Consider the following 111663-nt stretch of genomic DNA (forward strand, 5'->3'; position numbering starts at 1 on the left):
TAGCAAGTCGGTCCCACCCCTTCCCATCCCGAACAGGACCGTGAAACGACTTTGCGCCGATGATAGTGCTGCAACCAGTGTGAAAGTAGGTTATCGTCAGGCTAGTTATAAGAAAAAGCCCGCTAGTGATCTAGCGGGCTTTTTTGCTTTGTGCCTGCGCTTTCGCTTCTGCGTGAAAAAGCGGGGCCGCAGCCCCGCCTGTCGATCCGGCTACAGTGCGCTCACACCCCCCACAACACATCGGTATGCTGGTCCCGCGCCGAACGCAGCATTTCGAGCAGGGGATACGCACGCGTCGAGAAGGTGACGACTTCGATCGGTTCGTGGTCGTTATCCTCGGTTTCGCCATGATGCGCATGGACGTCGCGCTCGACCTGTTCCGAGACCTGGTGCTTGCGGCTTTCGTCGATTTCGCCCTCGAGCAGCGCGACCGCGCGCGGCGCTTCTTCGGCGGTAATGACACCGCGCTCGGTATCCTTATGCAGCAGGTCGAGGATGCGCTTGGCATGTTCCTGATACATCAAGACCTCAGGATAGGACTTGCATTTAAATGTGATCAACATGGCTGTGCCCATTTATTTGTTGGTGATGATAGTGACTAAACGATAACACGACTTGAGGATACGTTCACTCCACGCACGCACTCAATGCGGCGATCGGCGCATGAACCAGGAAAAGGCCAGGGTCGCGAGCACCGCCATGGCGGCCAAGGACGCGCCGGCGAGGGTTTTGTCGGACGCAGCATTCGTGATCGACGCCATACACCACCCCAGCCCGCCCCAGGACAGGCTGTTGAACATTCCCAGGATCGAGGTAAACAGGTCGCCCTTTCCCCGCGCGAGGTAATCGCTGCGCAGCCCGGGACGTCCGCACCAGTGCACGATGAGCGCCGCCGTGCAGACGGCGCCGCCGACAGTGCCCGCAGCCGCTAGTCCTGCGATCGGCACACGCATCACCAGCCAGGCAAGGGGGATCAGCACCAGTGCCAGCGATGGCAGGACCGCTGCCGCGAGCTTGGCAACGCGGATCGTGCGCTCTGGCGCCGGCGACAGGCGCAGCAAGTCCGGTGCGTCTTCCGCCGCCACGACGATCCATGCCAGCGAAGCGGTCAGCGAGCTGCACAATAGCGTGATACCCGCCGCAAGTGCCGGCAACTGCACGTCGCTGCGCTTGAAAATGATGAAGAACAGCGGCAGCAGATAGATCAGCTGCAGGGCGACCTGCGAGATCAGATGCGGATCCCGGGCGATCAGGCGCCATTCCTTGAACAGCACCGTTATGAACAGGCTGCGGCCGAAGCGGACACGTACGTCCCCGGCAGGCCGACGCGCCGCGCGGCTGATCGAGGCTGCCTGCTGGAGCCCGTGGACGAAGAAGCGGTGCGTCCTCGCGGCGGTGAACACGAACGCTGCCGCGGCCATGGCGACGGTGCCCAGCAGCGGCAGCGGCTCGCCCAGCAGGGCGCGGCCCGGCAGCCATACCGGACTCGCCGCGCCAAGCGCGCCGTCGTCGGCAAACGCGTGCGCGAACGCGGCAGCCGCGCGCACTTCCATCCCGCTCGAGAACTGCGCGAACAACTGCGACAGGATGAAGATCATGGCCCCGGCCAGCGCGCCGATCACCTGCGCGACGATGCGCGTGCGCCGTGCGCCGATGAGCCGCACCAGGCCCAGCGTCATCAGCATGGCGGCGCAGGCGACGACCGTCGCCATTCCCAGCAGGACCGGATACAGGGCGAGCCAGCGCACGTGCCCGAGCAGCGCTCCCGCGTGGGCAAATGGCGCCAGGAAGAACAGGTAGAGGGCGGCGCTGCCCGCGGCGACCGTGCCGAGCCGCACCGCGAAAATGCTGTGCGAGGGCAGGGGCGAGGACAGCAGCAGGTCGAGGTCGCCGCGTTCGAATAGCACCAGCACGCTGGACTTCAGGCTGCTCGACAGCATGAAGGTCATGCAGCCGAACAGCAGCGCGGTCAGCGCCACCAGTACGCGCGGATCGCGCATATCGATGCCGGCGGTCCGTGAGACCACGAAGAAGGCCAGCGCATGCAGGGCCAGCCACACCAGCCCGATGGTGAGCAGCCCGGCCATGCCCGGACGGCGCGATGACTTGCCCGGCTTGCCAGAGCCCGCGCTGAACCACAGCAGCCGGACTTCATGCCGGAACAGCCAGAGGATGCTGCCGGGTTGCATGCTCATGCCTGCCTGGTCAGCTGCAGGAACACGTCTTCGAGGCTCGCCCCGCTGGTGCGTTCGCGCAGCTCGGCCAGCGTGCCTTCGGCGATCAGGCGGCCCTGGCGGATGATGCCGATGCGCTGCGCCAGCCGTTCCGCCACTTCGAGGATGTGGGTGGTGAGGATGACGGTGCCGCCCTTGGCGACGTGCGACAGCAGCAGGTCCTTGACCTGGCGCGCCGCCGCCGCATCGAGTCCGGTCAGGGGTTCGTCGAGGATCAGCAGCTCGGGCTCGTGGATGAGCGCCCCGGCCAGCGCCAGCTTCTGCTTCATCCCGCGCGAAAAGCCTTCGGTCAGTTCGTGCGCGTGCGGGCTCAGGTCCAGCCAGTCGAGCAGCTGGCGCGCCCGAGCTTCGGCCTCGCGTGCATCCACGCCCCACAGTCCGGCCACGAATTCGAGGTACTCGGTCGGCTTGAGCTTCCCGTACAGCATGGGGTCGTCCGGCAGGTAGGCCAGCCGGCGCTTGGCTTCGCGCGGCGCCTGCGCCAGGTCGATGCCGAATACCTCGATATGTCCGGCGTCCGGCGCGACCAGGCCGGTCACCATGCGCAGCGTGGTGGTCTTGCCGGCGCCGTTGGGGCCGAGCAGGGCATACAGCTCGCCGCGGCGCACGGTCAGGTCCAGCGCGTCGACCGCCGGGCGGCCAAACGACTTGGAAAGTCCGGTGGTCCGCAGGGCCGGGGCAGCGTCCGCCATCATTGCGGCTTGAACGAGGACAGGAATTGTTCGGTCTGCTCGGGCGGCATGGCGCCCGGCGTGCCCAGCACGATCACTTGGTACATGCGCGTCCCTTTGGCAACGAAGCGTCCCACCAGGCGCACCGGGCCCTGGTTGCCCTTGCCAACCGCGTCGACGACCAGCGCCCCGTCCTTGTCGGCATCCAGGGCCTTGGCAGCATCGGCCCCGATGTTGCGTAGCAGCGCCTGGCGCATCGCGGGCAGGGTGGCCTGGGCCTGCGCCGCATCCGGCGCCACCGCGGTGCCGACGGCGAAGGTCGAGCCATCCACCTCGGCGGCGGTCATGGTCATGTCGACCTTGATCCCGCCTAGGTCGATGGCGCGGGTGTGTGTCGCCGGCTTGGCGGGGAACAGTACGCGGAAGGCGCCGTCGGCGGCCGTAAAGTCGCGCCAGTTGTAGGTCGGCGAACAGCCCGCCAGCACGGCGGCCGCCACGAAAGCGTAAAGCAGTTGTTTGATGTGCATGCCACGATGGTAACAGGAGGCGTGGCTAGCGCCTACCGGGCGCATTGCACGCTCACGTCTCCCTGAGCACGCGCCGGTACTGGATCGCTTCGGCGATATGCCCGGCTTCGACGTTCTCGGCTCCGCCCAGGTCGGCCACCGTGCGCGCCACCTTGAGCACACGGTGGTAGGCGCGCGCCGACCAGTGCAGCTGCTGCATCGCGGCGCGCAGCAGGCGCTCGCCGGCCGCATCCGGACGGCAGTAGCGGTCGATCTCGCGCGGCGCCAGGCGACCGTTCGGCCGGCCTTGCCGCGCCAGCTGCCGCGCATGCCCCTGCGCGACGCGGGCGGCGATCGCGGCGCTGCCCTCGCCGTCGGCCCGCGCACCGATGCCGTCCGCCGGCATGGCGGCCACCATCAGCTGGATGTCGATGCGGTCGAGCAGCGGCCCGGAGACGCGGCCCTGGTAGCGTTGCGCCGCTTCGGCCGTGCAGCGGCACTTGCCGGAAGGGTGGCCGAGCCAGCCGCAGGGGCAGGGATTCATCGCCGCCACCAGCTGGAAGCGGGCCGGAAAGTCGGCCTGGTGGGCCGCGCGCGAGATCGTGATCTGGCCCGATTCGAGCGGCTCGCGCAGCACTTCGAGCACCCGGCGGTCGAACTCCGGCAGCTCGTCCAGGAACAGCACGCCATGGTGGGCCAGCGATACCTCGCCGGGACGCGGCGGGCTGCCGCCGCCGACCAGCGCGACGCTCGATGCCGTGTGGTGCGGACTGCGAAACGGACGGAGGCGCCAGCGCTGCGGCGAGAAGCTGCCGGCGATCGACTGCACCGCGGCCGATTCCAGTGCCTCGTCCTCGCTCATCGGCGGCAGCAGGCCGGGAAAGCGCGCAGCCAGCATGCTTTTTCCCGCACCTGGCGGCCCGATCAGCAAGACCGAATGGATGCCCGCCGCCGCCACTTCCAGTGCGCGCTTGGCGCCCTGCTGTCCCTTCACTTCCGCAAAGTCCGGGTAGTCAACCGACGCTGCCGGCGCCCGGCCCTGGTGGCGCGCCAGCCGTGACTCGCCGGCGCCGTGGGCGAAGTGGGTGCAGACCTCGAGCAGGGTGCGTGCCGGATAGATGGCGGCGTCGGTCACCAGCGCCGCCTCGTCGGCATTTTCCAGCGGCAGGATGAAGGCGCGTGCGCCGCCTTGGTGCCGGCGCTGCATCGCGAAACTCATCGCCAGGGCACCGCGCACCGGCCGCAGTTCGCCCGACAGCGACAGTTCGCCGGCGAACTCGTAACGCGTCAAGGCTTCGCCCGGGATCTGCTGCGAGGCCGCGAGGATGCCCAGCGCGATGGCCAGGTCGAAGCGGCCGGATTCCTTGGGCAGGTCGGCCGGCGCCAGGTTGACCGTGATGCGTCGCGGCGGGATGGTGAAGCCGGAGTTCTGCAGTGCCGCGCGCACCCGGTCCTTGGCTTCGCGGACTTCGGCGTCGGGCAGGCCGACGATGGTGAACGCGGGGAGTCCGTTGGCGAGGTGGACTTCGACGTTGACGGCAGGCGCGTCCATGCCGGCGAGGGCACGGCTGCGCAATACGGCGAGACTCATGGAACCCCTTGCGAAAAGTGGACCGCCTGATATTGCGCCGTCACGCAAGCCTGTCATTGAGCGTTGCTAACTGTGCGTGGAGCTTGCCCATTGAAGCGCTCTTTATGGCTGCTGAATGAAATTTATCCTCGGCATTGACTTCCCCCATCCCGCGCTTCATTGTTGCGTGTCCAGCCGGGAGGCAATGAATCGTCATCGAGCCGATCGCTGCTCGACGCAGATACAAGGCCGCATGGAGACGTGAACGGCGTGATGCCGTCTTCTTCGTTGATACGTATGAATAAATCAGGATATAAAAACGTGAAAGTTCTCGTTGCACTCATGATCAGCGCCGGCATCCTCTCGCCGGTTTTTGCTGCGGATAAAACCCAGCCTGCGCCGCGCCAGGCCGGGCCTGCCATTCACAAGGATGTGGCCAAGGTCACGTCGGTCGAAGGCATCACCGAATACCGCCTCGCCAACGGCCTGCGGGTCCTGCTCTTCCCGGACGCGTCCAAGCCGACGCTGACCACCAACATGGTGTACATGGTGGGTTCGCGCCACGAGAACTACGGCGAGACCGGCATGGCGCACTTGCTCGAACACCTGCTGTTCAAGCCGACCGCCAATTTCGGCATCAAGAAGGGCAGCAAGAGCCCGGTCGAAGTGCTCAACGGGCTCGGCGCCGACTTCAATGGCACCACGTGGTACGACCGCACCAATTACTACGCGACCTTCCCGGCAAACGAGGCCAACCTGGCCACCATGCTGGCGCTCGAAGCGGACCGCATGATCAACGCCCCGATTTCGCAGGACGACCTGTGGAATTCAAAAGCCAACAAGGGCGAGATGACGGTGGTGCGCAACGAGTTCGAGATCGGCGAGAGCAACCCGTTCCGTGTCACGCTCCAGCGCCTGCAGGCCGTCGCCTTCGATTGGCACAACTATGGAAAATCGACCATCGGTGCACGTTCCGACATCGAACAGGTCAACATTCCGCGCCTGCGTGCTTTCTACAAGCAGTACTACCAGCCTGACAACGCCGTGTTGATCGTCGCCGGCCGCTTCGACGAAGCCAAGGTGCTGGCGCAGGTCAATAACCTGTTCGGCAAGATCCCGAAACCATCGCGCGTGATCCAGCCGACCTATACGCTCGAACCTGTGCAGGACGGCGAACGTTCCGTGACCGTGCGCCGCTCCGGCGGTACCCAGATCGTCGCCGCCGGCTACCACGTCGCCCCGAGCGGCCACCCGGATGCCGCTGCGCTGCAGGTGCTGGGCCGCGTGCTGACCGACGCGCCGTCGGGGCGCCTGCACAAGGCCCTGGTGGAAACCAAGCTGGCCACCGGCGTCAATGTCATGGCGGTGAGCAACCTCGAACCTGGCTACCGCATCTTCGGTGCGGTGGTGCCGAAGGGCCAGCCCCTGGCGCCAGCCCAGGATGCCTTGCTCAAGGTGTTGGAAGACCTGAAGTCGAATCCCGTGACCGAAGCGGAAGTGGCGCGCGCGCGCCAGGCCATTGCCAAGAACGTCGAACTGGCGATGAACGATAGCGCCAGCCTGACGATCGCCCTGACCGAGGCAATGGCGGCGGGCGATTGGCGCCTGTTCTTCGTGGGCCGCGACCAGGTCGAAAAGACCGACGCCAAGGCCGTCCAGGCAGCGGCCGAGAAATACCTGAAAGCGTCGAACCGCACGCTCGGCCTGTTCATCCCGACCGAGGCGGCGGACCGCACCGATGTGCCGGGCATGATCGATATCGCCGCCGTGGTCAAGGACTACAAGGGCCGGGCAGTGGTGGCGCAGGGAGAGGTGTTCGACCCGAGCCCCGCGAACATCGAATCGCGTACCCAGCGCTTCAAGCTGGCCAACGGTTTGAAAGGTGCACTGCTGCCCAAGAAAACCAAGGGCAACCTGGTCTCCGCGACGATGCGCCTGCGCTTCGGTTCCGAGGAAGCATTGCGCAACAAGGCGACGATCGGCAGCTTCACCGCGGGACTTCTGGCCTACGGCACCCAGGAGAAGTCGCGCCAGCAGCTCAAGGACAGCTTCGACAAGCTCAAGGCCCAGGTCCGCATTGCGGGTGGCGCCGAAGGCATCACCGCGTCGGTCACCACCACGCGCGAGAACCTGCCGGCCGTCATGGACCTGATGGCCGAGGTGTTAAGAAAGCCGGCGTTCGCGCCGACCGAGTTCGGCGAATTCCAGCGTGCGAACATCAATGCGACCGAGCAGGCGATTCCGGAGCCGAATCCGCAGGCCAGCGTTGCACTGTCCCGCCTGCTGGACACGACCCCGGAAGGCCACGTCAAGCATGCGATGACGCTTCAGGAAAAGCTTGCATCGCAAAAAGCGACGACCGCCGACGACGTGAAGGCTTTCCATGCCGCCTTCTACGGCGCGGACAACGCCACCTTCGCTGCGGTCGGCGACTTCGATCCGGCCGCCCTCAAGGCCCAGGTCGAACGCCTGTACGGCACCTGGCAGTCGCAGCAGAAGTACGTGCGCGTGCCAAGCACCGTCAAGCCGGTCGCAGGCCAGAAGCTGGCGCTCGAGACCCCGGACAAGGCCAGCAGCATGTTGCTGGCGGTGCATCCGGTCCCGATGAAGGACGATGCGCAAGCCTATCCTGCGCTGGTGATGGCGAACTACATGCTGGGCGGCGGCGCGCTGCGTTCGCGCCTGGCCGACCGCATTCGCCAGAAGGAAGGCCTGTCGTACGGCGTCGGTGCGCAGCTGAGCGTGCCTTCGCGCGATCCTGCCGGTGTCTGGTTGGCGTACGCGATGAGCGCCCCGCAGAACACGGCGAAGGTGGAATCCGTCCTGCGCGAAGAGCTCGAGCGCGCAGTGAAGGAAGGCTTCACCGAAGCCGAACTGCTCGAGGCAAAGAAGGGTTGGCTGCAGGCCGAGGAAGTGGCGCGCACCTCCGACGAGGCGCTTGCCGCCGGCTTGTCCGAATACCTGACGCTGGAGCGCACCCTGGCCTTCGACGCCGCGCTCGAGGACCAGGTACGCAAGCTGACGCTCGCGCAGGTCAACACCGCCATGCGGGAGTTCATCAAGCCGGCCGACATCTCGTTTGTCGCGGCAGGTGATTTTGCCAAGGCGGCAAAGGGCGGCGGCAGCGTCAAGTAAGACAACGCAGGCCCGTCTCACGAAAGCGCCCGGTTGATCCGGGCGCTTTTTTTTTCCGGGGAGAGCGGTTCAGCCCACGATCAGCGGATTCTTGGTAATGGCCACCGCGACGATATAGAGGAAGCTGGCCAGAGCAGCCACGAATGCCGCCTTGCGCACCTGGCGCGTGCGGCCACGCTTGAGCGCGACGGTGCCCAGCACGATGTAGGCCACCAGCGCCACCACCTTGGCCGTCAGCCACGGCATCTGGCCGGGGTACTGCTCGCTGACGATCGCCAGGCCGATGGCGCTCGCGAGCAGCAGTGTGTCGACGATATGCGGCGCGATCCTGACCCAGCGCTGCTGCAGGCGCGCCGAATCGCGCAGCATCCAGATGCCGCGGACCAGGAACAGCAGGCCGCTGAGGACCACGAAGGTGACGTGCAGGTGCTTGAGGGCGATGTAGGGCATGGCAGGTTCATGAGTTGGCAACCCGCGCAGTATGCCTCAGGTGGCCGCGCGCGGGTTGGCCGCGAAAGGGCGCTCCCGGTAATCGAAGTAATCGAAGTCCGCATGCAGGCCGGTGCCGGCCATGTCCTGGCACGCCATGCCCACGAAAGCGCCGGTGAAATTCGGCTGACCCGGCGCCGATGCTTCGTCCGACAGGATGCTGGCGTCGAAACTCTGCGCCAGCCATTGCCAGTCACCTTCCGGCAAGCGATAGCCGAACAGCAGCCGCTCCTCGTCGACCTCGACGCGCAGCTCGACCGGCCCGCCTGCCGGCAGCGGAATCGGCGCGGTGAAGGCGTCCGACTGCATGTGGTTCGGCAGGCTGCTCATCACGCGCAGGTGCCTGCCCACCTCGTCATCGTGCGTCAGGTACAGGTAGTGGAATTTCGCGGCGCCGTAGTAGCACACCAGGCCTGCTCCCTGCTGGTAGTGCTGCGGTTCGAAATCGAGCATCGTGGCGGCGCTGTAGCAATGCGATTCCTGCCGGCGCGCCACCAGGGCCTGGCGGAACTGGCTGCCGATGGATTCGCGGCCGAACAGGCGCAGGTGACCCGGCCGCGCGGCCAGGCTGAAGATCTCGTCGGGCCACGGGGTGCGCAGCCACTGGAAGGCAAGCGGCAGCTGCGGACAATCGAAATCTTCGCGCACGGGCTCGAGCGCGAACCGATGCACCGGCAGTTGCGGCGCCCGCGCCTGCAACTCGGGCGTGCCGAGACCGTCGCACGTGCGCAGCCAGCCGTCTTCGCCCCAGACCATCGGCTGGATCGCCGTCTCGCGGCCCAGCGTGCAGGCGCCGCGATTGCGCAGCGGGCGGCCGCACAGGTAGACCATGTAGGTCTCGCCATCCGGCGTCTCGACCAGGTCGGCATGTCCCGCGCGCTGCAGTAATGCGTCCGGCCGGCTGCGTGCGCTGAGGATGGTCTGGTCCGGGTGCAGCTCATAGGGCCCGCGCAGGTCGCGCGAACGCGCCATCGTCACGCCATGGTTCCAGCCGGTGCCGCCTTCCGCGGTGAGCAGGTAGTAACAGCCATCGCGCTGGTACAGGTGCGGCGCCTCGGTCAGCCCGTGCGGCGTGCCCTTGAAGATGTTCTCGCGCTGCCCGACCAGCTTGCGCTGCTCCACCGAGTATTCCTGCAGCACGATGCCGGCGAAACGCGTGCCGCCGGGCCGGTGGTCCCACAACTGGTTGAGCAGGTATTTGCGCCCATCGTCGTCGTGGAACAGCGAAGGATCGAAGCCGCTGCTGTTCAGGTGCACCGGGTCGGACCAGGGGCCGTCGATGGTCGGGCTGGTGACCAGGTAGTTGTGGAAGTCGCGCAGGGAGGCGCTGCCAGCCGCACCGCCGGTGGAGGTGCGTCCATAGCGCTTCACGTCCGTGTAGACCAGCCAGAACAGGCCGTCGGCCCAGGTGAGGCAGGGCGCCCACACGCCGCAGGAGTCGGGCGCGCCGAGCATGTTCAGCTGGCTCGGGCGGTTCAAGGGGCGGGCTGCGAGCCGCCAGTTGACCAGGTCGCGCGAATGGTGGATCTGCACGCCCGGATACCACTCGAAGGTGGAAGTGGCGATGTAGTAATCCTCGCCCACGCGCACGATGGACGGGTCGGGGTTGAAGCCGCGGAGAATCGGGTTGTGGATCATGCGGTTTGTTTGACGGGATCTACAGGAGCGTCGGCGTGCACGGGCTCGCGCACGAGCGTCCACAGGAGCACGGCGGCGAGCAGGTCGAGCACCGCCAGGCTGACGAAGAAGGGGGTGTAGCCTACGCTGCTCATCAAGCCGCCGATCAGCAGCGAGAAAATCAGCAGGCCCAGGTTGCCGAAGGTGCCGCACATGCCGGCCACGGTGGCCACTTCGTTGCGGCGGAACAGGTCGGAGGACATGGTGATGACGGTGACCGACAGCGTCTGGTGTGCGAAGCCGGCGAGGCTGAGCAGGGCGATCGCCGCGTAGGCGTTCTCCACGAAGCCCACGAAGGCCACGCCCATCATCATGACGGCGCCCATGGTGAAGGCGCCGCGCCGCGCATTGATCAGGCGTACGCCGCGTTTTTGCAGCCACAACACCACCGACGGGCCGAACAGGCAGCCCAGGTCCGCCGCGAGGAAGGGCAGCCAGGCGAACATGGCGATCTGCTTCAGGTCGAAGCCCCGCACCGTGGTGAGGTACAAGGGAACCCAGAAGGACAGCGTGCCCCAGGTCGGGTCTGCAAGGAAGCGCGGCAGCGCGATGCCCCAGAAGTTGCGCTGCTTGATGATGCTGGACACGGAGGGGCGCTTGCCGTCGCCTTCCAGGTGCCGTTCCTGGCCGGCTGCGATGTACTCGGCCTCGGCCTTCGACAAGCGGCGGTGGCGCGCCGGCGCATCGTACAGCAGCAGCCACACGGCCACCCACACCAGGCCGAGCGCCCCCGTGATCACGAATGCCGACTGCCAGTTATAGTGCAGGATGGCCCATACCACCAGCGGCGGCGCCAGCATCGACCCGAACGAGGCGCCGATGTTGTAGATGCCGCCCGCCATGCCGCGCTCCCTGGCAGGGAACCATTCGGACACGGCCTTCATTCCGGCCGGATTGGCCGAGCCTTCGGCCAGCCCCAGCAAGCCGCGCAGCACGGCCAGCATCTGCCAGTTGGTGGCGAAGCCATGCAGCATGCAGACCAGCGACCAGGCCACCGCGAACATCGCATAGCCGAACTTCAGGCCGATCACGTCCAGCACATAGCCGCATAAGGGCTGCAACATGATCGCTCCCTGGAAGGCCGCCGTGATGTACGAATACTCGGCGGTGCTGATACCGAGTTCCTTCAGCAGGGTGGGAGCGGCCACTGCCAGCGAGCTGCGGGTGAGGTAGTTAATGACCGCCCCCAGCATCACCAGGCTAATCATCCACCAGCGCAGCCCTCTAATCTTCCGATTGAACATGTTTGCGCAACCATCTAGTTGGGTTGGCAACGATACCACACAAATTTGGCGAAATGTTAGCGCAAACTTCTCGGTGCACTGTGCCGGGGAATCGATTCCATGCACCGAGGATTGCCGAGATGGGAAGAGCAGCATATGCTGTCCCTACATCCCTACATCCCTACATCATCAAGGAGGCGTCATGAAAAAACTGGTCGGCCTATTGGCGCTGTCTCTCGCAAGCGGCGCCGGCGTCGCGGCGATGCAGGACAGTACCGCCTCTTCGCGCGAGGCGGCCGTCGCCTTCTGGACCACGGGCTATGTCGGGGCGAAACTGGGCAGTACTGGCTGCGCGGCGCCACAGTTACCTCACGCGTCTGCGCTGAGCGGGAGCCAGCGCAGGACGATCAAGGCCATCCAGACCTGGCAGGAATGCCACCGTCGCCTGATCGGCGCCCTTGCTCCGGAATCAGCCCACAAGTTCATTCCCGCCGAGGTCCTCTCCACGATGACGCCAACCGAGCGCGAGACGGCCATCCGTCATGTCGCCGCGGTCCATGCGAAGCACGCCAGTTCGGTGCAAGCGGAAGCGTCCAGGGTCATCGCCGGCCAGGACGCATGGCGCAAGGCAGTGCAGCGCTACCTCGACGATTACCACGAGCGGGTCATCGTCTCGCGCAGCGACCACTAAGGACGCCCCGCTACGCGGGACTCAGCCGCATTCCCCCACGTAGTGGCACTCGTCGCAGCGGGTGCAGCCGTCGACCTTGCGCAGCGCGCGGGCGCCGCATTCCGGGCACCTGGCGCCGCTGACGGCGGGCAGGGCGCCGGACACGGTGGGGGGCTGCGGCTCGGTATCAGGCGCGACGCGGTCGGCGCGCTCATTGAAACGTTCCTGGAAGCGGCGCGCGAGCTCCGGCACCGGCAACCCGTTACCCCAGGCATCGAGGAAACCGCGCCGTATCAGCACCCGCTGCAGCATGAAGGCGATGGCCGCCACTTCCGAATCGTGGAACACCGGCACCTGGGTGCCGTCCTCGCGCGTCAGGTAACCGCAGCGCACCGGGCCTTTTTCCCACACCACGTCGCGCATGTCGGCCAGCGCCCGCGCAATCGGGCCGCCGGCGCGCGCCACCATCGACAGCAGGCGCATCGAGGCGCTGATCCACTGCTGCCCGCCGGTGCGCTGGTTCGAGGGCATGAAGAATTCGAAGGGGCGCTCGACCGTGACCTTCTTGCCGTCGTGGATGCCCTCGGCGCGGATGAAGCTGACGGTGAGGTAGGCGGTCTTGCGGCCTTCCTGGGTCGCATACTCGATCTTGGAGGTGACCGATTCCAGTTCGCCCAGCGGACGGCGCTCGAAGCGCTTGCGCAGCGGGTCGTCGTCCGGCGCCAATGAGAATGACGCCGAGGGCTCCGTGGCCGAGGGCTCCGTGCCGGTGGACAGCACGCTGCCCAGCACCGTGTTCGGCCGGTAGGTCGCCAGCCCCTTCAGGCCCGCATGCCAGGCCTGGCTGTACAGCTCGCGGAAGTCGTCGAAAGGATAGTCTTCCGGCACGTTGACGGTCTTCGAAATCGCGGTGTCCACGAGTGGCTGCACCGCCTGCACCATGCGCAGGTGGTCGATCGCGCGCATCTCGAGCGCGGTGACGAATTGCGGCGGCAGCGCTGACATGTCATGCCCCATCTGGCGGTACAGGCGCCAGGCGTGGTCTTCCACGTCGTAGCTGCGCATCGCCCCGTCCGGCATGCGTTTCTTGCGCTGGTAGGTCCAGGAATAGGGCGGCTCGATGCCGTTCGAGGCATTGTCGGCGAAGGCCAGCGAGATGGTGCCGGTCGGCGCGATCGACAGCAGGTGCGAGTTGCGGATGCCGTGCACGCGGACCGCTTCGCGCAGCCACTCCGGCAGGCGCCCGACAAACTGGCCGCGCAGGTACTTGTCGGCGTCGAACAGCGGGAACGGTCCCTTTTCCACTGCCAGCTCGACCGAGGTGGCATAGGCTGCATCGCGCAGCGTCTCGGCGATGCGCGTCGCCATGGCCCGGCCGGCGTCGGAATCGTAGCGCAGCCCCAGCATGACCAGGGCGCTGCCCAGGCCCAGGAAGCCAAGGCCGATGCGGCGCTTGGCCTGCGACTCCGCAAGCTGCTGCGGCAGCGGCCATTCGGTGGCGTCCAGCACCAGGTCGAGCATGCGCACGCCCACTGCGGCGACCTCGCACATGCGCTCGAAATCGAATTGCGGGCTGGCGCCGAACGGATCAAGCACGAAGGCGGTGAGGTTGACCGAACCCAGGTCGCAGCAGCCGTAGCCGGGCAGGGGCTGCTCGCCGCAGGGATTGGTGGCGCGCAGTTCTTCCGCATACCAGAGGTTGTTTTCAAGATTCATGCGGTCGACAAACAGCACGCCCGGCTCGGCGTGATCGTAGGTCGAGGCGATGATCTTGTCCCACAGCGCGCGCGCGCGGACCTGGCGGTAGACCCAGCGGCCATCTTCACGGCGGACCGCGCCGGCGGCATCCTCCTCGCCCGGCTCGGCGCGGTGGACCAGGTCGAATATCGCGTCGCTGTCGACCGCGCGCATGAACTCGTCGGTCACGCCGACCGAGATATTGAAGTTGGTGAGCCCGCCCTCGTCCTTGGCGGCGATGAAGCGCTCGATGTCGGGGTGGTCGATGCGCAGCACGCCCATCTGGGCGCCGCGCCGGGCGCCGGCCGATTCCACCGTGCGGCACGAGGCGTCGAACACTTCCATGTAAGAGACTGGGCCGGAGGCGCGCGAGCGCGTGCCGCGGACCTTGCTGCCCATCGGGCGGATCGCGCTGAAATCGTAGCCCACGCCGCCGCCGCGGCGCATGGTCTCGGCCGATTCAAGCAGGGCAGTGTAGATGCCCGGCAGGCCGTCGTCGCTGCCGGAGATGGAATCGCCCACCGGCTGGACGAAACAGTTGATGAGGGTCGCCTGCAGGCCCAGGCCGGCGGCCGAGTTGATGCGTCCGGCGGGCACGAAGCCCTGCTCCTGGGCCCAGAGGAAGCGCGCCTCGAGTTCCGCGCGCCGGTCTGCGGGTTCGAGCGCCGCCAGGGCGCGCGCGACGCGCCGGCGTACGTCGAGGATGCCGTTTTCCTGGCCCTTGGCGTATTTCTCGCGCAGGACGTCGAGCGAGACTTCCTGCGGCGGGAGCGGGCCGGGCGGCCGGCCGATCGCGTTCATGGCGTTACCAACGCCGAGGGAGGATCAGGGCTTGTCGATGATGATGTGCGGCGCGGCCGGGTCGGTGGCGCCGGGAAGCGGGGCCCCGGCTGCGGCCGAGGCAGTCGAGGCGGCCGACGCAGCCGAAGAGGAAGATGTTCCCTGCGCGCCCAGGCGTGCTTCCAGGTCCACCACGCGCAGTTCCAGCGCTTCGAGCTTGGCGCGGGTCTTGGCCAGCACCTGGGCCTGGATGTCGAACTCTTCGCGGGTGACCAGGTCAAGCTTGGAGAAGCCCTGGGTCATCATCGCCTTGACGTTTTTCTCGATGTCCTTGGCCGGCGAGTTATCCAGCGCCTGGTTGATCTTGCCCTGGATGTCGTTGAAGAAGCTGTTCATGTCCATTTCCTTTCAGTCGGATCGCGCTGCACCACGACGGTGCGCAGTACGCCGCTTTTGGTGCGCCGCGCCGTGGCACCTGCCCGGCGCGCGGGGTTCCTGGGTTGTTCGAGTTGCAAATGGGGCGGATGGCTGACAAAAACAAGGTCTTTACGGCCTTTTGCCAACATTCCCATCACTTTTTTGAGCTGGCACGCATCCTGCTAAAGAGTTGGCAGGCGTGTAGCAAACAAGATTGTAAACCGCAACAGCCTGCGCCACGGTTCAGCCGACGAATTAGCCGATGAGCGCAGATGTTGAAAATAAGGGGAATGTCATGAAGTGCAACACTAAAGTAGCAGCAGTCAGCCTGGCCATCATGGCCTGTTCGAGCATCCCTGCCTTTGCGCAGGAAGCTGCCCCTGAGCATCAAATCAGCTACAACGCCGCCATTACCAGCGACTACCGTTACCGCGGCCTGTCGCAAACCCGGTTAGACCCGGCGCTGCAAGGCGGCGTCGACTACGTGCATGCCCCATCCGGCCTGTACGTGGGAACCTGGCTGTCCACCATCAAATGGACGAAAGATCTCGGCGGCGACGGCGATATCGAATGGGACGTCTATGGCGGCAAGCGCGGCCAGTTGGCCGAGAACGTCACGTACGACGTCGGCGGCCTGTACTACTGGTATCCGTCGAATGACCTGAACCCGCGCGCGAACACCTTCGAACTGTACGCCCGCATCGGCCTCGGGCCGGGCTACGTCAAGTATTCGCACTCGACCACCAACCTGTTCGGCACCGCCGACAGCAAGCGCAGCGGTTACCTGGACCTCGGCCTCGACCTCGACGTCTACGAAGGCTACATCCTCAACCTGCATGCCGGGCGCCAGGAAGTCAACAACAACAGCATGTACTCGTACACCGATTACAAAGTCGGGTTTACCAAGGATTTCGGCCTGGCCACGGTATCGCTGGCCTGGATCAAGGGCAACACCAAGGCCTACCGCAGCCCGGACGGCGAGAACCTGGGCAAGTCGGCAGCCGTGCTGACCGTGTCCAAAACTTTCTAAGAGTAAAGAGGCATCACCATGAAAATGATTACCGCCATCATCAAGCCCTTCAAGCTGGACGAAGTCCGTGAAGCGCTGTCGGAGATCAACGTACAGGGCATGACTGTGACCGAGGTGAAAGGCTTCGGTCGCCAGAAAGGCCACACCGAGCTGTATCGCGGCGCGGAGTACGTGGTCGATTTCCTCCCGAAGATCAAGATCGAGGCCGCGGTCGACGACGCCGTGGTCGACCAGGTGATCGACGCCATCTCGGGCGCCGCCCGCACCGGCAAGATCGGTGACGGCAAGATTTTCGTGGCCGACCTCAACCAGGTCATCCGTATCCGTACCGGCGAGACCGGCAACGAAGCACTGTAAGGGGAACCCGATGAAGATCTCAACAAAAATCCTCGCCGGCCTCTTCGCCGCCGGCCTGGCGCTGCCGGCACTCGCGGCACCCAGCATCAACAAGGGCGACACCGCCTGGATGTTCGTCTCCACGCTGCTGGTCATCATGATGGCGATTCCCGGCCTGGCGCTGTTCTACGGCGGCCTGGTGCGCGCCAAGAACATGCTGTCGGTGCTGATGCAGGTGTTCATGGTGTTCTCGCTGATCATCGTGCTGTGGTGCCTGTATGGTTACTCGCTGGCCTTCACGCAGGGCAATGCCTTCATCGGCGGCTTCGACCGCGTCTTCCTGAACGGTATCTACGATGCCGCGGCCGGCACCTTCAGCCAGGCTGGTACCTTCAGCAAGGAGACGATGATCCCCGAGTTCATCTTCGTCGCCTTCCAGGGCAGCTTCGCTGCGCTGACCTGCGCCCTGGTCGTCGGCGCCTTCGCCGAGCGCGTGCGCTTCGCGGCGGTGCTGCTGTTCTCGGTGCTGTGGTTCACCTTCGGCTACCTGCCGGTGGCCCACATGGTCTGGTTCTGGGCCGGCCCTGATGCGATCCAGGACGCCGCCACCCTGGCGACCGTCACCTCGAATGCCGGCTTCCTGTGGGGGCATGGCGCGCTCGACTTCGCCGGCGGCACCGTGGTGCACATCAACGCGGCGGTGGCCGGCCTGGTCGGGGCCTATGTGATCGGCAAGCGCATCGGCCTGGGCCGCGAATCGATGGCTCCGCACTCGCTGACCATGACCATGATCGGCGGCTCGCTGCTGTGGGTCGGCTGGTTCGGCTTCAACGCCGGTTCGGCACTGGAAGCGGGCGACGTCGCTGCGCTGGCCTTCATCAACACCCTGCTGGCGACCGCCGGTGCCGCCGTGTCGTGGATGTTCGGCGAGTGGCTCCTGAAGGGCAAGCCGTCGCTGCTGGGCGCGGTCTCCGGCGCGGTCTCGGGCCTGGTGGTGATCACCCCGGGCGCCGGCTTCGTCGGCCCGATGGGCGGCCTGCTGATGGGCCTGGTGGGTGGCGTGGTCTGCCTGTGGGGTGTGACCGGCCTGAAGCGCCTGCTGGGCGCCGACGATTCGCTCGACGTGTTCGGCGTGCACGGTGTGGGTGGGATCCTGGGTGCGCTCCTCACTGGCGTGTTCGCTTCGCCGGCGCTGGGCGGGCAGGGCATCTGGGACTATGTTGCCAACAAGGGCTCGCCGGACTACTCGATCTCCGGGCAGCTGTTGGTGCAGGCCGAGGCAGTGGGCGTCACCGTCGTGTGGTCGGCAGTGGTGGCCTTCATCGCCTTCAAGCTGGTGGATGTGCTGATCGGCCTGCGCGTACCGGCGGATGCCGAGCGCGAAGGCCTGGACATCACCAGCCACGGCGAATCGGCTTACCACCTGTAAGCGGTTTTTGAAGGACGAAGGCGCCTGCGGGCGCCTTTTTTTTCGTTTGCAGCAATATGCAGACTTTAAACAAGCTTATTCGTCCATATATGAGGCTACCGATATAATTCAAAAAAGCCACTACTAGGACGCTCCCATGGTTCCGCACCTCGCCACCGCCCTGACCGGTCCCCTCCTGGATCTGGAAAAGAAAATTCTCGAAGCCACGCCCGCCATCGAGCGCTGGTTCCGCCTCGAGTGGCAGGAGCATACGCCGCCGTTCTATTGCTCGGTGGACCTGCGCAATGCCGGCTACAAGCTGGCGCCGGTCGACACCAACCTGTTCCCGGGCGGCTTCAACAACCTGTCCACCGAGATGCTGCCGCTGACGGTGCAGGCCGCCATGGCCGCGATCGACAAGTATTGCCCGGACGCGCGCAACCTCCTGATGATCCCGGAAGTCCACACGCGCAATCCGATGTACCTGCAAAATGTGGCGCGCCTGATGCAGATCTTCCGCCAGACCGGCCTGCACGTGCGCCTCGGCTCGCTGTCGCCGGAAGTCACCCAGCCGACTCCGCTGGCGCTGCCGGATGGGAACATGCTGGTGGTCGAGCCGCTGGTGCGCTCACCGAACGGGCGCCGCGTCGGCCTGGCTGATTTCGACCCCTGCACCATCCTGCTGAATAACGACCTGTCGAGCGGCATCCCGGCTATCCTGGAAAACATCCACGAGCAGTCGCTGCTGCCGCCGCTGCACGCAGGCTGGGCGCTGCGCCGCAAGAGCAACCACTTCAAGGCCTTCGACGAAGTGGCCAAGAAGTTCGGCAAGCTGATCGATATCGACCCGTGGCTGGTCAACCCGCTGCACAGCAAGGTCGGCGAGATCGACCTGCAGGAAGACGTCGGCACCGAGCAGCTGGCCGATGCCGTGTCGGCGCTGCTCTCCAAGATCAAGAAGAAGTACAAGGAATACGGCATGAAGGAGCAGAAGCCCTTCGTGATCGTGAAGCCCGACGCCGGCACCTACGGCATGGGCGTGATGACGGTAAAGGACGCCAGCGAAGTGCGCGACCTGAGCCGTGCGCAGCGCAACAAGATGACCGTCATCAAGGATGGCGTGGCGGTCAACGACATGATCGTGCAGGAAGGCGTGCCTACGTTCGAGTCCATCAACGACGCCGTGGCCGAGCCGGTGGTGTACATGATCGACCGCTACGTGGTGGGCGGCTTCTACCGTGTGCACGCCGAGCGCGGCATCGACCAGAACCTGAACGCGCCGGGTTCGCAGTACGTGCCGCTGGCCTTCGCCCAGCAGCACGCGATGCCGGACCTCAAGGCCAAGCCGGGCACGGCGGCCCCGAACCGCTTCTATGTGTACGGCGTGGTGGCGCGCCTGGGGCTGCTGGCGGCTTCGCTCGAACTGGAACGCACCGATCCGAATCCGGAAGTGTATTAGCGAGCGCTCGTTGGGCGCTCAGGTTTCGGTGGAGACGGCGTCCCAGTCGTCTTGGCTCTCGTAGCCGATCATCCAGTTCGCCGCATGGTGCCACTCCAGCACCATGCCGGGGTTCAGGCCGGCAGGTGGTTCACGGCCGTTCAGCTGGGCGTCGCGCACCGCCCAGTGCAGGCGGTAGAGCAGATCGGCCCAGTCCAGGATCTCGGCCTTGCCGCGCAGGCGCAGCGCCTCGCGCAACATCGTGGCGTCGCCGAGGTCGTGGGGATAGAGCGGCAGGATGGTATCGACGCCGGATGCCTGCCGGGGCAGGGGGAGTGACTCGACCAGTCCGCCGCACCAGGCCAGGAACACCATCGCTTCCAGGCGCCAAGAAAAACGGATGACATCGTCCTGGGGCGGCGCGTCGGCGAAGACGAAGGCCGCTTCGTCGTCCGAGAGCCAGGCGCGGCGCTCGCCAACCGAGAGATAGTCTCTGAAATAGGCGTTCTTGCCCAGGGTGGCGGCGCCGACCACGCCCCACAGGGCCACCAGGCGGCGCCACAGTGCATCTTCCGAACGGAGGACAATGGTATCCTCGCCTTCGATCATCGGCAGCTGCGCGTTCACGGCAATGCCGCGCTCCCGCAACAGCGCTTCGCTGTTCGCCCTGCGTGTTTCTGGTGTCATGCCTTGCTCCGAAAGTCTTTGCAGGACAATAACACCGAAGGGCGAGCGCGCGGAGCGCGGCTACCCGCGGACGCGGTCGTCCCCCTTTTGCACCATGTACACGAAGTGCGAACGCAGCGGCGGCGCGATGGCGGTCAGCACATCGGGCAGCAGCCAGGAGAAGCGCGCCAGCAGCCGGTGGATCGGCGGCGCCAGCATCAGGCTGCGGTAGCGGCTGCGTGCACCGGGCCAGTAGGCGTCGAGTTCGGCGCGCGTCACCCTGCGCACGTTGCGGTTGCGCGGGTTGTCGTAGCGGAAATCGAACACCAGGCACCAGCCGCCGGGCCGCAGGGTACGCCACATCTGGTCGGCCAGTTCGCGCCGCAGTCCCGGATCGAGGACCGAGGAAAACACGGTCTGGGCCGTGACCAGGTCGAAGCCGCGCAGCCCCAGGGTGTCGAGGGTGCCGACGCGCCAGCTGACGCCTTCGGCCGTGAAATGGCGGGCGTAGTCGAGCCTGTCCGGCTGGAGTTCGGTGCCGGTCAGCTTGCCGGGGTCGGCGCCCCAGTCGATCAGCTGGCGCAGGAAACCGCCGGTGCCGCAGCCGACGTCGAGGACCCGCAAACCGCCGAGGTCGCTGCCCACGGTGTCGGAGAGAAGGGCGGCGAAAGCGCGCGAGCGCGTCGCCACCTGCTGCAGGATTTCCGGCCGGTGCCAGGCGTAGCGGTCCAGTGCCGCGCCGCCGTGCCAACGCCGGTACACGTCCTTGATGCGGTCCTGTTCCGCCTGTTTGTCTGTGTGTGCGCTCATGTGTTCATGGTCGCGCAGGACAAATATCAGGGTTTGAGGCGCCTCATATCGTCGAGCTGCGAACGCACAATTAAATATTTTGCATCTTCATGGTGCATCGGCCATTCCTAAAGCAGGGCCCGTCCGCGAGCTTTCGCGTTTCCGGATAAAATCAGGGCATTCCCCCAATGGATGCCCCATGAAAATCGCTTTCCTCGCCGACCCGCTCGCCACGTTCAAGATCTACAAGGATTCGACTTTCGCGATGATGCGCGAAGCCGCGAAACGCGGCCACGCCCTCTACGCTTTCGAGCAGCGCGACATGGTGCTGGAAGAAGGCGTGGTGACGGCGATCGTCACGCGCATCCACCTCACCGGCGAGCCGGACGCCTGGTACCGCGCCGACCGCCCGGAAAGCGTGCGGCTGTCCGAATTCGACGCCGTCATCGAGCGCAAGGATCCGCCCTTCGACATGGAATACGTGTACGGCACCTACCTGCTCGAGCTGGCCGAGCGCCAGGGCGCGCGCGTGTTCAACCGCCCGGGGGCGATCCGCGACCACAACGAGAAGCTCACCATCGGCCAGTTCAGCCAGTACACCTCGCCGACCCTGGTCAGCTCCGATCCGGCCCGGCTGCGCGGTTTCCATGAAAAACACGGCGACGTGATCTTCAAGCCGCTCGACGGCATGGGCGGCGCCGGCATCTTCCGCGTCAAGGATGACGGCATGAACCTGGGTTCGGTGATCGAATCGCTGACCGCCAACGGCAGGCACACGATCATGGCGCAGAAGTTCATCCCGGCCATCAAGCAGGGCGACAAGCGGGTGCTGGTCATCGATGGCAAGCCGGTGCCGTTTACGCTGGCGCGCATCCCGCAAGGGAACGAGGTGCGCGGCAACCTGGCCGCCGGCGGCCTGGGCGTTGCCATGCCGATTACCGAGCGCGAGCGCGAGATCGCCGAGGCGTTGGGGCCGGTATTGGCCGCGCGTGGCTTATTGCTGGTAGGATTGGATGTGATCGGCAATTTCCTGACCGAGGTGAACGTCACCAGCCCCACCTGCTTCCAGGAAATCGCCGACCAGACCGGATTCGACGTGGCCGCGATGTTCATCGACGCGGTCGAACTCAAGCTTACTGGCAACACCTTCGAGAAGCATTGACATGGTAGGCATCCTGCTGATGACCCACGCACCGCTGGGCCAGGCATTCATCGCGGCGGTGGCCCACGTATTCCGTGGCCCCACCGAACGGTTCGAGGCGATCGACGTGACCGCCGACCAGGACCTGGCGCAGGTAAACTGCCTCGCCAAGGAGGCGATCGCGCGCCTCGACGACGGCGACGGCGTACTGGTCATCACCGACATCAAGGGCGGCACCCCGTCCAACTGCTGCAACTCGCTGGCCGACGCCGGACATGTGGAAATCATCGCCGGCATCAGCCTGCCGATGCTGCTGCGTGCGATCACCTACCGCCGCGACACCCTCGATGTGGTGGTGGAGATGGCCCTGGCCGGCGCCCAGAACGGCGCCGTGCGGGTGGATAACCGGATCCGCGTCGGATCGAGCTGAACCCAAACCGAACCTACCGAACACACTTTTGGCCACGCGCACATAACGAGAACATGATTCAACAGGAACTGGAAATCATCAACAAGCTGGGCCTGCATGCCCGCGCCTCCGCCAAGTTCACCCAGCTGGCCGCCAGGTTCAAGAGCGACGTCTGGCTCACCCGTAACGGACGCCGCATCAATGCCAAGTCGATCATGGGCGTCATGATGCTCGCCGCCGGCAAGGGCGCGAAAGTGCTGCTCGAGGCCGACGGCCCGGACGAAGAAGCCTGCATCGCGGCCCTGTCCGGCCTGATCAACGACAAGTTCGGCGAAGGCGAGTAATGCCGCGCGAAGCGGCAGCTCCACGCCACACGGGACCTTCGATGGCATCGTTCACGCTCCACGGCATTCCGGTTTCGCGCGGCATCTCGATCGGCCGCGCGCACCTGCTCACGCCGGCCGCGCTCGACGTCAAGCACTACCTGGTCCCGGTCGAGCAGGTCGAGGCCGAGGTCGCGCGCCTGCAGCACGCCATCCTTGAGGTGCACCGCGGCCTGCAGGCCCTGTGGACCGAGCTGCCCAAGGATGCCCCGACCGAACTGGGCGCCTTCATCGACGTGCACGCGCTGATCCTGTCCGATCCGCTGATCTCGGAAGCGCCGCTCGACATCATCCGTACCCGCCACTACAACGCCGAATGGGCGCTGGTGACCCAGATCGACGAGTTGTCGGCCCAGTTCGACGAGATCGAGGACGAGTACCTGCGCGAGCGCAAGCACGACATCCAGCAGGTGGCCGAGCGGGTGCTGAAGGTCCTGATGGGCACCGCGCTCGAGATCCCGCCGCCGCTGGCGGGGGACGACCATGCGCCGCCGCAGATGATCGTGGTCGCCCACGACATCTCGCCGGCCGACATGCTGGCCTTCCGCGACCGCGACGGCGCGACGCGGTCGTTCATCGGCTTCGTCACCGATGCCGGCGGCCAGAATTCCCATACGGCGATCGTCGCGCGCTCGCTCGACATCCCGGCGGTGGTCGGCTTGAGCCAGGCCTCGCGCCTGGTCGAGCAGGACGACTGGGTGATCGTCGACGGCGACGCCGGCGTGGTGATCTGCAATCCGAGCCAGCTGGTGCTGGAGCAGTACCGCGCGCGCCAGGCCACCCTGACCAAGGCGCGCAAACGCCTGCTCAAGCTCAAGAAGACCCCGGCCGTCACCAAGGACGGCACCGCGATCACGCTGCTGGCCAACATCGAGCTGCCGGACGACTGCCCGGCGGCGCTGGAAGCCGGCGCGATGGGCGTCGGCCTGTTCCGCTCCGAATTCCTGTTCATGGGCCGCACCGGAAGCGGACTCGGGAGTGCTTTGCGCATCCCCGGCGAGGACGAGCAGTTCGAGCAGTACCGCAAGGCGGTGGTGGCCATGAAGGGCCGCCCGGTGACGATCCGCACCCTGGACGTCGGCGCCGACAAGCCGCTCGACCCGACCGAGCACACCGCGCTCAATCCGGCCCTGGGCCTGCGCGCGATCCGCTACTGCCTGGCCGAGCCCCAGCTGTTCCTGACCCAGCTGCGCGCGATCCTGCGTGCGTCGGCCTTCGGCAAGGTGCGGATCCTGATCCCGATGCTGGCGCATGCCTTCGAGATCGACCAGACGCTCGCCATGATCGAACAGGCCAAGCTGCAATTGCGCGAAGAGGGCGTCAAGTACGACCAGGGCGTGGAAGTCGGCGCCATGATCGAGATTCCCGCGGCCGCGCTGGCGCTGCCGATGTTCGTCAAGCGCATGAACTTCCTGTCGATCGGGACCAATGACCTGATCCAGTACACGCTGGCGATCGACCGCGTCGACTACGAAGTGGCGCACCTGTACAATCCGCTGCACCCGGCGGTGCTGATGCTGATCGCGCAGACCATCGCCACCGGCCAGAAGGCCGGCCTGGACGTCGCCGTGTGCGGCGAGATGGCGGGCGACACCAAGCTCACCCGCCTGCTGCTCGGCATGGGCCTGCGCGAATTCTCGATGCACCCGGCGCAGCTGCTGTCGGTGAAGCAGGAAATCCTGAACAGCGACCTGGCCGCGATCACGACGCGCACGCGCCGCATCCTGCGCTCGTTCGAGCCGAGCGAGATCGCCGCCGCCGTGGAGCAGCTGCAAGCCCTCTGAAGGTCCACCCGGCGCGGCTATTGCGGCCGCCCATGACAAGAACACTACGAGAACGACACGCACAGCATCCATGGGATCGATTGGAACAGTAACACCGCAGGCGATGCACTTCGCCGAGCCGCTGCGCCTGCAGAGCGGCGCCAGCATCGGCGACTACACGCTGATGTATGAAACCTATGGCAGCCTGAACGCCGACAAATCGAACGCGGTGCTGGTCTGCCACGCGCTCAACGCCTCGCACCACGTGGCCGGCACCTATGCCGACAAGCCGAAAAGCCAGGGCTGGTGGGACAACATGGTCGGGCCGGGCAAGCCGCTCGATACAAGCCGTTTCTTCGTCATCGGCGTCAATAACCTGGGCTCCTGCTTCGGCTCCACCGGCCCGATGCACCAGAACCCGGCCACCGGCAAGCCCTACGGCGCGGCCTTCCCGCTGCTGACGGTGGAGGACTGGGTGGCGGCGCAGGCGCGCCTGGCCGACCGCCTCGGCATCGAGCAGTTCGCTGCGGTGATGGGCGGCTCGCTGGGCGGCATGCAGGCCCTGTCGTGGAGCATCATGTTCCCCGAGCGCCTGCGCCACTGCATCGTGATCGCCTCCACGCCCAAGCTGTCGGCCCAGAACATCGCCTTCAACGACGTCGCGCGCCAGGCCATCCTGACCGATCCGGACTACCACGGCGGCGACTTCTACGAGCACGGCGTGGTGCCGAAGAACGGCCTGAAGGTGGCGCGCATGGTCGGCCACATCACCTACCTGTCGAACGACGACATGGCGGAGAAATTCGGCCGCAAGCTGCGCAACGCGGCCGAGACCGACGAGTACGCGTTCGACTTCGGCGTCGACTTCGAGATCGAATCCTACCTGCGCTACCAGGGCGACAAGTTCTCGGAATACTTCGACGCCAACACCTACCTGATCATCACCAAGGCGCTCGACTACTTCGACCCGGCGCGCGCCCATGGCGGCGACCTGACCAAGGCCCTGGCGGGAACCAAAGCGCAGTTCCTGGTGGCCTCGTTCAGCACCGACTGGCGCTTCTCGCCCGAGCGCAGCCGCGAGATCGTCGAGGCGCTGGTCTCGAACCGGCGCAAGGTCACCTACGCCGAGATCGATGCGCCGCACGGCCACGACGCCTTCCTGCTGGAAGATGCGCGCTACATGGCGGTGGTGCGCGCCTACTACGACCGGATTGCGGCCGAATTTGCCGGTAGCGTCGCAGGGGAGGCAGCATGAATTTCACCGACTTGCACTCGCTGCGCCCCGACCTGGCCTTCATCGCCGACTGGGTGCGCGACGGCGCCCATGTGCTGGACGTCGGCTGCGGCGACGGCGCCATGCTGCGCTACCTGGAACTCGGCAAGGGCTGTAGCGGCTACGGGGTCGAGATCGCCGACGACAAGGTGCTGGAGAGCACCCAGCGCGGCATCAACGTGATCCAGCACGACATGGAACAGGGCCTCGACCTGTTCCGCGACAACGCTTTCGACATGGTGCTGTGCCTGTCTTCGCTGCAGATGATGCAGCACGTCGAGGCGCGCCTGCGCGACATCGTGCGGGTCGGCCAGGAAGCCATCGTCTCGTTCCCGAACTTCGCCTACTGGCCACACCGCGTGGCCCTGATCCGCGGCCGGATGCCGGTCTCGCGCTCGCTGCCCTACCAGTGGTTCGACACGCCCAACGTGCGCTACGCAACCATCCACGACTTCAAGGACCTGGCCGAGAAGTGCGGGCTGGAAGTGCTCGAGTACGTCGCGCTGGCTGAAGGCAAGCCGGTGAGCTTCCTGCCGAACCTGCGCGGGAGCCTGGCGGTGTTTCGTCTGCGCAAGAAATCGGGCGTGGTCGCCTGAATTTGCTTGTCTTATGTGCGGTGGCGGCTTGAAGACAGGGCTTTGATCCCCGATCATCGGCAGCATAGGAGTTCCACCGAGTTACTTTCTTTGGAAATAGCGCCGCTAAGAACGGGCTATCGGTAACGAAATGACAAAAATGAAAAATCTGGCAGCAAGTCTTTCCCTGCTTGCCGCGCTCGGCACATCGGGCATCGGCAACGCCGTCGCCCAGGATAGCCGCAACACGACGGTCCAGGACGGCATCGAAGTCAGGCCCTTGTCGCGCCTCAGCAAGCTGATTCCATCGGAACAGCTCAATGAAGCGGCAGCGCAGCAATACACGCAGATGATGAGCCAGGCGCAGCAGAAGGGCGTGTTGCTGCCGCCCTCGCATCCGGAAGTGCAGCGCCTGCGTGCCATCGCCAAGCGCATCATCCCGCATACGGCGCGCTGGAACCAGGATGCCACCCAGTGGCAGTGGCAGGTCAACGTGATCGACGCGAAGGACGTCAACGCCTTCTGCATGCCGGGTGGCCGGATCGGTTTCTTTACCGGCATCCTGACCTCGCTTAAGCTGACCGACGATGAAGTCGCGGCCGTGATGGGGCACGAGATCGCCCATGCCCTGCGCGAGCACAGCCGCGAAAAGATAGCCAAGCAGGGCCTGACCAATGCGGGCGCCCGTATTGGCGGCGCGCTGCTTTCGGGCATTTTCGGCATCGACCCGGGCATCACCGGCACCATTGCCAACTATGGCGCCCAGTTCGCCGGCCTGAAGTTCTCGCGCGACGATGAGCGCGAGTCCGACCTGGTGGGCCTGGACATCGCCGCCCGCGCCGGCTACGACCCGCGCGCCGGCATCGCCCTGTGGCGCAAGATGGCGGCGCTGGACAAGCGCGCGCCGATCGAGCTGCTGTCGACCCACCCGGGCGGTGAGAGCCGCATCAACGACATGCAGGCGCACATGAACGTCCTGTTGCCTGTCTACGCGCGCGCCAAGGGCACCACCGCCGCCAAGCTGCCGCCTTACCGGACCAATGTCGCCCTGCGTTGATGGCTGGTAGCAGGAAAGGCCGCCAGGCCGAAGCCAATGCCTACGTGCCGCTGCCGGTGCGCGAGGGCGTTGCGCCCAGCTACCTGTGGCTGACCGAGACCGTCGCCGGCGGCATGCTGCACTTCCTGGCCGAACGCTTTCCCGACGTGACCGAAGCCGCCTGGGCGCGGCGCCTGGCGCGCGGCGAGATCGTCGACGCCAAAGGCGTGCCGCTGACCGCCGACAGCCAGGTGCGCCGGGGCATGCGCATCTGGTACTACCGCGAGCTGGAGCAGCCAGAAACCCCGATCCCGTTCCAGGAAGCGGTGCTGTACCAGGACGAGCACCTGCTGGTGGCCGACAAGCCGCACTTCCTGCCGACCATCCCGACCGGACGCTTCCTGCACGAGACCCTGCTCGTCCGTCTGAAAAAACGCTTCGACCTGCCGCACCTGGTGCCGATCCACCGGCTCGACCGCGAGACTGCGGGCGTGGTGATCTTCTCGCACAACCCGGCGACGCGCGGGGCCTACCAGTCGATGTTCCAGAAACGGGTGGTGACCAAGGTGTACGAGGCGCTCGCGGGTCCGATCGAGGGCCGGGAATTCCCCTTTACCTACCGCAGCCGCATGCAGGATGCGGAGCAGTTCTTCGTCAGCAGGGAGGTGCCGGGCGAGCCGAATTCGGAAACGCTGGTCGAGCTGATCGAGCGGCGCGGCGACGTGGCGCATTACCGGCTGCATCCGCACACCGGCCGCAAGCACCAGCTGCGCCTGCACCTCTCAAGCCTCGGCGCGCCGATCCTGAACGACGCCTTTTATCCGGTGGCGCTGCCGTGCAAGGGCGACGATTTCAGCGCGCCGCTGCAGCTGCTGGCGCGCTCGATCGCGTTCGACGATCCGCTTCACGGCCAGCCGCGCCGCTTCGACAGCGGCTTCCGGCTCGACTGGCCCTGACGCGGGTCAAAGGATCGAAAACTCCCACTCCGGGACCCCGATGACGGCGGCGTTTCCCGCCAGGTCGGTCACGCTGTTGTTTTGCCACTGCATGCGCAGCAAGCCGGTCAGCGTGATGTTAAAGCTCAGGACATTGCCCTCACCCGTGATTTGCCAGCCATTGCCGCTGTTGTCGGCGTCGTAAGAAGTGCTCGAGTCGGGACCGCGAAGGTCGAACCGGCCGCTCGAATGGAATCGGATCGCTTCGTCGAAGCCCAGGTCGAACCGGCTGCCGATGAGGCTGCCAGCGAGGTTCGTCAGCGACGGACCCACGGTATCGATGGTCAAGCCCAGTGGATCCGAATCGGGACCCTGGTTGCCGGCCAGGTCGAACTGGCGCACGCGCACCTGGTGAACGCCGTCCGCCAGCGCGCTGCTGGTGATCGACCAGTTGCCCGAGGCGTCCGCCGTCGCGCGGCCGATTTCGCTGGAGCCCAAAATCAGGGCCACTTCGGCGCCCGCCAGCGCGCCACCGCCGCTGAAGGTCGGCGTGGCGTCGTTGGTGAGGTTGTCGGTGAACGAGCTGCCGCTGTCGCTCGCCTGGTCCAGGTCGGGGGCGGGCAGCGCCGCTGTCGGCGCGCTGGTGTCGATCTGCAGGTTGAACGATTCGGAATAGCCGCTCTTGTTGCCGGCGGCATCGAACTGCTTCAGGCCGACGCTGTGGTAGCCCTCGCCGAGCGCGCTGCTGGTGATGGTCCAGTTGCCCAGCGCGTCCGTGATGGCGTCGCCCACTTCGCGTTCGTCCACGAACAGCGCCACGACGCTGTTGGCCATGGCGCCACTGCCGGTGAAGGTCGGGGTCGTGTCGTTGGTGATGCCGTCGCTGTGCGAGACGCCGGTGTCGCTGGCTGGGGCCAGCAGCGGCTTGGGCGGCGCGCTGGACGGTCCGGTGCGGTCGACCTCGAATGTGACCGATGGCGATTCGGCGCCGAGGTTGCCGGCCTGGTCCACCTGGCGCACCTTGAAGGTGTACGTGCCTTCCTCCAGCGGGGCGCTGACCTGGGCGGTCCAGTTGCCGGCCGCGTCGCTGACTCCGCGGCCGTATTCGGCCGCGCCGAGCACGATCCTGATCTCGGCGTACGGCTCCGCGCCGCTGCCGTGCAGGACAGCGTAGCGCTCGTTCGTGATGCCGTCGCTGTTCGAGATGCCGCTGTCGGTGTAGAGGACAGGGGCGGACAGCGCGCCCGGCGCCACGGTGTCGATTGTCAGCGCCAGCGCCGGCGATGCCGCGCTGGTGTTGCCGGCGCGGTCGACCTGCTTGACCGTGAGGCTGTGCACGCCGTCCGGCAGCGCGGTCGCCGATCCGAGGGTCGCGAACCAGAGGCCGTCGGCATTGGCGGTGGCCGTGCCCACCAGGGCCGCCCCGTCGTAGACCTGGACCGTGGCATGGGCCTCGACGACGCCGGACAGCGTCGGCGAATTGTCGCTGGTACGGTCGCCGAGGTAGCCGGTATCGCTGCCGCTCGCCAAGGCCGGGGCGCTGGGGGCCACCGGCACGACGCTGTCGATCGTCAGCGCCAGCGGCGCCGAAACGGCGCTGCGGTTGCCGCTGCCGTCCACCTGCCTCGCCGTCAGCTCCCACACGCCGTCCGGCAGCGGTGTCGGCGTGCCGAGGGTCAGGCTCCAGGCGCCGCTGGTGTTCGCGGTGGTGGTCCCGAGCAGGCTGGTGCCCGCGTAGATCTCGACCGTGGCATTGGCCAGTGCCGTGCCGGACAGGGTAGGCGAGTTGTCATGGGTGATGCCGTCGCCGGGCGTGCCCGAGTCGCTGGCCGAGGCCAGCACAGGCGCCGCCGGCGCCGCCGGAGCGGCCGGCGGGTTCGCCGTTGCGCCGCTGATCGTCAGCGCCAGGACAGGCGAGGCGTCGCTCTTGTTGCCGGCGCGGTCGACCTGCCTGACCGTGATGTCGTGCAGGCCATCCGCCAGCAGCGAGGCCGAGCCGATGGTCACGCTCCAGGCCCCGCTGGCATCCGCGGTGGCGAAATCGAGCAGGGTGCCGCCTTCGTAGATCTCGACCGTGGCATGGGCTTCCGCCGTGCCGGACAGGGTGGGCGAATTGTCGCTGGTGATGCCGTCGCCGAGCGTGCCTGAGTCGCTGGCGGCGTCCAGCACGGGCGCCGCCGGGGCCACCGGCGCGGCGGTATCGACCCGCAGCGCCAACACGTCGGAAGCGCCGCTTTCGTTGCCGGCGCGGTCGCGCTGCACGACCGTCAGGTCGTGCACGCCGTCCGTCAGCGGCAGGATCGAGCCGATGTGCCAGGCGCCGGAAGAGTCGGCGACGGTGCTGCCAAGCAGGGTCGACCCTTCATAGATGCGGATGCGCGCGTGCGCCTCGGCGCTGCCACGCAGCGCCGGGGACGCGTCGTTGGTGATGTTGTCGCCGGGCGTGCCGGAATCGCTCGCAGCGGCCAGCGTCGCAGCCGCCGGGGCAACCGGCGCGGTGGTGTCGATCACGAGCTCGGCCAGCGACCCGTAGCCGTCGTGAATGGCGTCGAATTCGATGTGGGCCGCATCCAGCAGCTTGCCGGACAGGTCGGCGACCCGTCCCGCCAGTGTCGACGTGTCGGCAATAGCCAGCCTGGCGATGTCGTCGTTCTCGGCGACCGTGTAGACGAACAGCATCTGGTTGCCGTACGCCTCGACGAACCGGGCTTCCCTGCCGTTGTTCAGGACCAGCGCCGGCAGCGTCGCGCCCTCCTGCACGTCCTCGCTGAAACTGACATAGAACTCGATCTCGTCGCCGGCGCCGTAGTGGCGGCTGCCGTAGGTATATACGGTGACCTGCTCGGCGCTCGGCAGCAGGCCGTCATCGGTATGGAAAGCGATTTCGTACTCGTCGAGCGGGTTGCCGGCGGTGTCGGTCAGGGTGCGGGGCAGGACGATCCAGTAGCTCACGTCCGGCATCAGCTCGTGGACCGCGGGGGGGATGCGCAGGGTCAGTCCGTCCGGTGACAGCCAGCTGGTGTCGAAGGCGATCCGGCGCTGGCCGTCGCCGATCCAGATCGCCAGCATGTCGTCCCTGTACTCCGGATCGTCGGTCTCGGTGTCGGCGGACCAGTGCACGGCTTCGGTGAAGGTGATGACCAGGCTGGCGTCGAGGTCGATCGCGACATGGCCTTCGGGCGCGCTTGCCACCCCGGGCGCTTCCGTATCCATCGTGACGAAGCGCGTCACCGCCGGGCTGGCGTGGCCATTGCCGACGACGCGCGCCTCGATCGTGTTCGCTCCGTCACGGAAGTGGTGGACAGGCTCGTCCCCGACGCGCTCGCTCGCGCTGTCGTAGCGCCAGGTCGTGATCCCGTCCGAGGTGGAAAAGCCGATGGTCGACGAATCGACCGTGCGGCCGTTGATCACCAGCTCGAGGTGCTCGCCTTCGTCGATGGTGCCGACCAGGGTGCCGGAAACGATCTGGCGAGGGTCATTGGTGATGCCGTCGCTCCCGCTGGTGCCGTTGTCATGGACAAGCCGGAGCTCGGCGCCGACGTGGGAGTCGACCAGCGTATCGACCGCATACGGCGACGATGTGACGGTGCCGGTGTGCGGCACGTCGTGGCGCGGCTGGACGGCGGCCAGGTTCAGGCGCACGACATTCGCCGCGGAATCGACGCTGTCGTCCTGCACCAGCCTGAACCGCCAGCTCAGCCCGTCCGCGCTGTGCGACACGTACTCGACCCGCGCATGCTCGGCGCTGAAGACGGACGAAGGGACTTCATCGACCGCATGCGAGAAGGTGACGACCATCTCGAGCGGCGCGCCGGCCATCAGGACGCCCTCGGCCAGCGCAACGGTCGCACTCAGTGCGGGTATCGGCTCGCCTGCCGGCGTGGTGAAGCTGGCGCTGCCCGGCGCAGTGATGGCGCCGGCGGGCTTGCCGCCGCTGAGCAGCGTGCCGGCGCCCATGTACACGTTCAGGCTGGCGCCAGGCGGCAGCCCGGCGGCGTCGAACAGCACGTGGGTGCCGCTGACCTGCACCTGGTCGAGTGCAATCTCTTTGGTGAAGGTGGCGCCGACCACGCGCAGCTTGGGCTGGCCGGTGACGCGGTCGATCACGGTCTGGACGGCGCCGTCGGTGACGAAGATCGAGCCGCTTCCCTTGCCCATCGCCGACGCGAAGTTCAGGTCGATATGGGTGACTCCGTCGACCGTCCTGGCGGAGGTGGTCGGGAAGGCGGAAGAGATAGGGGAGGTCGAGGTCATGGCGCCGTTGTTGTTCCGACAACGGAACATTCTGATTAGAAAGTTACCACACGGATAGTATCAACAAAAAGGCATGCCATTTCGCCAAAGCTGCCGAAGTGGTGCATTTTTGCATCAAAACGGCAGCGAATCCCCCCGACGTGGGGGACAGAGATCTAGAAGCAAAGCTTATAGATCATGGGTGACTATTAGAGATCGTAATCAATGATGAGCGGGGCGTGATCGCTGAATTTCTCGTCCTTGTAGATCGAGACCGACTTGGCGCGCGCCGCGAGTCCCGGGGTAGCGACGTGATAGTCGATACGCCAGCCCACATTCTTGGCATAGGCCTGGCCGCGGTTGCTCCACCAGGTGTAGTCGGCGGCTTCCGGAGCCACCACGCGGTGCACGTCCACCAGGCCGATCTCGTCGAAGATGCGGGTCATCCAGGCGCGTTCTTCCGGCAGGAAGCCCGAGTTCTTCTGGTTGCTCTTCCAGTTCTTGAGGTCGATTTCCTTGTGCGCGATGTTCCAGTCGCCGCAGATCACAACTTCGCGGCCTTCCGCCTTCAGCTCGGCCAGGTGTGGCAGGAACACTTCCATGAAGCGGAACTTGGCCAGTTGGCGTTCCGGCGACGAGGAACCGGACGGGCAATACACCGAGATGACGGTCAGGTTGCCGAAGTCGCAACGGGTGTAGCGGCCTTCGGCATCGAATTCCATGCACCCGAAGCCGATGCGCTTGTTGTCCGGCGCCGTGCGGCTGTAGACGCCGGTGCCCGAGTAGCCCTTCTTTTCGGCGTAGTGGAAGTGGCCGTGATAGCCGTGCGGCGCGAGGAATTCCTCGGTCATGTCGGCCTGCTGCGCCTTCAGTTCCTGCACGCAGATGTAGTCGGCGGACTGGGTGGCGAGCCAGTTGAAAAAACCTTTTTTGTGGGCGGAACGGATACCGTTCAGGTTTGCTGAAATGATTCGTGGCATGGATCGTGTGAGTGAAGATGGCGGCCAGCGTGTGGCCAGAAGCGACCACAGTTTAGCGCGTTTTGTGTCTACCCGGAACTTGATATCTATCCAAATTGGGCGAGAAAATGCTGCGCCGCAGCATGCTAGACTACTGGTCTACATTGTCTGGCAATTCCAGGTTTTTCGAAATCTGGATGCGTGGCGCAACCGCAACTTTCAGCATGGTCCATGAAGATCAATACCGATAGTGCTTTTCCTGGCAGCGGCCTTCCCCGTATCGTTCGCTTCTATGCCGATGAAGCCGCGTTGCTGGCCGAGGTCGCTGGTTTCCTCGAAGCAGCACGTTCCGTCCGTGCCGCCAGCATGGTGATCGCGACCCCGGCGCATTGCGCCGGTATCCGGGGCCTGCTCGCCACTCCCGGCGGCGTGCTCTATCTCGACGCCGACGCCACCCTGGAGAGCCTGCTGGTCGATGGCTGGCCGGACGAGCAGCGGTGTCGCGCCATGTTCGCGCCGCTCCTGGCCGGCGCCGCATCGAGCTCCGCTCCGGTGCACGTGTTCGTCGAGATGGCCGCACTGCTGTGCGCCCAGGGCCGCTATCAAGCCGCAGTGCGGCTGGAACAGTTGTTGGAGATGCTGTGCGCGGACTACCGACTGGCCCTCTACGGCGCCTATTCATGGCGCCTGTTTCCAGATGCGGCGCAAGCCCAGGCCTTTGAAGACATTTGCGCCGGGTATGACCGTGCCTACGGCAGCACGGTGCACGGTGCCAACCTCGATCTCAAGGGACGCTCGCTCGCACAGGCGCGCCGCGAACAGATGGCGACTGCGGCGGGAAGCGAGGCGCCGGGCTTCCAGCGGCGCTCCGAACCGGGCGAGGTCGTCGAAGGCCTGCATCGCGTGGGTCCGGACGGCACCATCCTGTGGGCCGACCGTGGCGAGCTGCAGATGCTCGGCTACCGCTGGGAAGAATACGTTGGCCGCCATATCGCCAACTTCCACGTCGACGTCGAGATCGTCGACCTGATCCTGGACACCTTGTTGTCGGGCGGCGCCCTGGCCGACCAGCCGGCGCGGCTGCGTTGCAAGGACGGGACAATCCGCCATGTGAAGATGTGTTCCAGCAGCTCTTTCGAGAATGGCCGGCTGCGTTACGGCGTCGTGATGACGCGCGACGATACCGAGTGCAACGAGGGCGCCGCCGTACTGACGCAGCGCGAACGTCTGCTGATCGATTCGCCGGTCGCCGTGGCCCTGTTGATGGCGCCCGACCTGCGTTTTCGCCTCGCGAACCGGCACTTCTGCGACCTGTTCGGCCAACGTCAGTTGGTCGGCAAGCGCCTGGCGGAGGCGCTGCCGCAGTTGCGGTATGGCGCGGTCGAAGCGGCGCTGGAGCACGTCTTCGAGACCGGCCAGGCCTGGCGCGAGGAGGAGCTGGGACTGGTATTGCCAGACGGAGGCGGCATGCCGGTCGAGCGCTTCTTCAATGTCGACCTGGAGGCTTTGTACAAGACCAGCGGCGAGCGCCACGGCGTGATGACCGTGGTCGTCGACGTGACCGGAAACGTGCGCAGGCGCCGTGCGGCCAGAACGCAGCTTCCGCAAGCCCGGGCGGATGCTGGAAAGGGGCCGGCAGTCCGCTCAGGAGTGAATCGACCGGACCGGCGCAGCGTCGACCTGGCGGTTTACAATAAGCGCTTTCGATTATTCAGGAGAAGCACGTGAGCGATCTGCGCCAGGAGTTTATTGCGTTTTCGGTGAAGGCCGAGGTATTGAAGTTCGGTCAATTCACGACCAAGGCGGGACGCCAGTCGCCGTACTTCTTCAACGCAGGCCTGTTCCACGACGGCGCGACACTGGGCCAGCTGGCCGGGTTCTACGCGCAGACGCTGCTCGATTCGGGCGTGCAGTTCGACATGCTGTTCGGCCCGGCCTACAAGGGCATCACGCTGGCATCGGCTACTTCCGTGGCGCTGGCCGCCAAGGGCCGCAACACCTCCTTCGCGTACAACCGCAAGGAAGCCAAGGACCACGGCGAGGGCGGCACCATCGTCGGCGCCAGGCTGGCGGGCAAGGTGGTGATCATCGACGACGTGATTTCGGCCGGCACCTCGGTGCGCGAATCGGTCGACATGATCCGCGCCGCGGGCGCCGAGCCGGCGGCCGTGCTGATTGCGCTCGACCGCATGGAGCGCTCGGGCAAGGATGGCGCGCTGTCGGAGCACTCGGCGGTGCAGCAGGTGTCGAACGAGTTCGGCATCCCGGTGATCTCGATCGCCAACCTGGACGATTTGTTCACCTACCTCTCCAACGACGCCGGCGCCGACCTGGGCGCACATAAAGAGGCCGTCGCCGCCTACCGCGCCCGCTACGGCGTCTGATTCTGCGGACGTAAAAAAACCGGAGCATGCTCCGGTTTTTTGCACAGCGGGCCGGTTAGCCTGCCAGTTTCTTCTTCAGCAGCTCGGTCACCTGGGCCGGGTTGGCCTTGCCTTTCGATGCCTTCATGGCCTGGCCGATCAGTGCGTTGATCGCGGCTTCCTTGCCGGCGCGGTACTGTTCCACCGACTTGGCGTTGGCGGCCAGCACTTCGTCGACGATGGCTTCGAGCGCGCCCGTGTCCGAAATCTGCTTCAGGCCCTTCTGCTCGATCACGGTGTCAGCCAGATTGACCTCGCCGGATTTCGCTTCCCACATGGCGGCGAACACTTCCTTGCCGGCCTTGTTCGAGATGGTGCCGTCGGCAATGCGCTTGAGCAGCAGCGCCAGCTGGGCGGCGGACACCGGCGAGGCGTCCAGTTCCACGCCTTCGCGGTTCAGGGTCGACGAGACGTCGCCCATCATCCAGTTCGCGGCAGCTTTCGCATTTTCCTTGCCGGCCTCGGCCACCACGGCTTCGTAGTAGGTCGCCATCGCTTTGGAGGAGGTCAGTACCAGGCTGTCGTACTCCGGCAGGCCGTAGTCGCCGGTGAAGCGCGCGCGCAGGGCGCCCGGCAGTTCGGGCATCTCGCCCTGGATGCGGTCGATCCAGTCCTGGCCGATCACCAGCGGAGGCAGGTCCGGGTCGGGGAAGTAGCGGTAATCCTGCGCGTCTTCCTTGGTGCGCATGGAGCGGGTTTCCTTCTTGTCCGGGTCCCACAGGCGGGTCGCTTGGATCACCCTGCCGCCGTCTTCGATCAGCTCGATCTGGCGCCGCACTTCGTAGTGGATCGCTTCTTCCATGAAGCGGAACGAGTTCAGGTTCTTGATCTCGCAGCGGGTGCCGAATTCCTTCTGGCCCATCGGGCGCACCGAGACGTTGACGTCGCAGCGGAACGAACCTTCCTGCATGTTGCCGTCGCAGACGCCCAGCCACACCACCAGCGAGTGCAGGGCCTTGGCATAGGCCACCGCCTCGTTCGCGCTGCGCATCTCCGGCTCGGACACGATCTCGAGCAGCGGCGTGCCGGCGCGGTTCAGGTCGATGCCGCTCATGCCGGCATAGTCTTCGTGCAGCGATTTACCGGCATCCTCTTCCAGGTGGGCCCGGGTCAGGTTGACGGTCTTGGTCTCCAGCTTGCCGTCCTTCTCGTAGGCGAAGCTGATGGTGCCGCCCTGGACCACCGGGTCCTCGAACTGGCTGATCTGGTAGCCCTTCGGCAGGTCGGGGTAGAAGTAGTTCTTGCGGGCGAACACCGACTGCGGCGCGATTTTCGCGCCGACGGCCAGGCCGAAGCGGATCGCGCGCTCGACGGCGCCGCGGTTCAGGACCGGCAGCACGCCCGGCAGCGCCAGGTCGACCGGGCTGGCCTGGGTGTTCGGCTCGGCGCCGAAGCGGATCGAGCTGCCGCTGAAGATTTTCGAGTTGGTCGTGAGCTGCACGTGGTTCTCAAGACCGATGACGACTTCCCATTGCATATCTATTCTCTCTTTTTCTGTGGTGCGCTGGCGTTAGTTGAACGCGTGGGCGGGAGACCCGCCCACCCTACACGCCTTCCGGCGCGCGGGTGTGCCAGTCGGTCACCTGCTGGTACTGGTGCGCGATGTTCAGCAGCTTCGCTTCGGCGAAGTAATTGCCGATGATTTGCAGGCCGACCGGGCGCTTGCCGTTTTTTTCACCCTGGCCGAAACCGACCGGGATCGACATGCCCGGCAGGCCCGCCAGGCTGGTCGACAGGGTATAGATGTCGGCCAGGTAGTTCGCCACCGGGTCGTTCGCCTTGCTGCCCAGGTCCCAGGCCACCGTCGGCGCCACCGGGCCCATGATCACGTCGCACTTGTCGGCGAAGGCGGCCTGGAAGTCGTCGGCGATCAGGCGGCGGATCTTTTGCGCCTGCACGTAGTAGGCGTCGTAGTAGCCGTGGCACAGCACGTAGGTGCCGACCATGATGCGGCGCTGGACCTCGCGGCCGAAACCTTCGGCGCGGGTTTTGCGGTACATGTCTTGCAGATCCTTGTACTCGCTGGCGCGGTGGCCGTAGCGCACGCCGTCGAAGCGCGACAGGTTGCTCGATGCTTCCGCCGGGGCGATGATGTAGTAGGTCGGGATCGACAGCGCGGTCTTCGGCAGCGAGATCTCCACCAGGGTGGCGCCCAGCTTGACGAATTCGTCCAGGGCGCCACGCACGGCGCTTTCGACGTCGCTTGCCAGGCCTTCGCCGAAGTATTCCTTCGGCACGCCGATCCGCAGGCCGGCCAAAGGCTTGTTCAGGTCGCGGGTGTAGTCCTCGGCCGCGTTGCCCTGTTCGACCGTCAGGCTGGTCGAGTCCCGCTCGTCGAAGCCGATCATGTCGTTCAGCAGCAGCGCGCAATCCTCGGCGGTCTGGGCGATCGGGCCGCCCTGGTCGAGCGACGAAGCAAACGCGATCATGCCGAAGCGCGACACGCGGCCGTAGGTCGGCTTGATGCCGGTGACGCCGCAGAATGCGGCCGGCTGGCGGATCGAGCCGCCGGTGTCGGTGGCGGTGGCGGCCGGCGCCAGGCGGGCGGCGATCGCGGCGGCCGAGCCGCCCGAGGAGCCGCCCGGCACGGCCAGCGGATCCCAGGGGTTCTTCACTGCGCCGAAGGCCGAGTTCTCGTTGGCCGAGCCCATCGCGAATTCGTCGAGGTTGACCTTGCCCAGGGTGACCATGCCGGCGCGTCCGAAGCGTTCGACCACGGTGGCGTCGAACGGACTTTCATAATTGGCCAGCATCTTCGAGCCGGCTGTGGTGCGCCAGCCACGGGTGACGAAGATATCCTTGTGCGCGATCGGCACGCCGGTCAGCGGGCCGGCGCTGCCGTCGGCGATGCGCGCGTCGGCGCTCGCGGCCTGCGCCAGCGAACGCGCGCGGTCCAGGTGCAGGAAGGCGTTGTGGCTGCTCGCTTCGATGCGGTCGAGGTAGTGGCCGGTCAGTTCGACGCTCGAGACCTGCTTCGATTGCAGGAGCGCGGACAGCTCTTTGATGGTCTTGTTGTGCATGTGCGTGTCTCTTGAGGAGCGGGTTGCGTGGATTACTCGATGACCTTCGGGACCAGGTACAGGCCGTCCTGCGCCTTCGGCGCCGGCGCCTGGTAGTCCTCGCGGCGGTTCTCTTCGGTGACCACGTCGTCGCGCAGGCGCAGCGGCAGCGCCATGATGCTTGCGAGCGGCTGCGACAGCGGCGCGACACCGGTCGTGTCCACCGCCTGCATCTGTTCGGCCAGGGCGAAGATGCCGTTCAGCTCGGCCAGCGCGGTTTCGGCGTGGGCGTCATCCATCTCGAGCTGGGCCAGGTTGGCGATGCGTTTTACGTCTGAAAGTGTCAGGGACATGGCAAGGGGCGCGGCGCGAAGCCGCGTGCAAAATGTGGTTGGGCTAATAACGAAAGTTGGCAAGCAGTCAGCGAACGGCGTGCTACGTCCGATAAAACCTTGGAAACACCGCCGATCTCGCCTTGGAATTGGGGGGTAAAACCGCCCGTTTTCGGCATTTAATCGACAAATTATAAGGTAGAATGGCGGGCTAATGCGCTGTCGGGCTGAAAGGCCGCCCGCCGCAGGAAAGACCGCGCTGCCCAGGTAGTTGCAACACGACCCTCCGGGCGGGTGCGGCGAAGACAATTTCTATCAATTTTCACGCGCAGTTCGACGCGCCATCAGGACACACATGTTTGGTTCTTTACGCAGCTACTTCTCGAATGACCTGGCGATCGACCTCGGCACCGCCAATACCCTGATCTACGTGCGCGGCCTGGGCATCGTGCTGGACGAGCCATCGGTCGTCGCGATTCGCCAGGAAGGCGGTCCGAACGGCAAGAAGACGATCCAGGCGGTCGGCAAGGAAGCCAAGCAGATGCTGGGCAAGGTGCCGGGCAACATCGAGGCCATCCGCCCGATGAAGGACGGCGTGATTGCCGACTTCACCGTCACCGAGCAGATGCTCAAGCAGTTCATCCGCATGGTGCACGACTCCAAGTTCTTCCGCCCGTCGCCGCGCATCATCATCTGCGTGCCCTGCGGTTCGACCCAGGTCGAGCGCCGCGCGATCCGCGAATCGGCCCTCGGCGCCGGCGCCTCGCAGGTCTACCTGATCGAAGAGCCGATGGCGGCCGCGATCGGCGCCGGCCTGCCGGTCTCGGACGCCACCGGCTCGATGGTGGTCGACATCGGCGGCGGCACCACCGAAGTCGGCATCATCTCGCTGGGCGGCATGGTCTACAAGGGTTCGGTGCGCGTCGGCGGCGACAAGTTCGACGAAGCCATCGTCAACTACATCCGCCGCAACTACGGCATGCTGATCGGCGAACAGACCGCCGAGGCGATCAAGAAGGCAATAGGGTCCGCCTTCCCGGGTTCGGAAGTCAAGGAAATGGAAGTCAAGGGCCGCAACCTGTCCGAAGGCATCCCGCGCTCGTTCACCATCTCGAGCAACGAGATCCTGGAAGCCCTGACCGACCCGCTCAACAACATCGTCTCGGCCGTGAAGAACGGGCTGGAACAGGCGCCGCCGGAACTGGGCGCCGACATCGCCGAAAAGGGCATGATGCTGACCGGCGGCGGCGCGCTGCTGCGCGACCTCGACCGTCTGCTGATGGAAGAGACCGGCCTGCCGGTGCTGGTGGCCGAAGACCCGCTGACCTGCGTGGTGCGCGGCTCTGGCATGGCGCTCGAGCGCATGGACAAGCTGGGCTCGATCTTCTCCTACGAATAACACCAACACGACGGCGCGGCCGATGTGACAGCGGGCAGGGCGTGCGGCATGGGCCGCGCGCGTCTGCCCGCGTTGGCATTCGCACCGTTCGCCGCCTAGACAGGACGCCAATAGGGCATGCAATACAGTCCGCCGCCGCTTTTCAAACAAGGTGCCCCTGCCCGGGTCAAGGCGATCGTCTTCGCCCTGATTTCGGTGCTGCTGCTGGTCGTCGACGCCCGCTACCAGACCCTGGCTTCGGTGCGCCAGGTGGCCGCCACCGTCCTTTATCCGGTGCAGATGGCTGCCCTGATGCCGCGTGAAGCGCTCGGCAACATGGCCGGCTACTTCTCCTCGATTTCCTCCCTCCAGAAAGAAGTCCGCGAGCTCAAGATCCAGGAGCTGGCGCAGGCGCGCGTGCTGCAGCAGGCCCAGCTCCAGATGGCCGAGAACGCGCAGCTGCGCCGCCTGATGGATGCGCGCGCCCACCTGCCGGTCCAGGCGCAGATGGCCGAGATCCTGTACGACGCCCGCGACCCTTCCACCCGCCGCATCGTGATCGACCGCGGCTCGCGCAACGACGTCGTGCCCGGCCTGCCGGTGATCGACCATGCGGGCGTGGTCGGCCAGGTCACGCGCGTGTTCCCGTTCACTTCCGAGGTCACGCTGCTCACCGACAAGGACCAGGCGATTCCGGTGCAGGTGCTGCGCAGCGGCCTGCGCAGCATCGCCTACGGCCGCGGCCAGTCCGGCCTGCTCGATCTGCGCTTCGTGGTGGCCAATGCCGACATCCAGGTCGGCGACGTGCTGGTCACCTCGGGCCTGGACGGCATGTACCCGGCCGGCCTGGCGGTGGCCAAGGTGGTGCAGGTCGAGAACGTCGCCGCCGGCGCCTTCGGACGCGTGGTGTGCCAGCCGCTGGCCGGCATCGACCGCCACCGCCAGGTACTGGTCATCATGTCGCAGTCGAAGCTGCCGCCGCGCCCCCAGGCCGAGAAGCAGGCTACGGCCACGCGCCGCAAGCTGCCGGACATGGCGCCGATCCCGGTGCCGCCGCTGGCGCCGGCGCCGCTGCCGCCGCAGGGCGTGCCGGCGCAGACGACCCAAGGCGTGGGCGCCGCGGCCGCCGGCGCCGCCCAGCAGGCCGCGCCGGCCGTGAGTACGGCAAGGCCGCCGGCTCCTCAGCCCGCCGCAGCCACCTCGATCACCCCGGCCGCAGCCGCCACCACGTCCGGCAACCCACGCCCGGCCACCAGGGAGGGCCAATAATGCCCGGTAACCGTCCGCACTACATCCTGCTGCCCGTCAGCCCGCTGTTCATCACCTTCAGCCTGGTGTGCGCCTTCATGCTCAACCTGCTGCCGATGGGCCGCTGGGGCGGCGCGCCCGACTTCGTCGCGCTGGTCCTGGTGTTCTGGGGCATCCACCAGCCGCGCAAGGTCGGCATCGGCGTCGCCTTCGTCATGGGCCTGCTGATGGACGTGCACGACGCCAGCCTGCTGGGCGAGAACGCGCTCGCCTATACGCTGCTGTCCTACCTGGCCATCATGATCCACCGCCGCGTGCTGTGGTTCCCCGTGATGACCCAGGCCATGCACGTGTTCCCGCTGCTGCTGCTGGCGCAGGCGGTGCAGGCCTTCGTCCACTTCACTGCGTCGGGGCGTTTCCCGGGCGTGCTGCACTTCGTCGAGAGCCTGGTCGCAGTCGCCCTGTGGCCGGTGATCACCTGGCTGCTGCTGGCGCCGCAGCGCCGCGCCGTCGACCGCGACCATACCCGGCCGATCTGATCCCGATCCGACCGCACCAATGAGCTTTTCGCCGTGACCGAATTCAAGGACAACGACCGCGAGATCCACCTGTTCCGCATGCGCCTCACGGCGTTGGTGGCGCTGGTCTTCATCTGCTTCTCCCTGCTGGTGGGGCGCTTCGTCTGGCTGCAGGTGCTGCGCCACGACCAGTTCGTGCTGCAGGCCGAGGGCAACCGCATCGCGCTGGTGCCCATCGTGCCCAACCGCGGCCTGATCGTCGACCGTAACGGCGTGGTCTTGGCGCGTAATTATTCGGCGTACACGCTCGAGATCACGCCCGCCAAGTTGCAGGCCAACATGGAGTCGACCATCAACGAGCTGTCCAAGCTGATCGCCATCGAGCCGCGCGACCGGCGCCGCTTCAAGCGCTTGCTGGAAGAGTCGCGCAGCTTCGCCAGCGTGCCGCTGCGCACCCGCCTGACCGACGACGAGGTGGCGCGCTTCACCGCGCAGCGCTTCCGCTTCCCGGGCGTGGAGGTGCAGGCGCGCCTGTTCCGCCAGTATCCGCTGGGCGAAAGCGCTTCGCACGTGATCGGCTACATCGGCCGCATCAACCAGAAAGAGGCGGCCAGGCTCGAAGAGGACGGCCTGGATGCCAACTACAACGGCACCGAGCATATCGGCAAGGAAGGCGTCGAGAAGAAGTACGAGACTTACCTGCACGGCACTACCGGCTACGAGCAGGTCGAACGCACCGCCGGCGGCCGGGCGATCCGCACCCTGGCGCGCACCCCGCCGACCCCGGGCAGCAACCTGATCCTGTCGATCGACATCGAACTGCAGAAGATCGTCGAGGAAGCCTTCGGCGAGCAGCGCGGCGCGCTGGTGGCGATCGAACCGGAGACCGGCGACGTGCTGGCTTACGTTTCGCGCCCGGGCTACGACCCGAACCTGTTCGTGGACGGCATCGACACCCAGAACTGGAACGAGCTGAACACCTCGCTCGACCGGCCGCTGATGAACCGGCCGCTGTCGGGCACCTATCCGCCGGGGTCGACCTTCAAGCCCTTCATGGCCCTGGCCGCGCTCGAACTGGGCTTCCGCAAGCCGAGCGACGGCATCCGCGACCCGGGCTTCTACGTGCTGGGCGGGCACCGCTTCAACGACGACAAGCCGGGCGGCCACGGCTACGTCGACATGTACAAGTCGGTGGTGGAGTCCTGCGACACCTACTACTACCAGCTCGGCAACGAGATGGGCATCGATAACATCTCGAACTTCATGGGGCAGTTCGGTTTCGGTCATCCGACCGGCATCGACCTCGACCACGAGAGGACCGGCGTGCTGCCGTCCAAGGAGTGGAAGGCGCAGCGCTTCCGCAAGAACCCGCGCGCAGGCAAGTGGGTCGGCGGCGACACCATCTCGATCTCGATCGGGCAGGGCTTCAACAACTACAGCATGATCCAGCTGGCGCACGCGGTCTCGACCCTCGCCAACAATGGCGTGGTGATGAAGCCGCACCTGGTGAAGATGATCGAGGACGGCGCCACCAAGCAGCGTTCGCTGACCGTGCCGAAGGAATCCCGGCGCATTCCGCTCAAGCAGGAAAACATCGATTTCATCAAGCACACCATGGTGGGCGTGACCCAGGAATCGTACGGCACCGGCCACCGCGCCTTTGCCAATGCCGGCTACATCTCGGCCGGCAAGACCGGCACCGCGCAGGTGATCGGCCTGAAGGGCCAGAAATACAATGCCAGCGCCATCGACGAGCGCCATCGCGACAATGCGCTCTACGTCGCCTTCGCGCCGGCCGACAAGCCGAAGATCGCGCTGGCCCTGATCGTCGAGAACGCCGGCTTCGGCGCGGCCGCCGCGGCGCCGATCGCGCGCAAGGCGCTCGACTACTACCTGCTGGGCAAGCGTCCGCCACCGCCGAAGCCGAAGGATGCGCCGGCCGGCGCCGCGCCCAAGGCCGCACCGGTGCCGGTGGTCCAGGCCGCTGCCGCACCCGTCACCCGAAAGGAATAAGCCATGGCGCACATTCGAGAACGCCGCTCGCTGCGGCGCCGCCTGCGTCCGTACTTCACCGTATTCGACTGGCCGCTCGGCCTGGTGCTGTTCGTGCTGATGATGACCAGCGTGATCACCATGACCTCGGCCGGCGCCGAGTACCCCGACCGCGTCGAGCACCAGATCCGCAACTTCATCCTGGCGTTCGGCGTCATGTGGATCGCGGCCAACGTGCCGCCCCAGACCCTGATGCGGCTCGCGGTGCCGATCTACACGGTCGGGGTCGCGCTCCTGATCGCGGTGGCCATGTTCGGCATCATCAAGAAGGGCGCGCGGCGCTGGCTGTACGTGGGCGTCGACATCCAGCCCTCCGAGATCCTCAAGATTGCGACGCCGCTGATGCTGGCCTGGTACTTCCAGCAGCGTGCCAACGCCAACACCTGGAAGAACTACGCCATCGCCGCCGTGCTCCTGCTCATCCCGTTTACCCTGATCGCCAAGCAGCCCGACCTCGGTACCGCGCTGATGGTGGGCGCATCGGGCTTCTACGTGATCTTCCTGGCCGGCCTGCCGTGGAAGGCCCTGATCGCGCTGGCGGTTTCCGCCGCGGCGGCAATGCCGATTGCCTGGTCGATGCTGCACGACTACCAGCGCGAGCGGGTGATGACGCTGTTCGACCCGACTTCCGACCCGCTCGGCAAAGGCTTCCACATCATCCAGTCCGAAATCGCCATCGGCTCCGGTGGTTTGATGGGCAAGGGTTACGGCCAGGGTACCCAGGGCGCCCTGGAGTTCGTCCCCGAGCAGACCACCGACTTCGTGTTCGCCGTGTATTCGGAAGAATTCGGCCTGGTCGGCAACCTGTTCCTGCTGTTCGTCTACCTCTTGCTGATCGGGCGCGGCCTGATGATCGCGGCCAACGCGCCGAATACCTTTTCGCGCCTGCTGGCCGGCGCGATCACGATGATGTTCTTCACGTATGCGTTCGTCAACATGGGCATGGTGATCGGTATCCTGCCGGTCGTCGGAGTTCCGCTGCCTTTCATGAGCTATGGCGGCACAGCCTTCATTACGCTCGGGCTCGGCGCTGGTATATTGATGAGTATTCAAAGACATCGTAAACTGGTGCAGACGTAATCGAACAAGGACGTTTGAATGGCCGTTCCAAGAAACAGATTTGTAACGACCTTTGCTACGGTCATCGGCTCGGCATTGCTTGCAACACAACTCGTCGGCTGCGGCACCACCGATTCCGGCGAGCGTAAAAGCCTGATTCCGCTGCCGTGGAAGCATCCCACGGCAAAGCATGGCGACGTACCCAAGCTGCCACCCGCCAGGTCCGGGCGCGGCGGCTACTACAAGGACGACGGCCCCGGCCTCAATCCGCCGCCCGGCCTGATGGACCTGCCCGATGCGGTGGTCAAGGCCGAACCCTATGCCAAGTGGGCCAACCGTCCCTATTCGATATTCGGCCAGACCTATACCCCGATCCTCCACCAGAATCCTTTCGTCCAGCGTGGCGTGGCCAGCTGGTACGGGGTCAAGTTCCACGGCCAAAAGACCTCGTCGGGCGAGCTCTACGACATGTACAAGATGACGGCCGCGCACCCGACCTTGCCGATTCCTTCCTATGCACGCATCACCAGCGTCGAAACCGGCAGGTCGGTGGTGGTGCGCATCAATGACCGCGGTCCCTTCCACGCCAGCCGCATCGTCGACGTCTCGTACACGGCGGCGCTCAAGCTCGGCCTGCTGGGCAAGGGCAGCCACCAGGTCGAGGTCGAACGCCTGTTCCCGAACGACCCGATCCGCATGGCCTCGGAACGCCGCAGCCTTGCCTCGGAAGCACAGTCGGCGCCGCCCGAGATCGCGGCGCTGATGCTGGAAGACCGGGTGCGCACCGACAGCGCGGCAGTGGCGCAGGTCGTGCCCAAGCTGGTGCCGCGCGGAACCTTCTACGTCCAGCTCGGCGCCTACGGCCGCGCCGGTACCGCGGAAGCCATGAGTGAACGGCTCAGCGAGGCCGGCGTCGAAGTCGGCAAGCTCGAAGTGGTCAAGGTGGGATCGGTGAACCGCCTGTACGGCGGGCCTTTCGAAAAGCGCGACGATGCGCTGGAGGCGGCGCGCTCCGTACCTTCCTCGTTCGGGCTGAAGCCGATCGTCGTCAAGCGCTGAGCGGCTGCGTGCCTGAAGCGCCATCGTCGATTTTCCTTATTGCTTGTCCCGATATGTGAACCGGATTTTTTGCAATCAATCCCGATTTTCTGCGCTAATTCGCCAGAATGACCCAATAGTGTCCCGATTTTAGGCGGTTCATCATTCGTGCGTGCGCGTCGGCGTTTTATAGTCGAACCGTCAAGGCCGGCATGCTGCCGCAGAACGCATGCAAGCGGCCGACGACTCAAGGACTTTCCCGCTCTTGCGGGAAAGACGCGCGCAGAGACGATCGGGAGACGCAGATGAACGTACGAGATTTTCTGAAATACGGATTGGCTGCCGCGGCACTTGCCGGCGGCTTGGCCGGGTGTGGCGGCGACGACGATGACGATATGCAGCCGCTCAAGCAGGCGACGATCGCCGAGGTCGCGCAGCAGCAGGGATTCAATGCCTTGCTGGCGGCGGTGACCAAGGCCGGCATCGGCAACACGCTGGCCGATACCAACGCACAGCTCACGGTCTTCGCCCCGACCGACCAGGCGTTCACCGACCTGGCACGCCGGCTCGGCTACGCCGATGCCACCGCGATGGTCAGCGCCTTGCCGCCGAGCGCCCTGCAAAGCATCCTGACTTACCACGTACTGGGCACCAAAAAGCTGGCGGCGGACCTGGTCGCCGGCGGCGCGACGCAAGCGAGCGCCTACACCTTCGCCAACGCGCCGGCGCGCCTGAACTTCGACTTTACCAGCGGCGTGAAGATTACCGATGCGGCGTTGACCACCGCAACCGTGGTGACGCCCAACGTGGCCGCCAGCAACGGCGTGATCCATGCGATCGACAAGGTGCTGGTGCCACCGGGTGTACTCAACGTCGTCCAGATGGCCCAGGCGAATCCGATCTTCAGTTCATTGGTCACCGCGGTGACCAGCGCGAACCTCCAGGGGACGCTCAGCGGCGCCGGGCCGTTCACCGTGTTCGCCCCGACCAATGCCGCTTTTGCCGCAGCGCCGCAAAACCTGAGCGCCGCCCAGTTGCGGACCGTGCTGACCTACCACGTGCTGGGCAGCCAGGTGCTGTCGACGCAGATCCCGTTCGGCACGCCGGTGGCCACGCTGGCCGGCCAGAACCTGGTGTTCTCCGCCGGCACGCCGCCGACGGTGCGCGACACCACACCGGTACAGGCAAAGATCGCTCCGGTCGACGTACGGGCCAGCAATGGTGTCATCCACGTGGTCGACAAGGTCTTGATTCCTGCCCTGTAGCGGCGGGTCCGGATCACCGGGCCGGACCTGTCTCCTCACTGGCAAGGCCGCAGCTGCACGCCGGCGAAGTCGCCGGCGACGCCCGCCCTGCTCAGGGTCGATCGAATGGTGGCCGATCCAGCAGACAGTCGATGAATGCACCGAGGGGCGCCGGGCGATGCTGCCTGTTCGGATAGTAAAGGAACAGCCCCGGGCGCGAGATCGACCAGTCCGCAAGGACGCGAACCAGCCGTCCCTGCGCCAACAGCACACCCACGCCATCTTCCTCGAAGTGATAGGCAATGCCGAGTCCGTTCAGGGCGGCGGCAATGCCGATGTCGGCGTGATTGGTAACGACAGGGCCGTCCACCGCCACGTCGAATTGATCTTCCCCCTTCTTGAACTGCCAGCGATAATGCCTGCCCTCCATCTGGAGCCGCCAGTTGATGCATGCATGCTCGTGCAGATCGGCGGGTGACTGAGGGATGCCCCGGCGCGCGAGGTAGTCAGGAGACGCCACCGCGACCATGTTCAGGTCTGGCGTCAGGCGGATCGCCACCATGTCCTTTTCGAGCCGTCCCCCCACGCGAATGCCTGCGTCGAAGCGGCCGGCAACGATATCGGCCAGCGCGTCGTCGACCACGATGTCGAGCACGACATCCGGGTGCGCTTGATGAAAGCGTGCAAGCCGGGGAGCGATGACCGTTCTTGCTGCAATGCCCAGCGTGTTGATCCGAAGCGTGCCACTCATCTGCCCTGTGGCCTCGCTGGCTTCGGCGACGGCCACCGCCATTTCCCGAAACAAGGGGGCCAGGCGGCCATAGAGTTGCTCGCCGCTCGCCGATGGCGCGACGCTTCGGGTAGTGCGGTTGAGGAGCCGTGCGCCGATGCGGCTTTCGAGCTGGCGGATAGTCTGGCTGAGTGCGGAAGGCGATAAACCGAGATGCTCGGCCGCCCGGGCGAAGCTCCGGCGTTCGACGACGGCGACAAAGGCCTTCAGCTCGGCAAAGTCGGATCCACGCATTATGGTCTCTTTTCTACATAGCAAATACTGATTCTAGTGCATTCACTAAACTGACGCCATCTGGCACGCTATGAACTTTCCACCAAGGAGTTCGCCATGTCAGCTTTTATTCTTCCCGACCCGATCACCGCCTACTTGGCGGCCGATATGCAAGGTCCCGATGAGGTCGCCCGCTGTTTCACCCCCCAGGGTGTCGTGAAAGACGAAGGGCGAACCCATCTCGGCCGCGAAGCCATCAAAGCATGGAAAACCGAGTCGTCGACGCTGTACACCTACACCACCGAGCCATTCTCCATGGAGCTGATCGATGGTGTTCATGTGGTCTACTGCCACGTGGCCGGCAGTTTTCCAGGCAGTCCGATCGATCTCAAGTTACGGTTCCGCCTCGAGCGCGGCCTGATCGCCAGCCTGGAGATCAGCGTATGAGCTTCGACCTTCGACTCGATGGCCTGCGGGCAGTGGTGACCGGCGGTACGATGGGGCTGGGCGCGGCAGTCGTGCACGCCTTGTTGCAGGCCGGGGCCCGGGTGGCGACATCCGCGCGCACCGTTCCAGCCGCACCGATGGACGGTGTCACCTATATTCCTGCCGATCTGACGACGGCCGACGGCGTGGCCCACGTCGCCCAGGCGGTCCTCCAGGACTGGGGCGGTGTCGATATCGTGATCAACGTGCTGGGTGGATCTGGCACGCCAGGCGGCGGCTTCGCCGCCATCAGTGACGAGCATTGGATGGCGGAACTGAACCTGAATCTGATGTCCGCGGTACGCCTGGATCGCGCGCTATTGCCCTCGATGCTAGCCCAAGGCTCGGGTGTCGTCATCCATGTCAGTTCGATCCAGCGCCTGATGCCGCTGCCTGAATCGACCACCGCCTATGCCGCGGCCAAGGCGGCGCTCACGACGTACAGCAAGTCCCTGGCGAAGGAAGTCATGCCCAAGGGTGTGCGCGTGCTGTCCGTCGCGCCAGGGTGGATCGAGACCGAGGCATCCGTGCGACTGGCGGAAAGGCTGGCCGCCCAGGCTGGAATGGACTACGAAGGGGGCAAGCGCGCGGTGATGGATTCGCTGGGAGGCATTCCGCTTGGCCGGCCTGCCAGGCCCGAGGAAGTCGCCGACTTGATCGTTTTCCTCGCATCGCCGCGTGCCGCCTCGATCTCCGGGTCCGAGCACCGCATCGACGGCGGCACCGTGAACACGCTGTGACCGGCGCCAGCCTGGCGGCGCATGCCGCAGGCAGGGCAAGGCCATGTGTTCCCATTGCTCAGGCAGGCTGCTTGAGCGGCTGACTGAGCAGCTACCTGAGCGGCAGCCAGGGCGGCCTGGTGTCGGGGTGCAGTTCGATCTCGACCGGTTCGGTGAAGGGCGTGTCCAGCGTGCCCAGGGTGACGGCGATGCGCTCGGGCGAGTGCTCGCTGCGCCAGAACAGGGTGGAACCGCATTGCCGGCAAAACGCGCGCCGGCCGTGGTCGGAGGACGCGTACTCGGTGATGAAGTCCTCGCCGCGTTCGATGCGCAAGCCGGCGCGTGCGATATTGGCGTAGGTGCCGGCAGCCGCACCATGCTGCTTCTGGCACATGGTGCAATAGCAGTGGCTGGCGCTGTCTACCGGGCCCGCAGCCTGGTAGACGACAGCGCCGCACAGGCAGCTTCCTTTCAGCATGCATTCAATCATCGCTTAGCATCTCAATCAATGTCTTGGCCTGATTGTACGAAATCCCAATCGCTCCGTGCACTGCCGCCTTGGAGAGCGATGACGCACCGTGAATCAGTTCGCGTAACGCGCCAACTGCTGCTGCTTCGAAATCGGGGTGATTACGCAGCTCAAACCGGAGTTCGCCCGACAAACAACACCAGCCCGTCGGTCCAGGCGCGCACGAGTACGTCTCCGTCCTAATCGAGACTGCGCAAACGCGCAACAGCAGCATTGATTCTGGACGCTTCAGCATTGGCATCGGGCACGCCAATAACCAGCCGGGACCATTCTTTGTGGTCCAACTCGATCACGACCGTTTGCAGCTTACGCTGCGTGAAAATGAACTGTCTTTCGCCATGACGAATGAACGTTCCAGCTGCGATCACGAATGGGGTATGAGTTCCGGGCATGCGCCAGCCGAGCTTCATGCCGCCCGCACCGCCAAAGCCGCACGCTTCTCTAGCCCCCTTTATTTGTGCGATTTGAACGCGGATATCAGACGTCAGTGCCATCATCTTCTCCCATTTTCCGAGATGAACGATGAGTTCGTGATCGGTCAATTCCAGTCGAGGCATCCTTACTCCTGAGCTTTAGAATTTTGCAACGAACAAGCAGGGCTGACCCTTATTCATCGATTCCAAGGAAGCGAAAGCCGAACGATATCCCATGAGACGGCGCAGCAAGATGGCGGCGCGGCCGGCATCCCGCGCGTCTTTCGACAGGCCGGCCGAGGCGGGATACAGCTTGCCGTTCATCGACGCGTCATGGACAAGCATCATAGGACGCCGACAACAGGATGTCTTGCCAGGCTGGTATGCCTGTGCGCGCCCTTAGCGGCAAGGCCGCAACTGCACGCCCGCGAAGTCGTCGGCAATGCCCGCCACGCGGCCACGCTCGTCCGGCGTCAGGTTGCGGAACTGCCAGGTCGTGCGGGTGCCCTGCGGGCCGCGCGGCAGCACGCGCACGCCGCGCACGCCCTGTTTTCCGAGCGCCGCCACCAGGCTCTGTGCCGACGCCTCGGTCTTGAACACGCCCAGCGACACCGCCCATTTCAGCGGCGACTCTCCCTGCATCACGAAGAAGTTCGCGACCCCGCGTTCCTTCAGTTCGGCCACGCGCAGGTCGGCGCCTTCCTTGCCGCCGTTCGGCGGCAGGTAAACCAGGTGGCTGGTGACTTCCTGGAAGGGCACGCTGGTGCGGGTCGCGCGCGCGCCGAGCGCGAGGCGTGCGATGCGGGTGTCGAAGCGGCGCGCATCGCTGGCCGCGAAGGCGCCGGCCTGGGTACAGGCGATGGTCTCGACTGCCGGCGCAGGTGCAGGCGCAGGTTCGGCAGGCTGCGGCACAGGTGCGGCCGGCGTGTCGGTCGACGGTGCGGCGGCGGTGGCGGCGGCGCGCGCTTCGGCCGGGCTGAGGAGCACCATGCGCTCGGCGGCCAGCTGGTTCTTCAGGCGCTGCGGCTCGCGCTCGCCGCTGTCGAGTTTGCCGAGGTAGCCCTGGACATACGCGACCAGCAGGGCGTTCAGCGCCAGCAGTGCCCAGAATACGAATTTCAACAAGGAGGCTCTCCGTTCATTGGGTGGCCGCCGCATGCAGTCCGACCAGCACGATGTTATCGACCACTTGGTGCGGGAACTTGAGGACTTGTGCGATATAAGACGCCGCACCGCCTGACACGATGCAGGCGCCGGCGCCGTGTGGGCCATGGGCCGCGCAGGCACGCTCGATCGCGCCGGCCTGGGCCGACAGGACGCCGGAGACGATGGCGTCGTCGGTGTTGTCGCCGAAGAGCGGGGGAGGGGCCGCACCCGGGGTCACCGCCGGCAGCTGCGCCGTGTTGCGGGCCAGCGAGCCGGCCATCAGGGCCAGGCCGGGCAGGATCATGCCGCCGATGAAGCGGCCGTCGGCCGATAGCGCATCCACCGTGGTCGCGGTGCCGCAGGTCGCCACGATCACGTCCTGCCCGGGCGCCAGCGCGCGCGCGCCGATGGCGGCGGCGAAGCGGTCGCAGCCCAGCTGCGCCGGGTTGCGGTAGCCGTTGCGCAGGCCGGCGCGTTCGCCGGTGGAGGCGAACCATTCGACCGCCACCCCAGCCGGCAGCACCTGCGCGATGCGCTCGCGCACCGCTGCGCCGGCCACGTTCGAGACGATGGCGCGCGTCACGCCTGCCCTGCGCCAGGTAGTCGCCGCATCGTCCAGTCCGGCGTGCGACACCGCATCGAGCAGGGTCCAGGCGCCCAGCGGCGCACCTGGTGCGGCCAGCGCCCACTTGATGCGGGTATTGCCCGCGTCGACCAGCAGCAGCATGTTCATTCCCTTTTCACTGGTTCAAGCGCAGCGAGACGTCGCCCGCCAGTACCGCGATGCGGCCCGCCGCCGTGTCCAGCAGCAGGCGACCGGCGTCGTCGACACCGGCGGCCAGGCCTTCGTGCAGCACCTGGCCCTGGTCGAGGATGACGACCGGCTGCCCCTGCCATGCATGGCGCAGGTTCCAGCGCGCGCTGAAGGCGCCGAAACCCTGGCGCGCGAACAGGCGCAGCGCGTCGGCCAGCGCATCGAGCAGGGCGGCCACCAGCACGTCGCGCTCCATGCGCGCCAGCCAGGGCGCGCCGGCGGCGCTGCGGCCGAGCAGCGCCTCGACTTCGTCGGGCATGATCAGGTTCAGGCCGATGCCGATCACGGCCCAGGTGCCGCCGCCATGGTCAGGTGGGGCACACTGGGTTTCGATCAGGATGCCGGCGAGTTTGTCGCCGTCCTTGAGCACGTCGTTCGGCCATTTCAGCCCGACCTGCACGCCGAGCCCGGCAAGTGCGTCGCCCAGCGCCACGCCGACGGCGAGCGGCAGGCCAAGCAAGGCATGCGGGCCGCCGTCGAACTTCCAGGCCAGCGAAAAGGTCAGGGAGTTTTCGCTCGACGATAGCCAGCTGCGCCCGGCGCGGCCGCGGCCGGCGGTCTGGTGTTCGGCCACCAGCAGTACCGGTTCGGTCAGTTGCGAAGCGCGCGCCAGCAGGTCGGCGTTGGTGGAGCCGGTCTCCGGCACGACTTCCACCAGTACGCCGGCGCGCGACAGCGACGCGATACGGTCGGCGTTCATGCTTCGCCCTGCCTTTGCTTGGTCGGGGCGCGCGAGAACACGAGGTCGAACAGGGCGTTGGGCAGCAGGCGCAGCAGCCCGGCGGCGACGCCCATCTGCCAGGGCAGCACGCGGTAGCTGGCGCCACGCGCGATCACGTTTGCAGCCTGCGCGGCGAAGCGTTCGGCGGGCATCAGGAAGGGCATGGGAAAACGGTTGTTGCGGGTCATGGGGGTATCGATGTAGCCGGGGGCGATGGTCACCACCTTGATGCCGGATGCGCGTAGTTCGAGGCGCAGCGATTCGCAATAGCTGTGCACCGCCGCCTTGGAGGCGCAGTAGGCGCCGGCGCCGCGCATGCCGCGGATGCCCGCCACGCTGCCGATCCCCACCAGGCGGCGCGGGCCCTGCCGGGCTTTCATGGCGTCGATGAAAGGCGCAAACGTGGCGACGGTGGCGTTCACGTTGGTCGCGAACACGGCGTCGAACACCGCCAGGTCGGCCGGGCGCTCGGTGAGCGTGCCGTGCGAGATGCCGGCGCTGGCGATCACGATGTCGGCGCCGCCGTTCGCCGCAATGAAGTCGGCCGCGGCGGCGGCCAGCGCCGCATGATCGGTAACGTCGGCCGCATAGATGCGGTGGCGTTCGGGGTGGGGAAGGCTGGCGGCCAGTTCTGCCAGTAGCGGCCGGCGCCGCGCCAGCAGGCCGAGGGAGGCGCCGCGCGCCGCGTACTCGCGCGCCAGGGCCGCGCCGATGCCGCTCGAGGCGCCGGTGATGAACACCCGGTCCGCGCGGCCCCGCGTTGCGGTCATTTCCTGTTCGCTTTGGCCCGTGCGACCAGGCTGTCCATCACCTGCAGGGTGCCCTGCAGCGCCTCGTTGCCGCTGACGTTGCCGGATTCGCTGACCATGCCGGGCGAGGTCAGGAAGCGGCCGTCGATGGCGATCATGGGCCAGTGGGTGATGCGGTAGGACTCCATCATCGCCTGCGCGCGGCGCACCTTGGCCTGCACGCCGAACGAACGGTAGGCATCGATGAAGCGCGCGCGGTCGATGCCGGCGCGGCTGGCCCAGTCGAACACCTGCTCGTCCTGGGCCAGCGGCAGGCGTTCGACGTGGTAGGCGTTGAACACCTTGCCGTGGAACTGGTCGAGCATGCCGAGCGACTCGAGCGTGAAGAACAGGCGCTGCTGGGCCGCGATGCGTTCGCCGTGCGGCACGTGCACGCGCCTGAACGCGATGTTGTTCCCCTGCTTTTTCACCCAGTCGGCCAGGAAAGGCTCGAAGGCGTAGCAGTGGGGGCAGTAATAGGCGAAGAACTCGGTCACCTCGATCTTGCCGCCGCTGTCGGTCGGCTGCGCTTCCGGCAGCGCCTGGTATTCCGCGCCTTCTTTCGGACGGTCCGGCGCTCCGGGCGAGGGAGAAGCGACGGCGAAACCAGGAACGGCGAGCAGGGCGGTGGAACAGATCAGGCGGCGAAGCGGGTCCATGCGGGTCCTTCGGTCAGGTGGAAAGGGATCAGCGCTGGTTGCGGACGATGTCGACGACGATGCCGCTGTCGAGCAGCTTGGCGCGCGCCTTGTTCATGGTTTCCTGGCCGGTGTACGGACCCACGCGCACGCGGTGCAGCACGCCGCTGTCGGTGTTGCGGTCGGTGATGGCCGCTTCGAAGCCGAGCAGGGCCAGCTTGGCGCGGGTGTTTTCGGCGTCGGACATCTCGCGGAAGGCGCCGGCCTGCAGGTAGTAGATGTAGCCGTCGCCGCCGGCGGCCGGGGCCGCTGCTGGCACTGCCGGAGCAGGGGCTGCCGCGGTGGCCGGTGCGGCTGCGGGTGCGGCCGGCGTAGCCGCCGGTGCAGCTTGCTGTCCCTGCATGCCGGCGATGGCCTGGCCCAGCGGATCCGCTTCGGCGGCAGGCTCCGGGGCCGGAGCCGGACGGGCGGCGCGCTCGGCGATCTGGCGATTGGCTTCGCGCGCGGCTTCGCGGTTGCCGTACAAGGGCTTGTTCGGGTCGCTGGCCTGGCTCGGCTCGAGGTCGGCCGGGCGGCCCATCTTGTTGGAGCGGTCGGTGAACGGCGACTGGCCCTTGGTGATCACGAGCGCGACCGCCACGGCAATCCCCAGGCCGACGATCAGGCCGATGATGATGCCGGTCAGGGTGCTGCCGCGCTGGCGCAGCGGGGAGAACGTACGGATTGCGGTCATGTTGCGCTTACTCTTGGGTTTCGGTGGGTGCGCGTTCCATCTTGCTCGGGGCCGACACGCCGATCAGGGCCAGTCCGTTGCGCAGCACCTGGCGGGTGGCGGTGGCCAGGGCCAGGCGCGCCAGCTTCAGGGCGTCGTCGTCGTCGAGCAGCCACTTGTGCGCGAAGTAGTAGCTGTGCAGTTCGCCGGCCAGTTCGCGCAGGTAGAACGCCACCTGGTGCGGGCCCAGCTCAAGCTTGGCGCGTGCCAGCACTTCCGGATAGGCGGCCAGCTTGGCCAGCAGGCTGGCTTCGTGCGCGGTGGTGAGCAGCGACAGGTCGGCATTGGCCAGCAGCGCTTCATCGCCGCCCCAGTTGGCAAGCGCCGAGCAGATGCGCGCGTGGGCGTACTGCACGTAATAGACCGGATTTTCTTCGCTGGTGGCCAGCGCGACGTCGACGTCGAACACGAATTCGGTATCGGCCTTGCGCGAGATGAGGAAGAAGCGCACCGCGTCGCGGCCGCGCGTCACGTCGCCGTTGCCCGACCATTCGATCAGGTCGCGCACCGTCACGTAGGAGCCGGCGCGCTTGGAGATCTTGACCTCTTCGCCGTTCTTCATGACGGTGACCATCTTGTGCAGCACATAATCAGGGTAACCGCGCGGGATACCAATATTGACCGCCTGCAGGCCGGCGCGCACCCGGGCGATGGTGCCGTGGTGGTCGCTGCCCTGCACGTTGATGGCCTGGTCGAAGCCGCGGCGGAATTTCTGGATGTGGTAGGCCACGTCCGGCACGAAGTAGGTGTAGGTGCCGTCGGACTTGCGCATCACGCGGTCCTTGTCATCGCCGTAGTCGGTGGTCTTGAGCCACAGCGCGCCTTCGTGTTCATACGTTTTTCCCGCATCCACCAGGGCCTGCACGGCCTGCTCGACCTTGCCGTCCGCGTACAGCGAGGACTCGAGGTAGTAGTTATCGAACTTGACGCCGAAGGCCTGCAGATCCTGGTCCTGCTCGTTGCGCAGGTAGGTCACGGCAAAGCGGCGGATCGATTCGATGTCGTCGACGTCACCCGATGCGGTGGCGGGCGCGCCGTCGCTGGCCGAGACGGTCTTTTTCGCCAGGAAGTCGCTGGCGATCTCGGCGATGTAGTCGCCGTTGTAGGCCGACTCGGGCCATTCGGCGTCGCCCGGCTTGAAGCCGCGTGCGCGCGCCTGCACCGAGGTGGCCAGCGTGGCGATCTGGACGCCGGCGTCGTTGTAGTAGAACTCGCGCGTGACGTCGTGGCCCTGCGATTCGAACAGGGACGAGAGCGCATCGCCCAGCGCGGCCTGGCGGCCGTGGCCGACGTGCAGCGGGCCGGTCGGGTTGGCCGAGACGAATTCGATGATGGCGTGGTGGCCCTGGCCGGAGCTGGCGCGCCCAAAACCTTCGGCCTGCTCGAGCACGGTCTTGACGACCGACTGCTTGGCGCCGGCGGCTACGCGCAGGTTGATGAAGCCGGGGCCGGCGACCTCGGCCGACTCGACCAGGCCGGCGGCAGCGGGCTCGGCCAGCAGGGCGGCGACCAGGCGGGTGGCCAGCTCGCGCGGGTTGGTCTTGAGCGGCTTGGCCAGTTGCATCGCGATATTGCAGGCGATGTCGCCGTGGCTCGGGTCGCGCGGACGCTCGAGGACGATGTTCAGCTGTTGAAGCGTGGTGGCGAGATCGCTGCCGGCGACGATCGGCGCAAGGGCGGCCTGGAACAGGGCAACGATTTCTTGTTTTTGTTGGGCGAGCATGGGATGTCGATCTGATAAAAAATGGCGGGCCTGCGGGCAGGCAAACAGGGAGCATTATACTGAATCGGCAATGCGTGGTTTAACCCGGCGCGCAATATGTCACTTCGATGTGCACTTCGGCGCGGGCGCGCCTCCGATGATTTCTTGCTTAAGCGGCACCAAAGCCTATGCCGGTACAATGGGGGCCTTTTTCGACTGTATTGAATCCGCCATGACCGACAAGCGCCCGACGCTCTCCCTGAAACCAAAAGCCAGGCCGGCACGCGCCGCCGCGCCCGATGGCAGGGCTCGGCCGTCGTCGTCTGCAAAATCGCATCAGGCGGCGGATGGGGCGGCCGCTTCCAAGCCGACCTACCGTCCGTCGCCCGAGCGCGAGGCCGCCGCCGCACGCCGCGAGCGCCCCGAGCCTGCCGCACCGCGCGGCACGGCGACTTTGCGGCCGAGCCACGAAGCCAGGGTGGCGCCGCAGCACGACTACCGTCCCGACCTGAAGGCCGATTCGCTGGCCCTGAGCCTGCTGGGCGCGGCCAATGCCGTGGCGCGCGTGCGCGGCGGCACCGCGTTGCCGCAGGCTCTCAGCGCCGTATTTACCGCCTACGACGTCACGCCGCAGGCGCGCGGCGCGATCCAGGACATCGCCTACCGCAGCATGCGCCAGCTCGGCCGCAGCGAAACCCTGCTGGGCCTGATGACGTCGAAGGCGCCGGAGCCGCCGATGCTGGGCGGCCTCTTGTCGGCCGCGCTGGCGCTGCTCGACCCGCCGGAAGGCACACCGGCCCCCTACGAAGCCTTTACCGTGGTGGACCAGGCCGTGCACGCGGCGGCCAGCCATCCCGACTTTGCCCACGCCAAGGCGATGGTCAATGCCGTGCTGCGCCGCTTCCTGCGCGAGCGCGAGGCCCTGGTGGCGCAAGCCCTGAAGCAACCGCTGGCGCGCTGGAACTATCCGCAGTGGTGGATCGACAGTACCCGCGCGGCCTATCCGTCCGACTGGGAAGCGATTCTCGCGGCCGGCAACACCCACCCGCCGCTCACGCTGCGCGTGAACCGCCGCCGGAGCAGCGTCGATACCTACCTGAAGGAGCTGCACGATGCCGGCATCGCGGCCGAGCAGGTGGGCCCGGGCGCGGTGCGCCTGGCGCAGGCCGTCAATGTCGGCCAGATCCCGGGCTTCCACGACGGCGTGGTGTCGGTCCAGGACGCCGGCGCCCAGCTGGCCGCGGGGCTGCTCGATCTGCACGATGGCATGCGCGTGCTCGATGCCTGCGCGGCGCCCGGCGGCAAGAGCGGCCACATCCTCGAGACCGCCGACGTCGACCTGACCTCGGTCGACGCCGATCCCCAGCGCCTGGCGCGGGTCGGCGACAACCTCGGCCGCCTTGGCTTGCGTGCGAAGCTGGTCGCGGCCCAGGCCCAGGACAGCGGCTGGTGGGACGGCCGTCCGTTCGACCGTATCCTGGCCGACGTGCCGTGCACGGCCTCCGGCATCGTGCGCCGCCACCCGGACATCCGCTGGCTGCGCCGCAAGTCCGACACGCTCCAACTTGCAACACTTTCCAGCAAAATACTCGACAACCTTTGGCAGATGTTGCTGCCCAATGGTAAATTGTTGTTTGTGACATGTTCGCTCTGGCCCCAGGAATCGGAGGCCCAGGCTGCCGCATTCGCGGCGCGCCACGACGCCATCCGCCTCGACGCGCCGGGCCAGCTACTGCCAGCCAGCGGTGCCGGGCAGGATCATGACGGCTTGTTCTACGCGCTGTTCCAAAAAAAAGAAACAAGCGGCGCGATGGTCTTCCCGAATGACCAGGCTTCGGCTTCAACCCTCGGCTAACCATTTTTAGGCTCCGGCGCACCCGTGACGTTACGATTTCTCTGCCTTCTCGCTTGCCAGCTGCTGCTGGTCTTCGCGTGCACGCAGGCGCGGGCGGCCGATGTCATCGATATCACCAAGGTCGAAATCCAGTCCGGCGAAGACGGCTACCGCCTGAACACCGCCTTCGCCTTCGACCTGAACCACGAGCTGCAGGACGCGGTCCAGCACGGCATCAAGCTGCACTTCACCACCGAGATCGAAATGACACGCCCGCGCTGGTGGTGGCGCGACGAAAAGGCGGTGTTCTCCAAGCGCACCATCGGCATCTCCTACGACATGCTGACGCGCCAGTACATCGTCACCATCGGCGGAAGCGTGCCGCAGCCCTTCAATACCCTCGACGACGCCCTGTCGCTGATCCGGCGCCCGGCGCGCTGGCTGATCGCGCCCAAGGGGGCGCTGAAGCAGGGCGAGGTGTACAACGTCTCGGTGCGCATGTTCATGGACCGCGACTTCCTGTCCAAGCCGCTGCAGGTGAACGCCATCAATGATTCGAGCTGGCGCCTGACCTCGAACAAGAAGAATTTTACCTACCGTGCGGAGTAAGCCGGATGCGCGGTAAATCGTTCAACCAGGCGCTGCGCTACACCCTCGTGGTGGGCGGCGCCATCGTCTCGATCCTGCTGTTCCTGCTCGCCTCGGCTTCCGACAACTCGGGCTTCTTCGACCGTTACTACACCTGGCTGCTGGGCGTGAACGCCGGCATGGCGGTGCTGCTGCTGCTGCTGGTGGTGGTCGCGCTGGCGCGCCTGTATTCGCGCTACAAGGCCGGCAAGTTCGGCTCGCGGCTGGTGGCCAGGCTGGTGCTGCTGTTTGCCGGGATCGGCATCCTGCCGGGACTGGTGATCTTCATGGTGTCGGTGCAGTTCGTCTCGCACTCGATCGACAGCTGGTTCGACGTCAAGATCGAGGCCGCGATCGAATCCGGCCTGAACCTCGGCCGCGCGGCACTGGACGAAGCCGTGGCCGAACTGGGAGCGACCGGCCAGACCGCGGCCGCCACCCTGGCGGGCCAGGATGCGGTGATGGTGCAGGGCGTGCTGAGCGGCCTGGTGAACGACATCAGCGGCCTGCAGAGCGCGATGCTGCTCACGGCCGACGGCACCCTGCTGGCCTCGGCCGCGCAAGACCGCAACGCCAGCCTCGAGCTGGACCGCCCGACCCCCGACATGCTCAGGTCGGCCGCGCTGCCGGGCGGCTATGCGCGCCCGGAGGGTACGATGGAGCGCGAGGCGCCCGTGCAGGCGGGCAGGCAGGACGAAGGCGGGAGCGCCCTGGATGCGGCCACCGGCCTGCGCCTGCGCGTGGTGCTGGCGGTGCCCGAGGCGGCAGGCATGGAGCCGCGCTACCTGCAGCTGCTGCAGGCGGTGCCGGTCAACCTGGCGTCCAATGCAGTGGTGCTGCGCAGCGCCTCCGAGGAATACCGCTCGCGCGACCAGTCCCGGCGCGGCCTGCGCAAGATGTACATCGAGACCCTGACATTGACCTTGCTGCTGGCCATCTTCGGCGCGATCGGCAGCGCCTTCCTGATCGCCGGCAACCTGGCCCAGCCCCTGCTGGTGCTGGCCGAGGGCACGCAGGCGGTGGCCGAGGGCGACCTGTCGCCGCGCCCGACCGTCGAGACGAACGACGAACTCGGCACCTTGACGCGCTCCTTCAATGCCATGACCGGCCAGCTGTTCGAGGCGCGCAGCGCGGTCGAGCGCAATCGCACGGCGCTGCAGAACGCCAAGGCCCACCTGGAATCGGTGCTGGCCAACATGTCCGCGGGCGTGCTCGTGCTCGACGCCGAAGGGCGGGTGGTCAATTCGAACGACGCCGCCTACCGCATCCTGCAGGTCGAGCCGGGCGCGCTGGCCGGGCCGCTGGCCAGCATCGCGGGCATGGAAACCTTTTATAACTGCGTCACGCGCGCGATCTCGGCCCAGAGCGCCCAGAGCGCGGCCAGCACCGACCGGCGCCGGCGCGCCCACTGGCAGCAGCAGATCGAGATCCCGCGCCGCGGCGGCAGCGATGGACACGATCACGAGCACGACCACGACATCACGCTGCTGGCGCGCGGCTCGCGCCTGCCGGTGGGTACCGGCAGTGGCTTCATCGTGGTGTTCGACGATATCTCGGACGTGATCTCGGCGCAGCGCTCGGTGGCCTGGGGCGAAGTAGCGCGGCGCCTGGCGCACGAGATCAAGAACCCCCTCACGCCAATCCAGCTGTCGGCCGAGCGCCTGCAGATGAAGCTGGAATCGAGCCTGCCGCCGCACGAGGCCGAGCTGCTGAAGAAGAGCACGACCACCATCGTCAACCAGGTCGACGCCATGAAGCGCATGGTGGACGATTTCCGCGACTATGCGCGCACGCCGCCGGCGGTGCTGGAGCCGCTCGACCTGAACGGCCTGATCGGCGAGATCCTGCAGCTCTACCTGTCCGAGGACGGTTCCGACATCATCCATGCCGCCCTGGCGCCGGCTCTGCCAAAAGTAATGGGCGACGCCACCCAGCTGCGCCAGGTGATCCACAACCTGGTCCAGAACGCGCAGGATGCGCTGGTCGACCGCGGCCCGGACGCGCCCGCGCCGCGCGTCGACGTCACCACCGAGGCGATCCACTACGAAGGCGCGGACGGCGCCGACGGCACCGCGGTGCGCCTGGCGATCACCGACAACGGCCCCGGTTTCTCGCCGCGCATCCTGGCGCGCGCTTTCGAGCCCTACGTCACGTCGAAGGCGCGCGGCACCGGCCTGGGCCTGCCGATGGTCAAGAAGATCATCGACGAACACGGCGGCCGGATCGACATCGGGAACCGTCCGGACGGATGTGGCGCATCCGTATTCATTTTGCTGTTAAAGTTAGCGCCTGAGGCGAACTTGTCCGAAATATAAAAGACGGCATAGAATCGCACCGGGTCGTAGCAAATGCACGGGTAAGAGATCAGGAAGGTTTACAAGATGGCGAACATACTCGTAGTTGATGATGAAATGGGAATCCGGGAATTGCTCTCGGAAATCCTGGGCGACGAAGGCCATGCCATCACGCTGGCGGAAAATGCACAGCAGGCCCGTGAGGCGCGCGCTGCGGGGGCGCCCGACCTGGTGCTGCTCGATATCTGGATGCCCGACACCGACGGCGTCACCCTGCTCAAGGAATGGCAGCGCGACGGCCTGCTCACCATGCCGGTCATCATGATGTCCGGCCACGCCACCATCGATACCGCGGTCGAGGCGACCCGCATCGGCGCCCTGAACTTCCTCGAAAAGCCGATCGCCCTGCAAAAGCTGCTCAAGGCCGTGCAGCAGGGCCTGACCCGCGCACAGGAAGTCGCGCGCGCGCCCATGGCGCCGCCGCGCCCGGTCGCAGCTGCAACGCTTCCCATGACCGACAACGGCGCCGGCGCGTCCGTGGCGGCGGCGCCGATGTTCGCGCCGCAGGCGCCGCAGATGGCCAACGGCTCGCGCCTGGTCCATGCGATGTCGCAAGGCGAGGGCACCGGATACACGCTGTCGTTTGACCTGCCGCTACGTGAAGCGCGCGACGCCTTCGAGCGCATGTACTTCGAACACCATCTGGGCCGTGAAGGCGGCAGCATGACGCGCGTGGCCGAGAAGACCGGCCTCGAACGCACCCACCTGTACCGCAAGCTCAAGCAGCTCGGCGTCGAGCCGGGCAAGCTCGCCAAGAAAGGCGTCTGATTGGGCGTGCCGGGTGCGCGGGTGGCGACCACCCTGGTCACCGGCTCGTCTCCCGCCGCGCGCGAGGCGGCCATCGCCGCGCTGCTCGATGGCGCACCGGCCGCTTCCGATGGCTTCAATGCCGTCATCCTCGAAGGCCTGGCCCCAGGTACTTCATCCATCCCAACAAACTCTTCTGTCAGACTTGTCCGACTCGCAGTCGGGTGTGTGTGCTGCACCGGCAACCTGGTTTTGCGTGTAACATTAAATCGACTGCTGCGCCAAGGCCCGGAACGCCTGTTCATCGGTGTGGCGAGCAGTGAGCACCTTGATCAGTTGCGATCGTGGCTGCAAGAAGCGCCATACGATCAGCTGTTGGCACTGGATCCGACCATACACGCCTGACACCTCTGCTTACATTGTGTGGTCTTGTAATCGGTCCAGAGAGCCCCACCTCTTAACCGAAGTGATCAGCCAACCGCCGCCGCCGTGCGGTTGATGCGCACAATTACTCTGATCGAGAGAAGGAGTCATCATGAACATGATCTACAACAGCGAACAATACAGCGTCGTCGAATTCGGCATCGATCGCGACCTCGAAGCCCTGCGCTTCGGTGGCTACGAGATCGTCGACAAGGCCGGCCGGCGCGAAGCGTTCATCGGCGGCAAACTGGCGCAATCGTTCCGTCGCGATGTGAACAACCTCATCGCAAGCGAGCCGACCATGGAAGAAATCGACGACTTCCTGGGTTCCTACGACACCCTGATGAGCCAGCCGGTCGTCCTGCACTAATCACAGCAAACCGCTATTACCGCTCCGAGGGGTAATAGCGCCATGGCACCTCTGGGCGTGATAAGCTGCGCGCCATGTGCCAGCTCCTCGGAATGAACTGCAACGTCCCCACGGACATCGTCTTCTCCTTCACCGGTTTCGCCCACCGCGGCGGACGCACCGATACTCACCACGACGGCTGGGGCATCGCCTTCTTCGAGGGCAGGGGAGTACGCCACTTCGTCGACCACCAGGCCGCCATCGCGTCGCCGATTGCCGAACTGATCAAGCAATACCCGATCAAGTCCACCAACGTCATCGCCCATATCCGCAAGGCCACCCAAGGCCAGGTCGCGCTCGAGAACTGCCATCCGTTTGTCCGCGAGATGTGGGGACGCTACTGGGTGTTCGCCCACAACGGCGACCTCAAGGATTTCGCGCCCGTACTCCATGGGCCGTTTCGTCCGGTGGGCAATACCGACAGCGAGCTGGCCTTCTGCTGGCTGATGCAAAGCCTGCGCGACGAGTTCGGCGACGGCGCTGCCGGCAGTGCGCCCTCGCTGGCCGAACTGCGCGCCGCGCTCGCGCGGCTGGTGCCGCAGGTCGCCGCACACGGCACCTTCAACATGATGCTGTCGGACGGCACCGCGCTGTTCACGCACTGCTCGACCAAGCTGTGCTACATCGTGCGCAAGTATCCGTTCACCGCCGCGTCGCTGTCGGACGAAGACCTGTCGGTCGACTTTTCGCAGGTGACCACGCCGAACGACCGGGTTGCCATCATCGTCACCGAACCGCTCACCAATAACGAAACCTGGATCCCGTTCGCACCGGGCGAACTGAAACTGTTCGTGGATGGCTTGCCACAATAATGGCAAAACGCTATCGTTCCTACGATAAATTAATGCCAAAAATCCACTAAGGGTGACGGATGCGGTAAAGTAGCCCTGTTCGCGAGCCATCCCAGACGACATGACCGATACCGCCAGCCATGACCAGGCATCACCGCCGCTAAAACTGCGCAACTTCTACCTCGGGCGCCAGCCGGTGCTCGACCGTAACCAGGCGCTGTTCGGCTATGAACTGCTGTTCCGAGGCAGCGCCCAGGGACCGGCCCAGATCGACTCCGGCCTGTCGGCCAGCGCCAGCGTCATCCACCACGCATCCCAACTGGGCCTGCCGCGCGCAATCGGCGACGCCACCGCCTTCCTGAACGTCGACGCCGAAGTCCTGCATAGCGACATGTTCGCCTTCCTGCCGCGCGAACGCACCGTGCTCGAGATCGTGCGCTCGGTCGAGCCGACCGACGCCGTCATCCGGCGCATGACCGAACTGTCCTCGCATGGCTTCCGCTTTGCAGCCGAAGCGTCGGCCCACGGCGCCAGCCTGGCGCGCCTGCTGCCGGTGATCGATTACGTCAAGATGGACCTGCGCGAACTGCCGGTGGTGACCCTGCTGTCGCTGGCGCCGCGCCTGCGCGGCACCGGCAAGCGCCTGGTGGCCGAGAAGGTCGAGACCCACAGCGAATACCGCACCTGCCTGGACATCGGCTTCGATTATTTCCAGGGCTATTACTTTGCCAAGCCGACCGTCATCGCGGGCCGCAAGTTGTCGCCGTCACAGGCGGCGGTGATGGACCTGATGAACCTGGTGACCTCGGAGGCCGACAATCTCGAGATCGAGCGCGCGGTCAAGAAGGACGTCACGCTCGGCCTGAACCTGCTGCGCCTGGTGAACACGCCGGCGGCAGGGGCAGGGCGGCGCATCGAGTCGGTCAGCCAGGCCATCATGCTGCTGGGCCGCCGCCAGCTACAGCGCTGGCTGCAGATACTGATGTACGCCGAGCCCGGCGTGCGCGGCCACAATCTGAGTCCGCTCCTGATGCTGGCCACCACCCGCGCGCGCCTGATGGAGCTGCTGGCGCAGCGCCTGCGCCCTGGCCAGCGCAACGTGGCCGACATCGCGTTCACGGTGGGCATGATGTCGCTGATGGACACGCTGTTCTGCATCCCGATGCAGGACATCGTGGAACAGATTCCCGTGATCGACGAAGTGCGCCACGCGCTGCTGGTGCGCCGCGGCTTCTTCGGCGAGCTGTTGCGCCTGGCCGAATCGATCGAGCGCATGGACGATGCGCAGGACGAAGTGCTGCCCCAGCTGAATGAACTGTCGATCGACGGCGACGACCTGGCCGAACTCGAGGTGTCGGCGTTCGAGTGGAGCGACAAGGTCGTTCGCTACGCGATTTGATCCGCAACGCCGGAAACCCAATTTCGCCGCGTAATTGTAGCGTGGGCAGGTTTCCTGCCCACGCGTTCAACATGTGCCGGAATTGCCGGCGCGGCTGATCAAAGCCTGCCTATCACCGCGTGGGCGCCTGTAATTCCGGGCATTGCCTGAAATTACCCCGCCCACCCTTTAAGTGCGGCGCCAGCAGATCATCAGGTGGCGCTGGAACGCGTCCACTGACTGTGCAGCTCCGGATCGCTGCGCAGCTCCCAGGTTCCCAGCACGATGGTGGCGATGCCGCTGATGGCCAGGCTCCATGTCATGGCTGGATCGCCCAGCGTGTCGACCACCCAGGGCGAGACCGTCACCCACGCTCCCACCACGATATTCAGCAGCACGGCCCAGACATAAGTCTTGACCAGGTCGAATGCGGCCAATAGCGAGATGAGCACGCCCGAGAGCCAGGCATTCACGGCCGGAATCGAATCGGGAGGGTAGGCGAGTACCCAGGGCGAGATGAGCAGCCAGACGCCGATCACGACCATGAGCTGGTCTTGCCAGCGACTGGACGACAGTTGCATTGCCATGATGTCCCCCCTGAACTTTGAGCGATTGCACTGGATTAGACAGTGCAATCGAACAGAAGTTTGGCGGCGGCGCAGGAGAAGATTACGACAGGTTCGGCGCCAGGTAACGCTCGAGTTCGCTCTTGTCCATGCCGCGGCGGCGTGCCATGTCCTCGAGCTGGTCTTCGCCGATCTTGCCGACCACGAAGTACTTCGATTCCGGGTGCGCGAAGTAGAAACCCGACACCGCGGCGCCCGGGTACATCGCGAACGACTCGGTCAGCTCCATGCCGATTTCCCCGGCCTGCAGGGTGCGGAACAGCTCGGCCTTCACCGTGTGTTCCGGGCAGGCCGGGTAGCCCGGCGCCGGGCGGATGCCCTGGTAGGCTTCCTTGATCAGGGCTTCGTTCGACAGGTCTTCGCCCGCGGCGTAGCCCCACAGGTCGGTGCGCACGCGCTCGTGCAGGTACTCGGCGAAGGCCTCGGCCAGGCGGTCGGCCAGGGCCTTGAGCATGATCGACGAGTAGTCGTCGAGCGCCGCTTCGAAGCGCTGCTCGTGCTTCTCGATGCCCAGGCCTGCAGTCACCGCGAACATGCCGATGTAGTCGGCCACACCGGACTCCTTCGGCGCGATGAAATCGGACAGGCACTGGTTCGGGCGCTGCTCGCCGTCGACCACCGGCTTGACGCCCTGCTGGCGCAGGCCGTACCAGGTAAAGGCGACGTCCTTGCGCGATTCGTCGGTATAGATCTCGATGTCGTCGTCGTTCACCGCGTTTGCCGGCAACAGCGCGATGGCGCCGTTGGCGGTCAGCCAGCGGCCGTCGATGATCTTCTTGAGCATCGCCTGGGCTTCCTCGAATACCTTGGTCGCCGCTTCGCCGACCACGTCATCCGTGAGGATGGCCGGGTAGGGGCCGGCCAGGTCCCAGGTCTGGAAGAACGGGGCCCAGTCGATGTAGCGCGCCAGCTCGCCCAGCTCGACGTTCTTGAACACGCGGCGGCCGATGAACTTGGGTTTCTTCGGTGCGTAGGCCAGGCGTGCCTTGTTGCCGCGCGCCTGCTCCAGGGTCAGCATCGGCAGCGCCTTCTTGCTGGCGTGCTGCACGCGGATGCGCTCGTAGTCCTGGGCCAGCTCGATGATGTAGGCGTCGCGGGTGTCGTCCGTGAGCAGCGACTGGCCCACCGACACCGAGCGCGAGGCGTCCGGCACATAGACCACCGGGCCTTCGTAGTGCGGCGCGATCTTCACGGCGGTGTGGGCGCGGCTGGTGGTGGCGCCGCCGATGAGCAAGGGGATCTTCTTCTCGCGGAAATAAGGGTCGCGCTGCATCTCGCGCGCCACGTGGGCCATCTCTTCCAGCGAAGGCGTGATCAGGCCCGACAGGCCGACCATGTCGGCGTTCTCTTCCTTGGCCTTGGCCAGGATGTCGGAGCAGGGCACCATCACGCCCATGTTCACGATCTCGAAGTTATTACACTGCAGGACCACCGAGACGATGTTCTTGCCGATGTCGTGCACGTCGCCCTTGACGGTCGCGATGACCATCTTGCCCTTCGGCTTGGCGACGATGCCGGTGCGGCGTTCTTCCTCAAGCTTTTCTGCTTCGATGAAGGGGATCAGGTGGGCCACGGCCTGCTTCATCACGCGCGCCGATTTCACCACCTGCGGCAGGAACATCTTGCCCTGTCCGAACAGGTCGCCGACGATGTTCATGCCGTCCATCAGCGGGCCCTCGATCACGTGGATCGGGCGGCCGTTCGCCGCCAGGACCTGCTGGCGCATCTCTTCGGTGTCTTCGACGATCCACTGGGTGATGCCGTGGACCAGCGCGTGCGCCAGGCGCTTCTCGACCGGGGTGTTGCGCCACTCGAGGTTCTGTTCCTGCTTGCCGCCGCCGGCCTTCAGGGTGCCGGCGAATTCGATCATGCGCTCGGTCGCGTCCTCGCGGCGGTTCAGCACCACGTCTTCGACGCGCTCGCGCAACTCTGCGGGCAGGTCGTCGTAGACGCCGACCATGCCGGCGTTGACGATGCCCATGGAGAGGCCGGCCTTGATCGCGTGGTACAGGAACACGGTGTGGATCGCCTCGCGCGCCGGGTCGTTGCCGCGGAAGCTGAACGAGACGTTCGACACGCCGCCCGACACCTGTGCGTAGGGCAGGTTCTTGCGGATCCAGGCGCAGGCTTCGATGAAGTCCACGGCGTAGTTGTTGTGTTCCTCGATGCCGGTGGCGATCGCGAAGATGTTCGGGTCGAAGATGATGTCTTCCGGCGGGAAGCCCACCTTCTCGGTCAGCACTTGATAGGCGCGGCCGCAGATCTCGGTCTTGCGCGCGAAGGTGTCGGCCTGGCCCTGTTCGTCGAACGCCATCACGATGACGGCCGCGCCGTAGCGGCGGCACAGGGTGGCCTGGCGGATGAATTCTTCCTCGCCTTCCTTCATCGAGATCGAATTGACGATGGCCTTGCCCTGCACGCACTTCAGGCCCGCTTCGATCACGCTCCATTTGGACGAGTCGATCATGATCGGCACGCGCGAGATGTCGGGCTCGGAGGCGATCAGGTTCAGGAAACGCGTCATCGCGGCCTGCGAGTCGAGCATCGCCTCGTCCATGTTGATGTCGATGACCTGGGCGCCGTTCTCGACCTGCTGGCGCGCCACCGACAGCGCCTCGTCGAACTGCTCGTTCAGGATCATGCGGGCAAAAGCCTTGGAACCGGTGACGTTGGTGCGCTCGCCGACGTTCACGAACAGCGAGCTCTCGTCGATGGTGAAGGGCTCCAGGCCCGACAGGCGCATGGCCACCGGAATCGCCGGCACTTCGCGTGGCGGACGGCCTTCCAGCATCTTCGCGATGGCGGCGATATGCTCCGGCGTCGTGCCGCAGCAGCCGCCGGCGATGTTGACGAAACCGGCATCGGCGAATTCGGCCAGCAGGGCCGAGGTGTCGGCGGGCAGCTCGTCGAAGCCGGTGTCGCTCATCGGATTGGGCAGGCCGGCGTTCGGGTAGATGCAGACGAAGGTATCGGCGATCTGCGACAGCTCTTCGGCATAGGGACGCATCAGCGCGGCGCCGAGGGCGCAGTTCAGGCCGATGGTGATGGGCCGGGCGTGGCGCACCGAATTCCAGAAGGCCGCGACGGTCTGGCCCGACAGGATGCGGCCCGAGGCGTCGGTCACGGTGCCCGAGATCATGATCGGCAGGCGCGCCGTAGCCGGGTGTTCGTCGAAGTACTGGTCGATCGCGAACAGTGCGGCCTTGCAGTTCAAGGTGTCGAAAATGGTCTCGACCAGCAGCACGTCGGAACCGCCGTCCACCAGGCCGCGTACCTGTTCGTGGTAGCTGGCCACGAGTTGATCGAAGGTGACGTTGCGGGCCGCCGGGTCGTTGACGTCGGGCGAGATCGACGCCGTCTTCGGGGTCGGGCCGAGGGCGCCGGCCACGAAGCGCGGCTTGTCCGGCGTACTGTATTTGTCGCAGGCGGCGCGCGCCAGCCTGGCGGCTTCGACGTTCATCTCGTAGGCGAGATGCGCCATGTGGTAATCGTCCTGCGCCACGCCGGTTGCGCCGAAGGTATTCGTTTCGACCAGGTCGGCGCCGGCGGCGAGGTAGCGCTCGTGGATCTCCTGGATGATGTGCGGCTGGGTGAGCGTGAGCAGCTCGTTGTTCCCCTTGACGAAGAGTTCGCGTCCGCCGCTGCCTTCCGGCGCGGCGAAGTTCGCGAAACGCTCGCCGCGGTAGGCCGCTTCATCCAGTTTGTACTGCTGGATGATGGTACCCATCGCGCCGTCCAGGATCATGATGCGGCGCTTCAGGATGTCGCGCAGCTGGGAGTCGATCGGGGAGAGGGAGCGAAGTGGGGCGTTCATGTGGGCGTCTTTCTGAGTGAGCGGCTTGACAGACCGTTACTGTTGGGCGGTCTACGATTATACGTCATGACACGGCATCGCTCTGGCGGTGCCAAAAATGCCGCTCCGTGTATGTATCTTTATGTATTGATCGCAGGAACTGTTACATGACGTTACAAAACCCAACACATCCGCAATCTTTACGTTACATACACGGACGACAATTACCTGGTCGTCACATTGTTGGCGAAGCTTTTAACGGGATGATTGCATGAACAAAGAGTATGAGCCGGACTGGGATCAAGCGGTGAACCGCATTGAAGACGTGGCTGTTGCCGCGAAGCCGCAAACCATCAACGGCGTGAAGCAGATCGTGACGATCCGCCTGGACGTGGACATGCTGGAATGGTTCAAGTCGGCGGGTCCGGGTTACCAGACCCGTATCAACCAGGTACTCCGCGAGTACATGGATGGGCAGCGAGCCGCTGCGCCGGAAGAGAAGTGATGAAGTGATGTCGGGGCGAATGCCCCGATTTTTTTTGCGCTGTCACCTTTGGCTATGGATGAGGATTGAACTGCTGAGCTCCTTAACGGTCGAACACCCGTCTGCATCGACGGGAGCCGGCCGTGAAAGCACCCAGTTTCAAGAAATGGTTCGCACGACTGCCTGCGCTGAACCAGCCGCAGCGCCTGCAAACACTGGCCGCCCTGCATCCGGCCGCCGGTCTCGACCAGGTAATCGCGCTCATCGGGCAAATCGGCGCAGTGGCGCGCCGCTGCCCGCGTTGCACTAGCGCCCGCCATTACCGCCATGGCCAGGCCAATAAGCTGCAGCGCTACCGCTGCCGTGACTGCGGGCGCACCTTCAACGATCTGAGCGGCACGCCACTGGCACGGCTGCGCCTGCGCGAGAAGTGGCTCGATTATCTCGGCGCCGTCCGCGAATCGAAGCCGGTGCGCACCGCCGCGGTTGACACCGGCGTACACCGCAACACCGCCTTTCGCTGGCGCCACCGTTTCCTCGACCGGGTCAAGCACGACCTGCCGCAGCGACTGCACGGCATTGTCGAGGCCGACGAAATGTTCATCCTGGAATCGCAAAAGGGCTCACGCAAGCTGGACCGGGCGCCGCGCAAACGGGGCGGCAGGGCAAGAAAACGCGGCATCTCGAACGAGCTCGACTGCATTCTGGTCGCACGCGACCGCAGCAGGCAGACGATCGGTGCACTGATTGGCCGCGGCGCCTTGAAGGTGCCGCAACTGGAATGCCATCTGTTGCCCAAGCTGGATGAGCAAGCGCTCCTCGTCACCGATTCGAACGCCGCTTACCGGGCGTTCGCACGCAAGCATGGCATTGCTCACCAGGCGGTCAACCTGCGAGCGGGACGACGGGTGCGCCATAGTACTGCCGGTGCCATCCATGTCCAGTCCGTGAACGCCTACCACCAGCGCTTGCGCCAGTGGCTGGCGCGGTTTCATGGCGTGGCCTCGCGCTACCTGCCGAATTACCTGGGCTGGCATCGGGCACTAGATGGTGAGCGAGTTATTTCTGTCGAACAATTGCTGCGTATCGCAGTCGGAGTCATCAATACGTAATGGTGACAGCGCCATTTTTTTGGCGCTGTCACCTTTGGCTATGGATGAGGATTGAACTGCTGAGCTCCTTAACGGTCGAACACCCGTCTGCATCGACGGGAGCCGGCCGTGAAAGCACCCAGTTTCAAGAAATGGTTCGCACGACTGCCTGCGCTGAACCAGCCGCAGCGCCTGCAAACACTGGCCGCCCTGCATCCGGCCGCCGGTCTCGACCAGGTAATCGCGCTCATCGGGCAAATCGGCGCAGTGGCGCGCCGCTGCCCGCGTTGCACTAGCGCCCGCCATTACCGCCATGGCCAGGCCAATAAGCTGCAGCGCTACCGCTGCCGTGACTGCGGGCGCACCTTCAACGATCTGAGCGGCACACCGCTGGCGCGGCTGCGCCTGCGCGAGAAATGGCTCGATTATCTCAGTGCGCTGCGCGAATCGAAGCCGGTGCGCACCGCCGCCGTTGACACCGGCGTACACCGCAACACCGCCTTTCGCTGGCGCCACCGCTTCCTCGACCGGGTCAAGTACGACCAGCCGCAGAGCCTGCACGGCATTGTCGAGGCTGACGAAATGTTCATCCTGGAATCGCAAAAGGGCTCACGCAAGCTGGACCGGGCGCCGCGCAAACGGGGCGGCAGGGCAAGAAGACGCGGCATCTCGAACGAGCTCGACTGCGTCCTGGTCGCACGCGACCGTAGCAGGCAGACGATCGGTGCACTGGTCGGCCGCGGCGCCCTCAAAATGGCGCAACTGGAGCGCCACCTATTGCCCAAGTTAGATAAGCAAGTGCTCCTGGTCAGCGATTCGAACGCCGCTTACCGGGCGTTCGCACGCAAGCATGGCATTGCTCACCAGGCGGTCAACCTGCGAGCGGGACGACGGGTGCGCCATAGTACTGCCGGTGCCATCCATGTCCAGTCCGTGAACGCCTACCACCAGCGCTTGCGCCAGTGGCTGGCGCGGTTTCATGGCGTGGCCTCGCGCTACCTGCCGAATTACCTGGGCTGGCATCGGGCACTAGATGGTGAGCGAGTTATTTCTGTCGAACAATTGCTGCGTATCGCAGTCGGAGTCATCAATACGTAATGGTGACAGCGCCATTTTTTTTGTTGAGTGGTTTTACGTAGCGTAGGCGGGTCTCCCGCCCACGCGGTGATAGTTACCAGGAAAAATACCGCAGCGCGTCCGTGAAAACGCTGGTTGAACGCGTGGGCGGCGAAGCCGCCCACCTACGAAAAGCTTTTCTCAGCCAACGGAAAGCTTTTCAGGAACTCCGCCGCCGCCAGGCGCTTGCCACCGGGCTTTTGCAGCTCGGTCATGCGCAACGCACCCGTGCCGCAGGCCACCACGATGCCGCCTGCATCGGCCGACAGCACCTGTCCCGGCGTTCCATTGCCGGAAGCCAGTTCCGCATTCCATAGCTTGACCGTCACGCCGTCGACCAGCCCGTGCGCCCCCGGGAAGGGATTGAAGGCACGCACCTGGCGCCACAGCAGCTCGGCCGGCAGGCCGAAGTCCAGTTTCGCCTCTTCCTTGCTGATCTTGGCGGCGTAGGTCACGCCCTGTTCCGGCTGTGGCACGGCCGCGAGCTGGCCGGCTTCCATCTTGCGCAGCGCCGCGACGATCATGCGCCCGCCCAATGCGGCCAGCTTGTCGTGCAGGGTGCCGGTGGTATCGCCATCGTCGATCGCGACGCGTTCGATCAGCATCATCGGCCCGGTATCGAGGCCTTCTTCCATGCCCATGATGGTCACGCCGGTCTCCAGGTCGCCGGCTTCGATCGCGCGGTGGATCGGCGCCGCCCCGCGCCAGCGCGGCAACAGCGAACCGTGGATGTTGATGCAGGGTTTGATGTCGAGTGTGCTGCGCGGCAGGATCAGGCCATAGGCCGCGACCACCATCACGTCGTAATCGAGGCCCAGCAGGCGCTCATGGGCCGCGCGGGCTTCTTCCGCGCGCTGCGGGTCCTTGGCGTCCATGCGCAGCGACAAGGGCTGGGCGACGGGCATGCCGTGCGCCAGCGCATATTGCTTGACCGCCGAGGCTTGCAATTGCATGCCGCGCCCGGCAGGACGGTCGGGCTGGGTCAGGACCAGCGGGATCTCGAAGCCGGCCTCGTGCAGGGCACGCAGGGCGACAGCGGCAAACTCGGGCGTGCCGGCAAAGACAACTTTCATCGACGGGCGCTGCGCACGGCGGCGTCGCGCTCCATGCCGCGCTCTTCCTTTTGCAGCTTGGCCTTGATGCGGTTGCGCTTGAGCGGCGACAGGTATTCGACGAACACCTTGCCCATCAGGTGGTCCATCTCGTGCTGGATGCACACGGCCAGCAGGCCGTCGGCTTCGACCTCGAATGGATTGCCTTCGACGTCAAAGGCCTTGCACTTGACGCGCGACGGACGCTCGACCCCGTCGTAGATGCCGGGCACCGACAGGCAGCCTTCGTCGTAGACCTGCTTCTCGTCGCTGGCCCAGGTGATTTCCGGGTTGACGAAGACCATCAGCTGGTCGGTGCTTTCGCTGACGTCGATGACCACCACGCGCTCGTGCACGTCCACCTGGGACGCGGCCAGGCCCACGCCCGGCGCGTCGTACATGGTGTCGGCCATGTCCTTGACCAGCTGGCGCAGGTGTTCGGTACCGAATTCGGTGACCGGCTTGGCGACCTTGTGCAGGCGTGGATCGGGGTAGCGGAGGATCTTCAGTAAGGCCATGGTCGGAGGTATTCCAAGGAATGTCAGTTCAATAACGGGTTCGGCAAAGCTTCGGCAAATCGGAGTGCGCGTACAGAAATGCAACACATCCCCGGTCCTGCAGGACGCGGTTTGTCTTGCTAGTTCAGGGATTTGTGTGCAGAATTTGATTCAGTACGGCAACCTTTTGTCGATCGGGCGCGGGCACTGTACAAATTCGCGTGCTGTTTCTTGCAGCAGTACGGTACGCGCTGCCAGCCATCCGGTGTCAAAGCCGCAATCCAAGTACGCAACAGCGGACGCAACGACGGACGTATGCAATGAAAAATTTTAGCACAGTCGCGACCCGCGCTGCTGCCGTGGCCCTCGTCGTGTGTGCCGTGGCGAGCCCGGTCCAGGCTGCCGACTGCAAGTTTCGCCCGAACGCCCCCGACCAGCATGTCGTCGTCAAGGGCGATACGCTGTGGGACATTTCTGGCGCCTTCCTGCAGAATCCGTGGTGCTGGCCGCAGGTGTGGGGCATGAACCGCGACGAGATCCGCAACCCGCACTGGATTTATCCCGGCCAGGTCATTTATTTCGATCGCACCCGTGGCCGCCTGTCCCTGACCCGCCCGGGCGGCGGCGATGTAAGGGGCGAGCCGCCGCTCACCAGGCTGTCGCCGCAGCTGCGCACCGAAGCGCTCGAGCGCAATGCCGTGCAGTCGATTCCGGCCGGGATGATCGAACCCTACCTGACCCAGCCGCTGGTGGTCGAGGCGGGCGAGCTGGCCAATGCCCCGCGCATCGTGGCTTCGCAGGAAGGACGGGTCTACCTTGGCACGGGCGACCGCGTCTATGTCAAAGGCATGCTGCAGGGCGGCAAGAGCTTCCAGGTCTTCCGTCCCAGCGGGCCGCTGGTCGATCCGCAGACCGGCACGGTGCTTGCACACGAAGCCGCCTACCTCGGCAGCGTCACGCTCGACCGTGAAGCGGCGCCGGGGGTGGATGCGCATACCTTCCGCGTCAGCGAGACGCGCCGGGAAATGGGTGTCGGCGATCTCCTGATCCCGATGCCGCCGGCGCCGGTGCGCAACTACATGCCGCATGCGCCGGCGCAACTCGTCGATGCGCGCGTGATGTCGATTTATTCGGGCGTGAGCTATGCCGGCCAGAGCCAGGTGGTGACCGTCAATCGCGGCAGTGTTGACGGACTCGATGTCGGTTCCGTGCTGCAGCTCTATCATCTCGGGAAGACGGTGCCGGACCCTGCCCATAAAGGCGTGCTCGGCTTCGGCAAACAGGCCATCAAGCTGCCCGACGAGCAATACGGCAGCCTGTTCATTTTCCGCGTGTTCAAGAACATCTCGTATGGTCTGATCATGCAAGTAACGGCGCCGGTGGAAGTCGGCGACGTGGCGCGCTCACCGGAGTAAACGCTACCGTGCAGGACACGGCTCCCCACACTGTCATCGCCAGCCATCCAGACTCCGACGCCATCGCCGACTGGATCCGGCTGGAAGGTGTGCGTGGAGTGGGATGCCGGACTGCCGGGCTGTTGCTGGACGTCTTCGGCTCGCCTGCGGCGATCTTTCATGCCGCTTACGCGGCCCTTGCCGCCCACGTGCCGAGCGCGCAGGCCGCCGCGCTGTGCGCCCCGCTCACACCCGAACTCGCGCAGCAGACCGACATCACGCTGGCCTGGCTGTCCCAGCCGAACCACCACCTCCTTACGCTGCACGACGCCGATTATCCGGCGGCCTTGCGGCATATTCCCGATCCGCCGCTGCTGCTCTATTTAAACGGACGGCGAGAACTGTTGTCCTCGCCCGCCATCGCCGTGGTCGGCAGCCGCAACGCGAGCACACAGGGCAGGGCCAATGCGGAAGCGTTCGCGGAAAGCCTGTCGCGCGCCGGCCTGTGCGTGGTGTCGGGCATGGCGCTCGGCATCGATACCGCCGCCCACGAAGGCGCACTGCGCGGACCGGGTTCGACCATCGCAGTCATTGGCACCGGCCCCGACCGTATCTACCCGGCACGCAACCGCGCGCTGGCGCATCGCATCGCCGCCGAAGGCTGCATCCTCAGCGAGTACGCGCTCGGCACGCCGCCAGTCGCCGGCAACTTCCCGCGCCGTAACCGCATCATCAGCGGCCTGGCGGCCGGCGTGCTGGTGGTCGAGGCGGCGGCGCAGTCCGGGTCCCTGATCACGGCGCAGATGGCGGCCGAACAGGGGCGCGAGGTGTTCGCGCTGCCGGGATCGATCCATTCGGCGCTGGCCAAGGGTTGTCACCAGTTGATCCGGGAAGGCGCGCATCTGGTCGAGACCGTCGACGAGGTGCTGGATGCGATGCGTGTGTCGCCCTTGCTGCGGCCAGCCGCAGCGCCTGCCGCTACCGGCGGCGATGCGCTGCTGGCCGCGCTGGGGCACGACCCGGTCGAGCCGGACGCACTGTTGGGTCGCCTGGGGGCCAATGCAGGCGCGCTGGCCGGCGAGCTGCTGGCGCTCGAGCTTGCCGGACTGCTTGAACGCTTGCCGGACGGCCGGGTGCAGCGCCTGATAAGAGCCGCCTGCTGATCGCCTTTTCCTCGAAGCATGCCTGTTCTCATGCATGCGCCATGCATGAGGCAATGCGAAAAAAGGTATTCTTCTTGAGATATTTTTGTGAAATGTTTGGCCTGAATTTTGTTAAATTTCGACAAAACTGAATGAACCGATAAGGCCACGATACAACGTTTTCAGCGCATGACGCCCCGTGGTACGTGCGAGGCTTGTGCCTCGGCGAGCTTAGCTGCTACAGTAGCGTCACTATGTTCGACATCCTGGTCTACCTCTACGAGACGTACTATCGTCCTGACGCCTGCCCCGAGCCGGCCGCCCTGGCACGCAAGCTGTCCGCCGTCGGATTCGATGACATCGAGATTTCCGAGGCGCTGGACTGGCTGTCCGGGCTGACCGAAGCGGCAGTTTCCGACGCAATCGATGCATGCACCGGCATCCGCTACTACGTGGACGAGGAATACATCGAACTGGGCAGCGAAGCGATCGGCTTCATCCAGTTCCTCGAGAGCGCCAAGGTGCTCAGCCCGACACAGCGCGAGATCGTCATCGAGCGCGCGCTGGCCTGCGACGAATCGCCGGTGGCGCTGGGCAAGCTCAAGATCATCGTGCTGATGGTCCTGTGGAGCCAGGGCAAGGAGCCCGATGCGCTCATGTTCGACGACCTGTTCGGCGACGACGACGACCAGGAACCGCGGCTGCTGCACTGAACAACGCATCACCGATACATCGACGGGGCCGCAAGGCCCCGTTGTCATTGGCGCGCCTGGCGCCGTCAGGGACTTCGGGCGACGCCTTCGGCAAATGCCCAGAACGGCCGGTCCGCGCCCTGCCACAGGGATGCATGCCGCTTGAGCCGCCAGGCATGGCCGACGCGAACAAGCCAGTATCCCTCGCCCCCGCAGATTGCGTCGGGCACCGCCATGCAACTCTCCGCATACACCAGCGCATTGCGCTTGGCATCATCGTAGACCACCCTGGACATGCCGATGCCGAGCAGCCAGTCCTGGCGCCTGCCTTGCCTACTTGCCTGCCACAAGACGTCCTGCTTGACGAAACCGGTGAAGGCCGAGGCGGTGGCCGGGACAGCGAAGCGTGTCGTCGATCCGCTTTCAGGATCTTCGCCGGCTGCAAGCAGCTTTGTCTGCAATGCAGGTGGCAAGCCACGCAAGGCCCTCACGAACTGCGTCTCCGGCAAGTGTCGCGGCACCCGCGGCGCGCGTATCGTGGCGGGCGCGATGGTGCGGTCCCAGATGGCGAATCGTGGCGGCGGATCGTGCTTCACGATGCGATCGACGACCACGCGATAAATGACATCGTCGGGGTTGGGCGCCGCAAGGGCGGACGGCATGCAGCTGGCGGCGAGCGCGAACATGCATGCGCGGATTGCGACGCCGAGATGGTGAAATGGTTTCATGCGGACGTCTCGGCAACGGTCATGTGTCTCTTATTCTATTCGCTTGACTGCGCGGCACGGGCCCTGCGAATGCGGTCCCCGAACGATTGCTCCTGCAAGGCGCCGATGGCGTCCGCCAGGGCAGTCGACAGCGGATAGGGCAGCTGCGCATCGAGCCTGGCTGCGGCCAGGGCCGTCGCCTTCCAGCAGCTTTCCAGCCGGGGCAGCATGGCGCGGCCGGCCTCGCTCAAGCCAATCATTTTCTGGCGCCCATCGTGTTTTCCGGCGCTGGCTACCAGCAGGCCTTCCCTGATCATGAGCGCCACCGTCTGCGTGGCGGCCGGCTGGGTGATGCCGGCGCGCGCCGCGATCTCGCCGACGGTGAGCGGCGCTTGCGCGAGCAGGGCGCGCATCACCGGCGTGTAGCGCGGGCGGTAGGCCAGTCCGGCATCGAGGTAGGACTGCTCGACCGCGCCGTCGAGCAGTTCGATCAGGTGGCGCAACTGCGTGCCCAGGCCCTGCTTCATGCCCCGTCCTTCCGTGCGCCGGCACGCGGCACCATGTGCCCGGCGCGGATCGCGTGGCGCAGCAGGAAGGCGCTGGCAAGGCCCCACACGACCAGGCACAGGGCCGAGGCCTCCAGCCCGTAGCTGCCGCCGGTGAGCCATTCCGGTCCGGTGAGCTGTCCCTGCAGCAGGCCGCGCGCCGGATGGCCCGAGGTCGGCAGCGAGAACACGCCGTCGGAGATGAAGTTCCATGCGAAGTGCGCAGCGGTCGCCAGCCACAGGCGGCGCGTCGCCAGGTAAGCGGCCCCGAACATCAGGCCGGCGACCGCCGTGTTGGCGATGGCCAGGGGTGTGGCGCCCTCGTTCGGCAAGTGGGCCAGTGCAAAGATGACCGACGACAGGCCAAGGGCCGCCCAGCTGCCGAGCGCACGCTCGGGGATCCGCAGCAGCACGCCGCGGAACAGGACTTCCTCGATCAGGGCGACAAACACCATCTCGGTAAAGGATTTCACCAGCACGGTCCAGTCCCCGGTGCCGGACAGCTGGTAATGACCGATTGCCACCAGCACTGCGACCATGGCCACGAACAGCAGGCTGCCCAAGGCCAGCCCCATCCCGAGTTCGCGCACGAGCTGCGGGCCGCGCAGCTCGCCTGGCGCGCGGTGCTCGATGCGCCGGACATACGCCACGTAGCCGGCGTAGCCGAGCAGTGCCGCGAGCAGGGGCGGCCAGTAGGCGCGCATGGATTTGTCGGGAATCTGCGACGACAGCACCAGGACCAGCGCCACCGGCAGGCAGACCGCCAGCAGGGCAAGCAGGGTACGGACCAGGGTGAAGCGGGTGAGGCCCTTCCGGGCGGGTAGCGCGACGGCGGCTGGCGAGAGGGAAACGGATTCCATGTTGCGCTCCTGGTGGATGGTCAAAACGACCAGCACTCGGATTGTATAAGCGCTTATATAATTTGTATATTGATATTTACCTTGCATAAATGAGGGATTGACAGGGGGAAACACGCGGTCGTGTGGACTTGCGGACGCCGCGGCATCGCGCTTATCATTGGCCGCTCAATTCAAATCGTTACTATCCAGACACTACGGTTTTGACAACCGTCCAGCCTGCAAGCATGTATGATGCGCGGGCAAAAGCCACTTATATATAGAGCACCCGAGAAACACTATGACCAAATCCCTCATCATCGCCGAGAAGCCGTCGGTCGCGAACGACATCGCGAAGACGCTGGGTGGCTTCACCAAGCACGATGAGTACTTCGAGTCCGACCAATACGTCCTGTCGTCGGCCGTCGGCCACCTGCTGGAAATCGCGGTGCCGGAAGAACACGACGTCAAGCGCGGCAAATGGAGCTTCACGCACCTGCCGATGATTCCGCCGTACTTCGCGCTGAACCCGATCGCCAAGACCGAATCGCGCCTCAAGGTGCTGAACAAGCTGATCAAGCGCAAGGACGTCACCACCCTGATCAACGCATGTGACGCGGGCCGCGAAGGAGAACTCATCTTCCGCCTGATCGCGCAGAACGCGAAAGCCAAGCAACCGGTCAAGCGCCTGTGGCTGCAGTCGATGACGGCCAACGCGATCCGCGAAGGTTTCGCCAACCTGCGCACCGACGAAGAGATGCTGCCGCTGGCCGACGCCGCGCGCTGCCGCTCGGAAGCGGACTGGCTGATCGGCATCAACGGCACCCGCGCCATGACCGCCTTCAACTCGAAAGAGGGCGGGTTCTACCTGACCACCGTGGGCCGGGTGCAGACCCCGACCCTGTCGATCGTGGTCGAGCGCGAAGAGAAGATCAAGAAGTTCGTCCCGCGCGACTACTGGGAAGTGCGCGCCGAGTTCGTGTGCGCGGCCGGCATCTACGAAGGGCGCTGGCTGGACCAGAACTTCAAGAAGGACGAGAACGATCCGGAGAAGCGCGCCGAGCGCCTGTGGAGCAAGGCCGCCGCCGATTCGATCGCCGCCGCCTGCCGCGGCAAGCAGGGCGTGGTCACCGAGGAATCGAAGCCGACCACCTCGATGGCGCCGGCCCTGTTCGACCTGACCAGCCTGCAGCGCGAAGCCAACGGCCGCTTCGGCTTCTCGGCCAAGAACACGCTGGGCCTGGCCCAGGCGCTGTACGAGAAGCACAAGGTGCTGACCTACCCGCGTACCGATTCGCGCCACCTGCCGGAAGACTACATCCAGACCGTCAAGGACACGATGGGTGCGCTGGCGGACACCAACAACTACAACCAGTTCGCCAAGCAGGTCACCAAGAACGGCTGGGTCAAGCCGAACAAGCGCATCTTCGACAACACCAAGATCTCGGACCACTTCGCGATCATCCCGACCGGCGTCGTCCCCAAGAATCTGACCGAGCCGGAACAAAAGCTCTACGACCTGGTAACCCGCCGCTTCCTGGCCGTGTTCTTCCCGCCGGCCGAGTTCCTGGTGACGACCCGCTTCACCGAAGTGTCGGGCCACCAGTTCAAGACCGAAGGCAAGGTCATGACCAACCCCGGCTGGCTGGCGGTGTACGGCAAGGAATCGCAGACCGACGACAAGGACGGCGCCAACCTGGTGCCGGTGCAAAAAGGGGAAAAGGTCCAGACCGAGAAGATCACCGCCAACGGCCTGGTCACCAAGCCGCCGGCGCGCTACAGCGAAGCCACGCTGCTGTCGGCGATGGAAGGCGCGGGCAAGCTGGTCGACTCCGACGAACTGCGCGACGCGATGGCCGGCAAGGGCCTGGGCACGCCGGCGACGCGCGCGGCCATCATCGAAGGCCTGCTGACCGAGAAGTACCTGATCCGCGAAGGGCGCGAGCTGATCCCGACCGCCAAGGCATCGCAGCTCATGACGCTGCTGCGCGGCCTGGGCGTGAACGAGCTCACCGCGCCTGAACTCACCGGCGAATGGGAATACAAGCTGTCGCAGATGGAGAAGGGCAAGATTTCGCGCGACGAGTTCATGCGCGAGATCCAGCAGATGACGCAGATTATCGTCAAGCGCGCCAAGGAATACGACAACGAGACCATCCCGGGCGACTACGCGACCCTGCAAACGCCGTGCCCGAACTGCGCCGGCGTGGTCAAGGAAAACTACCGCCGCTTCGCCTGCACCAAGTGCGACTTCTCGATGTCGAAGACGCCGGGCAGCCGCCAGTTCGAGATCAATGAGGTCGAGGAACTCCTGCAGAACCGCACCATCGGACCGCTGCAGGGCTTCCGCTCGAAGATGGGCCGTCCGTTCGCTGCGATCCTGCGCATCGTGCGCGACGAAGACATCAAGAACTTCAAGCTCGAATTCGATTTCGGCCAGGACCAGGACGACGAGGACGGCGAGGGCGTCGACTTCACCGGCCAGACTGCGCTGGGACCCTGCCCGAAGTGCAATGCGGGCGTGTACGAAATGGGCCTGGCCTACGTGTGCGAAAAGACGGTCGCCAGGCCGAAGGCCTGCGACTTCCGCAGCGGCCGCATCATCCTGCAGCAGGAGATCCTGCCCGAGCAGATGGCCAAGCTGCTCAACGACGGCAAGACCGACCTGCTGCCGGGCTTCGTATCGCAGCGCACGCGCCGCGCCTTCAAGGCCTTCCTGGTGCGCGGCAAGGATGGCAAGATCAGCTTCGAGTTCGAGGAGCGCAAGGCCAAGCCGGGCGCGAAAGCCAAGGCCGATGCTGCTGCCGAGGGTGCGGATGGCGCGGATGGCGCGGCGAAGCCGGCAGTGAAAGCTGCCGCGCGTAAAGCGCCGGCCAAGGCAGCGGCCAAGCCGGCCGCCAAGAAGGCGGCGGCGCGCAAGCCGGCGGCGAAGAAGATCGCGTCGGCGGCCAAGAAGTAAACGGTTTTGCCGCCCATGAAAAACGCGAACCCGAGGGTTCGCGTTTTTTTATGGGTGCCTACCTGGCCGTCGCCAGGATCCAGTCGCTGACCAGGTCGAGCGCGCCTGGGGCGAAGGTTTCCTCGATCTCGGCATACTCCGACCCCGCCCCTGTTCGCGCGGTCTGGAACAGGTGGTTCAGGCCCGGCAGCTCCTTGACGAGGGCGCGCGGATTGCCCTTCAGCGCCGCGCGGATCGCGCCGAGGTTCATGGCGGCCGGCACCTGCACATCGCGTTCGCCATTCAGGGCAAGCACGGGCTGGCGAATCTGCTGCAGCACGGGGCCGGGCTCGTGCCGCAGGAAGGAATGGAACCAGGGCGTCGACAGGAGCTGGAACCGTTGCCTGGCCATGCCGGCGGGCAGCTTGCCCTTGCGCTCGGCCTCTTCCATCACGCCGCGCGCCTTGCCGACCGCCGTTTCGAAGCGCGCTTCCGAGGCCAGCGCCGCCAGCAGGTCGCGATTCACTTCGCGGTCCCTCGCGATCATCTCGTCCGGCATGCCGTTTGCCTTGCTGCCGAGAGCGATCTGTTCGGCCATCAGCAGTTCGCCGCGCACGCCCGGCGCCGCCAGCATCACGACGAAGGCAAGGCCCGGATCGCGCTGCGCCACGAGCGGAGCGATCAAGCCGCCTTCCGAATGGCCGAGGATGCCGATGCGGCGCGTATCGACCTCGGCGCGGCCGCGCAGGAAGCGCACGGCGGCCTCGGCGTCGGCGGCAAAGTCGAAGCTGGTCGCGTCCTTGTACACGCCGCCGGATTTGCCGATGCCGCGCTTGTCGTAGCGCAGCACGGCGATGCCGCGGCGGGCCAGGTGGTCGGCCAGCACCAGGAACTGCTTGTGATTGAACACGTTCTGGTCGCGGTCGAGGGGGCCGGAGCCGTGCACCAGCACGACTGCCGGGAACGGGCCCTTGCCCTGCGGGACGCTTAAAGTGCCGGCCAGCGTCGGGCCGGCCGCGGCATTCGCAAACGTGACCTCGCTGCTGGCATACGCCGGCGGGCGCGCGACGATCGCGTCTTCCTGCGGGCGCTTCGGCGCCAGGGCGCCGGCATCGGTTCGTGCGAGGCTCAGGGGAACGCTCTGGCCACTCTGGCTCCATGTGCCCACCCAGGCCTTGGCCTCATCGTTCCAGCGCGCCGTGAAGCCGGCCTTGAGTCCGTCCAGCCTGAAGCTGATCTGCTCGTCCGTGACGGTGAGCCCGTCCACTGTCGACGTCAGGTTCTGTTGCGGAACCGTTAGCGTGCCTTCCCATTGCCCGCTTGGGGACTTGCTGAACTTCAGGAACACATTCAGCGAGTTGGCAATGCGGCCTTTCCAGTAGCCGGTGGCGTCTTCGGCCAGCGCAGGGGTAGCGCTCATGGCGAGGGCCGCCAGCAAGCAAAACAGGCGTGATTTCATGGGTGTCCTTCCGATGTTGTTGAGCCACACGATAGTCTCGCCCGAGTCCGGCAGATCGACAACGGGATCAAGCGGACCTGGATAAATTAAGCCTCTTGCATACCTGTTGTATCCCTTCTCCAAAGCATAAGAATTTGCTTTTCATTAATCCTTTCCGGGGTAATAATCGGACGGTATTTCGCCCCATCATTCGGTCCGCCTGGCACACAGGCATAACTCTTACAACGACATCGAGACCCGTCTGAACCATGAAGCTCTCCGACCTGAAAATTGCAACCCGCCTGTACCTCGGCTACGGCATCCTGATCGGCATCACCGGCATCGTCGTCGCGATTGCCTACGCCCAGGTATCCGCGCTCGACGCCGCTAATGACGCCAATGTGCAAACCTACCAGGCCTTGTCCGAGGTCGACCGCGCCATGGAGGCGCTGGTAAACATCGAAACCGGCGAACGCGGCTTTGCCTTGACCGGCCAGGAAGCATCGCTGCAGCCCTACACGGCGGGCAAGGCGGCATTCCAGCAGCACCTCGAGCGCGCACTGGCGCTCACCAATGGCAGCGACGCGCAGCAGGCGCGCCTGCAGCAACTGGCGCAGCACCAGCGCGACTGGCTGGCACAGGCCATCGATCCGGTGATCGCCCAGCGCCGGGCCGCGGTCGAGGGCGACCTGTCGCAGGTGGTCGCGACCGTCCAGGCGGGCAAGGGTAAGGCCGGCATGGATGCCATGCGCGCGGCCGTCGCCCAGCTGCGGGCAGCCGAGAACGCCGTGCTGGCGCAGCGCACGGCCGACATCGCCGAAGCCCGCTCGGACATGCGCCGTACCCTCGTCGGGGGCGGCCTGATCGCCGCCGTGCTGGCGGTCTTCATGGCCTACCAGCTGGGCCGCAACATCAGCATCCCCCTGAGCCGCGCGGTCAGGCTGGCGCGCGCGGTAGCGCAGGGCGACCTGACCGTTGACGTCAAGGTTCGCACGCGTGACGAAGCCGGCGAACTGATGGCCGCGCTGAAAGACATGAATGCTTCCCTGGTGTCGATCGTGTCGAAGGTGCGCCTCGGGACCGGCGCCATCGCGCTTGCTGCCGGCGAGATTTCGGCCGGCAACCAGGACTTGTCGAACCGCACCGAGCAGCAGGCCGGCTCGCTGGAGGAAACCGCCTCGTCGATGGAAGAGCTGACCTCGACCGTCAAGCAGAACGCCGACAATGCGCGCCAGGCCAAGCAGCTGGCCGCGAGCGCCGCCGATACCGCTGCGCGCGGCGGCGGCGTGGTGGCCGAGGTGGTGGTCACGATGGGCTCGATCAACGAGGCGTCGCGCAAGATTGCCGACATCATCACCGTCATCGACGGCATCGCCTTCCAGACCAATATCCTGGCGCTGAACGCGGCGGTGGAAGCGGCGCGCGCCGGCGAGCAGGGCCGCGGCTTCGCGGTGGTGGCGGGCGAAGTGCGCAACCTGGCGCAGCGCTCGGCCGCGGCGGCCAAGGAGATCAAGGGCCTGATCGGCGACTCGGTGTCGCGCGTGGAAGCCGGTTCGCGCCTGGTGGACCAGGCCGGCCATACGATGGACGAGGTGGTGGCGAGCGTGAAGCGCGTGTCCGACATCATCGGCGAGATCGCCGCCGCCAGCGAAGAGCAGCGCGCGGGCATCGAGCAGGTGAACGGGGCGATCGTGCAGATGGACCAGGTGACCCAGCAGAACGCCGCGCTGGTCGAGCAGGCCGCCGCCGCGGCGGCCGCGATGCGCGAGCAGGCCGGCGGACTGGCGCGGCTGGTTGATACCTTCCAACTCGCGAAACAGGAAGGGACGAATGCGCCTGCCCAGGACCCGGAGCAGCAGCTGCGGCGCCCGCCGGCGCGTCCGGCACTGCCGCGCGGCGGCCAGGTGCGCGCCAAGGCGGCAGCGCCCCGTGAAACCAACGAGGTCGCCGAGATCGAATAAGGTCCCGGTGTAAGATCGGGGCATGCACAAGACCCTGGCCATCATCCTGTTGCTGGGCATGGGCGCCTACGCGGCGGTCTGCCTGGCGCTGTTTTTCCTGCAGCGCTCCCTGATCTATTTTCCGCCGCCGGTGGCCGCCTACCCGGCGCCGAAGACCTCCACCCTCGCGTTGCCGGGGGCCTCGGTCAAGGTGTCCGAACGCCCGCTGGCGGGCGAGCGCGCCCTGATCTACCTGGGCGGCAATGCCGAGGACGTCACAGGCAGCCTGCCGCTGCTGGACCGTGCTTTCCCGCAGCGTGCGCTCTACCTGCTGCACTACCGCGGCTTCACCGGCAGCACCGGCAGCCCGTCCGAGGCGGCCCTGGTCGGCGATGCGCTGGCGCTGTTCGACCGCGTCGCGCGCGAGCACGAGGATGTGGTGGTGATCGGGCGCAGCCTCGGCAGCGGCGTGGCGCTGCAACTGGCCAGCCGGCGGCCGGTCAGCCGGCTGGTACTGGTCACGCCCTTCGACAGCCTGGCGGGACTCGCGGCGCGGCAGTTTCCGTATTTTCCGGTACGCTGGCTGCTGCGCGACCGCTATGCATCGATGCAGTACGCGCCGCGCGTCACGGCGCCGACGCTGCTGCTCGCCGCCGAGCACGACGAGATCATCCCGGCGGCCAGCGCACGGCAGCTGCTGTCGCGTTTTCCGGAGGGCGTGGCGCGCCTGCGCATCATCGAGGGAGTCGGGCACAATTCGATATCCGACAGTAGCGAATATATCCCCTCGCTCCAGTGGGCGAGGTAACCATCAAGAAGGAATCGCATGCCAGCCAATTCATCCCTGCGCCACGTGGTGCTGTTCGCCTTCAAGGAGGGCGCCGGCCATGAGGCGGTCGACGCCGTGGTCGCCGACTTCGGCCGCCTGCCCGCCCAGATCCCCGGTATCACCGGCTACGAGTGGGGCACCAACGTGAGCCCGGAAGGCCTGAACCAGGGCTTCACCCACTGCTTCACCTTGACCTTCGCGGGCGACGCCGAGCGCGATGCCTACCTGGTGCACCCGGCGCACCAGCGCTTCGTGGACACCCTGGGCAGCTGCCTGGAGCGCTCGCTGGTGCTCGACTACTGGACGCAGGCGTAGGACGCAAGTCAGCTATCGACAACTGTAGGGTGGGCGACTCCTGCCGACAAGTCGATGGACCTCACTATGAGCGCCGCCCATGCGTTCACATCTCTTTCGCGCAGATGGGACGGCTATTCGGGTGCTGGTTGAACGCGTGGGCGGCAGCCAGGAAACTGGCAGATCCCGGCGATCAGGTGGAGCCGCCCACCCTACGGCCGGCGGTCAGATTCAGGGCTGGCGCACGTCGCCCAGCGCCTTCCACACGTCCCTGAACTGGTGGACGAGCTTCGGGTCGTCCTCTTCGCCCTTGCCGGCGGCTTCGGTATTTGTCATCAGGAGGCGGCCGGTGCCGCTGGCCGGGTCGATGAACATGAAGGCGGTTACCCCCGGATCGCTCCCCGTATGCCCGACCAGGCCATTGCGCCGGATGCGCCAGAACACGCCGCTGTTCGGCTCCGCGGCCGGGCTGGCGGCCGGCAGGGCGTCGGGCGCGAACTGCGGGTCGAACAGCAGGGTGAAACCGGCCTTGGACAGCACGCCTTCGCCGCCCTTGTAGCCCTTCACCATCGCCATCAGGAAGCGCGCCAGGTCGGCGGCCGAGGTGGTCAAGCCGCCGTCCGGATAGGTGATCAGGGCGTAGCGCGGATAAGCCTGGTGGCGGCGGTTGTATACCGTGGCCTGGCGCCTGGCCTGCGCCGTGTCAGTGTGCAAACCCGCGCGCCAGGAGGTAGAGCGCATCTGCAGCGGTTCGAAGATGTGGCGCCTGGTGAATGCCTCGAAACTCTGGCCGCTCTTGACTTCGACCAGGTAGGCGGCCAGCGCCGCGCCGATGTTCGAGTAATGGTAGGCCGCGCCCGGCGCATCCTTGGCGAAGTTCGATTTCTTGTAGCTGCGGCCGCCCTCGGCCAGGTAATGCTTCAGGAAGCCGCCCAGGCTCAGGTCCTGGCGTCCGGGCTGCGTGAAGTCGTGCCTGAACTGGCGGTAGAGCGGGCCGTCCGCATCGGCGTCCGGCAGCAGGTAATAGGAACGCCCGTAGACGGCCTCGTCGTCGAGGATGCCCGAGGTATGCGTCACGAGATGGCGCACCGTGATCGCGCCGCCGCCATGCGGGTGCGCCAGCTTGAAAGGCAGGATGTCCTTGATCTCGGTGTCCAGCCCGAAGTAGCCCAGTTCGATTGCTTTCACGATCGCCACGCCGATCACGGTCTTGCTGACCGAGCCCACGTTCTGCAAGGTGTCTTCGGTATACGGACGCTTGTCTTGCAAGTCCGCCTGGCCGAAGCCGCGCTGGTACAGCACCTCCTTGCCGGACACCACCGCAACGGCAAAGCCGGGCAGGACCGAACGCCCCTGCAGTTTGGCGAGCTTGTGGGTGAGGGCAGGCCGCTGTTCGGCTGCATGCGCGTCCGCATGCGTGCCGGGCACGGCGGCCGACAGAAACAAGGCGAACAGGAGCTTCATCGAATCGTACTTACACGCCATGCGGCTAGAATGAAAAACCGCGGCCAGGCCGCGGTTTTTCATCGTGCACAGGGGACTGCTTGACGCTCACTCCTGCCATTCTTGCAGTGCGCGGATGGCCGCTTCGCCATTGCGGATCGCCTTCACGCGGCGCACGATTTCGTTGTGCCACGCTTCATCCGCGTCCTCATCGGGACCGTCGATGTCCTGGAGGAGCAGGCGTACCAGTGAATGCCTTTCCTCTGCGCTCAGCAGCTGGATTTTTTCCGCGATCTCGGCAACCAGGTTCGACATGATGCTCCTTCCTGTAATATTTCAGAAATAATAGCGTTAGTTTCGAGGGTTGTCGACTGGAACCATATTGTCCGTTGGTTTTCTATCAATTAATTTGTTATCCGGGTCGATGCCGGCCCGTGCCGGACGCGCGCTGACCACCAGCTTCACGGTCTGGCTGGCCCCGTCGACCAGGCGCCGCTCGCGCGCTAGCGGGTTGCCGTTGCGGTCGTCGACCCCGAATTCGATGTAGTCTTTCAGCGCCGCCGGGGTCTCTTCGCCCAGCCCGCCCGCCCGCACCTTGCCCGCATGCGCCTTGATGGTCACCTCATATTTGCCGTCCGGGCGCTGGCGCGCGGTGGCGCTGTCGGCCCGGTTCTCGTACAGCACGATGTGCTCGAACAGGTCGTCGATCAGGTAGGCCTTGTCCGGCGGGGTGACGGCGCGCAGCCGTTCGACCAGCGCCAGCACGGTGGGGTAGGGCGGGCCCTTGAAGCCGTGTTCCTGCAGCAGGCTGCTCAGCACCTTGTTGACGACATCCTCGCCCAGCAGGTCGGCCAGCAGGTACAACGCCAGGCTGCCCTTGCGGTAATGAACGTAGTCCTGGTTCTCGTTCTGGGCCAGCGGCAGTTCCTGGCGACGCTCGGTGGCGCGGCCCCTCAGGTAGGCATCCAGGTTGTAGCGCAGGAAGCGGCGCATCTTCTGGCCGCCGACCGCGCGCTTCATGACCATCAGCGCGGTGTACTCGGACAGGCTCTCCGACAGCGCGGTGGAACCGCGGGTGTTGGCGCCCACCAGCTGGTGGCCCCACCACTGGTGCGCCGCCTCGTGGGCGCTGACGTAGAACGGATAATCGATGTCCTTCGGCGAATCGTCGTCGATGCGGGCGATGAAGCCCAGGCTTTCCGAGAACGGGATGGTGCCCGGGAAGGCCTGCGCATAGGTGGCGTAGCGCGGGAACTCGACGATGCGCAGTTCGTTGAACTGGTAGGGGCCGAAGCGGCGCGAGGCGTAGTCCAGGCCGGCCTGGGCGCCGCGGATCATGCGCTCGACGTTGAAGTCGTGGCCCGGGTGGTAGAACACGTCGATGGTCACGTCCTGCCATCGGTCGTGCCGCACTTCGTAGCGCGCCGACTGGAAGGCGTAGAAATTGAGGATCGGCTGGTCCAGCCGGTAGTGGAAATAGCGCCTGCCGCCGCGCATCCATTCCTTTTCCAGCGTGCCCGGCGCGAGCGCGATCTGGTCCGGGGAGGTGGACACCACCGCGTCGAAGCGGATCCAGTCGGCGTCCACGCCCAGGCCGTTGTTGGCGCGTGCGGCCAGGTCCTCGCGCGCCGCCATCGGGTCTTTCGGCGGCAGGCCGCGGCGCTTGCGGTCGCGGTCGTCGAGCAGCTCCATCGATGGCTGGTAGCCGATGCGCGGCATCACCTCGTTGGTGAAGAAGCTGCCGTTGGCGACCACCGGCGTGTCGGTGCCCAGACCCAGCAGTCCGCCGGGGCGGTAGGCGAGCATGAACTCGAGCGCCACGCGCGCGCCCGGCGCCAGCGGCTCGGCCAGGCGGTAGTGGTAGAAGCCGTGGTCCGGGTCGGCCGCCACCTGCCGCGCCGGCTGCGAGAAGCGCGCCGTGAACTCCGTCCCTCGCCGCTGGTACAGGATGATGTCCCGGAGCGGCGCCGGGGTTCGGTTCTCGAGCTGGTAGAAGCCCTTCACGGCCAGGGAGCGCGTCTCGGGCCGGATGTCGACCTGCAGGTCGACATTGGTGATGCGCGGCTGCGGCAGCTTGGCGAAACGGCGGTAGCGCAGCTCGTATTCGGCGCGCTGGATTTCTTGCCGGGCGGTGGTCTGGTAGCCGCCGGCATGCAGCTCATAGGCCAGCAGCGCCCCCACGCCGGCGAAGACCAGCAGGCCCGCGCCGAAGCCGGCCAGCACCGGCCGGGAAAGGTTGCGGCGCGCCAGGCGCAGGCGCTCGCGCCAGCCGGTGTCGACACCGCGCGCCCACAGCACCCGCGCTGCGACCATCAGCATCAGCGCCATGCCGGCCCAGTAGAGCTGGAACAGGTGCTCGCGTACCAGGTAATGGCCGAAGCCGTTCATCGCCGAATAGGTGAAGCGCGGGGTGGTGCCGTAGACCAGCATCGGGTGGTCGAAGCCGAAGCCCTGCGCGGTCCCGAGCACCAGGTAGAGCGCGATCAGGATGAAGTAGGCGAGGTAGCGGTTGTTGACGATCACCTGCACCGCCACCGCCGCCACCGCCAGCAGCGCGTAGTGCGGCAGCAGCACCGTGAACAGGTAGCGCAGGTAGAGGCCCGGCTCCAGTCCGAAATACCCCTTGAACAGCTGGATCAGCATGCCGACCACCATCGCCATCAGCAGCAGCAGGGCCTGCAGGCCGACCAGCGCCAGGGTCTTGCCGGCCAGCGGCAGCCAGGTAGGCGCCGGCATGGCGTCGAGCATTTGCGCCATGCGCGCCTCGCGTTCGCGCCACACCATCTCGCCCGCGAACAGGGTGGTCACCACCAGCATGTAGAGCTCGAACACGTCGCGGATCAGTTCCAGCACCATGTAGGTGACGGGCAGGGTGCTGGTGCCGTAGATCGACCCGAGGTCGAGCGAGCTGGCTGCCAGGATCAGGGCGCCGGCAACCGCCAGGGCCAGGAAGTAGACGTTCTTGCTCGATTCGCGCAGGTTGTACCAGACTGACTTCACGAGCAGGATAGCCAGGCTGCGGCGCTCGAAATCGGGCGCTTCGCGGGTGTCGACGGCAGCTTGGGACAGCGGCGCCGGCGTGTCGTCCACCAGTGGCTGGCCTTTGCGGTGGCGCGGGTCGACATTGCCGACCGTGTGGAAGCGCCAGTAGCCGAGCAGCAGCACCACCAGCCCGAAACCCACCCAGATCAGGCGGTTCACCAGGTACACGCCTTCGAGCGTGACCAGGCGCGTGTTGCGCTCGGCGAGCGGCCAGTATTCGGTGAGGCGGATCAGGGCGGTGGTGCCGAACGGGTCGATCAGCGCAGCCAGGGTCTTGTAGTCGAGGTCGCGCGCCAGCGAAGGCGCGACGATGTAGCCGATCATCATGACGATGCTGGCCACGTAGACCGGCAGCATGCGGCGCGACAGCGCGGCCAGCACGAAGAACAGGGCGCCGAAGATGAAGGTGTTGGGCAGCAGCGTGAACAGCCAGGGCAGCAGGTAGTTTGCCAGCCCGTTCGGCCCCAGGCGGTCTTGCTCGATGCCGGGGATGAAGCTGCCGAGCCAGGCGCCCAGCACGATGCTCGACAGGATGATCGCCAGCGTCACGAAGGCGCCGAGAAAGCGCCCCAGCACGTAGTCGGCCTTGCGGATCGGCGCGCTGAAGAAGAAGTGCTGGGTCTCGTATTCGAAGTCCTGCTGGACCGAGCGCCCCATCAGGGCCGCCACCACCACCACGCCGAAGCAGCCGAGGAAGGAGGCGGTCAGCGCGATCTGGCGCGGCGCATTGATCAGGACCCGGCCGCCGAAGGTGACGAGGGCGTCGCGGAAGGCGCCGCCGGCCGCCGCCATCCACAGCATCGCCAGCGCCAGGAACATGCCAAAATAGATCCAGGTCGACAGCAGGCGCAGCCGCTGCCGCGCCTCGAAGCCGGCGATGGCGAACAGCGCGCGCATGGCCTAGCAGTTCCCCGCGGCGGCGGTGGAGTTGGCCGCGAAGGGCGTGCCGGCGATGGTGGCGAAGTACACGTCTTCGAGGCTGGCGCGGGCCGGCTCGAAGCCGTCGCCCGGGTCGGTCTCGGCATACACGTGGATCAGGGTGCGGCCGGTGAGCAGGCGGGTCGATATCACCTGGTGGCGCTTCTGGAACACCGGCAGCTCCTGCTTGGTGACGATGCGCGCCCAGATGTAGTCTTCGATTTCGTAGGTCAGTTCCTGCGGGTCGCCGCACAGCAGCACATGGCCCTTGTGGATGATCGCCATGTTGGCGCACAGGTCGGCCACGTCGGACACGATGTGGGTCGACAGGATGACGGTCTTGTCCTCGCCGATCTCGGACAGCAGGTTGTGGAAGCGCACGCGCTCTTGCGGGTCGAGGCCGGCGGTGGGTTCGTCGACGATGATCAGGCGCGGGTCGCCCAGCAGGGCCTGGGCGATGCCGAAGCGCTGGCGCATGCCGCCCGAAAAGCCGCCGAGGCGCTGGTTGCGCACTTCCCACAGGTTGGTTTGCTGGAGCAGGCCGTCGACCACCTCGCGCCGGCGGTGCTTGTGCGACAGGCCCTTGAGCTGGGCGAAATGGTCGAGCAGTTCGTAAGCGGTCACTTTCGGGTAGACGCCGAAATCCTGCGGCAAGTAGCCGAGCATGCGGCGCACGTCGTCTTTTTCGTCCAGCACGTCGATGTCGTCCAGGAAGACCGAGCCCGAGTCGCATTCCTGCAGGGTGGCCAGGATCCGCATCAAGGTCGACTTGCCGGCGCCGTTCGGACCGAGCAGCCCGAACATCCCGGCGGGAATGTTCAGGGTGACACGGTCGAGCGCGACCACGCCATTGGCGTAGGTCTTCGACAAATTGCGGATCTTTAATTCCATGCCATGCTCCAAGCGTGCATATAAACCTTTTTCAACACTTGCATTGTATTAAATTGTCCCAGGGTCTGTGGCAACTCTGCGATGCACGGGCCGTTTGATGGCCCAGAATGCATAATCCGATGACAGGGCGCATGACGCAACGCATGAATACTTGCTCTAGACAAACATTGCTCGCGTAAAGATCGGAAACGTGGATAATGGCAGGATGAATAAGCTCATCCAGGACAAGCTGCTGGCACTGATGCGCGAGGGACGCGACCGGGTCGAATCCACCGACTGGTTCCGGGTGTCTCTGGGCCTGTACTACCTGGCGGCCCTGATGACCGAGGAAACGATCGACTTCAAGAAGGTCGACCGCGAGTTCAACCGCTTCCTCTACCACACGCTGGGCAAGGGACATACGATCACCAGCGTGCTTCAGTACATGAGCGGCGCGAAGGTGATGCCCACCGTCGAATCGGCGCGTTTCCTGGACGCCTTCCGGCGCCACTGCCCGGAAGTGCCGCCGGAGTCGATTCCCTTCCTGCTCGAGCTGAACCTGGGGGTGGCGAAGAACATTTCCGGACTGGAGGCGAGCGGGCCGCTGGCCGACTGGATCGCGCGTAGCAAGGACTGAAATTCCGAGCGGACTGAAATTCCGAGCGGCCAGGTATCCGGCGCGTGAGGCCGGGCACAACGCCTATAATGTTGTTTTCGAATATCGCACTGACAACATCATGAGCGCATACCGTTCCAACTCCTCCCTCGACGACATCATCGCCGGCTTCGACAAGGCCCTGCGCGTGGTCGGCGGCGTCGCCGCATCGTCGCGCCCGAACCCGGGCGCGCACGCCACCGACTGCGAAATGAATGACGACGAACGCCGCCACAGCGCCGGCCTGATGCGGGTGAACCATGTCGGGGAAGTGTGCGCGCAGGCCCTGTACGACTCGCAGGCGCGCTTCGGCAAGAGCCCGGCCATCCGCAAGCAGTTCGAGAAATCGGCGCGCGAGGAAGAAGACCACCTGGCCTGGACCGCCGAGCGCCTGTCCGAGCTGGGCTCGCAGCCGAGCCTGCTCAATCCGCTGTGGTATGCGGGTTCCTATGTATTGGGCAGCATCGCCGCCAAGCTGGGCGACCCGCACAGCCTGGGCTTCGTGGTCGAGACCGAGCGCCAGGTCGAGGCACACCTGAACCGCCACCTGGAGGACCTGCCGCCGCAGGACGCGAAGTCGCGTGCGATCGTGGAACAGATGCGGGTCGATGAAATCGCGCACGGCGCGAAGGCAGCGGCGCTGGGGGCGGCCGATACGCCGCTGCCGGTGCGGATCTTGATGACGGCGATGTCGAAGGTGATGACGACGACGGCGTATCACCTCTAAGCGGGCTTAGACCTCGACGATCTCTACAGAGTGCGTGATCTCGGCCGTCTTGGCCAGCATGATCGACGCCGAGCAGTACTTGTCATGCGACAGGCTCACCGCGCGCTCGACCGCCGCCGGTTTCAGGTTGCGCCCGGTGACCGTGAAGTGGAAGTTGATCTTCGTGAACACCTTCGGATCGGTCTCCGCGCGCTCGGCCTGCAGCGTGACGTCGCAGCCGCGCACGTCCTCGCGGCCGCGCTTGAGAATCAGGACCACGTCGTAGGCGGTGCAGCCGCCGGTGCCGACCAGCACCATCTCCATCGGGCGCGGCGCCAGGTTGTGGCCGCCGCCTTCCGGCGCGCCGTCCATGACCACCATGTGGCCGCTGCCGGTCTCGGCCCGAAAACTCATGCCCGACGGGCCGTTCCAGCTGACTTTCACTTCCATTCGATTTCTCCGCTGAGGTCTAGTGCTGGAGCATTGTAAAACGAAAAAGGGGACGCCTCTGCCGGCGCCCCCTTTTTGCGATCAAGGCCGGGACGGAATCACACGCCCAGCACGTAGCGTTCGCTCTTCATGCGCCAGCTCGAATAGGCGATGATCAGGGCCGCCGGAACCGCCGAACACAGGAAGGTCAGCAGGAAGGGCGTGGCGCCGACCTGGCCGGCCTTGGACATCTCGGTCACCAGGGTCTGGTTCGCCAGCATCGGCACCATGTACATCCACTGCGCGGTCTTTAGTTCCATGAAGGTGACCACCATGCCCGGGATGATCGGGACGATCAGCACGATGCTGAGCATGGTCTGCGCTTCCTTGAAGGACTTGGAGTTCATCGCCAGCGCGATATGCAGCGCGCCGCCCAGCAGCGCCAGCGGCGCCGTCACCAGGCACACCAGCAGCAGGTCGGCCCAGCGCAGGCTCCAGGTCATGCCGAGTTCCTCCAGCGGCAGCCAGCCCAGGATCAGGTGCGCCAGCATCAGTTCGAGCGTCACGCCGACGACGCCCAGCGTGCTCGCCGCCAGCCACTTGCCGCCGATGAGTTCCCAGGTCGTGGCCGGCTGGGCCATCAGCACTTCGAGCGAGCGGCGTTCGCGTTCGCCGGCGGTGCTGTCGACCGCCGCCGACATGCTCAGCATGAAGGCCGGGAAGAACAGGATGCCGATGATGCCGCCGATCAGGGCCGCGGAGCGCGACGCATTGGTGCCGGTGTCGTAGCGCTGCACCTGGATCGGCGACAGCGCCGCCGGCGACACGCCGTGCGCCAGCAGGCGCGCACTGGCGATGTTGGCGCCGTAGGCCTTCAGCACTTCCTCGATGTCGCTGCGCTGCCCGCCGGTGTCGGCGGCCGAGTCGTACCAGATCTCGACCCGTGCCGGGCGCATGGCGTAGTAATTTTCGGTGAAGTCTTCCGGCAGGCGCAGCACCGCCGCCACCTTCTTGGAGCGCAGCAGCTCGCCAATGGCGTCTTCGTCCATCGGCGCCGTCTCCTTGGCGGTGATGTTCTTCTGGCCCAGCTGCGCCATCAGGGTCGGCGCCTTGGCCCCGCCGATCACGGCCAGCTCGATGCCTTCGCGCTCGGTCTTGGTGCTTTTCTCGATCCCCTGGTGCAGCATGAAGCCGATCAGGGCCGGATAGAACAGCGTGAACATGGCGAGCATGCCGAGGGTGCGCTTGTCGCGCAGTGTCTCGCGCAGCTCTTTCCAGAAAATGACCCACAGCTTGGTTTTCATGCGATTCCTTCTTCGGTGCCGACCAGGTTGACGAAGGCGTCTTCCAGGTTGGTGATGCCGGTGCGCCGGCACAGTTCGTCGGGCGAGCCCTGGGCCACGGTGTGGCCGCCGGCGATGACGATCACGTCCTCGCACAGCGCGGTCACTTCCTGCATCACGTGGGTCGCCATGATCACGCAGCAGCCGTCGGCGCGCAGGGCGTTCAGGGCGGTGCGCAGGGCGCGCGTGCTCATCACGTCCAGGCCGCGGCTCGGCTCGTCGAGCAGCAGGTGGCGCGGTCGGTGCAGCAGCGTGCGCGCCAGCGCCACCTTGATGCGCTGGCCCTGCGAGAAGCCCTTGGTGCGGCGCTCGAGGATCTCTTCCATGCCCAGCAGTTCGGACACCTCGTCGATGCGCTTGCCGACGGCGGCGCGCGTCATGCCGTTCAGTTCCCCGAAGTAGACGAGGTATTCGCGCGTGCTCAGGCGCTCGTACAGCCCGAACTGGTCGGTCAGGAAACCGATGTTGCGGCGCACCTCCATCGGATTCTTTTCCGGATCGACGCCGTCGATCGAGATGCTGCCATGGTCGCGCTTGAGCAGCCCGACCAGGGTGCGCAGCAGGGTGGTCTTGCCGGCGCCGTTGGGGCCGAGCAGCGCGGTGATCTGGCCATCGCGCGCGGTGAAGCTGACGCCGCCCAGCGCCTGGACGGCGCCGAACTTCTTGCGTACATCGTGAACTTCGATCATGTTCTGTGCCTTATGGTTGCGGGCCGGCGCCGCCGAGCTGGAAGGTGGGGGGCGGAATCTCTTTCAGGCAGCTGGCGTCCAGCTTGTCCTGCGGCTTGTCCAGGAAGGCGCGCAGCAGGCGCGGCGCGCAGCCGAGCTGCGAGACGCCGTGGCCGACATTGTCGACCACCACGTGCTGGGCGCGGCTCATGTACTTGGCCGCGCTCTCGGCGCGGCGCGGCGCCGTGACCGGATCGAGCGCGCCGGACAGCAGCAGGGTCGGTGCGTCGATGCGCGCCGGCTCCTTGTACGGAACGGCCGGTACGTTCATCTGCTTGCAGAAGGCCGGCATCTGCCGGGCCAGCGACTTGGTGAGCTTGCCGGCATCCTGCGCCATCAGCTCGGGCGTCAGGCGCGGCACGTCTTCGGCGCAGACCACGGCCAGGTGCATCAGCATCGCGAGCTGGCCGGAGCTGCCGAAATCGCCGGCGATGTTCTGGCGCGCGACGAAGGGCTGCCAGCGTCCCTGCGAGGCGTTATGGATCAGGAAGGGCAGGCGGCGCGCATCCGCCGGCGAGTACAGGATGCCGTGCACGGTGCCGAGGAAGCGCGCGGCGGTCATGGTGACCTCGAGCGGCTGCGCGGTGCGTGGATTGGGCAGCGTGACGCGCACCGGGTTGGCCTCGAGCTTCGCCACCAGGGCGTTTAACTGCGCCCGCACGTTCGGGAAGGCCTTGTTGCAGGCGGCATCGGCGGCGCATTGCGCGAACATCTTGTCGAGCGCGGCGTGGGCGTCGCGGGCGCCGGCCTGGATCACCTGGTCGGGCGCGGCGACGCCGTCCAGCACCATGCTGCGCACGCTGGAAGGATACAGGCGTGCATAGGCCTGGCCGAGGCGGGTGCCATAGGAGCCGCCCCAGACATTCACCGCGCCATAGCCGAATGCACGGCGCACCAGCTCGATGTCGCGGGCCGACGCGTCGGTGGTGTAGGCGCTCCATTGGACCTTGGTGGCGGCGATGCAGGCGAGCGCCTCGGCATTGAGCTGTTCTTCGCTCATGCTCTCGTGCTCGGGCTTGCTCTTGCAGTCGAGTTTCCCCGAACGGCCGGTGCCGCGCTGGTCGATGAACACGATGTCGCGGGTGGCGCGCACGCGGGTGAAGGCGGTGGTGAGCAGGCCGGCCACTTCGCTGCCGGCTTCGCCGGGTCCGCCGGCCAGCACGAACACGGGGTCGCCCCGCGTGCCCTGGCGATGCGCCGGGGCGATCGTGACATGCAGTTTCAGCTTGGCGCCGGCCGGCTTGGCATGGTCGAGCGGAACCTCGATGCTGCCGCAGCGCAGGGTGGCGGTCACGCCGGGCAGATGGCAGTTGCGGGTGGCGGCTGCGGGCTTGGCGCCGGCTGCGGCGTCACCGGGCGCAGCCGCGGCGGCCGTCGATGCTGCGAGCCAGAGGGCGGCGACGGGCAGTAAGGTGGGCAACAACGCGGGGAGTAACGATCTTGTCTTCACACAATCTCCTCAAAGGATGCTTGCATAGTAGATTCGCATCGTTTTAATGGTCAATCGATAAGTTGCACCATCGCATGAAATTATGCGAGCCGGGAGGGCTATGTCAGGGAAGAAAGAAATAGATGGGGGAAGGGCGCGGAAAATGCGACAGCGGGCGCTGGGCGCATTGACGGGTTGGCCCCGGTTCGGCTATCATCGTGGGCTTTCCCTTTGCTCGGGGAAGATAATAAGGCAGAGTCCGCTGCAGCAAGGGCGGAACCACCACAGTGAGCATTTAACTTATTTAGGAAGTCATCATGAAAACTTTTTCCGCTAAGGGCCATGAAGTCCAGCGCGACTGGTTGGTGATTGACGCGACGGACTTGGTCCTCGGACGTGTTGCCAGCGAAGTGGCACTCCGACTGCGCGGCAAGCACAAGCCGGAGTTCACTCCGCACGTCGATACCGGCGACTACATCATCGTCGTCAATGCAGGCAAGCTGCGCGTGACCGGCACCAAGGCCACCCAGAAGACCTACTACCGTCACTCGGGCTACCCGGGCGGTATCTACGAAACTAACTTCCTGAAAATGCAACAGCGCTTCCCGGGCCGTGCCCTGGAAAAGGCTGTCAAAGGCATGCTGCCGAAGGGCCCGCTGGGCTATGCAATGATCAAGAAGCTGAAAGTGTACGCGGAAGGTTCGCACCCGCACGCAGCACAGCAACCACAAGCACTGACCCTCTAAGGAACTGACATGATCGGTAACTACAACTACGGCACCGGCCGTCGCAAGAGTGCAGTCGCTCGCGTGTTCATCAAAGCCGGCACCGGCCTGATCGTCGTGAACGGCAAGCCTGCGAACGAATACTTCTCGCGTGAGACCGGCCTGATGGTCATCCGCCAGCCGCTGGAACTGACCGGCAACGTCGAGCGTTTCGACATCAAGGTCAACGTGCACGGTGGTGGTGAGTCGGGCCAGGCAGGCGCCGTCCGCCACGGCATCACCCGCGCCCTGATCGACTACGACGCAGGCCTCAAGGGCGACCTGGCACGTGCCGGTTTCGTCACCCGTGACGCCCGTGAAGTCGAGCGTAAGAAAGTCGGCCTGCGTAAAGCACGCCGCGCAAAGCAGTTCTCGAAGCGTTAATTCGTCTCAAGCTGCTGGCAGCGCCTTCGGGCGCTGGCTGCGAAAGCCGTCCTCCGCAAGGTGGGCGGCTTTTTGCTTTTACGGGGCCTTTTCCGCGCGTTCCATGCGCTCTGGGTAAGGCGCCGTCGGATTCTTCATTATTCGCCGATATTCATCTTCCAAGTCATGCATGAATAGCCAAGAATACGACCATTCCATTGACGTTCAGGAAAGGTTGATATGAATTTTGGCGAAAGACTCAAGGCGATCAGGACCGACAAGGGCCTGACCCAACCGCAGTTCGCGCAACTGGCGGGCATCGAGCAATCCTATTTATCGAAACTGGAAAACGACAAGTCGGTGCCCTCGGCCGAGATGTTTTCCACCATCCTCGCGGCCCTGGAGATGGATGCGGCAAGCTTCCTGCAGGAGGTGGACAAGAGCGTGCTCGACACCACCCTGCGCCATATTCCCGCGGTGACCCAGTTCACTGCCGGCGAAGTGGCGGTGCAGGTCCACTATACGAAGCGCTGGCTGTTCGGTTCGGCGGCGGCGTGGATCCTCGGCTTTGCCATGATGCTGGCGGCGAATGACGGCATTTTCTTCTCGAACAAGCTCTACAAGTATGCTTCGCCGGGCGTGATCCGTGCCGGCGAAGCGGAGAACATCTTCACCACCTGGAGGGCAATCCTTGCCCAGCAGCTAGTCGCCAAGACCATCACGGTCGAGGACATGGGGAAACAGTCGGCGGACTTCCTGGCAAAACGGGAGCGCCCGCTGACCGTGGAGTGGCCGGACAGCCGCGGCACGGTGTATTACGAGGCGGTGGAAGACGGACGGCGCCGCTTCGAACTGGTCGATACAAAATACATTGAACCAGAGGGCAACCGCATCCTGCAGTACCTCGGCGCGATCGTGCTTTTCAGCGGCTTTGTCGGCCTGTTCATCGAGTGGCGGCTGCGCCGTCTGAAAAACAAACACAAATAAGGAAGACCCCCATGTCGCAGATCCGAACCTTCTTCGCCGGCGCCACCACCATGGCCGCGGCCCTGGCCGCCATCATGACCCTGAGCGGCGCCGGTAACCCGGCCCGGCGCGCCAGCTTCGACGAGATCACCGTCGGGCGCATCAACATCGTCGAACCGGACGGCACCAAGCGCATGATCATCTCCAACAAGGCCCAGTTTCCGGGCGACTTCATGCAAGGGAAGGAGGGCGCACGCCCGGACCGCCGCAGCTTTGCCGGCATGTTGTTCATCAACGAGGAAGGCACCGAGAACGGCGGTCTGATCCAGAAGGGCAGCATCGGCGCCGATGGCAAGATCGCGTCCGGCCTGTCGCTCACCTTCGACCGTTTCCGCCAGGACCAGGCCGTGCAGCTGATGAACAACGACAGCGCCGACCACCAGATGAGCGGCCTGAAGATCAATGACGTGCCCTATCACGGCCTTACTTCGATCGGCGACATCCGGCGCTTCCGCGAGGAGAGCGCCAAGCTTCCGCAAGCCGAGCAAAGGGCTTACTGGAACAAACTGGCGGACGAAGGACGCCTGGGCCAGAACCGCATCTGGCTCGGCAACACCGGTAGCAAGGGCTCGGCGCTCCAGCTCAAGGACGCCAAGGGCAGGACGCGCATGATGCTGCTGGTCTCGGCCGACGGCAAGGCGGAAATCCAGATGCTGGACGAGCAGGGCAAGGTCAGCAAATCGATCACGCCCGGCTCGGTGGACTGACGGTGCGGCGACCGCCAGGGGCGGTCAGCTGCGGAAGATCTTCAGCAGGGTCGCGGCCGGCGACGCCGCGCCGATCTTGCGGTCGCTGCGCGCGGCGTCGATGACCTCGACCAGCTCCTCGTACTTGTCGGCCTGCCGGTCGTCGAGGTTGATCATGTTCATGGTCCAGCGCGGGAAGGTGCGGAACTTGGCCGGTTCGTTGTACAGCACCCGCGAATGCTTGTGGCGCGGATCCTGTTCGATCTTGTCGTAGAGCGTGGCGAGCGTCGGCGCCGGGCCCTCCAGCACCTGCAGGAACCAGCCGCCGTTGTAGAACAGGCTGCCGGTGACGTCGATGTGCTGGTTATTCGCCTGGGCGGTGGCCTGGATGGCGCGCAGTTCATCGGCGGAAACCTTGCGGACAGACTGGCTGAGATAGACGAGCTGGTGGATGGACATGGGTCTGGTCGTGGTAAGGGTTGATCGGAAAGAAACGTTCAACCCTCACTTTATATCAGGAATTTGTTTCCGCAAGGAACCTTTCTCGCTATTGTCCCGACATTTCCGGTTCATCACCAGTTCATTAATCGGCTTGTGCCTGCAAATATTATTTGCATTTCTGCCAATTAATGCAAATTTCCTGTGCATCCTGTGCGAGGCGCGGTGGCGCACGCATTTTTCATGACTGTTAGAATTGCACACCCGTGCAGCTTCGTCCTGCCGATCTCATTTTTTATCTCACTAAGGAACAGAACATGATCAAAGTTGGCATCGTTGGCGGAACCGGATACACGGGCGTGGAATTGCTGCGGCTGTTGGCCGTGCATCCCGACGTGCAGCTGACCGCGATCACCTCGCGCAAGGAAGACGGCCTGCCGGTGGCCGACATGTTCCCCTCGCTGCGCGGCGTCGTCGACCTGGCCTTCTCGAGCCCGGACAAGGCCGACCTGAGCCAGTGCGACGTGGTGTTCTTCGCCACCCCGCACGGTGTCGCCATGGCGCAAGCCCCGGCGCTGCTGGCGGCCGGCGTCAAGGTGATCGACCTGGCGGCCGACTTCCGCCTGAAAGACCAGGCCACGTTCGAGAAGTGGTACAAGATCCCGCATACCGCCCCGGAACTGATCGAAGAAGCCGTGTACGGCCTGCCGGAACTGAACCGCGAAGATATCAAGAAGGCACGCCTGATCGCCAACCCGGGCTGCTACCCGACCACCATGCAGATCGGCTTCTACCCGCTGCTCAAGGCCGGCATCATCGACGCGGGCAACCTGATCGCCGACGCCAAGTCGGGCGTCTCGGGCGCCGGCCGCAAGGCCGAGATCGGCACGCTGTTCTCGGAATCCAGCGATAATTTCAAGGCCTACGGCGTGCATGGCCACCGCCACACGCCGGAAACCTCGGCCCAGCTGGCGCGCTTCACCGAGCAGAAGGTCGGCCTGATCTTCACCCCGCACCTGGTGCCGATGATCCGCGGCATGCACGCAACCCTGTACGCGCGCCTGACGCAGGACATCGACGACGCGGCGCTGCAGGCCCTGTTCGAAGATGCCTACAAGGACAGCCAATTCGTGGACGTGATGCCCTTCGGCTCGCATCCGGAAACCCGGTCGACCCGCGGCTCGAACATGCTGCGCCTGGCGCTGCACCGTCCGGAAGGCGGCAACACCGTCGTTATCCTGGTGGTGCAGGACAACCTGATGAAAGGCGCGGCCGGCCAGGCCGTGCAGTGCATGAACATCATGTTCGGCCTCGACGAAGCGACCGGCCTGAAGCAGATCGCGCTGCTGCCCTGATTCCGGGGAATCGCGCTGTACCGAACGGCCGCATGCGATGCGGCCGTTTTTACGTCCAGGCCCGACGCGCGGCGCGACCCGCCGTGTGTTGGATTGCTGAATCGCATTCCTGCCAAGCCGATCTAGATCAACGCCACTCTTGTTGAGAACGGTAAATTGACCGATGCACAGGTTGATTTCAGCGCTGCGGCGAATCCGCTGGCGTCCTACTGGAGAGGTGGAACATGTTCGGTCGACAAGTAAAAAGCGAGATTGACAGCCTGGTCGGCATCTCGGCCCGCATCGAGGGCGACCTGTGCTTTACCGGCGGCCTGCGCATCGACGGCGAGGTACATGGCAACGTGGTTGCGGCCGACGGCGCCGACAGCATGCTGATCGTATCCGAACATGCGCGGATCGAGGGCGAGGTGCGCTGCACCAGCCTGGTGGTCAACGGCTATATCGCGGGATCGGTATATTCGTCAGAACTGCTTGAAATACAGCCAAAAGGCCGCATACATGGTGATGTCCATTACCGCTTGCTCGAGATGCACGGCGGCGCCCTCGTGACCGGAAAACTGACCCACGAACCCGCAGGCGAGCCGGTGTTTCATCTAGCCGACGCCGAGGCCGGCGTAGCGGCCGGGTAAGCAGCATGAGTTGCGCCAAGGGTCTATAATGGACACCATAGCGTAATTCACGTATTTCACCAGGAGTGTTTCATGACCGCAGTCGCCGAAGTGCAAGAGCACGACACGATCCCCGTCCCGATCAACTTCACCGACAGCGCCGCAGATAAGGTTGCACAGCTGATCGAGGAAGAAGGCAATCCCGACCTCAAGCTGCGCGTCTTCGTGCAGGGCGGCGGTTGCTCCGGTTTCCAGTATGGCTTCACGTTTGACGAAATCGTCAACGAAGACGACACCACGATGGAAAAGAACGGCGTCCAGCTGCTGATCGACTCGATGAGCTACCAGTACCTGGTCGGCGCCGAGATCGACTACAAGGACGACCTCGAAGGCGCCCAGTTCGTCATCAAGAACCCGAACGCCACCTCGACCTGCGGTTGCGGTTCGTCGTTCTCCGCCTGAACCTTCCCCCAGGCCGCCCGGTGCGCCGGGCAGTCGACGGCCCGGTTCATCCGGGCCGTTCCTTTTAGAGGGCCCGGCTTGTCCGGGCTCTTTGCTGTTTACGCGGGATAGAGTGCGCCCAGGATGCGTGGGCCGCGCGCCCCGGTGACGGCCGGCAGGTTGCCCGGCTGGCGCTCCATGAAACGGTAGCCGAGCCAGGCAAAGGCCAGCGCCTCGACCCGGTTCGGGGCGATGCCCAGCGCCGCCGTCGATTCCACCCGCACACCGCCGAGCGCACTGCCGATCTCGCGCAGCAGGCTCGCGTTATAGGCGCCGCCGCCGCACACGTACACCCCATCCACCGCCGTCCCCTCGCCGCGGATGGCGTCGGCGATCGCCACTGCCGTGAGGCGGGTCAGTGTCGCCATGACATCGGCCGGCGCCAACGCCTCGAATCCCTTCAGCTTGCCGTCCAGCCAAGTGTCGTGGAACAGGTCGCGCCCGGTGCTCTTGGGCGCCGGCTGGCGGAAATAGGGCTCGTCCAGCAGCGCCGCCAGGAGCGCCGCGTTCACGCTGCCGCTAGCGGCCCAGGCGCCGTCCTCGTCGTAGGCCTTGCCCAGGTGACGGCCGATCCACAGATCCATCAGCACATTGCCCGGGCCGGTATCGAAACCGGTGACGCGGCCATCGCCATGCAGCACGCTGATGTTGCCGATTCCGCCGATGTTCACCACGACCCGCGCCGTGCCCGGCTTGCCGAAGGCGGCCTCGTGGAAGGCCGGCACCAGCGGCGCGCCCTCGCCGCCGGCGGCGACATCGCGGCTGCGGAAGTCGGCGATCACATCGATCCCGACCAATTCGGCCAGCAGGGCGGGGTTATTGGTCTGGCGCGTAAAGCCCAGTTCCGGGCGGTGGCGGATGGTCTGGCCATGTACGGCCACTGCGGCCACACCCGCGCTAGCGGCGGGCAACAGCTGGCGCACGCAGTCGGCGTAGCACAGGGCCAGGCCGTTGGCGGCCAGCGCTTCGCGCTCGAGCTCGTTCTCGCTGGCGGCCTGCAGGGCCATCAACTCGCCGCGCAGCGCTTCGGGGAAGGGCGTGAAGGCGGCCGCAATCGTGCGGATGCCGCCGCCGGCGAAGTCGGCCAGTACGCCATCCACGCCGTCGAGGCTGGTGCCGGACATCAGGCCGATATATAGGGACGAGGTCTCGCTCATGTGTTTCTCCTTATGGGGCGACCGAACGGTGGTGCGCCGACCAGCATACTAAACGCTCGCGTTCTTATACGAAAGCTTGTCCAATATGAACTATTGGCAAATAGTTCAACGCGGATATCACATTATTATTAAACCGTTGTTTTTAAACGTCTTTATGTTAATGAGCAGTTCACTTTCTGTCTACTTGCAGTATTTTTTTATGGCAAGCTAAGTTGATTAGAGTAAATTCTCTAGACAGGACGCGAACGCTTGACCAACCGGCCGACGTTTCCGGCATATCGCCCCAACGCTTATCGTTTTGCAGGATGAACATGAAATTCAATAACTTGAACATCGGTACCCGGCTCGGCAGCGCCTTCGCCGTGATCCTCGTGCTCGCCGCGGTCATGCTGGGGACTGCCTTGTGGCAGCTCGGCCGTATTGCCGACGCCAAGGCCGTCATGACGGCCACGACACATAAGTCCGATCTTGCTGCCCAGTGGCTGCAGGGCATCGCAACCAACAGCGTCCGGACTATCGCAAAAATCAAAAGCACTGATCCGGCCGACGATGCGTACTATGACCAGGAAATGAAGGCGGTGAGCGCTGGCGTGACCAAGGTTCAGAAAGAGCTCGAGGCGCTGGTCGAAAGCGAACAGGGCAAGGCGCGCCTGAAGGCGGTGGCCGATCAGCGCAAGAAATATGTTGCGACGCGCGACGAGGCCTTCCGCCGCAAGGCCGAACCGGACGTGGACCATGCCCAGCTCACCGACAAAGTCATTCCGGAGATGAAAAAGTATGTGGGCACGGTGGAAGAGGTCGTGGCCTACCAGGGCAGGCTGTTCGCCGAAGCGAACGCGCGCATCGACGCATTGCAGGCGAGCGCACAACAGCTGCTGGTCGGCATGGGTATCGCTGCGCTGGCATGCGGCGCGCTGTTCGCCCTGTTCCTGACCCGAAGCATCACCCGCCCACTGGCCCATGCCGTCGCACTTGCCGAGCAGGTTGCCTCGCGCGACCTGACCGCCGACATCCAGGTATCGAGCCGCGATGAAGTCGGCCAGCTGCTGTCGGCGCTCAAGCGCATGAACGACAGCCTGCTCACGACGGTGAACGAAGTACGCGCCGGCACCGAGACCATTGTCAGCGCCTCGCAGCAGATCGCTTCGGGCAATCTCGACCTGTCTGCCCGTACCGAGCAGCAGGCCGGCTCGCTCGAAGAGACGGCCTCGTCGATGGAAGAGCTGACCAGCTCGGTCCGACTGAATGCCGATAATGCACGCCAGGCCAATACCCTGGCACAGGCGGCCTCCGAGATTGCCGTGCGCGGCGGTCAGGTGGTGTCGCAAGTCGTGACCACCATGGAATCGATCAACGCGTCCTCGAAGAAGATCGGCGACATCATCGCAGTGATCGACGGCATCGCCTTCCAGACGAATATCCTGGCGCTCAATGCCGCGGTGGAAGCGGCACGCGCCGGCGAACAGGGCAGGGGCTTTGCCGTCGTCGCCTCCGAAGTGCGCAACCTGGCGCAACGTTCGGCGGGTGCGGCCAAGGAAATCCGCAGCCTGATCACGGATTCGGTGCAAAAAGTGGATGCCGGCGGGCGCCTGGTCGACGAGGCCGGTGCAACCATGCAGGAAATCGTCCAGGGCATCACGCGCGTCACCGACGTCATGGCCGAAATCACCTCGGCCAGCGCCGAGCAGGCGCTCGGCATCGAGCAGGTCAATGCCGCGATCACCCAGATGGACGACGTCACGCAACAGAATGCCGCGCTGGTCGAAGAAGCGGCCGCGGCGGCCGCATCGATGCAGGACCAGGCGAGCTCGCTGGCCGCGCTGGTGAATACCTTCACGGTCGACGCCGCCCCTGCGCCTGCGCGCATGCCGGTGTCCGTCCAGCCATCGGGCGAGCGCTCGCTGCGCCTGGGTCTCGCTACGGCCTGAGCGGGCGGCGCCAGTGGGCCGGCCGGCATGCAAGTGCGCAGGCTGGCCCCTGGACTACTTCTTCGGCGGCGGTACCGGGTTCATTTCCATTGACCAAATCACCGCCGCAATCTTCCATCCCTCCTCGGTGCGGACCAGCTGCCAGCTCTCCTTGCCCCAGTTGTTCCGGTAATTGTCGCGCATGAAGCTGTAGTCAAACAGCACCTGCGCGATGTCGCCATCGGTATCGATGCGCACGTTCTCGAAGGTTTCGCTACGCGCTTCTGGGGTGCGAGCAATATTTTCAATGAACTTGCGCGGCGTGCTGCGCATAATCTTGGGCAAGACTTGCTTCGGATCCTTCAACGCGGCCCGCTCGCGCGCCATGCTGGTATCGGTGTCGACACCCACCCAGGTAATGTCTTCGTGCAGGAACAGGCGCATGAAGCCGGCCGTGTCCTTCGCAATGATCGCCTTGTCGAATGCCTGGACGATGGCTTCGATCTGGCGGCGGCTTTCGGCAGGGTCTTGTGCGGCAGCGCGTTGGGGCAGGGTGGCGAGCAGGGCCAGGCAGAGCGTGGCGGCAGCAAAAACAGGTCTCATGGTATTTCCTCGATGATGTTTTCAAGTAAAGCTCGCATGAACTCTAGCATTGAAAAACAATCATCAGGCAATAAAATTTCTATATAGTGGAAATTAAACTGCTACACCATGGAATTTATGCTTGCTGAATAAAAGAAGTGCTGAAAGCAAACGCCCCGCGGCATGCAAGATGCGGCGGGGCGTTTGAGGAAAAGGGAAGCGCTGGGAGCGCCTAACAACACCCCGAGGGCAAGGCGCATCGTCGAAGACAGTACGTTAGTACGGCGAGACGATGCAACGCAGCCATCGGGGGAATTGTTAGGTGCTCTAGCGTGCAGCCATGGCGTTGCCGCTTGGCGCCAGCAGCGAGAAGCGGTGATTCATCTCGGCAGCGGCCATGCGGAAGCGGCTCAGTTCGGCCTGGGTCAGCGGCTGCTGGGCCAGCGACTTGAACTTGTTCGGGTCCTTGGCCTGGCCAGCGACGCGGAACTCGTAGTGCAGGTGCGGGCCGGTCGACCAGCCGGTCGAACCGACGTAGCCGATGACCTGGCCCTGGCTGACCTTGCTGCCCTTGCGCACGCCCGGAGCGAAGCGGCTCATGTGGGCATAGGCGGTGCTGTAGCTCGACCAGTGCTTCAGGACGACCTGGTTGCCGTAGCCGCCGCTGTTGCCGGCAAAATCGACGACGCCGTCGGCGGCCGCGCGGATCGGGGTGCCCGACGAGGCTGCGTAGTCGACGCCCTTGTGCGCCTTCCACTTGCCCGAGATCGGGTGGGTGCGCATCGAGAAGCCGGACGAGATACGCGAGAATTCCAGCGGCGACTTGAGGAAAGCTTTCTTCAGCGACTTGCCGTCCAGGCTATAGTAGCCGCCCTGCTTGGTGACCGGGTCTTCGTACCACACCGACTGGTAGGCCACGCCGCGGTTGACGAATTCGCCTGCCAGGATGCGGCCGGTCTTGATCAGTTCGCCATCGAGCCAGAAGGTTTCGTACACAACATTGAACCGGTCGCCACGCTTGATGTCGGAGCGGAAGTCGATGTTGGTCGAGAACATTTCGATGATCTGGGCGACCACCGAGTCCGGCATGCTGCCGCCGTCGACATTCGAGTCGGTCGCCGAATACAGCGAGCTGGTGATTTCGCGCGAACGCATCTCGACGCGGCGCTCGAGCTTGGCCGGCGCTTCGGTGGCGACGAACTTCTCGCCCTGGCGCTCGACGGTGATGCGGCGTGCCTCGCCGGCCTTGCCGTCGGTGATCGTGGCGCGCATCGACAGCAGCAGGCCATGTTCATCGGTTTCGGCCTGGACGCGCTTGCCGGTCTTGAGGGACAGCAGGCGGCGGGCGGTTTTGTCGCTACGGAAGAATTTCTGGGCGTCGGCGTCGTTGACACCAAGGCGGGTGAAGAGGGAGCCAAGCGAATCGCCTGGTCGGATACGCTCTTCGTGGATGAACTCCTGCTGGTCTTGCTGCAGGGCGGCGATCTGGTCTGCAAGATTCGGCAGTTCCAGGCTCTGCTCGATCGAGGTGACCGGCATGTCTGCCGCGTCGGGGGCGATCGGGGCCACGGCGACTGCGCCGAAAGCACACACGCTCAGGAGTGCGGCGCCGGCGCTCACGATGCGCGATTTGCGCGTTCGCGGCAGCAGCTGGAGCAGGCTCTTGCTAGTGATTTTATGTATAGGGTTCATGCAATCAGTTAAAATTTGCGGCTGAACTTCTAAGGTTCCAGTTTCTTATCGATCTGCAAAGTTTTCTACAGGAAACTGAAAAACGATCGTGAATTATACCAAAAGAACTGGTCCTACAATACCCTTGGCAATTTTCCTACATAAATACTCAACTCGCATATATGACTTCCACTGTTTCGTCCGGTAGCGGCGCTCCGCTGAATTCTTCCGCTTCCCTGCCGTTGACGGACAAGGTGCTCGAGGCGCTGGCCATTGCCAGGCGCGGTGTCGATGAACTGCTGATCGAGAGCGAATTCGCCCAGAAGCTGGCGCGCTCCGAACAGTCGGGCAAGCCGCTGCGCATCAAGCTGGGCCTGGACCCGACCGCGCCCGACCTGCACCTTGGCCACACCGTGGTGCTGAACAAGATGCGCCAGCTGCAAGACCTGGGCCACCAGGTGATCTTCCTGATCGGCGACTTCACGTCGATGATCGGCGACCCTTCGGGCCGCAATGTCACGCGTCCGCCGCTCACCAAGGAGCAGGTCGAGGAAAACGCCATGACCTACTTCCGCCAGGCCTCACTGGTGCTGGACGCCGCGCGCACGGAAATCCGCTACAACTCGGAATGGTGCGACCCCCTGGGCGCGCGTGGCATGATCCAGCTCGCCTCGCGTTACACCGTCGCCCGCATGATGGAGCGCGACGATTTCACCAAACGCTACAAGAGTGGGACTCCCATTGCTGTGCATGAGTTCCTGTACCCTTTGATGCAGGGCTATGATTCGGTCGCTTTGAAGGCGGATCTTGAACTTGGGGGTACCGACCAAAAGTTCAACCTGCTGGTTGGCCGCGAGTTACAGAAAGATTACGGCCAGGAACAGCAGTGCATCCTGACCATGCCGCTGCTCGAAGGCCTGGACGGCGTCGAAAAGATGTCCAAGTCCAAGAACAATTACATCGGCATCACCGAAGCCCCGAACACCATGTTCGGCAAGCTGATGAGCATCTCGGACGACATGATGTGGAAGTACTACGACTTGCTGTCCTTCCGCTCGATCGCCGAGATCGCCCAGGTCAAGGCCGAAGTCGCCGGGGGCGCCAACCCGCGCGATGCGAAAGTTGCGCTGGGTAAGGAAATCGTCACGCGCTTCCATTCGGCCCAGGCCGCCGACGATGCGCTGGCCGACTTCGTCAACCGCTCGAAGGGCGGGATCCCGGACGATGTACCGGCAGTGAGCCTGCCGGGTGCGCCGCTGGGCGTGGCCCAGTTGTTGAAGGCGGCCGGCCTGTGCGCCTCGACCTCGGAAGCCATGCGCATGGTCGACCAGGGCGGCGTGCGCATCGACGGCGCCGTCGTCAGCGACAAGGGCCTGCAGGTCGAGGCCGGCACCTTTGTCATGCAGGTCGGCAAGCGCAAGTTCGCGCGCGTCACGCTGGCATGATCGGTCTGCGATGATTGGATTACTGCAGCGCGTCAGCGAGGCCAGCGTACGCGTCGACGGCGAGACCGTCGGCGCG

The 111663-nt window shown here is 65.4% G+C and carries 102 protein-coding genes, 1 rRNA gene and 1 pseudogene (1 of these 104 only partly in view); 56 read left to right on the forward strand and 48 right to left on the reverse strand.

Annotated elements, in window-relative coordinates; translation table 11 throughout:
• Positions 1 to 102: ribosomal RNA gene (gene rrf / locus AC56LU_RS20810) — 5S ribosomal RNA — on the forward strand; the annotation flags it as partial.
• A gap of 119 nt (positions 103 to 221) precedes the next feature.
• On the opposite strand, the gene AC56LU_RS20815 is transcribed toward rrf, so the two are convergent.
• The 5 genes from AC56LU_RS20815 to AC56LU_RS20835 all read right to left on the reverse strand — a co-directional run bounded on the left by AC56LU_RS20815 (position 222) and on the right by AC56LU_RS20835 (position 5002).
• Positions 222 to 563, reverse strand: a complete 342-nt coding sequence (locus AC56LU_RS20815) for a DUF1840 domain-containing protein (RefSeq protein ID WP_497177524.1) — start codon at positions 561 to 563, stop codon at positions 222 to 224.
• Positions 564 to 644: 81 nt separating this feature from the next.
• Complete coding sequence (locus AC56LU_RS20820) at positions 645 to 2195, reverse strand: putative ABC transporter permease subunit (protein ID WP_497177525.1); 1551 nt, start codon at positions 2193 to 2195, stop codon at positions 645 to 647.
• Positions 2192 to 2929, reverse strand: coding sequence for an ABC transporter ATP-binding protein (locus AC56LU_RS20825; RefSeq protein ID WP_497177526.1), 738 nt, complete (start codon positions 2927 to 2929; stop codon positions 2192 to 2194). The genes AC56LU_RS20820 and AC56LU_RS20825 overlap by 4 nt, the downstream gene beginning before the upstream one ends.
• Positions 2926 to 3432 (reverse strand): hypothetical protein, encoded by a 507-nt coding sequence (locus tag AC56LU_RS20830; protein WP_497177527.1) that lies wholly within the window; start codon positions 3430 to 3432, stop codon positions 2926 to 2928. Before AC56LU_RS20830 ends, AC56LU_RS20825 begins: the two co-directional genes overlap by 4 nt.
• Before the next feature lie 52 nt (positions 3433 to 3484).
• A complete protein-coding gene (locus AC56LU_RS20835; protein ID WP_497177528.1) occupies positions 3485 to 5002 on the reverse strand; it encodes a YifB family Mg chelatase-like AAA ATPase in 1518 nt (505 codons plus the stop codon).
• Between the two features lie 300 nt (positions 5003 to 5302).
• Here AC56LU_RS20835 and AC56LU_RS20840 point away from each other — a divergent pair, with 300 nt between their 5' ends.
• The gene (locus AC56LU_RS20840; protein ID WP_497177529.1) at positions 5303 to 8116 is read left to right on the forward strand and encodes a M16 family metallopeptidase; all 2814 of its coding nucleotides are present in this window, start codon (positions 5303 to 5305) and stop codon (positions 8114 to 8116) included.
• Between the two features lie 69 nt (positions 8117 to 8185).
• Here AC56LU_RS20840 and AC56LU_RS20845 read toward each other — a convergent pair whose 3' ends face one another.
• The 3 genes from AC56LU_RS20845 to AC56LU_RS20855 are packed head-to-tail and all read right to left on the reverse strand — an operon-like array spanning position 8186 to position 11526.
• On the reverse strand, positions 8186 to 8566 hold the full coding sequence (locus tag AC56LU_RS20845) for a SirB2 family protein (protein ID WP_497177530.1): 381 nt from the start codon (positions 8564 to 8566) through the stop codon (positions 8186 to 8188).
• Between the two features lie 36 nt (positions 8567 to 8602).
• A complete protein-coding gene (locus AC56LU_RS20850; protein ID WP_497177531.1) occupies positions 8603 to 10243 on the reverse strand; it encodes a glycoside hydrolase family 43 protein in 1641 nt (546 codons plus the stop codon).
• Positions 10240 to 11526: an MFS transporter gene (locus tag AC56LU_RS20855; RefSeq protein WP_497177532.1), complete on the reverse strand. Its 1287-nt coding sequence runs from the start codon at positions 11524 to 11526 to the stop codon at positions 10240 to 10242. The genes AC56LU_RS20850 and AC56LU_RS20855 overlap by 4 nt, the downstream gene beginning before the upstream one ends.
• Positions 11527 to 11707: 181 nt before the next feature.
• On the opposite strand from AC56LU_RS20855, the gene AC56LU_RS20860 reads away from it, so the two are divergent.
• A complete protein-coding gene (locus tag AC56LU_RS20860; RefSeq protein ID WP_497177533.1) occupies positions 11708 to 12196 on the forward strand; it encodes a hypothetical protein in 489 nt (162 codons plus the stop codon).
• Between the two features lie 21 nt (positions 12197 to 12217).
• Here the strand turns inward: AC56LU_RS20860 and AC56LU_RS20865 are convergent, their stop codons facing one another.
• Positions 12218 to 14713 (reverse strand): adenosylcobalamin-dependent ribonucleoside-diphosphate reductase, encoded by a 2496-nt coding sequence (locus AC56LU_RS20865; protein WP_497177534.1) that lies wholly within the window; start codon positions 14711 to 14713, stop codon positions 12218 to 12220.
• A gap of 147 nt (positions 14714 to 14860) precedes the next feature.
• A pseudogene (locus tag AC56LU_RS20870) lies at positions 14861 to 15094 on the reverse strand (accessory factor UbiK family protein); the annotation flags it as partial.
• 310 nt (positions 15095 to 15404) lie between these two features.
• Here AC56LU_RS20870 and AC56LU_RS20875 point away from each other — a divergent pair.
• The 4 genes from AC56LU_RS20875 to gshA all read left to right on the forward strand — a co-directional run bounded on the left by AC56LU_RS20875 (position 15405) and on the right by gshA (position 19342).
• A complete protein-coding gene (locus tag AC56LU_RS20875; protein WP_497177535.1) occupies positions 15405 to 16139 on the forward strand; it encodes a TorF family putative porin in 735 nt (244 codons plus the stop codon).
• A gap of 18 nt (positions 16140 to 16157) precedes the next feature.
• A complete protein-coding gene (glnK, locus tag AC56LU_RS20880) occupies positions 16158 to 16496 on the forward strand; it encodes a P-II family nitrogen regulator (RefSeq protein WP_036247637.1) in 339 nt (112 codons plus the stop codon).
• A gap of 10 nt (positions 16497 to 16506) precedes the next feature.
• Positions 16507 to 17904 (forward strand): ammonium transporter, encoded by a 1398-nt coding sequence (amt, locus tag AC56LU_RS20885; RefSeq protein ID WP_497177536.1) that lies wholly within the window; start codon positions 16507 to 16509, stop codon positions 17902 to 17904.
• A gap of 136 nt (positions 17905 to 18040) precedes the next feature.
• Positions 18041 to 19342 carry a glutamate--cysteine ligase gene (gene gshA, locus AC56LU_RS20890; protein ID WP_497177537.1) on the forward strand — a complete coding sequence of 434 codons (1302 nt, stop codon included), beginning with the start codon at positions 18041 to 18043 and terminating at the stop codon, positions 19340 to 19342.
• A gap of 18 nt (positions 19343 to 19360) precedes the next feature.
• Here gshA and AC56LU_RS20895 read toward each other — a convergent pair whose 3' ends face one another.
• Both AC56LU_RS20895 and AC56LU_RS20900 read right to left on the reverse strand, forming a co-directional pair.
• Positions 19361 to 20008 carry a DUF4272 domain-containing protein gene (locus AC56LU_RS20895; RefSeq protein ID WP_497177538.1) on the reverse strand — a complete coding sequence of 216 codons (648 nt, stop codon included), beginning with the start codon at positions 20006 to 20008 and terminating at the stop codon, positions 19361 to 19363.
• Positions 20009 to 20068: 60 nt separating this feature from the next.
• Entirely contained in the window at positions 20069 to 20797 is a 729-nt protein-coding gene (locus AC56LU_RS20900) for a class I SAM-dependent methyltransferase (protein ID WP_497177539.1), read from the reverse strand.
• Between the two features lie 178 nt (positions 20798 to 20975).
• Between AC56LU_RS20900 and gshB the strand changes: the two genes are divergently transcribed.
• From gshB to AC56LU_RS20940, 8 genes are all read left to right on the forward strand, one after another.
• Positions 20976 to 21938: a glutathione synthase gene (gene gshB, locus AC56LU_RS20905; protein WP_497177540.1), complete on the forward strand. Its 963-nt coding sequence runs from the start codon at positions 20976 to 20978 to the stop codon at positions 21936 to 21938.
• Position 21939: 1 nt separating this feature from the next.
• Positions 21940 to 22347 carry a PTS sugar transporter subunit IIA gene (locus tag AC56LU_RS20910; protein ID WP_497177541.1) on the forward strand — a complete coding sequence of 136 codons (408 nt, stop codon included), beginning with the start codon at positions 21940 to 21942 and terminating at the stop codon, positions 22345 to 22347.
• A gap of 53 nt (positions 22348 to 22400) precedes the next feature.
• Positions 22401 to 22670 (forward strand): HPr family phosphocarrier protein, encoded by a 270-nt coding sequence (locus AC56LU_RS20915; protein WP_497177542.1) that lies wholly within the window; start codon positions 22401 to 22403, stop codon positions 22668 to 22670.
• A gap of 41 nt (positions 22671 to 22711) precedes the next feature.
• Positions 22712 to 24493 carry a phosphoenolpyruvate--protein phosphotransferase gene (gene ptsP / locus AC56LU_RS20920; RefSeq protein ID WP_497177543.1) on the forward strand — a complete coding sequence of 594 codons (1782 nt, stop codon included), beginning with the start codon at positions 22712 to 22714 and terminating at the stop codon, positions 24491 to 24493.
• A gap of 70 nt (positions 24494 to 24563) precedes the next feature.
• Positions 24564 to 25727: a homoserine O-succinyltransferase MetX gene (gene metX / locus AC56LU_RS20925; RefSeq protein ID WP_497177544.1), complete on the forward strand. Its 1164-nt coding sequence runs from the start codon at positions 24564 to 24566 to the stop codon at positions 25725 to 25727.
• Positions 25724 to 26341, forward strand: a complete 618-nt coding sequence (metW, locus tag AC56LU_RS20930; RefSeq protein WP_497177545.1) for a methionine biosynthesis protein MetW — start codon at positions 25724 to 25726, stop codon at positions 26339 to 26341. Before metX ends, metW begins: the two co-directional genes overlap by 4 nt.
• Before the next feature lie 139 nt (positions 26342 to 26480).
• Positions 26481 to 27377, forward strand: coding sequence for a M48 family metallopeptidase (locus AC56LU_RS20935; protein ID WP_497177546.1), 897 nt, complete (start codon positions 26481 to 26483; stop codon positions 27375 to 27377).
• Positions 27377 to 28312, forward strand: a complete 936-nt coding sequence (locus AC56LU_RS20940; protein ID WP_497177547.1) for a pseudouridine synthase — start codon at positions 27377 to 27379, stop codon at positions 28310 to 28312. Before AC56LU_RS20935 ends, AC56LU_RS20940 begins: the two co-directional genes overlap by 1 nt.
• Positions 28313 to 28318: 6 nt before the next feature.
• On the opposite strand, the gene AC56LU_RS20945 is transcribed toward AC56LU_RS20940, so the two are convergent.
• Positions 28319 to 32545 (reverse strand): Ig-like domain-containing protein, encoded by a 4227-nt coding sequence (locus AC56LU_RS20945; RefSeq protein ID WP_497177548.1) that lies wholly within the window; start codon positions 32543 to 32545, stop codon positions 28319 to 28321.
• A gap of 188 nt (positions 32546 to 32733) precedes the next feature.
• Entirely contained in the window at positions 32734 to 33504 is a 771-nt protein-coding gene (locus AC56LU_RS20950) for an exodeoxyribonuclease III (RefSeq protein ID WP_497177549.1), read from the reverse strand.
• Between the two features lie 210 nt (positions 33505 to 33714).
• On the opposite strand from AC56LU_RS20950, the gene AC56LU_RS20955 reads away from it, so the two are divergent.
• Together AC56LU_RS20955 and pyrE are read left to right on the forward strand one after the other, a co-directional pair.
• Positions 33715 to 35211, forward strand: coding sequence for a PAS domain-containing protein (locus AC56LU_RS20955; protein ID WP_497177550.1), 1497 nt, complete (start codon positions 33715 to 33717; stop codon positions 35209 to 35211).
• Positions 35208 to 35867 (forward strand): orotate phosphoribosyltransferase, encoded by a 660-nt coding sequence (gene pyrE, locus AC56LU_RS20960; RefSeq protein ID WP_497177551.1) that lies wholly within the window; start codon positions 35208 to 35210, stop codon positions 35865 to 35867. The genes AC56LU_RS20955 and pyrE overlap by 4 nt, the downstream gene beginning before the upstream one ends.
• A gap of 55 nt (positions 35868 to 35922) precedes the next feature.
• Here pyrE and gatB read toward each other — a convergent pair whose 3' ends face one another.
• The 3 genes from gatB to gatC form a co-directional block, all read right to left on the reverse strand.
• On the reverse strand, positions 35923 to 37383 hold the full coding sequence (gene gatB / locus AC56LU_RS20965) for an Asp-tRNA(Asn)/Glu-tRNA(Gln) amidotransferase subunit GatB (protein ID WP_497177552.1): 1461 nt from the start codon (positions 37381 to 37383) through the stop codon (positions 35923 to 35925).
• 67 nt (positions 37384 to 37450) lie between these two features.
• The gene (gene gatA / locus AC56LU_RS20970) at positions 37451 to 38926 is read right to left on the reverse strand and encodes an Asp-tRNA(Asn)/Glu-tRNA(Gln) amidotransferase subunit GatA (RefSeq protein ID WP_497177553.1); all 1476 of its coding nucleotides are present in this window, start codon (positions 38924 to 38926) and stop codon (positions 37451 to 37453) included.
• Positions 38927 to 38958: 32 nt separating this feature from the next.
• On the reverse strand, positions 38959 to 39258 hold the full coding sequence (gatC, locus tag AC56LU_RS20975) for an Asp-tRNA(Asn)/Glu-tRNA(Gln) amidotransferase subunit GatC (RefSeq protein WP_497177554.1): 300 nt from the start codon (positions 39256 to 39258) through the stop codon (positions 38959 to 38961).
• 334 nt (positions 39259 to 39592) lie between these two features.
• On the opposite strand from gatC, the gene AC56LU_RS20980 reads away from it, so the two are divergent.
• From AC56LU_RS20980 to AC56LU_RS21010, 7 genes are all read left to right on the forward strand, one after another.
• Positions 39593 to 40636 carry a rod shape-determining protein gene (locus tag AC56LU_RS20980; protein WP_027865858.1) on the forward strand — a complete coding sequence of 348 codons (1044 nt, stop codon included), beginning with the start codon at positions 39593 to 39595 and terminating at the stop codon, positions 40634 to 40636.
• Between the two features lie 117 nt (positions 40637 to 40753).
• A complete protein-coding gene (gene mreC / locus AC56LU_RS20985) occupies positions 40754 to 41884 on the forward strand; it encodes a rod shape-determining protein MreC (protein WP_497177555.1) in 1131 nt (376 codons plus the stop codon).
• Positions 41884 to 42402 (forward strand): rod shape-determining protein MreD, encoded by a 519-nt coding sequence (gene mreD, locus AC56LU_RS20990; RefSeq protein WP_497177556.1) that lies wholly within the window; start codon positions 41884 to 41886, stop codon positions 42400 to 42402. Before mreC ends, mreD begins: the two co-directional genes overlap by 1 nt.
• A gap of 33 nt (positions 42403 to 42435) precedes the next feature.
• Positions 42436 to 44394 carry a penicillin-binding protein 2 gene (gene mrdA, locus AC56LU_RS20995; RefSeq protein ID WP_497177557.1) on the forward strand — a complete coding sequence of 653 codons (1959 nt, stop codon included), beginning with the start codon at positions 42436 to 42438 and terminating at the stop codon, positions 44392 to 44394.
• A gap of 3 nt (positions 44395 to 44397) precedes the next feature.
• Positions 44398 to 45513, forward strand: coding sequence for a rod shape-determining protein RodA (rodA, locus tag AC56LU_RS21000; RefSeq protein WP_497177558.1), 1116 nt, complete (start codon positions 44398 to 44400; stop codon positions 45511 to 45513).
• Positions 45514 to 45588: 75 nt separating this feature from the next.
• Positions 45589 to 46551 carry a septal ring lytic transglycosylase RlpA family protein gene (locus AC56LU_RS21005; RefSeq protein WP_497177559.1) on the forward strand — a complete coding sequence of 321 codons (963 nt, stop codon included), beginning with the start codon at positions 45589 to 45591 and terminating at the stop codon, positions 46549 to 46551.
• Between the two features lie 284 nt (positions 46552 to 46835).
• Positions 46836 to 47795 carry a fasciclin domain-containing protein gene (locus AC56LU_RS21010; RefSeq protein WP_497177560.1) on the forward strand — a complete coding sequence of 320 codons (960 nt, stop codon included), beginning with the start codon at positions 46836 to 46838 and terminating at the stop codon, positions 47793 to 47795.
• 91 nt (positions 47796 to 47886) lie between these two features.
• Here AC56LU_RS21010 and AC56LU_RS21015 read toward each other — a convergent pair whose 3' ends face one another.
• Positions 47887 to 48798, reverse strand: coding sequence for a LysR family transcriptional regulator (locus tag AC56LU_RS21015; RefSeq protein WP_497177561.1), 912 nt, complete (start codon positions 48796 to 48798; stop codon positions 47887 to 47889).
• 96 nt (positions 48799 to 48894) lie between these two features.
• Here AC56LU_RS21015 and AC56LU_RS21020 point away from each other — a divergent pair, with 96 nt between their 5' ends.
• Positions 48895 to 49224 (forward strand): nuclear transport factor 2 family protein, encoded by a 330-nt coding sequence (locus AC56LU_RS21020; protein ID WP_497177562.1) that lies wholly within the window; start codon positions 48895 to 48897, stop codon positions 49222 to 49224.
• Positions 49221 to 50003 carry an SDR family oxidoreductase gene (locus tag AC56LU_RS21025; RefSeq protein ID WP_497177563.1) on the forward strand — a complete coding sequence of 261 codons (783 nt, stop codon included), beginning with the start codon at positions 49221 to 49223 and terminating at the stop codon, positions 50001 to 50003. The genes AC56LU_RS21020 and AC56LU_RS21025 overlap by 4 nt, the downstream gene beginning before the upstream one ends.
• A 91-nt stretch (positions 50004 to 50094) precedes the next feature.
• Here AC56LU_RS21025 and AC56LU_RS21030 read toward each other — a convergent pair whose 3' ends face one another.
• From AC56LU_RS21030 to argS, 10 genes are all read right to left on the reverse strand, one after another.
• Complete coding sequence (locus AC56LU_RS21030; RefSeq protein ID WP_497177564.1) at positions 50095 to 50460, reverse strand: GFA family protein; 366 nt, start codon at positions 50458 to 50460, stop codon at positions 50095 to 50097.
• Positions 50461 to 50690: 230 nt separating this feature from the next.
• Positions 50691 to 51068: a hypothetical protein gene (locus AC56LU_RS21035; RefSeq protein WP_497177565.1), complete on the reverse strand. Its 378-nt coding sequence runs from the start codon at positions 51066 to 51068 to the stop codon at positions 50691 to 50693.
• A gap of 15 nt (positions 51069 to 51083) precedes the next feature.
• Positions 51084 to 51248, reverse strand: a complete 165-nt coding sequence (locus AC56LU_RS21040; protein ID WP_497177566.1) for a hypothetical protein — start codon at positions 51246 to 51248, stop codon at positions 51084 to 51086.
• Positions 51249 to 51323: 75 nt separating this feature from the next.
• A complete protein-coding gene (locus AC56LU_RS21045) occupies positions 51324 to 52049 on the reverse strand; it encodes an SPOR domain-containing protein (protein ID WP_497177567.1) in 726 nt (241 codons plus the stop codon).
• Positions 52050 to 52062: 13 nt separating this feature from the next.
• Positions 52063 to 52797, reverse strand: a complete 735-nt coding sequence (locus AC56LU_RS21050; RefSeq protein ID WP_497177653.1) for a type III pantothenate kinase — start codon at positions 52795 to 52797, stop codon at positions 52063 to 52065.
• A gap of 13 nt (positions 52798 to 52810) precedes the next feature.
• Positions 52811 to 53584, reverse strand: coding sequence for a biotin--[acetyl-CoA-carboxylase] ligase (locus AC56LU_RS21055; RefSeq protein WP_497177568.1), 774 nt, complete (start codon positions 53582 to 53584; stop codon positions 52811 to 52813).
• Positions 53581 to 54375: an SDR family oxidoreductase gene (locus tag AC56LU_RS21060; protein ID WP_497177569.1), complete on the reverse strand. Its 795-nt coding sequence runs from the start codon at positions 54373 to 54375 to the stop codon at positions 53581 to 53583. Before AC56LU_RS21060 ends, AC56LU_RS21055 begins: the two co-directional genes overlap by 4 nt.
• Positions 54372 to 55052: a thiol:disulfide interchange protein DsbA/DsbL gene (locus AC56LU_RS21065; RefSeq protein ID WP_497177570.1), complete on the reverse strand. Its 681-nt coding sequence runs from the start codon at positions 55050 to 55052 to the stop codon at positions 54372 to 54374. Before AC56LU_RS21065 ends, AC56LU_RS21060 begins: the two co-directional genes overlap by 4 nt.
• Positions 55053 to 55080: 28 nt before the next feature.
• Positions 55081 to 55764, reverse strand: a complete 684-nt coding sequence (locus tag AC56LU_RS21070; RefSeq protein ID WP_497177571.1) for an SPOR domain-containing protein — start codon at positions 55762 to 55764, stop codon at positions 55081 to 55083.
• A 7-nt stretch (positions 55765 to 55771) separates the two neighbouring features.
• Positions 55772 to 57526 (reverse strand): arginine--tRNA ligase, encoded by a 1755-nt coding sequence (argS, locus tag AC56LU_RS21075; RefSeq protein WP_497177572.1) that lies wholly within the window; start codon positions 57524 to 57526, stop codon positions 55772 to 55774.
• A 211-nt stretch (positions 57527 to 57737) separates the two neighbouring features.
• Between argS and rsmB the strand changes: the two genes are divergently transcribed.
• The 8 genes from rsmB to AC56LU_RS21115 all read left to right on the forward strand — a co-directional run bounded on the left by rsmB (position 57738) and on the right by AC56LU_RS21115 (position 66089).
• A complete protein-coding gene (gene rsmB, locus AC56LU_RS21080) occupies positions 57738 to 59360 on the forward strand; it encodes a 16S rRNA (cytosine(967)-C(5))-methyltransferase RsmB (protein WP_497177573.1) in 1623 nt (540 codons plus the stop codon).
• A 24-nt stretch (positions 59361 to 59384) separates the two neighbouring features.
• Positions 59385 to 59948 carry a DUF4390 domain-containing protein gene (locus AC56LU_RS21085; protein ID WP_497177574.1) on the forward strand — a complete coding sequence of 188 codons (564 nt, stop codon included), beginning with the start codon at positions 59385 to 59387 and terminating at the stop codon, positions 59946 to 59948.
• A 5-nt stretch (positions 59949 to 59953) separates the two neighbouring features.
• Entirely contained in the window at positions 59954 to 62281 is a 2328-nt protein-coding gene (locus AC56LU_RS21090; RefSeq protein ID WP_497177575.1) for a sensor histidine kinase, read from the forward strand.
• Between the two features lie 66 nt (positions 62282 to 62347).
• Positions 62348 to 63088, forward strand: coding sequence for a response regulator (locus tag AC56LU_RS21095; RefSeq protein WP_497177576.1), 741 nt, complete (start codon positions 62348 to 62350; stop codon positions 63086 to 63088).
• 21 nt (positions 63089 to 63109) lie between these two features.
• Positions 63110 to 63472 (forward strand): GTPase, encoded by a 363-nt coding sequence (locus AC56LU_RS21100; RefSeq protein ID WP_497177577.1) that lies wholly within the window; start codon positions 63110 to 63112, stop codon positions 63470 to 63472.
• 130 nt (positions 63473 to 63602) lie between these two features.
• Positions 63603 to 63860 (forward strand): BTH_I0359 family protein, encoded by a 258-nt coding sequence (locus AC56LU_RS21105; protein WP_497177578.1) that lies wholly within the window; start codon positions 63603 to 63605, stop codon positions 63858 to 63860.
• Positions 63861 to 63934: 74 nt separating this feature from the next.
• Positions 63935 to 64711, forward strand: a complete 777-nt coding sequence (locus AC56LU_RS21110; protein WP_497177579.1) for a class II glutamine amidotransferase — start codon at positions 63935 to 63937, stop codon at positions 64709 to 64711.
• A 100-nt stretch (positions 64712 to 64811) separates the two neighbouring features.
• On the forward strand, positions 64812 to 66089 hold the full coding sequence (locus tag AC56LU_RS21115) for an EAL and HDOD domain-containing protein (RefSeq protein ID WP_497177580.1): 1278 nt from the start codon (positions 64812 to 64814) through the stop codon (positions 66087 to 66089).
• 191 nt (positions 66090 to 66280) lie between these two features.
• Here AC56LU_RS21115 and AC56LU_RS21120 read toward each other — a convergent pair whose 3' ends face one another.
• Together AC56LU_RS21120 and metH are read right to left on the reverse strand one after the other, a co-directional pair.
• Positions 66281 to 66655, reverse strand: a complete 375-nt coding sequence (locus AC56LU_RS21120; protein WP_497177581.1) for an SPW repeat protein — start codon at positions 66653 to 66655, stop codon at positions 66281 to 66283.
• Positions 66656 to 66737: 82 nt separating this feature from the next.
• Positions 66738 to 70508, reverse strand: coding sequence for a methionine synthase (metH, locus tag AC56LU_RS21125; RefSeq protein ID WP_497177582.1), 3771 nt, complete (start codon positions 70506 to 70508; stop codon positions 66738 to 66740).
• A gap of 250 nt (positions 70509 to 70758) precedes the next feature.
• Between metH and AC56LU_RS21130 the strand changes: the two genes are divergently transcribed.
• The 3 genes from AC56LU_RS21130 to AC56LU_RS21140 all read left to right on the forward strand — a co-directional run bounded on the left by AC56LU_RS21130 (position 70759) and on the right by AC56LU_RS21140 (position 73160).
• Complete coding sequence (locus AC56LU_RS21130; protein ID WP_497177583.1) at positions 70759 to 70992, forward strand: BrnA antitoxin family protein; 234 nt, start codon at positions 70759 to 70761, stop codon at positions 70990 to 70992.
• A 122-nt stretch (positions 70993 to 71114) separates the two neighbouring features.
• A complete protein-coding gene (locus AC56LU_RS21135) occupies positions 71115 to 72083 on the forward strand; it encodes an IS1595 family transposase (protein WP_497177584.1) in 969 nt (322 codons plus the stop codon).
• Between the two features lie 108 nt (positions 72084 to 72191).
• Entirely contained in the window at positions 72192 to 73160 is a 969-nt protein-coding gene (locus tag AC56LU_RS21140; RefSeq protein WP_497177585.1) for an IS1595 family transposase, read from the forward strand.
• Positions 73161 to 73303: 143 nt separating this feature from the next.
• Here AC56LU_RS21140 and fmt read toward each other — a convergent pair whose 3' ends face one another.
• Together fmt and def are read right to left on the reverse strand one after the other, a co-directional pair.
• Entirely contained in the window at positions 73304 to 74251 is a 948-nt protein-coding gene (gene fmt, locus AC56LU_RS21145; RefSeq protein ID WP_497177586.1) for a methionyl-tRNA formyltransferase, read from the reverse strand.
• Positions 74248 to 74787, reverse strand: coding sequence for a peptide deformylase (def, locus tag AC56LU_RS21150; protein ID WP_497177587.1), 540 nt, complete (start codon positions 74785 to 74787; stop codon positions 74248 to 74250). The genes fmt and def overlap by 4 nt, the downstream gene beginning before the upstream one ends.
• Before the next feature lie 299 nt (positions 74788 to 75086).
• Here def and AC56LU_RS21155 point away from each other — a divergent pair, with 299 nt between their 5' ends.
• The 3 genes from AC56LU_RS21155 to AC56LU_RS21165 all read left to right on the forward strand — a co-directional run bounded on the left by AC56LU_RS21155 (position 75087) and on the right by AC56LU_RS21165 (position 78015).
• Positions 75087 to 76181 carry a LysM peptidoglycan-binding domain-containing protein gene (locus tag AC56LU_RS21155; RefSeq protein WP_497177588.1) on the forward strand — a complete coding sequence of 365 codons (1095 nt, stop codon included), beginning with the start codon at positions 75087 to 75089 and terminating at the stop codon, positions 76179 to 76181.
• A gap of 8 nt (positions 76182 to 76189) precedes the next feature.
• Positions 76190 to 77323, forward strand: a complete 1134-nt coding sequence (gene dprA / locus AC56LU_RS21160; RefSeq protein ID WP_497177589.1) for a DNA-processing protein DprA — start codon at positions 76190 to 76192, stop codon at positions 77321 to 77323.
• A gap of 233 nt (positions 77324 to 77556) precedes the next feature.
• Positions 77557 to 78015 carry a Smg family protein gene (locus tag AC56LU_RS21165; protein ID WP_497177590.1) on the forward strand — a complete coding sequence of 153 codons (459 nt, stop codon included), beginning with the start codon at positions 77557 to 77559 and terminating at the stop codon, positions 78013 to 78015.
• A gap of 65 nt (positions 78016 to 78080) precedes the next feature.
• Here the strand turns inward: AC56LU_RS21165 and AC56LU_RS21170 are convergent, their stop codons facing one another.
• The 3 genes from AC56LU_RS21170 to AC56LU_RS21180 are packed head-to-tail and all read right to left on the reverse strand — an operon-like array spanning position 78081 to position 80106.
• A complete protein-coding gene (locus AC56LU_RS21170; RefSeq protein ID WP_497177591.1) occupies positions 78081 to 78722 on the reverse strand; it encodes a hypothetical protein in 642 nt (213 codons plus the stop codon).
• Positions 78723 to 78757: 35 nt separating this feature from the next.
• A complete protein-coding gene (locus AC56LU_RS21175) occupies positions 78758 to 79228 on the reverse strand; it encodes a MarR family winged helix-turn-helix transcriptional regulator (protein WP_497177592.1) in 471 nt (156 codons plus the stop codon).
• Positions 79225 to 80106: a CPBP family intramembrane glutamic endopeptidase gene (locus AC56LU_RS21180; protein ID WP_497177593.1), complete on the reverse strand. Its 882-nt coding sequence runs from the start codon at positions 80104 to 80106 to the stop codon at positions 79225 to 79227. Before AC56LU_RS21180 ends, AC56LU_RS21175 begins: the two co-directional genes overlap by 4 nt.
• 277 nt (positions 80107 to 80383) lie before the next feature.
• On the opposite strand from AC56LU_RS21180, the gene AC56LU_RS21185 reads away from it, so the two are divergent.
• Positions 80384 to 83041 (forward strand): DNA topoisomerase III, encoded by a 2658-nt coding sequence (locus AC56LU_RS21185; RefSeq protein WP_497177594.1) that lies wholly within the window; start codon positions 80384 to 80386, stop codon positions 83039 to 83041.
• 58 nt (positions 83042 to 83099) lie between these two features.
• On the opposite strand, the gene AC56LU_RS21190 is transcribed toward AC56LU_RS21185, so the two are convergent.
• Positions 83100 to 84479 carry an alpha/beta hydrolase family protein gene (locus AC56LU_RS21190; RefSeq protein ID WP_497177595.1) on the reverse strand — a complete coding sequence of 460 codons (1380 nt, stop codon included), beginning with the start codon at positions 84477 to 84479 and terminating at the stop codon, positions 83100 to 83102.
• 248 nt (positions 84480 to 84727) lie between these two features.
• Between AC56LU_RS21190 and AC56LU_RS21195 the strand changes: the two genes are divergently transcribed.
• The 3 genes from AC56LU_RS21195 to AC56LU_RS21205 are packed head-to-tail and all read left to right on the forward strand — an operon-like array spanning position 84728 to position 87542.
• Positions 84728 to 86419, forward strand: coding sequence for a methyl-accepting chemotaxis protein (locus AC56LU_RS21195; RefSeq protein WP_497177596.1), 1692 nt, complete (start codon positions 84728 to 84730; stop codon positions 86417 to 86419).
• 22 nt (positions 86420 to 86441) lie between these two features.
• Positions 86442 to 87206 carry an alpha/beta hydrolase gene (locus AC56LU_RS21200; protein WP_497177597.1) on the forward strand — a complete coding sequence of 255 codons (765 nt, stop codon included), beginning with the start codon at positions 86442 to 86444 and terminating at the stop codon, positions 87204 to 87206.
• Between the two features lie 18 nt (positions 87207 to 87224).
• Positions 87225 to 87542, forward strand: a complete 318-nt coding sequence (locus tag AC56LU_RS21205) for a Dabb family protein (RefSeq protein ID WP_497177598.1) — start codon at positions 87225 to 87227, stop codon at positions 87540 to 87542.
• A gap of 210 nt (positions 87543 to 87752) precedes the next feature.
• Here the strand turns inward: AC56LU_RS21205 and AC56LU_RS21210 are convergent, their stop codons facing one another.
• The 4 genes from AC56LU_RS21210 to AC56LU_RS21225 form a co-directional block, all read right to left on the reverse strand.
• Positions 87753 to 88985 (reverse strand): serine hydrolase domain-containing protein, encoded by a 1233-nt coding sequence (locus tag AC56LU_RS21210; RefSeq protein ID WP_497177599.1) that lies wholly within the window; start codon positions 88983 to 88985, stop codon positions 87753 to 87755.
• An 87-nt stretch (positions 88986 to 89072) separates the two neighbouring features.
• On the reverse strand, positions 89073 to 89279 hold the full coding sequence (locus tag AC56LU_RS21215; protein ID WP_497177600.1) for an addiction module protein: 207 nt from the start codon (positions 89277 to 89279) through the stop codon (positions 89073 to 89075).
• 36 nt (positions 89280 to 89315) lie between these two features.
• Positions 89316 to 92903 carry an ABC transporter permease/M1 family aminopeptidase gene (locus AC56LU_RS21220; protein WP_497177601.1) on the reverse strand — a complete coding sequence of 1196 codons (3588 nt, stop codon included), beginning with the start codon at positions 92901 to 92903 and terminating at the stop codon, positions 89316 to 89318.
• A 3-nt stretch (positions 92904 to 92906) separates the two neighbouring features.
• Entirely contained in the window at positions 92907 to 93815 is a 909-nt protein-coding gene (locus AC56LU_RS21225; RefSeq protein WP_497177602.1) for an ABC transporter ATP-binding protein, read from the reverse strand.
• Between the two features lie 205 nt (positions 93816 to 94020).
• Here AC56LU_RS21225 and AC56LU_RS21230 point away from each other — a divergent pair, with 205 nt between their 5' ends.
• Together AC56LU_RS21230 and coq7 are read left to right on the forward strand one after the other, a co-directional pair.
• The gene (locus AC56LU_RS21230) at positions 94021 to 94431 is read left to right on the forward strand and encodes a hypothetical protein (RefSeq protein ID WP_497177603.1); all 411 of its coding nucleotides are present in this window, start codon (positions 94021 to 94023) and stop codon (positions 94429 to 94431) included.
• Between the two features lie 100 nt (positions 94432 to 94531).
• Positions 94532 to 95176: a 2-polyprenyl-3-methyl-6-methoxy-1,4-benzoquinone monooxygenase gene (gene coq7 / locus AC56LU_RS21235; protein ID WP_497177604.1), complete on the forward strand. Its 645-nt coding sequence runs from the start codon at positions 94532 to 94534 to the stop codon at positions 95174 to 95176.
• A 6-nt stretch (positions 95177 to 95182) separates the two neighbouring features.
• Here coq7 and AC56LU_RS21240 read toward each other — a convergent pair whose 3' ends face one another.
• From AC56LU_RS21240 to AC56LU_RS21255, 4 genes are all read right to left on the reverse strand, one after another.
• Complete coding sequence (locus AC56LU_RS21240) at positions 95183 to 95605, reverse strand: OsmC family protein (protein ID WP_497177605.1); 423 nt, start codon at positions 95603 to 95605, stop codon at positions 95183 to 95185.
• A gap of 98 nt (positions 95606 to 95703) precedes the next feature.
• Entirely contained in the window at positions 95704 to 96888 is a 1185-nt protein-coding gene (locus AC56LU_RS21245) for an ABC transporter permease (RefSeq protein ID WP_497177606.1), read from the reverse strand.
• Complete coding sequence (locus AC56LU_RS21250; protein ID WP_497177607.1) at positions 96885 to 97616, reverse strand: ABC transporter ATP-binding protein; 732 nt, start codon at positions 97614 to 97616, stop codon at positions 96885 to 96887. Before AC56LU_RS21250 ends, AC56LU_RS21245 begins: the two co-directional genes overlap by 4 nt.
• Before the next feature lie 10 nt (positions 97617 to 97626).
• Positions 97627 to 99105: an alpha/beta fold hydrolase gene (locus AC56LU_RS21255; RefSeq protein ID WP_497177608.1), complete on the reverse strand. Its 1479-nt coding sequence runs from the start codon at positions 99103 to 99105 to the stop codon at positions 97627 to 97629.
• A 296-nt stretch (positions 99106 to 99401) separates the two neighbouring features.
• Here AC56LU_RS21255 and rplM point away from each other — a divergent pair, with 296 nt between their 5' ends.
• From rplM to AC56LU_RS21275, 4 genes are all read left to right on the forward strand, one after another.
• A complete protein-coding gene (rplM, locus tag AC56LU_RS21260) occupies positions 99402 to 99830 on the forward strand; it encodes a 50S ribosomal protein L13 (RefSeq protein WP_224946249.1) in 429 nt (142 codons plus the stop codon).
• Positions 99831 to 99839: 9 nt separating this feature from the next.
• On the forward strand, positions 99840 to 100232 hold the full coding sequence (gene rpsI, locus AC56LU_RS21265; RefSeq protein ID WP_027865814.1) for a 30S ribosomal protein S9: 393 nt from the start codon (positions 99840 to 99842) through the stop codon (positions 100230 to 100232).
• Positions 100233 to 100451: 219 nt separating this feature from the next.
• Complete coding sequence (locus AC56LU_RS21270) at positions 100452 to 101198, forward strand: helix-turn-helix domain-containing protein (protein WP_497177609.1); 747 nt, start codon at positions 100452 to 100454, stop codon at positions 101196 to 101198.
• Between the two features lie 11 nt (positions 101199 to 101209).
• Positions 101210 to 101944 (forward strand): hypothetical protein, encoded by a 735-nt coding sequence (locus tag AC56LU_RS21275; protein WP_497177610.1) that lies wholly within the window; start codon positions 101210 to 101212, stop codon positions 101942 to 101944.
• Between the two features lie 24 nt (positions 101945 to 101968).
• Here the strand turns inward: AC56LU_RS21275 and AC56LU_RS21280 are convergent, their stop codons facing one another.
• Complete coding sequence (locus AC56LU_RS21280) at positions 101969 to 102382, reverse strand: BLUF domain-containing protein (RefSeq protein ID WP_497177611.1); 414 nt, start codon at positions 102380 to 102382, stop codon at positions 101969 to 101971.
• Positions 102383 to 102678: 296 nt separating this feature from the next.
• Here AC56LU_RS21280 and argC point away from each other — a divergent pair, with 296 nt between their 5' ends.
• From argC to erpA, 3 genes are all read left to right on the forward strand, one after another.
• On the forward strand, positions 102679 to 103716 hold the full coding sequence (argC, locus tag AC56LU_RS21285; RefSeq protein WP_497177612.1) for an N-acetyl-gamma-glutamyl-phosphate reductase: 1038 nt from the start codon (positions 102679 to 102681) through the stop codon (positions 103714 to 103716).
• A 224-nt stretch (positions 103717 to 103940) separates the two neighbouring features.
• Complete coding sequence (locus AC56LU_RS21290) at positions 103941 to 104345, forward strand: bactofilin family protein (RefSeq protein WP_497177613.1); 405 nt, start codon at positions 103941 to 103943, stop codon at positions 104343 to 104345.
• A gap of 72 nt (positions 104346 to 104417) precedes the next feature.
• Complete coding sequence (gene erpA, locus AC56LU_RS21295; RefSeq protein ID WP_497177614.1) at positions 104418 to 104786, forward strand: iron-sulfur cluster insertion protein ErpA; 369 nt, start codon at positions 104418 to 104420, stop codon at positions 104784 to 104786.
• A 98-nt stretch (positions 104787 to 104884) separates the two neighbouring features.
• Here the strand turns inward: erpA and AC56LU_RS21300 are convergent, their stop codons facing one another.
• On the reverse strand, positions 104885 to 105982 hold the full coding sequence (locus tag AC56LU_RS21300) for an anhydro-N-acetylmuramic acid kinase (RefSeq protein ID WP_497177615.1): 1098 nt from the start codon (positions 105980 to 105982) through the stop codon (positions 104885 to 104887).
• 311 nt (positions 105983 to 106293) lie between these two features.
• On the opposite strand from AC56LU_RS21300, the gene AC56LU_RS21305 reads away from it, so the two are divergent.
• On the forward strand, positions 106294 to 107910 hold the full coding sequence (locus tag AC56LU_RS21305; protein WP_497177616.1) for a methyl-accepting chemotaxis protein: 1617 nt from the start codon (positions 106294 to 106296) through the stop codon (positions 107908 to 107910).
• 54 nt (positions 107911 to 107964) lie between these two features.
• On the opposite strand, the gene AC56LU_RS21310 is transcribed toward AC56LU_RS21305, so the two are convergent.
• Both AC56LU_RS21310 and AC56LU_RS21315 read right to left on the reverse strand, forming a co-directional pair.
• Complete coding sequence (locus tag AC56LU_RS21310) at positions 107965 to 108492, reverse strand: YybH family protein (RefSeq protein ID WP_497177617.1); 528 nt, start codon at positions 108490 to 108492, stop codon at positions 107965 to 107967.
• 306 nt (positions 108493 to 108798) lie between these two features.
• Positions 108799 to 110163, reverse strand: a complete 1365-nt coding sequence (locus tag AC56LU_RS21315) for a peptidoglycan DD-metalloendopeptidase family protein (RefSeq protein ID WP_497177618.1) — start codon at positions 110161 to 110163, stop codon at positions 108799 to 108801.
• Positions 110164 to 110324: 161 nt separating this feature from the next.
• Between AC56LU_RS21315 and tyrS the strand changes: the two genes are divergently transcribed.
• Together tyrS and dtd are read left to right on the forward strand one after the other, a co-directional pair.
• Entirely contained in the window at positions 110325 to 111587 is a 1263-nt protein-coding gene (tyrS, locus tag AC56LU_RS21320) for a tyrosine--tRNA ligase (RefSeq protein WP_497177619.1), read from the forward strand.
• Between the two features lie 10 nt (positions 111588 to 111597).
• Positions 111598 to 111663: the beginning of a D-aminoacyl-tRNA deacylase gene (gene dtd, locus AC56LU_RS21325; RefSeq protein WP_497177620.1), read on the forward strand. The gene runs 402 nt beyond the window's last position; 66 of the gene's 468 nt are visible here — the first part of the coding sequence; it begins with the start codon at positions 111598 to 111600; its stop codon lies beyond the right edge, outside the window.

Source organism: Telluria sp. PB2R4, from assembly GCF_059685695.1.

What these genes read in the sequence shown, in the direction of transcription:
- AC56LU_RS21060 (WP_497177569.1), bottom strand. Translation starts at nt 54,375, where the DNA reads ATGACCGCAACGCGGGGCCGCGCGGACCGGGTGTTCATCACCGGCGCC.
- AC56LU_RS21195 (WP_497177596.1), top strand. Translation starts at nt 84,728, where the DNA reads ATGAAGCTCTCCGACCTGAAAATTGCAACCCGCCTGTACCTCGGCTAC.
- AC56LU_RS21225 (WP_497177602.1), bottom strand. Translation starts at nt 93,815, where the DNA reads ATGGAATTAAAGATCCGCAATTTGTCGAAGACCTACGCCAATGGCGTG.
- AC56LU_RS21165 (WP_497177590.1), top strand. Translation starts at nt 77,557, where the DNA reads ATGTTCGACATCCTGGTCTACCTCTACGAGACGTACTATCGTCCTGAC.
- gatC (WP_497177554.1), bottom strand. Translation starts at nt 39,258, where the DNA reads ATGTCCCTGACACTTTCAGACGTAAAACGCATCGCCAACCTGGCCCAG.
- AC56LU_RS21120 (WP_497177581.1), bottom strand. Translation starts at nt 66,655, where the DNA reads ATGGCAATGCAACTGTCGTCCAGTCGCTGGCAAGACCAGCTCATGGTC.
- AC56LU_RS20915 (WP_497177542.1), top strand. Translation starts at nt 22,401, where the DNA reads ATGATTCAACAGGAACTGGAAATCATCAACAAGCTGGGCCTGCATGCC.
- rpsI (WP_027865814.1), top strand. Translation starts at nt 99,840, where the DNA reads ATGATCGGTAACTACAACTACGGCACCGGCCGTCGCAAGAGTGCAGTC.
- AC56LU_RS21020 (WP_497177562.1), top strand. Translation starts at nt 48,895, where the DNA reads ATGTCAGCTTTTATTCTTCCCGACCCGATCACCGCCTACTTGGCGGCC.
- AC56LU_RS21215 (WP_497177600.1), bottom strand. Translation starts at nt 89,279, where the DNA reads ATGTCGAACCTGGTTGCCGAGATCGCGGAAAAAATCCAGCTGCTGAGC.
- AC56LU_RS20855 (WP_497177532.1), bottom strand. Translation starts at nt 11,526, where the DNA reads ATGTTCAATCGGAAGATTAGAGGGCTGCGCTGGTGGATGATTAGCCTG.
- AC56LU_RS20845 (WP_497177530.1), bottom strand. Translation starts at nt 8,566, where the DNA reads ATGCCCTACATCGCCCTCAAGCACCTGCACGTCACCTTCGTGGTCCTC.
- AC56LU_RS21240 (WP_497177605.1), bottom strand. Translation starts at nt 95,605, where the DNA reads ATGGAAGTGAAAGTCAGCTGGAACGGCCCGTCGGGCATGAGTTTTCGG.
- rodA (WP_497177558.1), top strand. Translation starts at nt 44,398, where the DNA reads ATGGCGCACATTCGAGAACGCCGCTCGCTGCGGCGCCGCCTGCGTCCG.
- AC56LU_RS20860 (WP_497177533.1), top strand. Translation starts at nt 11,708, where the DNA reads ATGAAAAAACTGGTCGGCCTATTGGCGCTGTCTCTCGCAAGCGGCGCC.
- AC56LU_RS21300 (WP_497177615.1), bottom strand. Translation starts at nt 105,982, where the DNA reads ATGAGCGAGACCTCGTCCCTATATATCGGCCTGATGTCCGGCACCAGC.
- AC56LU_RS21030 (WP_497177564.1), bottom strand. Translation starts at nt 50,460, where the DNA reads ATGCTGAAAGGAAGCTGCCTGTGCGGCGCTGTCGTCTACCAGGCTGCG.
- AC56LU_RS21245 (WP_497177606.1), bottom strand. Translation starts at nt 96,888, where the DNA reads ATGAAAACCAAGCTGTGGGTCATTTTCTGGAAAGAGCTGCGCGAGACA.
- AC56LU_RS21050 (WP_497177653.1), bottom strand. Translation starts at nt 52,797, where the DNA reads ATGCTGCTGCTGGTCGACGCGGGCAATACCCGCATCAAGTGGGCGCTG.
- gshB (WP_497177540.1), top strand. Translation starts at nt 20,976, where the DNA reads ATGAAAATCGCTTTCCTCGCCGACCCGCTCGCCACGTTCAAGATCTAC.
- AC56LU_RS21025 (WP_497177563.1), top strand. Translation starts at nt 49,221, where the DNA reads ATGAGCTTCGACCTTCGACTCGATGGCCTGCGGGCAGTGGTGACCGGC.
- AC56LU_RS21180 (WP_497177593.1), bottom strand. Translation starts at nt 80,106, where the DNA reads ATGGAATCCGTTTCCCTCTCGCCAGCCGCCGTCGCGCTACCCGCCCGG.
- AC56LU_RS20850 (WP_497177531.1), bottom strand. Translation starts at nt 10,243, where the DNA reads ATGATCCACAACCCGATTCTCCGCGGCTTCAACCCCGACCCGTCCATC.
- AC56LU_RS21315 (WP_497177618.1), bottom strand. Translation starts at nt 110,163, where the DNA reads ATGAACCCTATACATAAAATCACTAGCAAGAGCCTGCTCCAGCTGCTG.
- AC56LU_RS21175 (WP_497177592.1), bottom strand. Translation starts at nt 79,228, where the DNA reads ATGAAGCAGGGCCTGGGCACGCAGTTGCGCCACCTGATCGAACTGCTC.
- AC56LU_RS20955 (WP_497177550.1), top strand. Translation starts at nt 33,715, where the DNA reads ATGAAGATCAATACCGATAGTGCTTTTCCTGGCAGCGGCCTTCCCCGT.
- AC56LU_RS20865 (WP_497177534.1), bottom strand. Translation starts at nt 14,713, where the DNA reads ATGAACGCGATCGGCCGGCCGCCCGGCCCGCTCCCGCCGCAGGAAGTC.
- AC56LU_RS21040 (WP_497177566.1), bottom strand. Translation starts at nt 51,248, where the DNA reads ATGAACGGCAAGCTGTATCCCGCCTCGGCCGGCCTGTCGAAAGACGCG.
- AC56LU_RS21110 (WP_497177579.1), top strand. Translation starts at nt 63,935, where the DNA reads ATGTGCCAGCTCCTCGGAATGAACTGCAACGTCCCCACGGACATCGTC.
- AC56LU_RS21055 (WP_497177568.1), bottom strand. Translation starts at nt 53,584, where the DNA reads ATGAACGCCGACCGTATCGCGTCGCTGTCGCGCGCCGGCGTACTGGTG.
- ptsP (WP_497177543.1), top strand. Translation starts at nt 22,712, where the DNA reads ATGGCATCGTTCACGCTCCACGGCATTCCGGTTTCGCGCGGCATCTCG.
- AC56LU_RS20820 (WP_497177525.1), bottom strand. Translation starts at nt 2,195, where the DNA reads ATGAGCATGCAACCCGGCAGCATCCTCTGGCTGTTCCGGCATGAAGTC.
- AC56LU_RS21095 (WP_497177576.1), top strand. Translation starts at nt 62,348, where the DNA reads ATGGCGAACATACTCGTAGTTGATGATGAAATGGGAATCCGGGAATTG.
- AC56LU_RS20835 (WP_497177528.1), bottom strand. Translation starts at nt 5,002, where the DNA reads ATGAGTCTCGCCGTATTGCGCAGCCGTGCCCTCGCCGGCATGGACGCG.
- AC56LU_RS21280 (WP_497177611.1), bottom strand. Translation starts at nt 102,382, where the DNA reads ATGTCCATCCACCAGCTCGTCTATCTCAGCCAGTCTGTCCGCAAGGTT.
- AC56LU_RS21275 (WP_497177610.1), top strand. Translation starts at nt 101,210, where the DNA reads ATGTCGCAGATCCGAACCTTCTTCGCCGGCGCCACCACCATGGCCGCG.
- metX (WP_497177544.1), top strand. Translation starts at nt 24,564, where the DNA reads ATGGGATCGATTGGAACAGTAACACCGCAGGCGATGCACTTCGCCGAG.
- argS (WP_497177572.1), bottom strand. Translation starts at nt 57,526, where the DNA reads ATGCTCGCCCAACAAAAACAAGAAATCGTTGCCCTGTTCCAGGCCGCC.
- metW (WP_497177545.1), top strand. Translation starts at nt 25,724, where the DNA reads ATGAATTTCACCGACTTGCACTCGCTGCGCCCCGACCTGGCCTTCATC.
- AC56LU_RS21205 (WP_497177598.1), top strand. Translation starts at nt 87,225, where the DNA reads ATGCCAGCCAATTCATCCCTGCGCCACGTGGTGCTGTTCGCCTTCAAG.
- gatA (WP_497177553.1), bottom strand. Translation starts at nt 38,926, where the DNA reads ATGCACAACAAGACCATCAAAGAGCTGTCCGCGCTCCTGCAATCGAAG.
- AC56LU_RS21200 (WP_497177597.1), top strand. Translation starts at nt 86,442, where the DNA reads ATGCACAAGACCCTGGCCATCATCCTGTTGCTGGGCATGGGCGCCTAC.
- AC56LU_RS20875 (WP_497177535.1), top strand. Translation starts at nt 15,405, where the DNA reads ATGAAGTGCAACACTAAAGTAGCAGCAGTCAGCCTGGCCATCATGGCC.
- AC56LU_RS21190 (WP_497177595.1), bottom strand. Translation starts at nt 84,479, where the DNA reads ATGAAATCACGCCTGTTTTGCTTGCTGGCGGCCCTCGCCATGAGCGCT.
- def (WP_497177587.1), bottom strand. Translation starts at nt 74,787, where the DNA reads ATGGCCTTACTGAAGATCCTCCGCTACCCCGATCCACGCCTGCACAAG.
- AC56LU_RS21105 (WP_497177578.1), top strand. Translation starts at nt 63,603, where the DNA reads ATGAACATGATCTACAACAGCGAACAATACAGCGTCGTCGAATTCGGC.
- AC56LU_RS21220 (WP_497177601.1), bottom strand. Translation starts at nt 92,903, where the DNA reads ATGCGCGCGCTGTTCGCCATCGCCGGCTTCGAGGCGCGGCAGCGGCTG.
- metH (WP_497177582.1), bottom strand. Translation starts at nt 70,508, where the DNA reads ATGAACGCCCCACTTCGCTCCCTCTCCCCGATCGACTCCCAGCTGCGC.
- AC56LU_RS21250 (WP_497177607.1), bottom strand. Translation starts at nt 97,616, where the DNA reads ATGATCGAAGTTCACGATGTACGCAAGAAGTTCGGCGCCGTCCAGGCG.
- AC56LU_RS21210 (WP_497177599.1), bottom strand. Translation starts at nt 88,985, where the DNA reads ATGAAGCTCCTGTTCGCCTTGTTTCTGTCGGCCGCCGTGCCCGGCACG.
- AC56LU_RS21070 (WP_497177571.1), bottom strand. Translation starts at nt 55,764, where the DNA reads ATGACCGCAATCCGTACGTTCTCCCCGCTGCGCCAGCGCGGCAGCACC.
- AC56LU_RS21065 (WP_497177570.1), bottom strand. Translation starts at nt 55,052, where the DNA reads ATGGACCCGCTTCGCCGCCTGATCTGTTCCACCGCCCTGCTCGCCGTT.
- AC56LU_RS21185 (WP_497177594.1), top strand. Translation starts at nt 80,384, where the DNA reads ATGACCAAATCCCTCATCATCGCCGAGAAGCCGTCGGTCGCGAACGAC.
- AC56LU_RS20935 (WP_497177546.1), top strand. Translation starts at nt 26,481, where the DNA reads ATGAAAAATCTGGCAGCAAGTCTTTCCCTGCTTGCCGCGCTCGGCACA.
- AC56LU_RS21290 (WP_497177613.1), top strand. Translation starts at nt 103,941, where the DNA reads ATGTTCGGTCGACAAGTAAAAAGCGAGATTGACAGCCTGGTCGGCATC.
- AC56LU_RS20815 (WP_497177524.1), bottom strand. Translation starts at nt 563, where the DNA reads ATGTTGATCACATTTAAATGCAAGTCCTATCCTGAGGTCTTGATGTAT.
- AC56LU_RS20825 (WP_497177526.1), bottom strand. Translation starts at nt 2,929, where the DNA reads ATGATGGCGGACGCTGCCCCGGCCCTGCGGACCACCGGACTTTCCAAG.
- AC56LU_RS20980 (WP_027865858.1), top strand. Translation starts at nt 39,593, where the DNA reads ATGTTTGGTTCTTTACGCAGCTACTTCTCGAATGACCTGGCGATCGAC.
- AC56LU_RS20945 (WP_497177548.1), bottom strand. Translation starts at nt 32,545, where the DNA reads ATGACCTCGACCTCCCCTATCTCTTCCGCCTTCCCGACCACCTCCGCC.
- AC56LU_RS21130 (WP_497177583.1), top strand. Translation starts at nt 70,759, where the DNA reads ATGAACAAAGAGTATGAGCCGGACTGGGATCAAGCGGTGAACCGCATT.
- AC56LU_RS21310 (WP_497177617.1), bottom strand. Translation starts at nt 108,492, where the DNA reads ATGAGACCTGTTTTTGCTGCCGCCACGCTCTGCCTGGCCCTGCTCGCC.
- AC56LU_RS21035 (WP_497177565.1), bottom strand. Translation starts at nt 51,068, where the DNA reads ATGCCTCGACTGGAATTGACCGATCACGAACTCATCGTTCATCTCGGA.
- AC56LU_RS20895 (WP_497177538.1), bottom strand. Translation starts at nt 20,008, where the DNA reads ATGACACCAGAAACACGCAGGGCGAACAGCGAAGCGCTGTTGCGGGAG.
- AC56LU_RS21155 (WP_497177588.1), top strand. Translation starts at nt 75,087, where the DNA reads ATGAAAAATTTTAGCACAGTCGCGACCCGCGCTGCTGCCGTGGCCCTC.
- gshA (WP_497177537.1), top strand. Translation starts at nt 18,041, where the DNA reads ATGGTTCCGCACCTCGCCACCGCCCTGACCGGTCCCCTCCTGGATCTG.
- glnK (WP_036247637.1), top strand. Translation starts at nt 16,158, where the DNA reads ATGAAAATGATTACCGCCATCATCAAGCCCTTCAAGCTGGACGAAGTC.
- tyrS (WP_497177619.1), top strand. Translation starts at nt 110,325, where the DNA reads ATGACTTCCACTGTTTCGTCCGGTAGCGGCGCTCCGCTGAATTCTTCC.
- erpA (WP_497177614.1), top strand. Translation starts at nt 104,418, where the DNA reads ATGACCGCAGTCGCCGAAGTGCAAGAGCACGACACGATCCCCGTCCCG.
- AC56LU_RS20940 (WP_497177547.1), top strand. Translation starts at nt 27,377, where the DNA reads ATGGCTGGTAGCAGGAAAGGCCGCCAGGCCGAAGCCAATGCCTACGTG.
- mreC (WP_497177555.1), top strand. Translation starts at nt 40,754, where the DNA reads ATGCAATACAGTCCGCCGCCGCTTTTCAAACAAGGTGCCCCTGCCCGG.
- AC56LU_RS21010 (WP_497177560.1), top strand. Translation starts at nt 46,836, where the DNA reads ATGAACGTACGAGATTTTCTGAAATACGGATTGGCTGCCGCGGCACTT.
- rsmB (WP_497177573.1), top strand. Translation starts at nt 57,738, where the DNA reads ATGACCGACAAGCGCCCGACGCTCTCCCTGAAACCAAAAGCCAGGCCG.
- AC56LU_RS21270 (WP_497177609.1), top strand. Translation starts at nt 100,452, where the DNA reads ATGAATTTTGGCGAAAGACTCAAGGCGATCAGGACCGACAAGGGCCTG.
- rplM (WP_224946249.1), top strand. Translation starts at nt 99,402, where the DNA reads ATGAAAACTTTTTCCGCTAAGGGCCATGAAGTCCAGCGCGACTGGTTG.
- AC56LU_RS20950 (WP_497177549.1), bottom strand. Translation starts at nt 33,504, where the DNA reads ATGCCACGAATCATTTCAGCAAACCTGAACGGTATCCGTTCCGCCCAC.
- mreD (WP_497177556.1), top strand. Translation starts at nt 41,884, where the DNA reads ATGCCCGGTAACCGTCCGCACTACATCCTGCTGCCCGTCAGCCCGCTG.
- AC56LU_RS21305 (WP_497177616.1), top strand. Translation starts at nt 106,294, where the DNA reads ATGAAATTCAATAACTTGAACATCGGTACCCGGCTCGGCAGCGCCTTC.
- AC56LU_RS21230 (WP_497177603.1), top strand. Translation starts at nt 94,021, where the DNA reads ATGAATAAGCTCATCCAGGACAAGCTGCTGGCACTGATGCGCGAGGGA.
- argC (WP_497177612.1), top strand. Translation starts at nt 102,679, where the DNA reads ATGATCAAAGTTGGCATCGTTGGCGGAACCGGATACACGGGCGTGGAA.
- AC56LU_RS21115 (WP_497177580.1), top strand. Translation starts at nt 64,812, where the DNA reads ATGACCGATACCGCCAGCCATGACCAGGCATCACCGCCGCTAAAACTG.
- coq7 (WP_497177604.1), top strand. Translation starts at nt 94,532, where the DNA reads ATGAGCGCATACCGTTCCAACTCCTCCCTCGACGACATCATCGCCGGC.
- AC56LU_RS21170 (WP_497177591.1), bottom strand. Translation starts at nt 78,722, where the DNA reads ATGAAACCATTTCACCATCTCGGCGTCGCAATCCGCGCATGCATGTTC.
- gatB (WP_497177552.1), bottom strand. Translation starts at nt 37,383, where the DNA reads ATGCAATGGGAAGTCGTCATCGGTCTTGAGAACCACGTGCAGCTCACG.
- amt (WP_497177536.1), top strand. Translation starts at nt 16,507, where the DNA reads ATGAAGATCTCAACAAAAATCCTCGCCGGCCTCTTCGCCGCCGGCCTG.
- AC56LU_RS20830 (WP_497177527.1), bottom strand. Translation starts at nt 3,432, where the DNA reads ATGCACATCAAACAACTGCTTTACGCTTTCGTGGCGGCCGCCGTGCTG.
- fmt (WP_497177586.1), bottom strand. Translation starts at nt 74,251, where the DNA reads ATGAAAGTTGTCTTTGCCGGCACGCCCGAGTTTGCCGCTGTCGCCCTG.
- AC56LU_RS20900 (WP_497177539.1), bottom strand. Translation starts at nt 20,797, where the DNA reads ATGAGCGCACACACAGACAAACAGGCGGAACAGGACCGCATCAAGGAC.
- AC56LU_RS20910 (WP_497177541.1), top strand. Translation starts at nt 21,940, where the DNA reads ATGGTAGGCATCCTGCTGATGACCCACGCACCGCTGGGCCAGGCATTC.
- AC56LU_RS21015 (WP_497177561.1), bottom strand. Translation starts at nt 48,798, where the DNA reads ATGCGTGGATCCGACTTTGCCGAGCTGAAGGCCTTTGTCGCCGTCGTC.
- AC56LU_RS21090 (WP_497177575.1), top strand. Translation starts at nt 59,954, where the DNA reads ATGCGCGGTAAATCGTTCAACCAGGCGCTGCGCTACACCCTCGTGGTG.